Source organism: Janthinobacterium sp. SUN100, from assembly GCF_030397705.1.
In the GTDB taxonomy this organism is placed as follows: domain Bacteria; phylum Pseudomonadota; class Gammaproteobacteria; order Burkholderiales; family Burkholderiaceae_D; genus Janthinobacterium; species Janthinobacterium kumbetense.
In genome coordinates, this window is sequence record NZ_JAPUBU010000001.1 from 1,142,927 (window position 1) to 1,258,269 (window position 115,343).

Here is a 115,343-nt window from a genome sequence, read left to right on the forward strand (position 1 = left end):
TCAATGCCCGCCGCCCAGATAGGCCGCGATCACCTTCGGATCATTTTTCAGGCTTTCCGCCGGCCCGTGCACGGAAATGCTGCCGTTTTCCAGCACATAGCCGTAATCGGCCACGTTCAGGGCGGCGGCGGCGAATTGTTCGACCAGCAGCATGGTCACGCCTTCCGCCTTCAAGCGCGTGATGATGCGGAAGACTTCTTCCACCAGAATCGGCGCCAGGCCCATCGACGGCTCGTCCAGCAGGATCACTTCCGGGTTCAGCATCACGGCGCGGGCCATGGCCAGCATTTGCTGCTCGCCGCCCGACAAGGTGCCGGCCAGCTGGTCGCGCCGCTCCTTCAGGCGGGGGAACAGTTCCAGCGCCTTGTCCAGGTCGCCCTTGATGTCGCCTTTCGGGCGCGCCCGCGTAAAACGGGGGAAGGCGCCCAGCAGCAGGTTGTCCGTCACCGACATCGAGGCGAACACCCTCCTGCCTTCCGGCGAATGGGCCAGTCCCGCGCGCGCGATGCGGTGCGAATCGAGCCCCGTGACATCCTTGCCGCCCAGGGTGACAGTGCCGGATTTCGGTTTGAGCATGCCGGAAATGGCGCGCATGGTGGTGGTCTTGCCGGCCCCGTTCGAACCGATCAGGGTCACCAGCTTGCCCTTCGGGACGTCGAGCGAAATGCCGTGCAAGACTTCGACTTTGCCGTAGGCGGCGTGCAGATTGTTAATGGTCAGCATGGTCTTCCTCTCAGTACGCCGCTGGCGCCAGGGTTTCGGCGCTGCCGCCCAGGTAGGCTTCGATCACTTTCGGGTCGCTCTGGACAAGCGCGGGCACGCCTTCGGCGATCTTCTGGCCGAAGTCCAGCACCGTCACCACGTCCGACAGGGCCATCACCACGTCCATGTGATGCTCGATCAGGATGATGGTGATGCCGTGCTCGCGGATCTTGCGGATGATGGCCATCAGTTCCTTGATGTCGGGCGCCGTCAGGCCCGCCGCCGGCTCGTCGAGCAGCAGCAGGCGCGGGTTCAGGCCCAGCGCGCGGCCGATTTCCAGCAGCCGCTGCTTGCCGTACGGCAGATTGCGCGCCTCTTCGTTGGCCAGGTCGGCCAGGCCGACGAATTCGAGGATGCTGGCGGCCCGCTCGCGCGCCGCCTTCTCTTCGCGCTTGTAGCGGGGCGTATGCAGCATCACGTCCAGCACGTTCGATTTGAACGTGTTGTGCAAGCCCACCAGCACGTTTTCCGTCGCCGTCATCTCGCCGAACAGCTGCACGTTCTGGAAGGTGCGCGCCACGCCGCCCAGGGCGATTTCGGACGGCGTGCGGCCGGAGATCACCACGCCGGCAAATTCCACCTTGCCCGCCGTCGGCTTGTAGATCCCAGTCAGCACGTTCATCATCGTGCTCTTGCCCGAGCCGTTCGGCCCGATCAAGCCGTGCACGGAACCTTGCGTGACGTTCAAGTCCACCTGGTTCAGCGCTTTCAGGCCGCCGAACTGCATCAGGGCCTGGTCCACGCGCAGCAGGGTCGCGCCCTGCTGCCCGCCCTGGGCGTGGTCGAACGGCGCCACGCCGTGCGAAGCGACGGCCTCCACATGGCGCCGGCCCTTGCCGATAAAGCTCATCAGGAAGCCGACGATGCCGTCCTGCAGGTAGTACACGACAAATAAGGTCATCAGGCCGAAGATGGTCAGGCGCCAGTCGACCATGTTTTCCAGCTTGTACGAATACGCGGCCAGGCCGATGGTGGCCACCAGGGGCACGAGCACGCCGCGCACGGTGGAGCGCTTCTTCGCCAGCATGACGATGGAACCGATCACGCCCAGCACGGCGGCGCCGACGGCGATCTTGCGGAACAATTCGATATCCGACAGCAGGCTGGGCAGCATGACGACGATCAGGGCGCCGATCAGGGCGCCCGAACGCGTCTTGCGTCCGCCCATGATGACGGCCAGCAGGAACAATATCGTCAGCTCGAAGTTGTAGGTATTGGGCGAAATGTATTCTTCCGAATATGCATACAGGCTGCCGGCCAGGCCCGCGAAACCGGCGCTGATGACGAAGGCGTAGACCTTGTAGCGGTACACGGACACGCCCATGCAGTCCGAGGCGATGGGGCTGTCGCGCAAGGCTTCGAACGCCCGGCCCAGGTTCGATTTCAGAATGCGGTGCACCACCACCAGCGAGATCACCAGCAGCGCGGCGACCATGTAGTAGTACTCGACCTCGGAAAGCTTGTGGCCGAACAGGACGGGCTTGTGGATCTTGATGCCCATCGGCCCTTCCGTCAGGAAGCTCATTTCATTGATCAGGATTTGCACGATGGTGCCGAAGGCCAGGGTCACCATCGCCAGGTAGGGCCCAGTCACGCGCAGGGCCGGCAAGGCCAGGATGGCGCCGAAGACGGCCGCGCCCAGGATGCTGGCGGGGATGGCCAGCCAGAACGGCGCGCCCAGCTTGAACACCAGCACGCCCGTGGCGTACGAGCCGATGCCGAACAGTCCCGCGTGGCCCAGCGACACCTGCCCCGTGTAGCCGACGACGATATCGAGACCGAACAGCAGGATGGCATAGATCAATATGGTCTCGGCCAGGTGGATGTAATATGGGTTCGGGATGACGATGGGGAACAGCGCGAGCACGGCCAGTCCCGCCGCGCTCAACGCCAGCATGGTGATTTTCTTGTTCATGTCGTCCTCAGACTTTCTTGATCGCGGCTTTGCCGAACAGGCCGGACGGCTTGATGGCCAGCACCAGCAGCAGAAGCAGCAGGCCTGGCACTTCCTTGTAGCCGGTGGAGATGTAGTAGCCGGTGGTCGTCTCGGCGATGCCCAGGATCAGCCCGCCGACGATGGCGCCCACGCCCGAGGTCAGGCCGCCGATGATGGCCACGGCAAACGCTTTCAAGCCCAGCGAAGCGCCCATAGTCGCTCCCGTCAGGGTCAGCGGCGCCACCAGCACGCCCGCGAACGCTGCCGTGGCCGACGACAGCGCGTAGGAAAACGTGATGACCATGCCCGTGTTGATGCCCATCAAACCGGCCGCGTCGCGGTCGTTGGCCGTCGCCACGACGGCCTTGCCATAGATCGACTTGCGGTTGAATACTTCCACGGCCAGCATGATGGCCAGCGCGCCGACGATGACGGCCACCTGCATCTGCTGCACGTTGGCGCCGAATACCTGGAACGGCGCGGCCGACAGCGGCGACGGGAACATCAGGTCATCCTTGCCCCAGATATTTTCCGCCACGTTCTTGAAAATGATGGCCAGCGCGATGGTCGACATGATCCAGCCGAATTCGGACTTGATCTTGATGGCGGGCCGCACGCCTATCCATTCGACGAATACGCCCTGCAAGGCGCCGAAGACGATGACGATGGGGATCATCAGCAGATAGCTCATGTACGGCCCGCCATGGATGGTGCCCACCAGGGAGAGGCCCACGAGCGCGCCCAGCATCAGGGATTCGCCCTGGCCGAAATTGAGGGTGCCGGAAGTGGCAAAGGTCAGCTGGTAGCCGAAAGCGATGACGGCATAGATCATGCCCAGCGCGATGCCGCTGAAGACGAGCTGCAGGAAGATTTCCATGGTATTCCCCGGAAGACGAAAGATGAAAAAATGGCCAGTCCTGATTCCTCAAGGCTGGCCACTGCGCGGCGACTGTCCGCCAGGCTTATTTCGCGAGGACGACCTTGCCGTCCTTGACTTCGCCAAACACGGTCAGGTCGGCCGTGATCGCTTCATGGTTGGTCTTGCTGAACGGTTTGTTGTAGGTGGTGACGGCGCCTTCCACCTTCTCGTTCAGGTTTTCCAGCGCGGCGCGCACTTTCGGGCCGTCCGTGCCGCCCGCCTGCGTGATGGCCGCGGCCAGCAGGTAGATGGAATCGTAGCCTTGCGCGGCCGAGACGGCCGACGGCATGCGTCCGCCCGATGGCTTGTAGGCGGCCACGTAGGCATCGATGAAGGCCTTGCGCTTCGGCGTGCTGGCGTCCTGGATGAAGGTTTGCGGCATGCGCGTGCCGTTGCCGTTCTTGCCCGCGTTGTCGATGAAGTTACCCATGGCCAGGGTCCAGCTGCCGATCAGCGGCACTTTCCAGCCCAGTTTTTCCATGCCGTTGGCGATCTGCGCCAGTTCCGGGCCGATGCCGTAGGTCAGCACGACTTCCGCCCCCGCCTGCTTGGCTTTCAGCAACTGGGCCGTCATGTCGACGTCCTTGATGTTGTATTTTTCCACGACGACGGGCTTGATGCCCTTCTTGTCGAGCGCCTTTTCCAGGTCTTCGCGGCCCAGTTGGCCATAGTTGGTGGAATCGGCCAGGATCGCCACTTTCTTGAACTTGCGGTTTTCGATCGCCTCGTGCACGATCATGCCGGACTGGATGGTGTCATTGGCCGCATTGCGGAAAATGTAGTTTTCCGGCTGGTCGGCAAATTGCTTGGTGACGATGGAACCCGTCGCCACATTGTTCATGACGGGAATCTTCGCTTCCTGGTAGAAGCGCTGCGAAGCGAGGGCCACGCCCGTGTTGATGTAGCCGACGGTGGCGGCGACCTTTTCCTTGTTGATCAGTTCCTGGGCGATCTGCACGCCGCGTTCGTTCTTCGCTTCGTCATCGCGCTCGATGAGCAGCAGGGAACGACCCAGCACGCCGCCTTTGGCATTGATTTCAGCGACGGCCAGCTTGACGCCGTCGCGCATCGACACGCCCATCGGCGCGGAACCGCCCGTAAACGGTCCGGACACGCCGATCTTGATGGGGTCGGCTGCGACTGCCGCCTGCGAGAAACCCAAAACCAAACTTGCCACGAGCAATTTCTGTTTCAAATTCATTGTCATCTCCTCTGATACAACGTTTTTAATGCCACTTATTTTTATAGTCGTACGCTGGATAACCGCCCCATCGATAAATCATTGTAGGTGAGTAAACATGCACCAGCAACAACTACATATGACGCGTCGCAACATGCGGAAAAGCCGCAATTGCAGGCCTGTTGTCAGTCTTTTGTAAGGAAAATATGGCGCAAATTGACACAGGTGCTACACCATGACACACGATGCATATGTCTGATCTGCGTCAAAAGTATGGTGATGCAATGGTGATATGGTCATTGAACCAGGGTCAACCGTCCATGGCGGCAATCCCTTCCCTACCATGGAGACCCTATGCGCCAGCCCATGACAAGCATCTGCGCCTGCCTGCTGATCGCCGGCATGAGTAGCGCCTGCAAGAACTTCACGCCGGTCGACAAGTTCGCGGGACAGACGGTGGCGATAACGGAAGTATTCAAACCCATGCTGACCCACTCCATGAGCAGTTGCACCAATAATGTACGGCGCAACAGCATCATCACCGACCGCCCCTACGTTGCGCAGGAAACGGAACAGGACCTGCTCCGGCGCTGCAAGGACTATGCGGCGCAGTTGGCGGGCACAGCCGAACTGAACGATGTATTGAAACGCTATGCGGAAGTACTTGCCGCGCTGGCCAACGACAAGCTGGCGAACTACAAGGAGGAGATCGGCGCCCTTGGCGGTTCGCTGGGCGCCTTGCAGCAGTCCGGCGGCACGGCGCCGGTGCTCGACGCCGACCAGCTGGACAAAGTCACACGCCTGAGCGCGCTGATCAGCCAGATTGTCACGCAGCAAAGACAGCAGTCGGGAATCAACGAACTGCTGGCGCGCGAAGACGATATTTATATCATCAGCAATGCGCTGAAAAAATATGCGCAGCAAAACTACCAGGCCAATCTGCACGACGAGAGCCTGACGCTGGCATCCCTGAATCGCTCGCTCGACAACGCTGCCGCCAGGGAACCCGTGACCAGCAACTATCTGAAGGCCAAGCTCTACCTTGACGGGCGGCAGCTGCAGGAGCGTGGCAAGGTCATCGACGCCTATCTTGCCGCCATGACGGAATTGCAAAACAGTCTCAGCACCTTGCGCGCCAAGTCCATGCAAGACCCGGCATTGGAGCGTCAACTGGACACTTTTGCCAAGCAAGTCGATACCCTGCAAAAACAGGCCGCCAATTATTCACCATCCCCCTGGTAGGAGTCGGACATGGGCAACGTTATCGCACTCGATGAAAAACAAACCACGGAAATCGCCGACAAGCTGGCACAGGCCTCGAACCAGGTACTGGAGCTGCGCATCGCGCTGACCGACCGCACGCCGCCGACGCCGTCAGCCGTGCTGCATGATCTCAAGCAATATGAAAGCCACCTGGATCAGATGGTGTCCTTTTTCCGCGCCCACGGCATCTACCTGATCAACCAGAGTGCGCAGCAGGCATTAACCAATGTGAACACGGCCATCGACCAAGGCAGGAAAACCGTGGCCGACATCGGGCACACGCACGCGGCCATCAAGGCGGCGGCAGGCTTGCTGGACCTGGCCGCCGCCCTGCTGTCGCGCAACCCGCTGGCCATTGCCGAGGCTGCAAATAGCCTGCGAACCTGACCTGGCGGACAATCACGGCTCTGCGGCCCTGTGCCCCATCGCGTGCGTGGCCATTTTCAGGTACAGGTTCGCCTGTTCCTCGCTGTGCGCATAGCCCATGCGCCCTTCGCCCAGGGCGACGGATTTCTGCTGCAGCGCTTCCGGGTATTCCAGGTCGCAGGCGGCATCCAGCCAGTGACGTGCCTGTTCCTGATCAGTCTCCTGCAGCATGTTTACCACGATGAACATGGCTGGCGCCACGCCGCGTTGCGCGGCCAGTTCCAGCCAGCGCAACGCGGCGGCGCTGTCCTGCGGGCCGCCCATGCCGTTCTTGTGCATCAAGCCCAGGTAATACGCTGCAGGACCGCCGCCCTGCCCCGCCGCGTGCTCGAACAGGGCGCGCGCCTGCGGCTGGCTCGCCTCGCCCGCGCGCATCAAGACCTTGCCCTGGGCCGTGAGGTCCGGCCCTGCCGATGCCAGCGGCGATACGGCCAGGGCGACGGCAAACACCCATGCCTTCATTTCGACAGGTCGAGCTGATACAGCGCAAAGCCCTTGCCGACGCCATCATCAAGCTTCAACTGCGTGACGTTATCGATGCCGGCCGCCTTCGCCAGCTCGATCACGTTCGGCGCCGAATGGAAGACCACCGGGCCTTGCGTGGCAACCTTGGCAAAGCGCCAGCTGCGCGCCGAGCCGTTTTTCGCGCGCGTCAGGTTTTTCTGCTGCGTGACATAGGCGATCAGCAGTTCGCGGTTGTTGTCGGGCGAGGCCACCACCGTCTTGCTGCCGTCGAGGCCAGGGAAATTGCCGCCACCGCTGGCGCGGTAGTTATTCGTCGCAATCAAAAATTCCTGGCCCGCGTCCACCGGCTTGCCCTGGTACGTCAGGCCCTGGATGCGACGGCCCGGCGGCTGCGTGACGTCGATCTGGTAGCGCACGTCCGCGCTGGTGATGGCGTCGAAGTTGTAGCTCGGATGGGCCGTGTTGACCAATTCCTGCGCTTCCAGTTTGTTCGGATCGATGGTATTGAAGCGCTGCGCCGACTGTTCCAGCCAGGCTTTCAGCTCCGCGCCATTCATCTTCACGCCGTACAGCGCGTTCGGATACAAATACAGGTCGGCCGCGTTGTTCAGCGCCACGTTACCCGCCTTAACGTCCGTGTAGTCGGACACGCCGGCCGAGCCGCTCTTGAACGGCGACGACATCGACAGCACGGGCAGATTGGCATATTGCGGCAGGTTCGCCTTCACGTAGGCGGCCAGGTAGCCCGATTGCGCCTGGTTCACCACTTCGATGGCGCTGACGTCGCCCACGTCGGCAAAATACGTCGACATGCGGAAATCCGTGGCGCCGACCGGTGTCTGCACGTAGGCGATCGTCGCTGCGTGCTCCTCGGCCACCAGTGCGGCGATGGCTGCGTCGGGCTGGACGTAACTCTTGTCCGCGTTCTGGATGCCGCGCGCTTCCACCGTCGTGGCGCTCTTGTCGACCACCCACTGCTTGCCGTCGTGGCGCAGGCGCAGACCGATCACGCCCAGGTGCTTGCCCCACAAATTGGCCATCACGGTGGGCACGCCATTGACCAGCCCTTTGACCTTGTCGACGCCGGGCAAATTAAACTGCGGCACCGTGCTGGCCGCGTTCGGGAACAGCTGGTGCGAGTGGCCGATCAGCATGGCGTCCACGCCCGGCACTTGCGACAGGTAGTAATTGCCATTTTCCATGGTAGGCGAATACGGGCTGTCATCGAGGCCGCCGTGCGAAATGGCCACCACCAGTTCGGCGCCCCTGGCGCGCATCTCGGGGATGAATTTTTCCGCCGTCTCGCGCACGCCCTGCGTGTAGACCCGGCCTTCCAGCCAGCGCTTATCCCAGGCCATGATGGTGGGCGGCGCAAAGCTGATGATGCCCACCTTCACGGTGCTCGTCACCGGTTTGCCATCGGGGCCGGTCGCCGTGATCTGCTTGTCGATGATGTGATATGGCGCAAACAGGGGCTGGCCCGTCTTGACGCTGTAGACGTTGGCCAGCACTTGCGGGAATGCGGGACCGGCGCAGCGCGGTTTGCTGGCGTCGACGCTGTCGACGTCGAAGCGGTTGCCCGTCACCTGGCTCAAAAACGCCAGGCCGTAGTTGAATTCGTGGTTGCCGATGCCGCCGCCGTCCACTTTCAGCAAATTCATGGCCTTGTAGATGGCCAGGGTCTGGTCGCAAGCCAGCGGCTTGACCAATGCCTGGTAGTCGGCCAGGGCCGTGCCCTGGATGGTGTCGCCGTTGTCGAGCAAGAGATTGTTCGGGAATTCGGCACGCGCCTGGGCGATCAAGGCCGCCGTGCGTTCCAGGCCGATCGACGGTTCCGCCTGCAGCTTGTAGTAATCATAACTGAGCACATTCGCGTGCAAGTCCGTCGTCTCCAGCAGGGCCAGGGTGGCGCTGCTGCCGGCCGGCGCGGCCGATGGCGACCGGACGGGTCCCGTGGCGGTGGGCGGCAAGGCGCCGCAGCCGGCCAGCAGCAGCGGTAACAGGGCGAGACGGGGAAGTTGAAGCATGATGTACTCCTGTGGAAAGACAATATCGCCAGCATCATACGCAGCACGGCAGCCCCTATCAAGGCAAAATATTGTCGCAAATACAGCAAAATCGTCATTTTATTGCCCCGTGCGGCAGCAATTGCGCCGCGGCGGCAGCGGAAACGCGCCGCGCTCGCGTATAATTCAGGGTTTGATTTCACCATAGAAGACCAGAACATTATGGAAGCCGAACGCATCAATATCATCTCCGCCCTGCTCAACGACCTGACGGTCCGCGAAGCCGAACTTCGGAGGTATCTTTGACTTCACTGTCAAGTCGGAGAAACTAGAGCAAGTCAACGAAGAGCTGGAAGATCCCACCGTCTGGAACGATCCGAAGCGCGCCCAGGACCTCGGTAAAGAGAAGAAGGCGCTGGAAGCCATCGTCTTCACGCTCGCCAAGGCCGATGCCGACCTGCGCGACACCCGCGACCTGTTCGACATGGCCCGCGAAGAAGGCGACGACGAGACGCTCGAAGCGATCGAGCAGGACGTGCAGGAAATCCGCAAGGTCATCGAAAGCATGGAATTCCGCCGGATGTTCAACAATCCGATGGACCCGAACAACTGCTTCATCGACATCCAGGCCGGCGCCGGCGGCACGGAAGCCCAGGACTGGGCCTCGATGTTGCTGCGCCAGTACCTGCGCTATTGCGAACGCAAGGGCTTCAAGGTCGAAATCCTGGAGCAGTCCGACGGCGAGGTCGCCGGCATCAAGACGGCCACCCTGAAGGTCGAGGGCGATCACGCCTACGGCTTCCTGCGCACGGAAACGGGCGTGCACCGACTGGTGCGCAAGTCGCCATTCGACTCGGCCAACGGCCGCCACACCTCGTTTACGTCGCTGTTCGTGTATCCGGAAGTCGACGATTCGATCGAAATCGACGTCAACCCGGCCGATATCCGCGTCGACACCTACCGCGCGTCGGGCGCCGGTGGTCAGCACATCAACAAGACCGACTCCGCCGTCCGCATGACCCATGCGCCGACCGGCATCGTGGTGCAGTGCCAGAACGACCGTTCGCAGCACCGCAATCGCGCCGAAGCGATGGAAATGCTGAAAGCGAAGCTGTACGAGCATGAACTGCGCAAGCGCATGAGCGAGCAGCAGAAGCTGGAAGACTCGAAGACGGACGTGGGCTGGGGTCACCAGATCCGCTCCTACGTGCTGGACCAGTCCCGCATCAAGGACTTGCGCACCGGTTTCGAGACGGGCAATACCAAGGGCGTGCTCGATGGCGACATCGACGACTTCATCTCCGCCTCGCTCAAGCAAGGCGTGTAAGGATGAACGCATCTGCTCCGGTGCAGCGCGCCTTCCTGTTCGACATGGATGGCACGATCGTCGACAACATGGCCTTCCACACGACGTCGTGGCTGGCGTTCTTTGAACGCCACGGCCATGCGCTGGACGCGGATGCATTCTTCCGCGACACGGCGGGACGGCAGGGGCACGAAATCATCGCCAAGTACCTGGGCGCGGATGCCGACCACGTCACCCTGCTGGCGGAAAAGGAAGTCGTCTACCGCGAACTGTATGGCCCGCACCTGGCCACGGTGCTTGGCTTCGACCGGCTGATCGCCAGCGCGCGCCAGGCTGGCGTCGGGCTGGTGGTGGGCACGGCAGCGCCGGACGAGAACATCGCGTTCACACTCGATGGCCTGGACCTGCGCCACCGCTTCGACGCCATCGTCGGCGCCGCCGACGTGGAACGGGGCAAGCCGCACCCGGACGTTTTCCTGAAAGGCGCGCTGCTGGCCGGCGCGCTGCCGCAAGACTGCATCGTCTTCGAAGACGCGCCCCTGGGCGTGGAAGCGGCGCGCCGCGCCGGCATGCGCGTCGTGGTGCTCACCACCACCCTGCCGGCCGAGGCGTTTTCCGCCTTCGACAACGTCATTGCCATCGTGCCGGATTTCTCCGCACTCGACGTCGACGCACTGTTTGCCAGCGTGGCGCCAGCGCTGGCGCCACATCATCAATAATCACCAACGAAGAACACCATGACTACGGATATCCAAGAACAAGCCGCCGCCCCCGATGAAAACAAGATCATCGCCGAGCGCCGCGTCAAGCTGGCAGCACTGCGCGAACAAGGCGTCGCCTTCCCGAACGATTTCCGCCCCGAGCACAAGGCGGCCCACCTGCACGCGCAATACGGCGGCAAAACGCGCGAAGAGCTGGAAGCCGAACCTGTCACCGTGGTGCTGGCTGGCCGCATGATGCTCAAGCGCGAAGCGGGCAAGAAAGCCGCTTTCGCCACCCTGCAAGACGCCTCCGGCCCGAAGGCCGACGGCCGCATCCAGATCTACGCCACCTTGGACCTGACCGGCGAAGCGGCCATGGCCGCCCTGCACCACTATGACCTGGGCGATATCCTGGGCGTGACGGGCACCCTGTTCAAGACCAAGACGGACGAACTGACCATCAAGGTCACGGAACTGCGCCTGATCACCAAGTCGCTGCGCCCGCTGCCGGACAAATTCCACGGCCTGGCCGACCAGGAAACGAAGTACCGCCAGCGCTACGTCGACCTGATCATGAACGAAGAGACACGCCGCACCTTCAAGGCGCGTACCGCCGCCATCTCGTCGATCCGCCGCTTCATGGAAAAGAACGAGTTCATGGAAGTGGAAACGCCGATGCTGCACACGATCCCGGGCGGCGCCGCGGCAAAACCGTTCATCACGCACCACAATGCGCTGGACATGCAGATGTTCCTGCGCATCGCGCCCGAGCTGTACCTGAAGCGCCTGGTCGTGGGCGGCTTCGACCGCGTGTTCGAGATCAACCGCAACTTCCGCAACGAAGGCGTGTCGATCCGTCACAACCCCGAATTCACGATGATGGAATTCTACGCGGCCTACACCGACTACAAATGGCTGATGGACTTCACGGAAGCCGTCATCCGCCAGGCCGCCATCGATGCGCACGGCACCGCCACCCTGACCTACGGCGGCCGCGAACTGGATCTGGCAAAACCGTTCCATCGCCTGACCATCGTCGAAGCGATCAACAAATATGCTCCAGGCTACACCGCCGAGCAGTTGAACGATGCCGAATTCATCAAGGAAGAGCTGAAAAAATTCGGCGTCAAGCCATTCGCCACGGCCGGCCTGGGCGCGCTGCAACTGGCGCTGTTCGAAGAAACGGCTGAAGCGCAGCTGTGGGAACCGACCTATATCATCGACTACCCGGTCGAAGTGTCGCCACTGGCGCGCGCTTCCGACACGGTGGCCGGCATCACGGAACGCTTCGAGCTGTTCATGGTGGGCCGCGAAATCGCCAACGGCTTCTCCGAGTTGAACGACGCGGAAGACCAGTCGGCCCGCTTCCTGGCGCAAGTCGCCGCCAAGGACGCCGGCGATGAAGAGGCGATGTTCTACGACGCCGACTACATCCGCGCGCTGGAATACGGCATGCCGCCAGCCGGCGGCTGCGGCATCGGCATCGACCGCCTGATGATGATCATCACGGATTCGTCGAACATCCGCGACGTGCTGCTGTTCCCTCACCTGCGCCGCGAAGAGTGATGAACACCTGAAAAATCTACTGCGCGTCGCGATTTGCGGCCTGCGATGCTCACTGCCTCGGCGGCCCCGTGCCTAGCACAGTTGCGCTTCTTAGCCGTAACTCCCATCCGCTCGCTACGATTTTTCAGGCGTTCGATGCTTCAAGGCAAAAAAAAGCCGCCTGGTCTCGCGATCAGGCGGTTTTTTTACGCCTGCCGCAGTCCGTCAGCCGGCCAGGGTTACGCGCTGGTGGCTGCGGCTGGCCTGCTGCGCCGCCAATGCGGTGGCGAGCGCGCGCATGCCGTCGTCGCCGGTGGCGGCAGGCTGCCCTTCGCCGCGCATGGCGCGCTGGAAGGCGCGTACCGAGCGCACGTACAGGTTTTCATGCTCGACGTAGATGTCGACGCTGCCGCTGTCGCGCGTCAGGGTAATGCTGCCGACGGGGCGCTGCGTCATCACGCCGGTGGCAAAGATGGTGCCCTTGGTGCCGATGATTTCCACGCCGGACAGCGAATGCGGCGCGTTGAACGCGTCGTGCACCTGCACCAGGGTGCCGTTGTCGAACTCGATGACGGCCATCAGGCCCTCTTCCAGCCCGGCCACCGTCATGCCGCCGCTGGTGGCGCAGGCTGTGACGTGGCGCGGCTCCGCATCCAGCAGGAAGCGCAGGGTGTCGACGTCGTGCACGAACATGTCGAGCGTGACGCCGCCCGACTCCGGCGCGTCCAGGCGCCAGCCGCGCAGGTGCTGCGGCAGGTTATTCGCGTGCAGCACACGGCAATACAGGGGCTGGCCGATCTCGCCGGCGCGTATCAGCTCGCGTACCTTGCCGTGGCTGGCGGCGTTGCGCAGGTGGTGGTTAATCCCCAGCACCACGCCCGCTTCGGCGCAGCCGTCGACCATGCGGCGGGCGTCGTCCAGGTTCAGCGCCAGCGGCTTTTCGCACAGCACGTGCTTGCCGGCGCGCGCCGCCTGCAAGGTCTGCGCCATGTGCCATTCGTTGGTGGTGCTGATGTACACGGCGTCCGCGCCCGGATGCGCCAGCGCCGCATCGAGGTCCGTATAGCTGGCGGCGATGCCGAACTGCTCGGCAAAGGCGGCGCCGCGCGCGGCGTCCCGGCTGACCACGGCCAGCACCTCAGCATCGCCCTGCTGGCGGATCGCGTCGACCATCCATTCGCGCGCCACGGTGCTGGCGCCGACCAGTATCCATCCGATTTTCTTCATTCGATTCTCCCGTTAAAAAGTGTGGCGCAGGCCGAGGTTCCAGGCCTGGTTGCCGGTGCCGTTGTCGGTGGCGTTGCCCACCACGTAGGCGGCGCCGTTGCGGTTGTCGATATGCGCGTATGCCGCGTACAAGGTGCTGCGCTTCGACAGCGCGTAGGTGTAGCCGATGCCGACCTGGGAAGCGTCGCCGTTGGCGGCGCGCCGGTCGTCGCGCCGCACGTACGAGAACAGGACGCGGTGCGGGCCAAAAGGCACGGTGGCGCCCAGCATCAGGTCCGCGCTGTCGACCGTGGTGGCGGCGCCCGCCGTGCTCTTGCTGACGGCGACGGCGCCATGCGCCTTGACCACGCCGAAGTCCCAGGTGGCGCCCAGCACCGTGTTGCGCGCCCTGCCCGCCACCAGCGCGTTTGACAGGGTGTTGGCATCCTGGTGCGCCAGGCGCACATACAGAGGCCCGCTGGCATAGGTGGCTGCCGCGCCCGTGTAGCGCCTGGCCGAAGCATCACCGGGCACTTCGCCGAAACCGTACGCCAGTTCGCCGGAAAGGCCGCCGCGCACGGGCGAGCTGTAGGTGATGCTGTTGTCGACGCGGCTGATGTAGCCGGCCGTGAAGACGTTGCTCATCCTGCCCGCAAAACCCAGGTAGAACGGGTCCAGCGCCCCCAGGCTGCTGTCGATGAACGTGTACTGGCGCCCCAGCCGCAGCGTGCCCGCCGCGCCGCCCAGGCCGACGAAGGCCTGGCGCCCGAACAGCAGGCCGCCCTGGGCCGAAGCGCCCGTGTCGGCCAGTATGCCCGCATCCATCGTAAACAGCGCCGTCATGCCGCCGCCCAGGTCTTCGCTGCCCTTGAAACCCAGCCGCGAGCCATTGGCGATGCCGCTCGTCACCTTGAGCACCCTGCCGCCGGCGCCGCCGCTCTCGGACACCACGCCCATGTCCATGATGCCGTACACGGCCAAGTTCGACTGCGCGCAGCACAAGCCGCTGCCGGCGCCGATGATCATTGCCCCTACTACCTTCTTCATGTCTTGCCCTGTCTATCTTCTTGTGAAAACTGTCCCTGGCTCACCAGGTGGCGCGGACGCTCGCCGCGCAAACCGGCCAGCAGGTTGTCCACGGCCTGCTGCGCCATGGCGTAGCGCGTTTCGTGCGTGGCCGAGCCGATATGCGGCAGCGCCACCACGTTCGCCATGTGCGGCAGCGGATTGTCCGGCGCCAGCGGTTCGCGCTCGAACACGTCGAGACCGGCGCCGTGGATGGTGCCCTGCTGCAGCGCCTCGATCAGCGCCGCCTCGTCGACGATGCGCCCGCGCGAACCGTTGATGAAGATGGCGCCGGGGCGCATCAGCGCGAACTCGCGCCGGCCCATCATGCGTTCCGTCTGCGCCGTCAGCGGCAGCACCACGCAGACGAAGTCCGACCCGGCCAGCAAGTCGTCGAGCGCTACCTGGCGCGCGCCCAGCGCCGCCTCCACCTCGGGCACGGCTTCGCCGTTCACATACAGCACCTGCATGCCGAAGCCCAGCGCGGCGCGGCGGGCGACGGCGCGGCCGATGCGGCCCATGCCCAGCATGCCGATGGTCTTGCCATGCACGTTGATGCCGTACTGGCTTTCACCCACGCTGCGCGTCCAGCGTCCCGCCTTGACGAATTCGGCCAGTTCGACGACGCGCCGCGCGCTGGCGAGGATCAGCGCGAAGATCGTGTCGGCCGTCGTTTCCGTCAGCACGTCCGGCGTATTGGCCAGCAGGATGCCCCGTTCGCGCAAATAATCGACGTCGAACTGGTCGACGCCCACCGAAATGGTGGAGATGATGCGCAGCCCTTCCGCCGGGTCCAGCAATTCGCGGTCCAGGCGCACGCTGGCGCCCAGCAAGCCGTGCGCGCCGCGGATGGCGGCGGCGAATGCGGCGCGGTTGCCCGCATCGATCGCCTCGAAATACGTCACCTCGCATTCGGCGCGCAGGCGCGCCAGCAGCGGCTCGGCCAGCTTTTTATACACAACCACATGTTTTTTCACGAGTGTTTCCCCTGTATGGTTCAAGATGGGACCAGCGCGTCGAGCTGGGCGCGGGTCGGCAAGCCTTCCATGTCGCCGGCCACCTGGATGGCGAAGGCGCCGACCCGGTTGCCGCGCCCCACCGCCTGCGCCAGCGGCAAGCCTTCCAGCAAGGCGCTGACCAGGCCGGCCGCGAAGCCGTCGCCGGCGCCCACCGTGTCGACCACGTTGGCCACGCGCTCGCCCGGCACCATGCCGCTGTCGCCCTCGGCCGTGCGGTAATAGGCGCCGTCGGCGCCCAGCTTGACGACCACCAGCCGCGCGCCCCGCTGCAGGTAAAAGCCGGCGACGTCGTGCGGCAGGTCGTGGCCGGTGAGGATTTTTCCCTCCCCCAGGCCGGGCAGCACCCAGTCCGCCTTGGCGGCCAGGCGGTTGATCTGTTCGACCATGACGGCTTGCGACGGCCACAGCGAGGGCCGCAGGTTCGGGTCGAACGACACGCTCCGGCCATGAGCGCGCATGAAGTCGAGTGCCTGGCCGGCGAACGCCAGGCTGGTCTCGGACAGCGCCGCGGCCACGCCCGTGGCGTGCAGGTGGCGCGCGGACAGGAAATAGGCGGGGTCGAAGTGCTCGGGCGCCAGCCGGCTGGCGGCGGAACCCTTGCGGAAGTATTCGACCAGCGGATCGGCGCCGTTCTCGGCCTTTTCCTTGAGCAGGAAGGCGCTGGACTGGCCGGCGACGGTGACGACCCGGCTGCAATCGACGCCTTCGGCCTGCACGCTGGCGCGGATGAAGCGGCCGAAGGAATCGTCGCCCACCCGGCTCAGCCAGCCGACCCGCAAGCCCAGGCGCGCCAGGCCGATGGCGACATTCGTCTCGGCGCCGGCCAGGCGGCGCGTGAAGTGCGCCACGGCCGCCAGGTCGCCCGTTTGCTCGGCAACGAACATCGCCATCGCCTCGCCATAGGTGACGACGTCGAGCGCGTGCGCCCCTTGATTCGATTCCTGCGCCATCATGCGGCCTCCAGCATCTGAATGTAGCGGCCCGTTTCGGCCACCAGGTCGGCGCCCTCGAGCGGGAATTCGATGGCCCGCTGCACGCCCGGCGCAAAATGCGCGAAGACGGCGCGCCAGGCCGGATCGGCGTCGGAAACGGCGCAGGCGGACAGCCTTCCGCCGTCGTCAAGGACAGCCTTGCAATGCACATAGCGCACGTACGGCGCCAGCAGGCGCGCCGCCTGCTGCGCATCCTCGCCCACCCAGCGCCAGTTGCCGATGTCGAAGGTCAGCCCCACCGGCAGCCCCGCTTCGTCCGCCGCCGCCAGGAAGCGCGCCATAGTCGCCAGCTTGCCGCCATGGGCCGTCTGGTCGTTTTCCACCAGCAGCGCCACGGGCGCCGCCGCCAGTTGGGCGCGCAAGGCCGCCAGCTCCGGCGCGGCCGGGTAGTGGCCGAGCGACACCTTCAGGTAGCGCGCGCCCAGCCGCGCCGCCTCGTCCAGCATCTGCTGCAGCAGCGCGTGCTGCGGCAAGCCGTCCGCCCCCCACAATTCGATGGGCGTGGAATACACGCAGTACAGGCCGCGCGCGGCCACCGCCGCGCCCATGCGCGCCAGGTCTGGCAAGTCGGAAGTAAACAGTTCGCGGCGGATCTCGATGCCGGCGCCGCCCGCATCGGCCACCACGTCGATGAACTGGCTTTGCCCCAGCTGCCTTACCCTGCTTGCGCCGTAGGCCGACGCGGCCACCAGGACGGGGCTCACTTGATCGCTCCCGCGCCGACGAACTGGCGCGCTTCGGGCGTTTGCGGATTGCTGAAAAAGGCTTCCGACGGCCCGCTCTCCCACACCAATCCCTGGTGCATGAAGACGGTGACGTCGGCCATGCGCCGCGCGAACTCCATCTCGTGCGTCACCAGCAGCATCGTCATGCCCGCCTGCGCCAGCTCTTCCATCACCTTCAGCACTTCCTGCGTCAATTCCGGATCGAGCGCCGACGTCACTTCGTCGAACAGCATCACCTGCGGCTCCATCGCCAGCGAGCGGGCGATCGCCACGCGCTGCTGCTGGCCGCCCGACAGCTGCTCGGGATAGGCCTCGCGCTTGTGGTCCAGGCCCACCTGCTTGAGCACGCGCAGCGCCGTGGCGCGGCCCTGGGCGTCGGGCACCTTCTTGACGATGCGCGGCGCCAGCATGACGTTTTCTTCCACGGTCAGGTGGGGGAACAGGTTGTAGCTCTGGAAGACCATGCCGACATCCTTGCGCAAGTCGAGCAGATGCTCCTGGCGCGCCGTCAGCGTGTGGCCGGCCACGACGATGCTGCCGCTGTCGATGGTTTCCAGGCCATTGATACAGCGCAACATGGTGCTCTTGCCGGAGCCGCTGCGGCCGATCACGGCGATCACCTGGCCACGCTCGACGGCGAACGACACGCCCTTGAGCACGTGGTTGGCGCCGAAGCTCTTGCTGATATGGTCGATTTCAACGATGGGCATGGAATTTCCTTTCCAGTGAATGGCTGTAGCGCGACAGCGGATAGCACAGCGCGAAGTAGATCAGGGCGACGATGGGGAAGACAATGAAAGGCAGGAAGGTCGCATTGCTGACCAGTTGCCCTGCCCGCGTCAGTTCCACCACGCCGATGATCGAGGTGATCGAAGTGTTCTTGATGATCTGCACCATGAAGCCCACCGTCGGCGGCAGCGAATGGCGCAGCGCCTGCGGCAGGATGACGTAGCGCAGCTGCTGGTAGCGGTTCAGCGCCAGCGCGGCGGACGCCTCCCACTGCTGCCGCTGCACGCCTTCGATGCAGCCGCGCCAGATCTCGCCCAGGTAGGCACTGGCAAAGATCGTCATCGCCGCGCCGGCCGCGATGACCGGCGACAGCTTGTAGCCGAACAGGGCCAGCCCGTAATAGGTCAAAAACAGCACGATCAGCACGGGCGTGCCCTGGACCAGCTGGATGTACAGGGCGCTGATGCAGCGCAGGAATCGGCTGCGCGCCGTGCGCAGCAGCGCCACCGCGAAGCCGGCGATGCCGCCCGTGATAAAGACGATCAGCGACAGGCCGATGGTCCAGCGCGTGGCCTCGAGCAGGAATTGCAGGTTATCCCAGGAAAAGTCACTGATCATGTCATGCTCCCATGCGCACCGCGCCCAGACGGCGGCGGCGTTTGAAGACGATCTGGCCCAGCACCCAGAAGCCGAAGCGGAACAGCAGGGCCAGCAGGATGTACAGCACCATCACGACGATGTAGATCTCGAAGCTGCGGAAGGTTTCCGCATCGAGCAGGTGGGCGGCGGCGGTCAGCTCTTCGGCGGAAATGGCCGACACGACGCTCGAGGCGAGCATCATCAGCGTGAACTGGCTGGCCAGCGCCGGATACACCTTTTCCAGCGCCGGCAGCAGCACCACGTGGCGCATCACCTGCCAGCGCGTCATGCCCAGCGCCTGCGCCGCTTCCAGCTGCGACGGATGCACGGCGCCGATGCCGGCGCGCACGATTTCCGCCGCGTAGGCGCCCAGGTTGACCGTCATGGCGACCAGGGCGGCGCCGTTCGCGTCGAGCTGCAAGCCCAGCGACGGCAAGCCAAAGTAGATGATGAACAGCTGCACTAGGAACGGCGTGCTGCGGATCACCTCGACATACGCGCGCACCGCCGCGCGGGCATAGGCGGGACCATTCTTCAGGATGACGGCGGCGCACACGCCCACCGCCAGCCCCAGCACCATGGACAGGGCGCTCAGGCGTATCGTCAGCGCCGCGCCCCACAGCAGGCGGTCCAGCGATTGCATGACGAGTTCGAAATGAAATTCATACGGCATACTCAACTCCTTGTCTACGTGCGCATCCCCGGCCGCGCCACCATGGCGGCGCGCCGTGCGGACGAACACTCTCCCTGTGCGGGTCGCGGTATCAGAAGGTCGGCAGCGCCGGCAGCGGCGCGCCGCTCCACTTGCGCGCGATGGCGTCGAGTTCGCCATTCAGCTTGACGTAGTAGATGAAGTTGTTGAGCCACTGGTGCAGTTCGAAGTCGCCGCGGCGCACCGCCATCGAGTTGGGCTGCAGCGAGTAGGCGAAGCGGACTTCGATCTTGCCCGCGCCGCGCGTCTTGATGATGTCCAGCGCCATCGTGCTGGGAATCGAGACGGCGTCGACCTGCTTGCTGAGCAAGGCCTGGGTGACGGTGGCGTCATCCTCGAAACGCACGATGCTGGTGCCGGCCGGGGCCATGCGGCTCAGCGCCGTGTCATTCGTGGTGCCGCGCGTCACGCCCACCTTCTTGCCCTTCAAGTCCGCCAGGGCCTTGAGTTTGCCGCCGACCGGCGCGACGATGGCCAGTTCGAACGCGCTGTAGGGCATGGTGAACATCAGGGTCTTGGCCCGTTCCGGCGTGGGCGCCAGGGTGGCCACGAGGAAATCGACCTTGCCCGATTCCAGCGACGGCACGCGCGACGGCGCCGTCAACGGCACCACTTCCACGGGCAGATTCAGGTATTTGCCGATCAGGTTGGCGACGTCGACGTCATAGCCAACGGGCGCGCCCTTGGCGTCGATGCTGCCAAACGGCGGCGTGCCGCTGACCACGCCGATGGTCAGCTTGCCTTTCTTGATCAAGTCGCCAAGCGTCTGGGCGCCGGCATCGGCCACCGCGCCGAGGGCACACGTGGCTGCCAGTGCGCAAGCCAGTATTTTCGAATAGAACAGTGTGGTCATCTTCATGTTTCCGTCTCCTGTGATCCCGGTACCGGCCTCGTCGAGGCGCTTCCGGGAATATTGTCAAATGGACGATTCAGATCGTCTCTTGCCGTGTCGTACCAACCTCCTGCCATTGCCCTGCCTGACTATCCACGCCCCTTTCCAGTGTGAATACAATTCATGAAACCGGTTCCATTACCTTCCCAAAAAAAAGGGCGTACGCCCTCTTTTCGTCAATCGCCGTCCTTGCGCACTTCCCCGCTCCGGGTGGAATTGCGCACAATCAATTTGCCTGGCAACAGCACCTCGCGCGGCGGGCACTGATCGCCCTGTAGGCGCGACAGCATGCACGTCATCGCCGAAAAGCCGATTTCATAGGTCTGCTGCTCGATCGTGCTCAGGCCCGCCAGCGGCGACCACGGCAATTCGTCAAAGCCCAGCAAGCCCACGTCTTGCGGCATGCGCAAGGCCAGGCGCTGCAGCATCAGCGCCAGTTCCAGCGCCACCATGCCGTTCGACGCCAGCAGCGCCACGCGGCGGCCGCGCCACTGCGCCAGGCATAGACGCACCTGCGCGTCGATGGAGGGCCGGTCGTCCAGGTCCACCGCCAGCACTTCGCCCACGCAACCGGGATGCTCGGCCATCACGGCCTGGAAACCCTCGGCGCGCATCAGCCGCGAACTGACGCCCGTCAAGGGCGGCGCGACGAAGGCGATGGCGTCGAAACCCTGTTCGATCAGATGCGCGGTGGCGAGCCGGCCCGCCTGCACATTGTCCAGGCCCACCAGGTCGAAATCGCTACCCTCGATGCGGCGGTCGACCAGCACGATGGGCATGCCCGCCTGCTGCAAGTCGGACGACTGGATGTTGCGCCCCTGCGTGTTGACGATCAGCCCTTCCACACTGTACGAGCGCAGCGCGGCAAGCGACTGGCGCTCCCGCTGTTCGTCATTGCCGGTATTGCACAAGATCAAGGTATAGCCATGTTGCTGGCAAGCCGCTTCCACGCCTTGCAGCACGGCCACCGTGTAGGGGTTCAGCATGTCCGCCACGACCATGCCGATCAGGCGCGTGCGGCCGCGCTTGAGGCCGCGCGCCATCTGGTTCGGCTGGTAGCCGAGGCGCGCGATGGTGCTGGTGATCTGCTGGCGGATGTTTTCGGACAGGGCGTCCAGTTCACCGCCGAGAAAGCGCGACACGCTCGTCTTCGACACGCCCGCCTCGCGCGCTACCTGGGCGATGGTCACGGGCCGTGCCGGCTCGCCGGAGACTGTCTTTTTATTGCCGCGTACTGAATCCAAGGTTGCTCTCCACTACCTGTTGATATGCATATTTTTATTTTGGAACCGGTTCCAAAGATAGCACCCACGAATCGATGACGCAAGCGATTTGATTGCCTGTGGCGGCGAAGGAACACGATGGGGGCATGGCTGGGAACGCGGATGAAAAGGCGCCGCCCTCCCCCGGCAAACGCAGGGGCGGGCGGCGCTGCTTGAAAACGACTTACTGGACCACGGTATAGCAAGGCACGTACGCCGTGCCCGCCAATTTCATGCGGTGCTGCGCAACAAACGAGGCCAGCAGCGCATCCATGGGGCCGGCGATGGATTTGTCGCCGTGGATTTCGAAGTTGCCGTGCTTTTCGATCGAGCGGATGCCGTCATCCTTGACGTTGCCCGCCACCACGCCCGAAAACGCGCGGCGCAGCTGGGCCGCCAGCAAGTGCGTGGGCTGGTTCTTGTGCAGGCTCAGGTTGCGCATGTTTTCATGCGTGGGCTGGAACGGCTTCTGGAATTCGTGGTCGATCTTCAGCAGCCAATTGAAGTAATACGCGTCGCTGTGCGCCTTGCGGAATTCGCGCACCTGGCGGATGCCTTCGAGCATTTCGCGCGCCACCAGTTCCGGGTCGTCGATGATGATCTTGTAGCGCTGCTGCGCTTCCGGACCCAGGGTATCGCTGATGAACTGATTGATCTGCACGAAGTACTCGCGCGACGTTTCCGGACCCGTGAAGATCAGCGGGAATGGAATCTCGGCATTGTCTGGGTGCAACAAAATACCGAGGATGTACAGAATCTCTTCGGCCGTGCCGGCGCCGCCGGGGAACACGACGATGCCGTGGCCCGCGCGCACGAACGCTTCCAGGCGCTTTTCGATGTCCGGCATGATGACGAGGTCATTGACGATGGGGTTCGGCGACTCGGCCGCGATGATGCCCGGCTCGGTGATGCCGAGATACCGTCCATTGTGCAGGCGCTGCTTGGCATGGCCGATGGTGGCGCCCTTCATGGGGCCCTTCATGGCGCCGGGGCCGCAGCCGGTGCAGATGTCGAGGCCGCGCAAGCCCAGCTGGTAGCCCACTTCCTTCGAATAATTGTATTCGGCACGGTTGATCGAGTGGCCGCCCCAGCACACGACCAGGTTCGGGTTGAGCTGGGTTTGCAGCACGTTGGCGTTGCGCAGGATGTGGAAAACGGCGTCCGTCACGCCTTCCGTGCTCTGCAAGTCGAATTTCGGGTTGCCCGTCACTTCATCGCTGACGAAGATGATGTCGCGCAGCACGGCAAACAGGTGCTCGTGGATGCCCTTGATCATCTTGCCGTCGACAAAGGCGATGGCCGGCGCGCCCTTGATGTCGAGCTTGATGCCGCGCTCGCGCTGGATGATGGAGATTTCAAACGATTGGTAGCGCTCCAGCAGGGCGCGGCCATCGTCGATGGTGCTGCCGCAATTCAAGACCGCCAGCGCGCAGCGGCGGAAAGTGTTGTACAGGCCGCCCTGGCTGGTGTCGAGCAGTTTGTTGACTTCAGTCTTGGAGAGCACGTCCAGGCGGCCTTCCGGTGAAACCAGAGTATCGATAACGTCGTGTTCCATAATGCGAAAAATCCCTTTAAAAATCGATGCTCGAAGGTCTTGCAGCCTCAATATACGACAAGTCAGGCAAGTTGTGCTGTGCCGCCGCAAAATCGCCGGGGCCGCCCTTGCCTGCAAACCGGTTTGACCAATATGAAACAGTCATTCTTGCTAATGCGAATCGAAATCTTCGCTCAGCGCAATTTGTAGATTAGAATGCCAGCCTATTGGAATTCCCGTGCGTGAGGTTCTTCATGAGAGTCCCCGCCGCCCGCAGGCTTCCATAAGTTCGTTGTATCGATTGACTATAATAATTTTTCAGGAGGAACCGCATGAGCGGTGCGACTACGCCCAACAAGGAAGCCGTTATTCCCGAGTTCAAGCAGATTATGGGCCATCCAAGCCCATTGTGGATGTTGTTCATGACTGAATTCTGGGAACGCTTCGCGTTCTACGGAGTTCGCTGGGCGCTGGTACTGTACATCGTGGCCCAGTTCCACGGCGGCGACGGTTCGGGACAGGCAGCGGCCAACCTTACCTACGGTTCCTTCCTCGCGCTGGTGTACGCCGGCGCCCTGTTCGGCGGCTACATCGCCGACCGGGTCATCGGTTACCAGCGCTCCATCCTGCTGGGCGCCGTCTTCATGGCTGCCGGCCTGTTCTGCATCTCGGTACCGAACCAGGACATCTTCAACCTGGGCCTGGCCACCATGATCGTCGGTAACGGCATGTTCAAGCCGAACATCTCGACCATGGTCGGCAAGCTGTACACGACGGCCGATCCGCGCCGCGACAGTGGCTTCACGATCTTCTACATGGGTATCAACATGGGCGCCATGGTCGCCCCTGTCTTTACGCAATGGCTGGCCGGGTCGATCTTCGGCACCAGCGACATGCCTGCGTACAAGATGGTCTTCATGGCGTCCGGTTTCGGCATGCTGATCAGCCTGGTATGGTTCGCCATCGGCCGCCGCGCCCTGAAGGGCATCGGCGCACCGGAAGCCGGTGCCGGCAGCCCGATGCGCGTCGTCTGGGTGGCCGTCGGCTCCCTGTGCGTGATCCCGCTGATGTACTTCCTGCTGACCGTCGGCGCTGAAAAGCTGCAAATCGTCTTGACCGTGCTGTTCGTCGGCCTGGCCGTGATGCTGATGATCGAAGGCATACGCAACGGTAAAGTGGCGCGCGACCGCGTCATCGCAATGCTGCTGATCTTCGTCTTCAACATCCTGTTCTGGATGTTCTTCGAACAGGCAGGCAGCTCGTTTACCTTCCTGGCCGACAAGATCGTCAACCGCGACCTGGGCTTTGCCATCTTCCCGACCGCCTACTTCCAGACCGTCAATTCGGTCGCCATCATCGTCTTCGCGCCGATCATCGCCGCCGTCTGGGTCTTCCTGGCGCGCCACAACGTCAATCCATCGATCCCGCGCAAGTTCGGCCTGGGCTTGCTGGGCAATGCGCTGGCCTTCGGCCTGCTGATCTTCGCACTGTCGAGCCTGGTTGGCGCCGACAACAAGATCCCGTTCTGGACCCTGGCGACCGTGTACATGCTGCAATCGATCGGCGAGCTGTGCCTGTCGCCTATCGGCCTGTCGATGGTCACCAAGCTGGCGCCAGTACGCCTGGTCGGCCTGGGCATGGGCGGCTGGTTCCTGTCGACCGGTATCGGCAACAACCTGTCCGGCATCTTCGCCAGCCACGTCAGCGGCGAAAGCGGCATGTCGGTGCAGTCGGCCCTGTCCGGCTACACCTTCGGCTTCTGGTCCCTGCTGGGCGCCGGCGTGATCCTGTTCCTGATCGCACCGCTGATCAACAAACTGATGCACGGCGTGAAGTAAGCGTCTTGTTGTAGATCAAAACGGCGGCCTGCGGGCCGCCGTTTTTCATTCGGCAGCCGTTTCCCCCTTGCCGGACGGTACAATACCGCCAGGGCCAGCGGCCATCCACCCACATTACTGAAAAATTCCATGTCCAGCATCTCCACCACCACGCCCCTCTCCGACGACGAATACGCCGAACTCGACACCCTGCTGGCCGCGCCCGCGCTGGACAGCCGCGCCATGGATGTGTCGATGCTGGAAGGTTTTCTCACGGCCGTCGCCCTGAGCCCGAAACAGATCGCGCCGGAACAATGGCTGCCCTGGGTCTGGGACAAGGCGGCCGGCAGCGCCTTGCCGGCACAGGACGAGGCCAGCGAACGGGCGGCCAGCCTGGCGCAACGCCACCACGCCTACATGGTCGAATGGCTGGCGAAGGACCCGGACAGCTTCGAGCCCATCTATGTGTGCGGCCCCGAATGGAGCGTACCCGCCTGGTGCGCCGGCTTTGTCCTTGGCACGAGCCTGGACAAGCCCCAGTGGGCGGCCCTGGCCGTCAGCCACCCGGAGTACCTGGCGCCGTTCCAGTACCTGGCCACGGCCGGCGAGCTCGACGACGATGCGGCCGAAACGGCCATGGATGGCGTGATTCCGTCCGTGATCGCCATCAACGCGGCCTGGGCGCGCCAGCGCCACCTGAAAAGCCAGGCCCAAAGCCAGCCCGGCGCCACCGTGCTGCGCGAAGTGCCGAAAACGGGCCGCAACGACCCGTGCCACTGCGGCAGCGGCAAGAAATACAAAAAATGCTGCGCCGACGCCGATAGTGCGGCCACCTAAGGCGATCCCTCCTTGCGCCAGCTGCTGACGGCCATCCTGCGCTTCCTGCTGCGCCACGCGCTGCAGTTCGCGCTGTTCATCGTCATCCTGCTGGCCGGACGCCTGCTGCTGGCCGAATGGCGCGCCTATAGCGCCGGCAGCGAGGCCGTGGCCGTGCTCAGGCTGGCCGCCGATGGCGCCGATCATCATGGCGCCGGCCTGGCCGCTGCCGCCACGGTGCGGGTCAACGCGCTGCAAACGGCCTCGCACACGGCCATCGCCGCGCGCCTGGCGCAAGTACAGGCGCAATTGACGGCCTTGCGCGCGCGGCAGCAAGCGTCGCTGTTCACCCTTCCCCTGCCCGACGCGAACACCCTGGCCCGGCACGCGCAGGAAGAAGCGGCGCGCCGCGTGGAGATCGAAGTGCTGGCGCAGGAAGCCCGCTATCTGACCGCCCTGCAAGCGGCGATCAGCGGCGAAGATGCGCGGCACACGCTGGCGCGCCTGCACGCGGAACACGTGGGCGCGTATGCTGCGCTGCAAAATAATCTGCGCCAGCGCCGGCAACTGGAAGCGCAGCACCCGCTGGCGGCACGCCTGCCCGGCAGCGACGCCTACGCACAGCTGTCGCAGCTGGAAGCGCAGGGGCAGCGTTTGCGCGACATCAATCTGCAAGCGTATCAGGCCTGGGCGGCGCAACGCGCCCGTACCGGCGATGCCGCGCATGCCGCCCATCCCGCCCCATTTGCCATCGACGAGCAAGCCTTGAGGGGCGCCCTGGCACCCGTACAAAAGGCCATCGCGGCCGGTGAAGGACAATTGGCGCGCAACTGGATAGGGCGCTGGCGCGCGCCCGTCATGAACGTGGCGCCCACGGCCGCCCTGCTGGTACTGTCGGCCATCCTGCTGCCCGCCGCCATCAAAGCCTTCTTTTACTTCGTGCTGGCGCCCGTCGCTTCCCGTTTGCCGCCGCTGTCGATCGCGCGCGAACTGCAAGTCGCGGGCAGTTCACTGCCACTGCCGCCGCATGGCGAATCGCGCATCTCCGCCGTCTCGCAAGGTTTGCTGCTGCAGCCCGGCCAGCAGATGCTGATTCATCCCGAATACCTGCAATCGTCGCCCGTCAGCACGCACAAGCGCACGCAATGGCTGCTGGACTGGCGCTTCCCGTTCACCAGCCTGGCCGCCGGCATGGTGGCGCTGACCCGCCTGCACAGCGACGAGGAAGCGTGCGTGACGATATCGGCCAGCGACGACCCGCTGCTGGAAGTGGCCGTCGTCCGGCTGCCGGCCGGCAGCGCCCTCGTGTTTCAGCCGCGGGGACTCGTCGGCCTGGTCTGCGACTCGAATCAGCCGCTGGCGATATCGAGCCACTGGCGCCTGGGCAGCCTGCATGCCTGGCTCACCCTGCAGCTGCGCTTCATCGTCTTTCGCGGCCCCGTCACGCTGCTCGTGCGCGGCTGCCGCGGCGTACGCCTGGAACGGGCCGGCCAGGGACGCTCCATCAGCCAGTCCGCCACCCTGGGTTTCACCACCGACGTGCTGTACTCGACGATGCGCAGCGAAACCTTCATCCCCTACCTGCGCGGCCAGCAAGCGCTGCTCAACGACCGCTTCGACGGCGACAACGGCGTCTACCTGTACGAAGAAACTCCGCGCCACGGCAAGCAGCCGGGCAAGGCGGGCAGCTGGTTCGAGGGTTTCACCGACGCCATATTGAAAGTGTTCGGCATCTAGCCGCGAAAATACGATGGACGACTTCCTGTTTACCGATTTTCTCGAGGACCATGCCGCGTATGCGGCGGCAGAGGCCTGGTGGCAGGCGCGCCTGGCCTTCCTCGACGGCCAATGCGCGCCGTATCTGCGCACCGCATTCGCCAATGGTCAGCCGTTTTATGACGGCAATCCCATCGTCAACCTGGCGGACCGGCACGCCGGCAAGGCGGCCCGCATCGTGCAGCAATGCCCGCATGAATGCGGCCACGGCTACACGAGCTTCGAACAAGCCATCGAGCTGACCGGCGACGACGGGCACCGCCCGGCGCAGGAAAAAATCATCGTGCTGACCCTGACGCAGGCGACGGCGCAGAGGGCCGAGGCGGAATTGCGCGCCTGGTTTGCGCCTGCGTAAGGCTGCGCGCTACCAGAGGTAGGCCACGCGCACGCCGACATTGCGCTGTTCGCCGTAATTGCAGGCCCGCGCAGAGAAACACGAGGCGACATGGTATTTGTCGAACAGGTTCTTCACCGTCATGCTCACGCTCAGGCCGCGCCAGTCGCTGCGCGCCTGCCCCAGGTCATAGCGCAGCGACAGGTCGGCCAGGGTGAACGCCGGCACTTGGAAGGTGTTCTCCGCATCGCCCCAGCTGGCGCCCACGTGGCGCACGCCGGCGCCGGCCGACAGGCCGCGCAAGCCGCCAACGAAGGCGTAATCGGCCCACGCGGAAGCCATCTGCCGGGGCACTTCATACGGCGACTTGCCCTGCACGTTCGTGCCCCACATATCCGGATTCGCCCTCGTCACCTTCAGGGGGTTGTAGGTGAGGGACGCCAGCAGTTTCAGCTGGCTGCCGGGCTGCGCCGCCACTTCCAGTTCGATGCCGCGCGAGCGCACCTCCCCCTGCTGGATGGAGAAATTCGGTGCGTCCGGGTCCGTCGTCAGCACGTTCTGGCGGCGCAGTTCGAATGCGGCGGCCGTCACGGACAGGTGCGCGCCAGGCGCGTATTTCACGCCGACCTCCACTTGCCGCGCCGTTTCCGGCTCGAACGGACGGTCATGGCGGTCGGCGCCGGAGACGGGCGAGAACGATTCGCTGTAGCTGGCGTAAGGCGCCAGGCCGTTCGCCGCCAGGTAAGTGATGCCGGCGCGGCCCGTGAATGCCGTGGGTTTGCGCACCGTCGTGGCCGACGGCGATACCAGCAGATTGCGCTGTTCCTGGCGCGTCCAGTCCTGGCGCCCGCCCACGGTGAAGACCCAGTTACGGTACTGCATGCGGTCTTGCAGGTAGGCGCCCAGCTGCCGGTTATGCTCGCGGCGCAGGGCATCGGGCGCCAGCGCCGCCAGGTCAAGCGCGCCGCCGTAGACGGGGCGGTAGATATCGATCTGCGGACCGTCGGCGATATACGAGCTGAACGAAGTACTGCTGCGGCTGTAATCGATGCCGGCAACCACCTCATGGCGCAGCGCGCCCGTCGCCACCTGGCCCGTCACGCTGGTGTCGAGCGAGTACACGCTGCCCTTGCCGTCGCGCGTATCGATCTCGCGGTTGGTGACCGCATGGTCGATTAAGTTACCGTAACGAAACATGTACTGTTCATGGTTATTCGCGTGCAGGAAGCGGAAGTTCTGCCGGAGCGTCCACCCGCTGTCGAACGTATGGCGCGCCGCGTAGCCCGCCGACGCGACGCGCGTTTCCTCGTGGTCGAAGCCGGGCTCGCCCAGGAATCGCGTCAGCGGCAGGCGGCCGTTGGGATTGCTGCCGTTCAAGGCTTCCCACTGCACGTTCGACGATTGCATGGCGCGATTCTGCTGGAAAAAGCCCAATAAGGTGATGCTGGTGCGGGCCCTCGGCGCCCACGTCAGGCTGGGTGCCAGATAGTAGCGGTCGTCCTGCATGTAATCGATCTGCTGGTCCGCCTGGCGCGCCAGCCCCACCAGCCGGTACTGCAGGCTGCCGTCGTCGGCCAGCTTGCCGCCCACGTCGAGGGCCAGCTGCTTGCGCTCGTAGCTGCCGAGCGACAATTCGACCTGGTTTACCTGGTCCGCCGCGGGGCGCTTGGCGACGAAATTGACGATGCCGCCCGGCGCATTCTGGCCGTACAACACGGACGAAGGCCCCTTCAGCACTTCCACGCGCTCGGCACCGTACGGCTCCACGCCGAAAAAGCCCAGCGTCCCCATCGGCATCAGGCGCATGCCGTCCAGGTAGAACGCGCCCGAGAACTGGCTGAAGCCCCGTACCGACAGGCTGTCGTCGGCAGGATTGGCGCCTGCCGTGTTGCTGCGCAAGCCGGCCGTGTACTGGATGGCGTCGTTCAGGGTGCGCACGCCCTGGTCATCCATGCGGTCGCGCGTGATGACGGAGACCGATTGCGGCACTTCCAGCAGGGAAGCGTCGGTCTTGGTGGCCGTGCTGGCCCGCCGCGCCACATAGCCGCTGGCCTTGCCCCACGGGTTTTCCTCTTCCGCCTGCGCGCTGACGGTCACGGGAGCCATCATCTGCACGCCATCCGCCGCCGCGCCGGCAGCGGATGTGGTGGCGGCACGCAGCGCATAGCCGCCGCCGGCCGTGCGCACGGCAGCGAGCCCGGTGCCGGCCAGCGCCCGCGCCAGCGCGTCGTCCACCGTGTAGCTGCCAGTGACGCCGCCGCTGCGCAGCCCTTCCGTCGCGGCCGAGCCAAAGGCGATCAGCAAGCCCGCTTCACGCCCCAGCCGGTTCAACGTCGCTTCCAGCGGCCCCGCCGGGATGGCGTAATGGCGCAAGGACTCGGCCTGTCCGGCCGTTTGCGCCTGCGCCGGCGCGCCGGCCAGGCCGGCCAGTGCGCCCAGGCACAGGGCGTGCACCAGGTGGGCCAGCGGCGTCATGGCCAGCAAGCGCGTGGATGGGGGGAATGTACTGCGGTCGTTCATGGCATGCCTTCGTATCATGGGATGGGTGGAACGGGCCAATACCTGCGCCCTCACTTCCCTTGACAAGGCAGCGTGCAAAAACAGTCCATGTATTTTCAGTTTATTTTTTCGCCGCGCGCGGCCGCAAGGTGACCCAGTAGCGCGTCAGGTAGTGCAGCTCGACGGGCAAGGCTTCCACCAGCGCCAACAGCACCCTGTCGGTATCGGCCAGCGGATAGGCGCCCGACACCAGCATGTGCGCGAGCGCAGGATCGCATCCCAGGTGGCCGCGCCGGTGGCGCGACAACTCCAGCAGGAAATCATCCAGGCGCATGTGCGCGGCGACCAGCATGCCGTCCGCCCAGGCACCGGCGCCGGCATCAAGCGCATGCGCCGCGCCCACGCCGTCGCGCGTAAAACTGCCCTCCTCGCCCGCCCGCAGCACGCGTAGCTGGCCGTCGGCCGCCGCAGGCCGCAACTCGACGGCCCCCTCCAGCACGCCCACCTGCACGAAGCCCGCGTGCCGGCGCACGATGAATCGCGTGCCCAGCGCGCGCGCCGTGCCGTCGGCGGTGTACACGCGGAAGGGCCGCTGCTGCGCATCGGGCGCCGTCTGCAGCAGCACCTCGCCGCGCAGCAGCTGCACCGCGCGCTCGCTGGCGTCATAGCGCAGCTGGATGGCGCTATCGGTATTGAGCACCAGCGTGCCGCCGTCCGGCAGGCGCACCGTGCGCCGCTCGCCCGTGGCCGTGCTGGCATCGGCGTTCCACGACTGCCACGCCGGTGTCTGGCGCAGCATGGCGGCGCTGCCGCCCGCCACCACCAGCGCCGTGAGCAGGCGCACCGCGCGGCGCCGCTGCGCGCCTGCGGGTGCGGCCAGGGCGGCGCTGGCCAGCGGCGGCGGAATGCCGGCCAGCTGGCCGCTGACCGCTTCGATGCGCTGCCAGGCCCGCTCATGTTCGGCTTCCTCGGCGCGCCAGCGCTGCCATGCCTGCAGCTGTGCGGCAGTGGCGTCGCCGCCCTGCAGCGCCAGCCACCACTGCACGGCCCGCCGCGCCACGGCGGGCGCCACGCTTGCGGCGACACCCGTTCCGTCCAGGGCGAGGCTTGCCTCTTCATCCATCATGCTGCTCCGGGAAAAAGCAGCGCAGGGCCGCCCTGACCAGATGGCGCTTGACGGTGGACAGGGAAATGCCCAGTTCGGTGGCGACCTCCTGCTGCCCCAGGCCGTCGAGCTGCACCAGCAAGAAGGCTTGCCGCGCCTGCGCCGGCAGCCCGGCCAGGCGCCGGTCCAGCTCCACCAGCCGTTCGAGGAACATCAGGCGCACTTCGGGCGGCGGCGCCACCGGCTCCGGCATCAGGGCAAGAGCGTCGAGGTAGGCTTGCTCGATGGCGCGCCGGCGCACATGGTTGATCAGCAGGTTGCGGGCGATCGTCGTCAGGTAGGCGCGCGGCTCCTGCACGCCCTGCATGCCCTGCGGCGCGAGCACGCGCAGGAAGGTGGCCTGCGCCAGGTCGGCCGCGTCGAAGGCGTTGCCCACCTTGCGCTGCAGCCAGCCGCGCAGCCAGCCATGGTGCTGGCGATACAGGATGGCGATGTCATCGAAATCATGCAGGGAGACGTGGTCGGCGGACATGGAGCGGCGGGTCTGGCGGGCAGCGCAAACTTAATGAGAATTATTCTCAATTATAGGCAGAAGTGCGCACCCAGGCAAGATCCGCGGCCGCCGCAGCCATGGCAGGAAACTCAATCCGGCCTGCAGTCAGCCTGCAGCAAACCGAAGACATGCAGGTCGACAAACACGCCGTTTAACAGTTCCGCCTGCCGCAGCACGCCTTCGTGCGCAAACCCCAGCCGTTCGGCCAGCGCCATGCTGGCCCCGTTACCGGCCGCGCACTGCAATTCGATGCGGTGCAATTGCAGCGCGCCAAACGCATGCGCAAGAACGGCGCGCACCGCCGCGCTGGCGATGCCCCTGCCCTGGAACTGGCGTCCGAGGTAATAGCCGATTTTCGCCTTGCGGTCCTCTGTATCGATGTCTTTCAGACGGATGCTGCCGCACAAGGCCGTGCCGGAGAAGACATGCCACTCCAGCACTTCGCCGCTGGCCGCACGCGCGCAGGCGGCCAGCAGATACCCCTGCGCCTCGCCGAACGAGTCCAGCTGAACCACGACGGGCAGGTAGGCTTGCAGGTGTTCGCGGTTTTCCGCCACCAACGTGGCGAGCGCCTGGGCGTGTTCAGGCAAGGTTGGAACAATGGAAATATCAGGAAATGCTGAAAGAGTCAGGTGCATATATCCCTGGCGGGCCGGTAAAGTTAGAGTAGAAACACGCGGGCGTATCGCTACGCCGCAATCGAATGCGACACGCTCAGCCACTCGCCCGGCTGCAAATTCGCCGCCGCCTCGCGCGTGGCCAGCACGCTGTCCGGGTCCAGGTCGGAGCGTTTCAGCTTGTAGGAGTAGGCGAAATCATCGGCATCGAATGCCTGCCCCGCCTTCACGTAATACTTGAAGCCGACGAACGCGTCGGGATTGGTGACGACTGTGTATTCAAGCGTGACGCTGTTCATGGCGGGCCTCGTCGACAAGGGTGAAGTGTCTATTATGCGTCAATTCCGGCGGCAGCGATGCGACGGCCAATCCTTGCGGCAAGTCAATAACCCTGCCGCCTGCCGGCGCTACAGTAACCTGTGCCAACCAGCACGCCACTGCTGCCATTACGACCATGACTGCCATGCGCACCTTGCTCACGAAGATCAGGAACACGCTGTCGCCGCAGGCGAGCCTGCCGGCGGCGGCGCGCATGGAGCGGCTGTCGGACCGGCGCGGCCTGCCCGCCTTCGACCCCGGCCCGCAAGCCGTCGTCAAGGCCTGCACGGCCTGGCTATGCGCGGCGCAGGACCATTCCAGCTCAAACGACGGCGGCGTCGCGCGCGACTACAGCCTGCTCACAGGGTGGTCGAGTTCCTACCCGGAGACCACCGGCTACATCATCCCCACCCTCATCGCCCTGGCGCAGCGCACGGGCGACGAGGCTGGGGATGAGGCGCTGCACGGGCGCGCGCGGCGCATGCTCGACTGGTGCCTGGCCATCCAGTTCGCGCAAGGCGGATTCCAGGGCGGGAAGATCGATTCGACGCCGCGCGTGCCCGTCACCTTCAATACGGGCCAGATCCTGCTCGGCCTGGCCGCCGGCGTGGCGGCGTACGGCGCGGCCTACGCAGACGCCATGCATCGCGCGGCAAGCTGGCTGCGCGACAGCCAGGATGCGGACGGCTGCTGGCGCCGCCATCCGACGCCGTTCGCCAGCGCCGGCGACAAGGCCTACGAAACGCACGTCGCATGGGGCCTGTTCGAAGCGGACCGCGTCGCGCCGGGCCACGGCTATGGCGCGGCCGGCTTGCGCCAGGTCGACTGGGCGTTGACCAAACAGCGCTCCAATGGCTGGTTCGCGGCGAACTGCCTGGACAACCCGCTCCTGCCCCTGACCCATACCATCGGCTACGCCTTGCGCGGCCTGCTCGAAGCGCACCGCTTTTCGGCGCGCGCCGACCTGCTCGACGCCGCCGCGCGCACGGGAGCGAGCGTCGCCAGGGCCGTGGCGGCCGATGGCTACCTGGCCGGCCGCCTCGGCCCGGACTTCCAGCCGGGAGCGAACTACGCCTGCCTCACGGGTTCGGCGCAAAACGCGCATTGTCTGTTCCTGCTGTATCGGCTCACGGGCGAGCGGCCCTACCTCGACGCGGGGCGCCGCCTGAACCGCTACGTGCGGCGCGCGGTCAGCATCGACGGTCCCGCGCACGCGCGCGGCGGCGTCAAGGGCTCGTTTCCCGTCGATGGCGACTACGGCACCTGGGCTTACCTGAACTGGGCAGCCAAGTTCTGCATCGATGCCAACCTGCTGGAATTGGAGTTAGTAGGCCATGCTTGACGAGGCCAGACGCGCCGCCCGGGCCGCGCTGGAAGCGTGGCGCCGCGCCGCCGGCGCCCGGCATGTGCGCCAGAATGCCCCCCACGTGACGCGCACCGGGCTGGCCGCCGGCCTGGCGCGGCTGGGCATCGCGCCAGGCGATACGCTGTTCGTGCATTCCTCGCTGAAAAGCCTGGGCTATGTGGAAGGCGGCGCGCCAGCCGTGATAGCCGCCCTGCAGGACGCCGTCGGCCCGCAAGGCGCCCTGCTGCTACCCGCCTACTATCTGCCGGGCGGCACCGTGCGCGCCGCCTGCGCCATGCCCGATTATGTATTCGACCCGCGCCGCCACGGCACGCACATGGGACGCCTGCCGGAAGCCTTCCTTGCCAGCCCCGGTGTCCGGCGCAGCATCCACCCGACGCACTCCGTGTCCGCGTGGGGCCGCCATGCCGCCGACCTCACCGAAGCGCACCACCGCGCGCCCTCGATCTTCGGCATGGGTTCTCCCTGGCAGCGCTTCATCGGCTGCGACCATGCGAAGGTGCTGGGCCTGGGCATTTCCATGGGGCCGGTGACGTTCTATCACGCGCTGGAAGACGCCATGGGCGAGGCCTTTCCCGTGCCCGTGTGGGAGGAAGAGACAAGGCTGCTCGCTTGCCTGGACCACGCCGGCCGGCGCTGGGACGTGCCCGTGCGCCCTTTCGATCCGGCAGTCGCACAGCGCCGCATCGACCATCCCGGCCGGGAGGATTTGCGCGAGTACTTTCAGCGGGAATTCGATGCCGCCGGCCTGCGCGTCAACGGGCAAGTGGGCGACGCGGCGTCGTGGTGCATACCCGGGCAGGCGTTTTATGACCACCTGCGCCACATGGCGTCCGAGCACGTAACGATCTACGCGAGCGCGGCGCAGCTGGCGACGCGGCCCGTATCGCAGCCATCGTCTCATGCGCGCGCATAAAAAAACCGCCCGGTGCGAACCGGGCGGTTTTCCTTGGAGTGACTATGACATCAAGCCTGCGAACTGCCCGCTTTCTTCTCGCGCGCCACGATATACAGCAGCACGATGATGAGCGCATACGGCAGCAGCGACAACGCATCCGAATGCAGGCCCGCGTAGAACGGGTTGCCGTGCTCGGCCCAGTCGGCCATCATCTGGTCGAAGTGCGTCAGCACGCCGGCCGTGATCGCGATGATGATGCCGGCCAGCGCGCCGCCGGCGATGTAGCCGGACGCCAGCAGCACGCCCGAGCTGCGGTCGCCCGCCAGCTGGCGCTCTTCTTCATTGAGCTTGGCGTTGTGTTCCAGCTTGTTGTTGCGGCGGTCCGCCAGCCAGCGCACCAGGCCGCCGACGAAGATCGGCAAGGTGGACGACAGGGGCAAATACACGCCCACGGAGAACGCCAGCGACGGGATGCCGGCCATTTCCAGCACCACGGCGATCATCACGCCAAACAGCACCAGGGTCCACGGCAGCTGCTGGTCGAGGATGCCCTTGATGATGTAGGACATCAGCACGGCCTTCGGCGCATCGTATTTCTTCACTTCCGAACCGTCGGGACGCTTGCTGTAATGGCCATTGATGCCCGGATCGACCAGGTAAGCCAGCTGGCCATCATCCTTGACAAAATACTTGCCGGCCGGGCCGCCCACGGTATCCGTCTTTTGCCAGACTTTATACGTATTGTGGTCCGTCTCGGCTTGCGGACCATGCAGCTCGCCCGTCACCGTCAGCTTCGACGCATCGACTGTCAGGCCAGGCGCCACTTGCGCGGCAGGCACGTAGACGGTGCTCGCCTCGTTCAATTTGAGCAGAATCGGACCAAGGATCAGCGCGGACGACAAGGCGCCCGCCAGGATCGCATACTGCTGCAGGCGCGGCGTGGCGCCCACCAGGTAGCCCGTTTTCAAGTCTTGCGACGTGGTGCCCGCATTGCTGGCGGCGATGCAGACGATGGCGCCCACCGACAGGGCAGTCACATAGTAACGTCCGCCCGTCCAGCCCATGATGAGGAAGATCAGGCAAGTGAACAGCAAGGTGGCCACGGCCATGCCGGAAATCGGGTTCGACGACGAGCCGATTTCGCCCGTCAGGCGCGACGACACGGTGGCGAACAGGAAGCCGAAGACGAGGATCAGCAGCGCGCCGAGGAAATTCATGTGCAGCGGCGTGGCGAAGGTGATCACGGCGATGATGGACAGGCAACCGATGACGACCCATTTCAGGGGGATGTCCTGGTCCGTGCGCAAGGTGGAGTTGGTCTTGACGCCCTTGCCGATGCCTTTCAGGCCGGCCGACAGGCTGCGCCAGATCATGGGCATGGCGCGCACCAGGGAAATCAGGCCGCCGGCGGCCACGGCGCCCGCGCCGATGTACAGCACGTAGGCGCTGCGCACGTCGTCGGCGCCCATTTCACTGATCAATTTGGTGCCCGGCGAGAGCACGGTGGTCAGGCTGTCGCCGAAGAACTTGATCATCGGGATCAACAGCAGGTACGACAGCACGCCGCCGGCCGCCATGGTGGCGGCGATGCGCGGGCCGATGATGTAGCCCACGCCCAGCAATTCAGGCGAAATCTCGGCGCCGATGGAGCCGCCCTTCAGCGGCGCGGCAAATTCCACGCCCGGCGTATCCTTCCAGCCCTTGAACGAGATATTGAACACTTTATACAGCAAGCCGACGGCAAAACCGCCGAAGATGATCTTCGCGCGGCGCTTGGCGTCCAGCGCGGCAGCCGAATCCTTCTCGATGCTTTCGCCCGCGGCGATGCGCGATTCTTCCGTGGCGGCCGCCTTCAGCACTTCGGCGCACGCCGTGCCTTCGGGGAATTTGAGTTCCTTGTGCTGGTCGACGATCATGGTGCGGCGCATGGGGATCATCATCAGGATGCCCAGCAGGCCGCCGAGGACGCCGACCAGCATGACTCTAGAGATTTCCAGGTCGAAGCCAAGAATCAGGATGGCGGGCATGGTGACGCCCAGGCCGAAGGCCAGCGATTCGCCGGCAGAACCGGCCGTTTGCGTGATGCTGTTTTCCAGGATCGACGAATCCTTGCCGCCCACCTTCTTGGCCAGGCCGAACAGGGTGATGGCGATCACGGCGACGGGAATCGAGGCGCTGACGGTCAGGCCCACTTTCAGCACCAGGTAGAGCGAGGAAGCGCCGAAGACCATCCCCAGGATGACGCCCATGAACAGGGCGCGGAAGGTCATCTCGGGCAGCTTCGCATCGGCCGGGATGTAGGGCCTCACGACGCTCGGTGTTGCATCTTTTGCCATGGATATTTCCTTAATTTTTAAAAATAAACAGCCCGGATTGACGCCCGGGCTATTTTCTTGAAGCCGAGACTATCGCACAGCCGCGTTTCGATGAAAAGGTTTTTTGCTCCCGGTCCCCGAGGCCAGCCCGCCGCCCTGCCCGCGCGGGAAGCGCCGGCGCATTGGTCTATAATCGCTGCCACCGTGCCTTGCACGCTCACGTGAGACTGCCTTGACTGCCAAACGAACCGGATTCCCCTGGCCTTCCCGCCGCGCCACCGTGCGCGGTTTCATCCTCGCCGGCTGCGCCGCGCTGGCCGCCGCCCTGCTGCTGGCCGCCTACCTGTTCCTGTATGTGCGCCCGCGCCTGCCCGAGCTGGACGTCATTACGGACTACCAGCCGAAGATCCCGCTGCGCGTGTACACGGCCGACAATGTGCTGATCGGCGAATTCGGCGAAGAACACCGCGATTTCGTGCCGATTGCGCAAGTGCCGGAAATGATGAAAAAGGCCCTGCTGGCCATCGAGGATGGCCGCTTCTACGAACACCACGGCATCGACTTCGTGCGCGCCGGCGGCGCCGTACTGTCGAATCTGCGCCACGGCTTCGGCCACGGCGGCGGCTCCACCATCACCATGCAGGTGGCGCGCAACTTCTTCCTGACGCGCGAAAAAGTCGCTTCGCGCAAGCTCAATGAAATCATGCTGGCCCTGAAGATCGAGTCGGCCCTGTCGAAAGACCAGATTCTCGAGCTGTACATGAACCAGATGTACCTAGGCCAGCGCTCGTTCGGCTTCGGCAGCGCGGCGCAGACGTATTTCGGCAAGCCCTTGTCCGAACTGTCGATCGCGGAAATGGCCATGCTGGCAGGCCTGCCGCAAAACCCCTCGCGCCACAACCCGATCAGCAATCCGAAAAAGGCGCACGCGCGCCAGCAACTGGTGTTGAAGCGCATGCGCGACCTCGATTACATCAGCGAAGGCCAGTACCAGCAGGCGCTGGCGCAGCCGCTGCATATCAACAGCCGCGGCAAGCAGGGTTTCGACACGCACGCCGAATACGTGGCCGAACTGGCGCGCCAGGCCGTGTATGCGCAGTACAAGGAAGACAGCTACACCAGGGGCATCAGCGTCTACACGACGATTTTGAAGGCGGACCAGGATGCGGCCTACGCCTCGACGCGCCGCAACGTCATCGCCTACGACCTGCGCCACGGCTACCGCGGCCCGGAAACCTTCATCGACATGCCGCTTGAGGCCGAGCAGCGCGACGACGCCATCGATGCTGCGCTGCAAAAACGCCCGGACAGCGACGGCCTGATCGCCGCCGTCGTCACGGAGGTCTCTAGCGGCAAGGTGGTGGCCGACATCGGCGACGGCGACGCCAAGGCCATCACGGGCGAAGGCTTGCGCTTTGCCGCCCCCGCCTTGTCCGCCAAGGCGGGCGCCGGCATCAAGCTGCGTCCGGGCGCCGTGATCCGCATCACCCAGGACGCCAAGGGCAACTGGGCCATCACGCAAGTGCCGCTGGTGGCCGCCGCCTTCGTCTCGCTGGACGCGGAAACGGGCGCCTACCACGCCATGGTGGGCGGCTTCGACTACAACCTGCAAAAATTCAACCACGTGACGCAAGCCTGGCGCCAGCCCGGTTCGGCCATGAAGCCCTTCGTGTATTCGGCGGCGCTGGAAAAAGGCTTTTCGCCGGCCACCCTGATCAACGACGTGCCACTGGAAATGCAGGCGGGCGGCAAGGTATGGGCGCCGCAGAATGACGACTTCAAGTTCGACGGCCCGATCACCATGCGCTACGCGCTTGCGCAATCGAAGAACGTAGCCTCGGTGCGCATCCTGCGCGCGCTGGGCGTGTCGTACACGCACGACTTCATGGAAAAATTCGGCTTCGACCCGGCCCGCCAGCCCAGCAACCTGACGATGGCGCTGGGCACGGGTTCCGTCACGCCCGTGCAGATGGCGGGCGCCTACGCCCTGTTCGCCAATGGCGGCCACCAGGTGGAACCGTATTTGATCGACCGCATCGTCGACGCCAAGGGCGCGGTGCTGATGCAGACCAAGCCGCCCGCGCCGAACGACGAGAAGACCCTGGCGCTGGACCCGCGCAACGCCTTCGTGATGGACAGCATGCTGCGCGAAGTCACGCGCACCGGCACGGGCGCGGCGGCGACGAAAAAACTGGGCCGCAGCGATATCGCCGGCAAGACGGGCACCACCAGCGACGCCGTCGACGGCTGGTTCGCCGGTTATGGCGGCGGCATCGTGGCCGTGGCGTGGATGGGCTATGACGAACCCAAGTCCCTGGGCGGACGCGAATTCGGTTCCTCGCTGGCCATGCCGATCTGGATCGACTACATGCGCACGGCCCTGTCGACGCGCCCGCAAGTCACGCGCGCCGTGCCGGCGGGCCTGAGCCAGGTCGACGGCGAGTGGCTGTACGACGAATTCATCGACATGAACGGGATCAGGACGCTGGATATGGAGGCGGAGACGCCGACGGATCCGGCGGCAGTGCCGGAGACGGTGCCGGTAGAGACGAACTAGTGAAAAAGCCAGGAGCGATCCTGGCTTTTTTTTCGGCGGCCTTCTTACGGCGCCTTGACCATGCTCAGGTAGCCGCGCACCGTACTGACGACGCTATCGGCGAAATCGTCGACGTTGACCTTCGCGGCGCGGTACTTCCAGCGTTTCACGTACCAGTCCTGAAACAGGGCCAGGCAGTGCGCGGCCAGCAAGGTGGGATCGCCCTGCGGCTTCGGTTCGATTTCCCCGATGGTGGCGGCGATCAGGGTCTGCACATACAGTTCCGAATTCTTCGCCATGCTGCGCTGCTCCACCTGCAGCACGCGCGAATCCATGAAGACAAAATAAAACCACGGCTGCAGCACTTCGGACAGGTAGATCGACGAGCGTATCATCGCTTCCAGGCGGTCCAGCGGCGACTTCACGTCGGCAAACAGCAAGGGCAAGGCTTGCGTGGCGTGGCGCACCACGTCCTCGATCATTTCGGCCAGTTGATCCTTGCTGGTGATGTAGCCATACAGGCCGCCCATCGACAAGCCGGTCTCGCGGCACAAATCGCGCAAGCTCATGGCGCGGAAACCCACGTCATTGGCCAGGCGGAAGGTGGCGACGAAGATGCGTTCAAGATTTTCCAGCGCCGGCTTGCGGCGCTTGACGCCGATGCGCTCCGCGTGGCGGTCAAGAATATATTCCCAGATGTTTTCGCCATTTAAAGGCGTCATCTGCTGAAACTGTTCAAAATTAAAATGGGTCGACAAGTGCATTCCCAAGTAACGGTGTAGGAGCGATATCCATGCCATGCCGGGACGCGGCATTGCAAGATGGCGGGACGGCTGATGCCGGGCCGATTATAGCTCAGGAAAACAACTATTTGACTTTTCAACTATGCAATGGGCGCATACGCAACGCCAAATTCCCACAGTTATTGCGCTGCATCATGCAATTCAAATGCAATTTAAATCCAGCGGTGCTACATTCAAAAAACCGAGCGCTCGCTATTTTTAATGCATCGAGAATGTACAGGAGTGCACGGTTCATCGCTACAGCATCGACATTTCCACTCATTTCCACTATTAATAATACATAACGGAGACAAAATGAAGACTCGCTTCTGGCAACTGCTTTCCACCCTGCTGTTTTCCCTCGCCATCCTGCCCGGCAGCGCCAGCGCCGCCGGCTACACGCAAACCAAGTACCCGATCGTGCTCGTGCACGGCCTGTTCGGCTTCGACAAGCTCGGTCCCGTCGAATATTTTTATGGCGTTCCCGCCGCCCTGCGCAGCGGCGGCGCGCAAGTGTATGTGACCACCGTGTCGGCCGCCAACAGCACGGAAGTGCGCGGCGAGCAGCTGCTGTCGCAGGTGCGACAAATCCTCGCCGCCACGGGCGCCGCCAAAGTCAATTTGATCGGCCATAGCCACGGCGGCCCCACGGCCCGCTATGTCGCTTCCGTGCGGCCCGACCTGGTGGCGTCCGTCACCAGCGTGGCCGGCGTCAACAAGGGCTCGAAGGTGGCCGATATCCTCAGCGGCGCCATTCCCAACACCAGCGGCGCGCTGGGCAACGCGCTCGCCTCCCTGATCGGCATTTTGTCGGGCAACAAGGGCTTGCCGCAAAACGCGGGTGCCTCGCTCACCTCCCTGTCCACGGCCGGCTCGCTGGCCTTCAACAGCCGCCACCCACAGGGCATCCCGACCTCGGCCTGCGGCGAAGGCGCCTACCAGGTACAAGGCGTGTACTACTTCTCGTGGAGCGGCGCGCAACCGTACACGAACGTGCTCGACGTGGGCGACCCTGCCCTGGCGGCCATCAGCCTGGCCTTCGGCGGCGTCAAGAACGATGGCCTGGTGAGCAGCTGCTCCAGCCACCTGGGCAAGGTGATCCGCGACGACTACGCCATGAACCACCTCGATGAAGTCAACCAGTTCGTCGGCATCGTCAACCTGTTCGAGACGAACCCCGTCACCGTCTTCCGCCAGCAAGCCAACCGCCTGCAAGGCCTCGGACTGTAAGGAGAAGCGCATGCACGCGAAATGGATCATCGGCGGCAGCCTGGCAGCCCTGGCCCTGTACCTGGTGCTGCGCCCGGGCGAGCCGCCCGCCCCGCCGCCGGAAAAGGCGGAACCGGACCTGTTCGCGTTCGTGCGCTCGATGCAAGGCACGCGGCCCGACGGCGACGTGACGGTGGCTGCCGGCGACAAGCTGGTGGTCGACGCGGAACTGGGCCACCTGTTCGACTACTACCTGGCGGGCCTCGGCGAAAAGCCGCTGGCCGCCATCCGCAGCCAGATCGAGGCGGAGCTGGACAAGCGCCTGGCGCCCGTGCCCGCGCGCGAAGCGAAGCGCCTGCTGGGCGCCTATCTGGCCTACAAGCAGGCGCTGGCCGGCGCGGAACAGGCCTTGCCGGCGCAAGCCGATCCCGCCGTGGCGGCGCGCGCGCGCCTGCAAGCCATGCGCGCCCTGCGCGGCAATTATTTTACGCCAGGGGAAAGCGCCGGCCTGTTCGGCGCCAGCGACGCGTATGACGACGACGCCGTGGCACGCATGGATATCCTCGGCAACACGACGCTCGATGAGGCCCAGCGCCAGGCGCAGCTGACGGCGCTGGACCAGAAGATGTCGCCGGCCCAGCGCGCCGCGCGCGATGCGCCGCTGCAGGTGGCCAGGCTGGATGAATCGGTCAAGGCCTTGCGGGCACAGGGCGGCGGCGACAATGAAGTCTACCGCCTGCGCGCCAGCACCTTCACGCCGGCGGCGGCGGCCCGTCTGGCGGAGCTGGACCGCGAGGAATCGCAATGGCAGCAGCGCATCATCGCCTACCAGGCGCAAAAACACAGCCTGCCCGGCGGCGCGCAGGATGCGGCGGCCCTGCAGCAGCTGCGCGACGCCAGTTTCACGCCGGACGAGCAGCGCCGGCTGGGCGCCTACGAATAGCCTTCAGCCCAGCTGCGCCAGCAACGCTGCCGCCGCCATCACGTCCGTCGTGTCGCGCCCCTGGCTATAGAGCGCATGTACAGGGGCCAGCACGGCGTGCGCGGCGGCGCCGCGACCTTGCGCCAGCAGCACGGCCGCCAGGCTGGTGGCGCAGCGCAGTTCCCAGCCCGGCGCCTGCTGGCCCCTGGCCAGCTGCAGCGCTTCTTCCAGCTGCGCCCGCACCGCTTCCAGGCCGGCCGCATCGTCGTGCGCCAGCGCCCGCCAGCGGTGGTGCGCGTCGCGGCGCAGCACTTCCGGCGCGCTCCACGGCGCCAGGCCCGTGCGCGCGCGCCGCAGCGCCTGGCTATCGGCTGCCGCGTCGTGCAGGGTGGCCATCAAATCGACCTGTATCGGCCAGCTGCGCACCGAAGGCCAGGGGAATGGCGTCATCGCCTCGCCCCCGTCGAGCAGGCGCTGGTAGGCGGCGCCCCAGGCGCTCCAATACAGCAAGCCGTAGCGGGCCGCGTGCTCGCACAACAGGCAAGTCCACGCCTGCGCCAGTTCCCGCCGCCCGCACCACAGGGCGACGGGAATGGCATGGATGGCCAGCGCCACGCACAGCGTGACGCCATTGTGCTCGAAGCCCACCGTCACCGCCTCGCGCGCCAGCGACAGTGCGTCGTCGGGACTGCCCTGCATCCACAGGCAGCGGGCCAGCGTGCCGCGCAGGCACACCTGGTGATCGGCCAGCAAGGCATTGTTGAAGCCGAGCTGCGCTGCGCCATCGGGATGCGCGAGCACCATGCGCGCCAGCGCCGCCGACTGCGCGTAGCGGCCCTGCACATACTCGCCCACGGAGCGCATGCGCGCCAGCACCAGGCGCATCGCCGTGTCGTCGCGCGTTGCGCACAGGACGGCAAGCTCTATGACGTAACTGTCGGCGCGCTGGAAATCGGCCAGCTTCAGGCTGCAGATCCACATGCCGCAAATCGCTTCGGCGCGGCGGCTGCCATCGTCCGTGCGCATGGCCAGCGCATAGCCGCGCTGGAACGAGCGCAGCATGGTGCCGGTGATGCCCTGCGTATGCAGCAGCAGGTGCGCCTGCGAGACATGCAGCTGCATCTCGCTGTCAGGGTCGTCCACCGCGTGCGTGGCCATGCGCTCGAGCGCCCGCTCGACGCGCACGCGGTATTCATCCATCAGCGACAGCTGGTAGAACAGGGTTTGCGCGGCCAGGGTCAGGGCCACGCCCAGCGCCACGTCGCCCTCCTCGCCGAAAGCCCAGTCGATGGCGGCCCGCAGGTCATCGACATGGCGGCCGTAGCGCGCGCTCCAGTGGGCCGGCGGCATGCAGCCCCAGTCGGCGGCAATGCGTGCGGCCAGTCCCAGGCAATGGCACGCATGGCGCAGCAGCACGGCGCCCGCGCCACCGCCCGCCGACAGCTGCGCGCCAGCATAGGCGCGCGTCGTGTCGAGCAGCCGGTAATACACGTGCTGGCGGCAAAACTCGATGCTGACGAGGGACTTGGCCGCCAGGTCGGCCAGCGTGTCGAACACGTCGCATCCCGCCACGGCGCTGGCCGACTCCAGGCGGAAGCGGCTCCTGAACACGCTCAGCGCCTGCAGCGCCTGGCGCTCGCGCGCGTCGAGCAGGCCGTAGCTCCAGTCCAGCGTGGCCCGCAGGGTCTGGTGGCGCAAGGGCATGTTGCGCGCGCCGCGCGTGAGCAGGCGAAAGCGGTCGTCGAGCTGGCGGCGCAGTTCGTGCAGGCCGAAATGGCCGATACGCCCGGCCGCCAGTTCCAGCGCCAGCGGGATGCCGTCGAGGCGCCGGCAGATGTCCACCACCACGGGCACGTCGGCGTCGGCCAGCACGAAGGCATCGTCGACGGCCGCGCAGCGTTCGCAAAACAGCTGCACCGCGGAGAAATGCCGGGCGGCCGCCGCATCGGGCACGGCATCGGCAGGCGGCAATTCCAGCGCGGGCAGGCGCTGCAGCTGTTCGCTGGTGAGGCGCAGCGGCTCGCGGCTGGTGGCCAGCACGTGCAGCAGCGGCGCGCCCTTGAGCAAGGCGTCGGCCAGCGTGGCGGCCGCGCCGATCACGTGCTCGCAGTTATCGAGCACGAGCAGCATGTGGCGCGGGCGCAGGTAGGCCAGCAGGACCGGCATGGCGTCGCCGGCCGGCACCGCCACCCCCAGCGCCGTGGCCAGCGCCAGCGGCACCAGGCGGCCCTCGTCCAGCGGCGACAGGTCGACGAAACACACGCCGTCGGCATAGCGGCGCAGCACGCGCGTGGCCAGGCCGACGGCCAGGGTGGTCTTGCCGATGCCGCCCGGGCCGGCAATGCACAGCAGGCGCAATTGCAGCAGCTGGTTGGCCATCGTTTGCAGCACCTCGGCGCGGCCCAGCATGCGCGTCAGCATGACGGGCAGGTTATGCCGCGGCTCGGCGCCCGCCGCACCGGACGCCGGCCGGCCCGTGTGCGCCAGCGGCGCCAGGAAGCCGTAGCCGCGCCCGGGAATGGTGGTGATGTAGCGCTGGCCATCGCGGCCGTCGCCGAGCGCCTTGCGCAACGCCGCCAGGTGCACGCGCAAGGTCGCGTCGTCGACCACGGCATTGGGCCAGACGATGGCCACCAGTTCATGCTTGTCGACGATGTCGCCGGCGCGCTCCAGCAGTGCCAGCAGCAAGTCCATGGCCCTGCTGCCCAGGCGCAGCGCGCGGTCGCCCTCGAACAGCAGGCGTTCTAGCGGCAAAAGGCGAAACGGGCCAAAGACATAGGCCGGGACGGGACTGTTTATCATTCTTGCGTGGGGGTGTAGGTGTTAAAGCACGCGGCTTGCAGTGGCCATATTCTACTGAGCATCCGCGCCATGCCGCATGGCGCCATGTTGCGGCACCGTTACAAGGCCAGCGGACAGCAGCGCGGCCACCTCGGCCGCGGGCGCCGGGCGGTGCAAATAGAAGCCCTGTACCTGCGGGCAGCCCAGCCGCCGCAACTGCGCCAGCTGTGCACCGTTTTCCACGCCCTCGGCCAGCGCCTGCAAGCCCAGGCCGCGCGCCAGCGCAAGGGTCGAGGCGACGATCACGGCGTCGCTACCGCAGCTATCCACGTCGCGGATGAAGGAACGGTCGATCTTGATGGTGTTAATCGGCAGCATCCGGACATGGCTCAAGCCCGAATAACCGGTGCCGTAATCGTCGAGCGAAAGGGCCAGCCCCAGCGCGCGCAGGCGGCGCAAGCCCTGCGCCGCCTGCGCCATGTCGTCGATGCGGCAGCTTTCCGTCACTTCCAGCTCCAGCAGGCGGGCAGGAATGGCGTGGCGCCGCAGGCAGTCCAGCACGAAGTCGGGCAACTGCGGCTGGCACAGCTGGCGCGCCGAGACATTCACCGCGACCGGCACCAGAGGCAGGCCCGCCGCGCGCCACTGCGCCAGCTGGCGGCAAGCCGCATCGATGCCCCAGTTGCCCAGCGCGGCGATGGCCTGCGTCTGCTCGGCCAGGCCGATGAATTCGTTCGGGTAGACCAGGCCGTGGCGCGGATGGTCCCAGCGCAGCAGCGCTTCCAGGCCGACCAGGCGCAGCTGCGCCGTGTCGAACTTGCCCTGGTAGTGAAAGCGGAATTCGCCGTCGCCGATGGCGCCGTCCAGGCGCGCCTGCAACTCCCGGCTGCGCGCCGACGCCACCGGCTTGCCGCCCTGCCCCTCTTGCGCCTGGCGCCGCGCCCGCCACAGCACGACGCGGCCGCGCCAGAACCTTGCCAGGCGCGCCACTAGGCCAGCAGGCGCGGCACGGCCGGCGCGCTCCGGCGCGGCAAGGTGTGCGCCGGCCCCTGCTGCAGGCGGAACACGCTGACCACCTGCAGCAGCTTCGCCGCCTCGCCTTCCAGCGATTGCGACGCGGCCGCCGCCTCTTCCACCAGGGCGGCGTTCTGCTGCGTCACTTCATCCATCTGCACGACGGCCTGGCTGACCTGGCCGATGCCCGTGCTTTGCTCGGCGCTGGCGGCCGTGATGTCGGCCACCATCTGGCTCACGCGTCCCACGACCGCCACCACGTCCCGCATCGTGGCGCCGGCCTGCGCGACGAGGGCCGCGCCCGCGTCCACCTGCTGCGTGGAATTGGCGATCAGGGCGCGGATATCGCGCGCCGCCGCCGCGCTGCGCTGCGCCAGGTTGCGCACTTCCGTCGCCACGACGGCAAAGCCGCGCCCCTGCTCGCCCGCGCGCGCCGCTTCCACGGCCGCGTTCAGGGCCAGGATATTCGTCTGGAATGCCAGCATGTCGATCACGCCGATGATGTCGGCGATCTGCGCCGACGACGCGCTGATGGCGTCCATCGTATGGATCACCTGTCCCACGGCTTGCCCGCCGGCGCCGGCGATGTTCGCCGCCTCGACGGCCAGCACGCTGGCATGGCGGGCATTGTCCGCGTTCTGTTGCACGGTGGAGCTGAGTTCCTCCATGGCCGACGCCGTCTGTTCGAGCGAGCTGGCCTGCTCCTCCGTGCGCGACGACAGGTCGATATTGCCGGCCGCGATCTGCGACGACGCCGTGGCGATGGTATCGGTGCCGCTGCGCACCTGCTGCACGATGTCGAGCAGGTTGCCGTTCATGATGCACAGCGCATCGAGCAGCTTGCCCGTTTCATCGCCGGCGTGGCGGCCGAAGGTCGACGTCAGGTCGCCGGCGGCCACGGTCTGCGCCACCGTCAAGGCATGGCGCAGCGGGTTGACGATGCTACGCGTGACCAGCCAGGCGGTGACGAGCGAAAACAGCACGGCCAGCGCGCTCAGCGCCAGCATCATGTTGCGCGCCGTCGCGTATTCGTGGCTGACCTGGGCGCCCGCCTCCTCCATCAGGTCATGCTGGAGCGCGATCAGGCTTTCCAGCGCCGCCATGTAGCGCAGCTGGTCGCCGCGCACCGTGCCGAGCAGCAAACTGGTCGCTTCCTCGCGCGCCCCCTGTTCCAGCAGGGCCAGCACCTTGTCGCGCCCGCCGTTGAAGGTGGCGCGCGCCTGCGTCACGGCCGCCATCTGCTGGCGCCCCTGCGGCGACAGCACCACCTTGTCCAGCTGCGCCAGGCCCTTTTCCGTTTCTGCGCCCGCCCTGGCGATGGTGGCCCGTTCCTGCGCCAGCTGCTGCGGCTCCGTCATCAGCAGCAGGTTGCGCGAGGAGCGCGCGATGATGTTGACATTCTTGATGATGTCGTTGGCCAGCACGGTTTTCGGATATTTGTCGTCGATCACATCGCGCATGCGCAGTTCCAGGCTGGACAGGCGCAGCATGCCCAGCACGGCGGTCGCCAGCAGCAGCAAGGTCAACAACGCAAAGGAGCAGCGCAGGCGCGTGCCGATTTTCATATTTGCCATCTTCATTCGCATCCTTCAGTGTGGTGCATCGGTCATTGCGCCGGGCTCGCATGCAAGGCTGACGGCAATGGCTGCCGCCTGCCACGAATGGCTGGACGCAGCAGGCGGAGGGGTCAGCCGGGATGTGGCCGAGGCGGGAACAAGGGTGGTACGGCAGGCAGTGTGAGTTATCTCACAAGCAATGTCGCGTTAAGTTTTGAAAAGATTTGCTTAGATGGCAAAACAGCTATTTTTATAACGCTGTTTTTTTAGTAAGTAGTAACCGCAGTGCGAACCTGTGCGCGCATGTAGAAACGGCCGCGCAAGGCGGCCGTCCGTAAGCGCATGCTGGCGCCGTCAAGCCATCAGAACACTTCCCACTCGTCGTCGCGCGGCGCGCTCTGGCGCTGGGAAGGCACGGCGTGCAAGGCCGGGCGGCCCGCGGCGGGACGGGAAGCGGGACGCGGTGCGGGCCGCTTCAGCGCCGCGCTGGCCACCGCGGCGCGCGGCGCGGCAGGCTTTGCGTTCGCGTTTGCGCGCGCGGCAGGCGCCTGGGCACCATCGAGCTTGAAGACGCTGACCACCTCGGCCAGCTGGCCCGATTGCTCCTGCAGCGATTCGGCAGCGGCGGCCGCCTCTTCCACCAGGGCCGCGTTTTGCTGCGTCACCTGGTCCATCTGGCCGATGGCCTGGTTGATCTGGTCGATGCCCGAGCTTTGCTCCTGCGTGGCCAGGCTGATTTCCGCCATGATATCCGTCACGCGCTGCACGCTGGAGACGATTTCGGCCATCGTGCTGCCCGCCTCGGCCACCAGCTTGCTGCCCGCGTCGACGGCCACCACGGAGTCGCCGATCAGGGTCTTGATTTCTTTCGCTGCGCCAGCCGATCGTTGGGCCAGATTGCGCACTTCCGTCGCCACCACGGCGAAACCGCGTCCCTGCTCGCCCGCGCGCGCCGCTTCCACGGCCGCGTTCAGCGCCAGGATATTCGTCTGGAAGGCGATGCCGTCGATGACGGAAATGATGTCGACGATCTTGCGCGACGAATCGTTGATGGCGTCCATGGTCTCGACCACCTTGCCCACCACGGCGCCGCCCTTAACGGCCACGCCCGAGGCGCTCAGCGCCAGCTGGTTCGCCTGCTGGGCATTGTCGGCGTTCTGCCGCACGGTGGACGTCAGCTCTTCCATCGACGACGCCGTCTCTTCCAGCGAACTGGCTTGCTCTTCCGTACGCGAAGACAGGTCCAGGTTGCCGCTGGCAATCTGCGACGACGCCGTGGCGATGGTCTCCGTGCCGCTGCGCACCTGGCCGACGATGCTGACCAGGCTGGAATTCATGTCCTTCAGCGCCTGCAGCAGCTGGCCCGTTTCTTCCGTCGTGTGCACCTCGATCTGGCTCGTCAGGTCGCCCGAGGCCACCGTCTGCGCCACTTTCACGGCCGAATTGATCGGCTGCGTGATGGCGCGCGTGATGTAGGCGGCGCAGCCGATGCCCAGTGCGGAGGCCAGCAAGCCGAGGATGACCATCAGGCTTTCCGAGCGGATCACGGCCGCGCTGCCATCCTTGACGCTGGCGTCGGCCACGCCGTTATTGAGCTTGATGATGTCGTTGAGCGTGCCTTCGGCCTTGCCGAACAGCGCGCGCGAATCCTGGTACTGCTTGTAAAAGCCCACGAACAGCTCTTTCTGCCGCGCTTCGTCGCGGTTGTCGGCCAGCTGGCGCAGGATGGCGCGCACCTTGTCGTCGTCCGCCTTCCAGGCCGTCCACTCGCCCTGGAAGCGCTGCCACAGCACGGCTTCCTCGGGCGTTTGCGGCAGCGGTTCGTACAGCTTGCGGCCGGCCTCGATGTTGTTCCAGGCGCGCGTGCGCAGCTGCAGCGCTTCCGCGAACTTGTCCTGTGCCTGATAATTATTTTCATAGATGGCAGCCGTCAGAGTGGCGGCGGCGACGGCCGTCTGGCCTTCGCTGATCATCATCAAACCCTGGATCGACGGCAGGCGCACGACGCCGATTTCATTGACGGCGCGGCCGACAGTGGCGATGCCCGTGTAACCGCTGATGCCCACCACCAGCAAGGCCGCCATCATCACGGCGACGAGCGTCGCCAACTTCCATTTGATCAGTAAATTCTTAAACATGGCTAGGCCCTTTATATAATCACGATTTTTGCTGGCGAGGTTGAGGCTGGCATGTTCGAGTAAAACAGCTGACACTTGTATAAAGGTGGCGGGGATGGGGCGTACGCTTCGTTACAATTGGCGAGATTTGATAATAGGAGCATAGTGGAAAACGGGGACGCTGACTGCTACATACTTGATACAAATCAATATTTATTTCCTGACTGTGGCGCGCCTTGCACAGTGGCATCGAAAAGCCATCCGATGCCCTGCTTTGGTGCAAAAAATCCCCACGCGCCGCTATTGGCTACGCAGTTAATAGTCGTATAAGATGGTCAACACGCACACCACAGGTACAGCATGGCTTATCCTATCGAACACAAACTGGTGATCGGGGTCGCTTCCAGCGCCCTGTTCGACCTGGCCGAATCGCACCAGATCTACCTCGACAACGGCCCCGAGGAATACCGCAAGTACCAGGAGACGCACATCGACACGGTCCTGCCGCGCGGCGTGGCCTTCCCCTTCATCCGCCGCTTCCTGAACATCAACAAGCACTATCCGCGCCAGTCGCCCGTGGAAGTGGTGCTGTTTTCGCGCAATTCGCCGGAAACGGGCTTGCGCGTGATGCATTCGATCGCCCACTACGGTCTGGACATCTCGCGCGCCGCCTTCATGACGGGCAAGTCGCCGTATCCCTACCTGCCCGCCTTCAATGCCTCGCTGTTCCTCAGCGCGAACGAAGGCGACGTGCGCAGCGCCCTGGCCTGCGACTATCCGGCCGGCCTGGTGCTGCCGTCGCGCACGGAAGACGACGAAAACGACGAGGAATTGCGCGTGGCCTTCGATTTCGACGGCGTGATCGCCGACGACGAAGCGGAAACCGTCTTCAAGCGCAACAATGACGTCGATGAATTCCACGCCCATGAAACCCTGAACGTGGGCACGCCACACCGCCCCGGCCCGCTGGCCGGCCTGTTCCAGAAGCTGGCCACCATGCAACGCCTGGAGGAAAGGGCCCAGCGGCGCGACCCCGGCTATAAAAAGATCCTGCGCATCGCCATCATCACGGCGCGCAACGCGCCCTCGCACGAGCGCGTCGTGACGACCCTGAAAAGCTGGGGCGTGGCGGCCGACGAGACATTTTTCCTCGGCGGCATGGACAAATCGCGCGTGCTGGCCGTATTCAAGCCGCATATCTTCTTCGACGATCAATTGAGCCACCTCAAATCGGCGGGCGGCACCATCCCGATGGTGCATGTACCGTTCGGCATCGCCAATGTCCGCGCAGGATAAAACCTGCTGCGCGTCGCGTCGTGCTTTGCGGCCTGCGATGCTCACCGTACTAAAGTACGGTTGCGCTTCTTAGCCACAAATCACTGCCGCTCGCGACGGTTTTCTCAAGCGCGAAGATATAAGTGATGGTCTATAATCTCGCCTGTCAGCGCCGTCACTGGCGGCGCTGCGCGCACCACAGCTGTCCCACTCAACTGCCTCTGCCACTAGTGTCATCGCCTGCATGTCCTTAGACTTAACAAAAGCCCTCCCCAAGCCCGGCAACCGCTACGCGCTGCCCGCCCTGTATGGTTCATCCGACGCCTATGCCCTGGCGCTGGCCGCGCTGGAATTAAAAGCGCGGGGCCAGATGCTGGCCGTGGTGGTGGCGCAGGCCAGCGACGGCCAGCGCCTGCTCGATGAAATCCCGTGGTTTGGCGGCAAGGACTTGCGCTGCCACCTGCTGCCGGACTGGGAAACCCTGCCCTACGACGCCTTTTCGCCGCACCAGGACCTGGTCTCCGAGCGCCTGGCCACCCTGCACGAAATCCAGACGCGCCAGTGCGACGTGCTGATCGTGCCGGCCACCACGGCGTTGGTGCGCCTGGCGCCGCCATCCTTCCTGGCCGCCTACACCTTCTTCTTCAAGAAGGGCGAAAAGCTCGACGAAGCGCGATTGAAGTCGCAGCTGACCCTGGCCGGCTACAGCCATGTGTCGCAAGTGATGTCGCCCGGCGAATACTCGGTGCGCGGCGGCCTGCTCGACCTGTTCCCCATGGGTTCCGCCCTGCCCTACCGCCTGGACCTGTTCGGCGACACCATCGAAACCATCCGCACGTTTGACGCCGACACCCAGCGCTCGCTGTACCCCGTGCACGAGGTACGCTTGCTGCCGGGGCGCGAATTCCCCATGGATGAAGCTGCGCGCACCACCTTCCGCAACCGCTGGCGCGAACAGTTCGAGGGCGACCCGTCGCGCTCGGTCGTCTACAAGGACATCAGCAGCGGCATCGCCTCGGCCGGCATCGAATACTACCTGCCCCTGTTCTTCGAACAGACGGCCACCCTGTTCGACTACCTGCCGCCCGACGCCTCCCTGGCCCTGGTGGGCGAGATCGACGCCGCCATCGGCCGCTTCTGGACCGATACGCAGTCGCGCTACCGCTTCTTAAAAGCCGACCGCGAGCGGCCGATTTTGCCGCCCGAATCGCTGTTCCTGTCCGACGAACAGTTCTTCGGCCTGGCCAAGCCGTATCCGCGCCTGGCGATCGCCAAATCGAACGATGCTCTGGCGTCCGAACTGTCGGCCCCCGTGCCGAACATCGCTGTCAACCGCCGCGCCGACGACCCGCTGGCCAACCTGCGCAGCTATTTGCTGCAAGCGGGCCGCCGCGTGATGATCTGCGCCGAATCGAACGGCCGCCGCGAAACCCTGCAGCAGTACTTCACCGAATACGACCTGCACCTGACGCCCGTGGAAGGCAGCGACGGATTCCTGCAGTCCGACGCCAAGCTGATGCTGGGCGTGGCGCCGCTGCACGCGGGCTTCGAACTGTTCACGCCGGAAGGCAACCTGGCTTTCATCACCGAGACGGAACTGTACGCCGGTTCCGGCCGCCGCGTCGGCACCAAGAAGCAGGAAGGCGTGACGCAGGTGGAATCGATGGTGCGCGACCTGTCGGAGCTGAAGATCGGCGACCCCGTCGTGCACATCAACCACGGCATCGGGCGCTACATGGGCCTGACCAGCATGGACCTGGGCGAAGGCGAGACGGAATTCCTGCACCTGGAATACGCGAAGGACACCAAGCTGTACGTGCCCGTATCGCAGCTGCACGTCATTTCCCGCTATTCGGGCGCGTCGCCGGAAGACGCGCCCTTGCACTCGCTCGGCTCGGGCCAGTGGGAAAAAGCAAAAAAACGCGCGGCCGAACAGGTGCGCGACACGGCCGCCGAGCTGCTCAACCTGTACGCCCGGCGCGCGCTGCGCCAGGGCCATTCGTTCGAATTCTCGTCGCACGACTACCAGCGCTTCGCCGACAGCTTCGGCTTCGACGAGACGCCGGACCAGGCCGAAGCCATCCACAACGTCATCAAGGACATGACTTCCGGCAAACCGATGGACCGCCTCGTGTGCGGCGACGTCGGCTTCGGCAAGACGGAAGTGGCGCTGCGCGCCGCCTTCATCGCCGTCATGGGCGGCAAGCAGGTGGCCATCCTGGCGCCCACCACCCTGCTGGCGGAACAGCATGCGCAAACCTTCGCCGACCGCTTCGCCGACTGGCCCGTGCGCATCGCGGAATTGTCGCGCTTCCGCAGCGGCAAGGAGATCACGCAAGCGTTCAAGGGCATGGCCGACGGCACCATCGACATCGTCATCGGCACGCACAAGCTGCTGTCCGACGACGTGAAGTTTACCCGTTTGGGCCTGGTCATCATTGACGAAGAACACAGGTTCGGCGTGCGCCAGAAGGAAGCCTTGAAAGCCCTGCGCGCGGAAGTGGACGTGCTGACCCTGACGGCCACGCCGATCCCGCGCACCTTGGGCATGGCGCTGGAAGGCTTGCGCGACTTTTCCATCATCGCCACGGCGCCGCAAAAGCGCCTGGCCATCAAGACGTTCGTGCGCAGCGAAGGCGAAGCCATCATCCGCGAAGCGTGTTTGCGCGAACTCAAACGGGGCGGCCAGATCTACTTCCTGCACAACGAGGTGGAAACCATCCAGAACCGCCTGGCCATGCTGACGGAATTGCTGCCCGAGGCGCGCATCGCCGTGGCGCACGGCCAGATGCACGAGCGCGACCTGGAAAAGGTCATGCGCGACTTCGTCGCCCAGCGTTTCAATATTTTGCTGTGCACGACGATCATCGAAACGGGCATCGACGTGCCGACGGCGAACACCATCATCATGCACCGCGCCGACAAGTTCGGCCTGGCGCAGCTGCACCAGCTGCGCGGCCGGGTCGGCCGTTCGCATCACCAGGCCTACGCCTACCTGCTGGTGCACGACGTGCAGGGCCTCACCAAGCTGGCGCAGCGCCGCCTGGACGCCATCCAGCAGATGGAAGAACTGGGCAGCGGCTTTTACCTGGCCATGCACGACCTGGAAATCCGCGGCGCCGGCGAAGTGCTGGGCGAGAGCCAGTCCGGCGAGATGACGGAAATCGGCTTCCAGCTGTATTCGGACATGCTCAACGAAGCCGTGCGCTCGCTGAAAGCGGGCAAGGAGCCGGACCTGGCCGCGCCGCTGGCGTCGACGACGGAGATCAACCTGCACGTGCCGGCCCTGCTGCCGGCCGATTTCTGCGGCGACGTGCACGAGCGCCTGTCGATCTACAAGCGCCTGGCCAACTGCGCCACGCAGGAGAAGATCGACGATATCCAGGAAGAGCTGATCGACCGCTTCGGCAAGCTGCCCGACGCCGTCAAGGCCCTGGTCGAGACGCACCGCCTGCGCATCGCCGCGAAAACCGTGGGCATCGTCAAGATCGACGTGCATGGCGAGGCGGCCACCCTGCAATTCATGGCCAAGCCGCCCATCGACCCGATGCGCATCATCGACTTGATCCAGAAGAACCGCCATATCAAGCTGCATGGCCAGGACAAGCTGAAAATCACGGCCGCCATGCCGGACCTGGCCGCGCGCGTGACGCAGATCAAGACCACCATCAAGCAATTGACGGTTTAGACTATTCCTATCATTTATGCAGGGCTGACCCATGACCAATACCAAGACCATCACCATGAATCTGATCCTGCAGGGCCTGGACGGCGATAGCGCCCGCCTCGAGCGCATCGCCGCGCTGGCCGCGCCCACGTCCATCACGCGCCTGGGCCCGAACGCCGTGCGCTGCGAGCAGATCGCCTACTCGCCCGCGCTGCGTCCCACCATCGAAGTGGCGGCCCAGGCGGCGCAGCTGGACGCCACCTACATGATGGGCCAGCGCGAGCTCGGCGAATTCAAGCTGGTGGCGATGGACATGGATTCGACCCTGATCACCATCGAGTGCATCGATGAAATCGCCGACATGCAGGGTCTCAAACCGCAGGTGGCGGCCATCACGGAAGCGGCCATGCGGGGCGAACTCGATTTCAGCTCCAGCCTGAAACAGCGCGTGGCCCTGCTCGAGGGTCTCGACGCGTCGGCCCTGCAGCGCGTCTACGATGAACGCTTAAAACTGTCGCCGGGCGCGGAAGCCATGCTGGCGGCCGTGCAGAAGGCGGGCCTGAAAACCCTGCTGGTGTCGGGCGGCTTCACCTTCTTCACCGAACGCCTGAAGGAGCGCCTGGGCCTCGATTACACGCATGCGAACGAACTGGAAATCGTCGACGGCAAGCTGACGGGCAAGGTGTTAGGCGGCATCGTCGACGCCGAGGAAAAGCAGCGTACGGTGGAACGCGTGTGCGCGGAGCTGGGCATTTCCCCGTCCGAGGCCATCGTCATGGGCGACGGCGCCAACGACTTGAAAATGATGGGCATCGCCGGCCTGTCCGTGGCCTTCCGCGCCAAGCCCGTGGTGCGCTCGCAGGCGGACGTGGCGCTGAACTTCGTGGGACTCGATGGCTTGCTCAACGTATTGACTTGAGTCGGCGCCATCTGGCGGACGGTGCGCGCACGATGGCATAAGTTTGCTATATTGCAAACTTATGCGCATCCTGCCAACCCATCGTGAAAGAACACCGCATGCCGCCACCGCTGCCAGAAGAGATACAACGCCACCTGGATGTGTTTGTCGCCGCCGCGCAAAACACCTTTGGTGACGACCTTGCCGCCGCCGTGCTGTTTGGCTCGGCCGCCGATGGCCAGGTGCGCGCCACCTCCGACGTCAACCTGCTGTTGCTGCTCAAGCGCTTTGCGCCGCAGGCGGCCGATGCGCTGCGCGGGCCCTTGCGCCTGGCGCACGCCGCCATCGATTTGCAGGTGATGTTCCTGCTCGAGGGCGAATTGACGCAGGCCGCCGACGCCTTCGCCGTCAAGTTCGCCGACATCATCGCGCGCCACCAGGTGCTGCATGGCGCCGACCCTTTCGCCAGCCTGCGCACGAACCGCGACGCCGTGCTGCGGCGCTTGCGGCAAGTGCTGCTGAACCAGCAGGTGCGCATGCGCGAACGGTATCTGCTATTGAGCCTGAATGAAGAACAGCTGGCCGGCGCCATCGCCGACGCAGCCGGCCCCCTGCGCTCGTCCGCGGCGTCGCTGGCGCAGCTGGAAGGCAAGTCCGGGCTGTCCGGCAAGCAGGCGCTCGAAGCGTTTGTCGACCAACTGGGCGAGCCTGCCCTGCACACGGCCCTGCAAGCCATGTCGGCGGCGCGCGAAACGGCGCGCCTGGCGCCGGGGCAAGCCTTGCCCGCCTTTGCGGGCTTGATGACGATTACCGAACACTTGCGCGAACACGCGGAGCAGATGCGGTGAACGGCGCCAATCCGTTCGACTGGAGCGGCCCCTGGTTCCTGCTCGCCTACCTGGTCTTTGGCATGCTCGTGTACTACCTCGCGCGCGAGCTGCTGATACGCATGGAATTGCGCAATCCGCATGCCCAGCTGTCGCTGGCCGATGACCCCTACCGCATCGCCTTCCTGCGCGGCGGCGCCCTCGAAGCCGTGAAAGTCGCCGCCATCGTGCTGGTCGACCGCGGCTTGCTGCGCGCCGACGGCCCGCTGCTGGAAACGGCCAGCGCAGACAGCCTGCGCTTCGCCAGCCATGACATCGAACGCGACGTGCTGCAGCTGTATCTGGGCCGCCAGGGCAACAGCAAGGAACTGGCCGTGCAAGCCGAGATGCTGCCGTCGTGCCGCGCCTACCAGGAAACCTTGACGCAGCAGCAATTGCTGGTCGGCCCGCCGCTGCTGCGCCGGCGCGAACGCATCACCTGGACGGCGCACTGGCTGCTGCTGACGGTGGCCGCCGTCAAGGCCGTCATCGCCATCAGCCGCCAGCACTACAACCTGCTGTTCCTGGCGCTGCTGCTGGCGATCTTCCTGCTCATGCTGCGCGGCTTGCGCACCCAAGCGACCAGCTGGAGCGCGCAGCGGCTGCTGACCGACCTGCGCATGCTGTTTGGCCGGCTGAACATGCGTTCATCGCGCCTGCAGGCGGGCAGCAGCAGCGCCGACATGGCCCTGCTGGCGGCCATCTTCGGCCTCGGCGCCCTGCCGCCGTCGGCGTACGCGTATGTCACCCAGCTGTACCCGGTGCCGCGGCAAAACGGCGGCGGCGACTCGTCGTCCGGCAGCTCGGGCGACTCCGGCGGCGGCTCGTCGGGCGGCGGCGACGGTTCTTCCTGCGGCAGCGGCTGTGGCGGTTGCGGCGGTGGTGGCGGCTGTGGCAGCTAGCCAGGAGACCGCGCGCGACCGCGTCGGCCTGGGCTGGCGCGGCGAACTGGCAGCCGGCATCCTGTCCAACCTGGCGCACATCGACGTGCTGGAAGTAATCGCCGACGATTATTACCACGCCGCGCGCGCCGGCATCGCCGCCTTGCGCAGCCTGGCGCGCCAGGTGCCCGTCAGCCTGCACGGCGTGGGCATGGGGCTGGCGTCGACGATTCCCGCCGATCCGCGCCGCCTGCATGCGATGGCGCGCCTGATGAAGGAGGTGCAAGCGGAATCGTGGTCCGAGCACCTGAGTTTCGTGCGCGCCGGCGGCGTGGAAATCGGTCACCTGGCAGCGCCGCCGCGCACGCCGCACAGCGCCGCCGGCGCCATCGCCAATATCGCGCTGGCCACGCGCATCGTCGGCAGCGCGCCGCTGATGGAAAACATCGCCACCCTGGTCCAGCCGCCCGCCAGCACGCTGGACGAAGCCGAATGGCTGACGCACATCCTTGACGGCGCGCAAGTGCCGCTGCTGCTGGACCTGCATAATCTGTATGCGAACGCCGTCAATTTCGGGCATGACCCGGAGCAACTGCTGCTGCGCCTGCCCCTGGCCCGGGTCGGCGCGGTGCACCTGAGCGGCGGCCACTGGATCGACGCGCCTAGCGGCGGCCAGCGCCTGCTGGACGACCATCTGCACGACGTGCCGCCCGCCGTCTTCGCCCTGTTGACCGTGCTGGCGCGCCAGGCGCCGCAACCGTTGACGGTGATCGTCGAGCGCGACGGCAATTACCCGTCGTTCGAGCACGTGCTGGACCAGCTGGAGCTGGCGCGCGCGGCCTTGCGCGCGGGGCGAAACGCATGAGTTCCCCCGCACTGGAAACCTATCTGGCAAGGCTGTACACGGACGACGCCCTGCGTGCCGCCTTCCTGCTGGAACCCCGTGCGCAAGCGTTGCGGCATGGCTTGTCGCAGCAGGAGGCGGACGCGATGGCGGCGATGGACCGCATCGGCCTGCACATGGCGGCGGCCAGCTATCGCGCCAAGCGGGCCGGGCGCGCCGGGCATGGCAGCCAGCCCAGGCCAGCGCAACGCTGGTGGCGCCGGCTGCTGCACGCCTGGCGCTGAGCGCCGGCTACAGGTGCCACAGGCGCAGCGGCAGCAATCCCCACCAGGCCAGCACCAGCAGCAGTTGCAAGGCCGCCAGCAAGGCCACCCAATCCCATTTCGCCCACGAACCCGCCTCGGCCGCCGTGCCGCGGCTGCGCCAGCAGCGCGCCAGACCGAACGCCGTCGCCAGCGGCAGCGCTCCCGTCGTCAGCGCCAGCAGCACGCTGGCGATGGTGACGTCGCCCAGGCGCAGGTAGGACTGGAAATAGAAGAACGGCAGCGGCAGGAGCAGCGCCAGCAGCGACAGCAAGGGCGCGAACAGGTGGTCGCCCCGCTCCAGGCTGCGCAGCGCGGCGCGCCAGACGCCGACCACCAGCACGTACAGCATGCCAGCCGCGCCCAGGGCCAGGCTGCCCCACAGCACCAGCATGCGCAGCATCGACGCGCGTTCATAGCTGCGCAAACCGTCGCTGAGCACATGCTTGCCATCCTCCTGCATCAGCACGTGCGACGGCGTGCTGCGGTCGCTGGCGCGGAACAGCAAGCCGCCCACCGGTTCCAGCTCCTTCGGCTCGCCCTGGAACGGGATCAGGAACAGCGATTCGCCATCCCATTTGACGCGCGTAAAGCCGAAGACGGCGTCGACCCAGGCCATGCTGGCCATGGGACTGGGCGACGGCACGTAGACGCCCTGCCAGTTTTCCACCGTGGGCGCGGGCGTGCCGCGCGGGGCCGGCGCGCGCAGCGGCAGTTCCAGGTCGCGCAGCAGCAGGCGGTTGAAGCGTTCATAGTCGGCCTGCTCCGCATCCGTATTGAAGGCCACGAAGAAGGCGCTGTCCTGCTCCGGATACAGGCACAGCATGGCGCGGAAACCCACGGCCGTGCCCGGATGGCAAGCGCCCACCACATTGTGGCGGTCGCGCATGGCCAGCGCCAGGCCGTGGCCCGTGGCCAGGCCCGCCTGCGCCGCATCCGTGCCGGACGGCTCGGACAAGGCGCCCATCAGCGCCAGGTCGATGAAGCGCTTGCCCTGCAGCTTGCCGTCGCCCATCAGGAATTGCGCCAGCTTGCCCATGTCGGCCGCCGTGGTGGTAAATTGCGCGGCCGGACGCAGATACTGGGGCACGGCCGGCTGCGCCACGCCATGCTCGAAGTAGCCCATAGCCAGGCGCGGATCAGCCTGCGCACCCGCCTGCGTACTCATTTGCGTACTCATTTGCGTGCTCACTTGCGTAACGAAGGCGAACGTGCTGTCCGCCATGCCCAGCGGCTGCAGCAGCTGCGCGTCGAGATAGCGCTCGTACGGCTGGCCCGTGATTTTCTCGATCACCATGCCCAGCAAGCCATAGCCCATGTTCGAATACGCATAGCGGCTGCCGGGCCGGGCGCGCACGCGCAGCAGGTTGCGGTCGCCGTCAAAAGCGTCGGCCAGCGGCGTCTGCGGCGCCGGGTTCAGGCTGAACGCCTGCCAGAAGCGCACATTGTCGAGGCCGGACGTATGCGCCAGCAGGTGGCGGATGCGCACGGGGTCGCTGGCTTGCCACGGGTTTTTCAGCGCCAGTTCCGGCAGCACCTGCTGCAGGGGCGTGTCGAGCGTGAGCCGGTCTTCGCTGACCAGGCGCAAGACGCCCAGCGCCAGCGCCACCTTGCCCACGGAACCCACCTGCATGCGCGTATCCGCCTGCATGGGCATGCGCCTGGCGGCATCGCGCAGGCCGGACGCGCCGACTTTGACTGTTCCGTCAGGCAAGACTTCACTCCAGACGGCGCCCGCCAGGCCCTCGTCCTTCAAGCCGGCGGCAAACTCCGCCTCCAGCGGGGCGCCGGCGGCATGGGCAGCCGTGACGCACAGCAGCAAGGCCGGCAAAGCCTGGCGCAGCCATGACCTGGCGCGCGCGGCCAGGGTGGGATAGCGATTTCGTTTCAACAATGTATTCTGCCTTTTTCCATGGACTGCGCTCCTGCGCCGCTTTGCTTGTTACAATTAAAAATTGAGCAACGACGGGAGCCTTCATGTCACAAGATATTATTTTGGATACCCAACTCCAGCAGACCAAGAACCTGGCCTGGTGGTTGTACCTGATACATGGCGCCAGCTTCGTGTTTTCGCTGGGCGCGTTTTCCTTCATTCCGCTCATCATCAATTATGTGAAGCGGGACGAGGCGGCCGGGACCTTCGTGTACAGCCATCACAGCTGGATGATCCGTTCCTTCTGGTGGTACGTGGCCTGGATCGTCGTCGGCGCCATCCTGTGGATCACGCTGATCGGCATCCCGCTGGCCTTCCTCGTGTGGGGCGTGGCCTGGCTGTGGAAAGCCTACCGCCTGCTGCGCGGCTTCCTCGACTTGGACAACAACAAGCCCGTGCCCCTGTAAATTGCTTGTGGGCAAGCTATCGTGCTTGCCCGCTTGCCGCTACATTGCCGCGAACGCCCGTTCGATATCGGCGATCAGATCCTGCGGATCTTCCAGTCCCACGTTCAGACGCACCAGCTGGCCCGGCAATTGCCAGCCCTTGCGCATGGCGGCGATGCGGTACGGCATCACCAGGCTGTTCGCGCCACCCCAGCTGTAGCCAATCTTGAACAACTGCAAGGCATCGACGAAGCGGTCCGTCTGCGCCTCCGTGTAGCGGGCATCGAACAGCACGGAAAACAGGCCGCCCGCGCCCGTGAAATCGCGCTGCCAGATGGCGTGGCCCGGGCAATCCTCGAAGGCCGGATGCAGCACCGTGGCGATCTCGCTGCGCCCCTTGAGCCAGGCGGCCACCGTGCGCGCGCCCTGGTCGTGGGCGTCGAAGCGCAGCTTCATGGTGGGCAAGCCGCGCAGCACCAGGTAGGCGTCGTCCGCCCCCACGCCCATGCCCAGACGCATGTGCGCCTGCGCCAGGCGGTCGTGCAGCGCCCGCTCGCGCGTGATCAGCGCGCCCATCAGCACGTCCGAGCCGCCCGACTGGTATTTCGTCAGCGCCTGCATGATGATGTCCACGCCCAGCTCAAAGCCGCGCAGGGCCAGGCCCGCCGACCAGGTGTTGTCAAGGGCGACGAGCACGCCGCGCGCATGGGCGGCCGCGCAAATGGCGGGCAAGTCCGGCACTTCCATCGTCACGGAGCCTGGCGCTTCCGTCCAGATCAGCTTGGTATTGTGCTGGATCAAGCCCGCGATGCCGGCGCCGATGAGCGGATCGTAATAGCGGGCAGTGATGCCGAAATCCTGCGCCAGCCAGCGTCCCAGTTCGCGGTTCGGGTTGTAGATGTTTTCCGGCAATAAAACGTCATCGCCCGTTTTCAGCAGGGCAAAGTCCGCCATGGCGATGGCCGCCAGGCCGGACGGCGCCAGCAGGCAGTATTTGCCCCCTTCGATCTCGGCCAGCCGCGCTTCCAGGGTGAAGGTGGTGGGCGTGCCGTGCAAGCCGTAGGTGTAGGCGTTCTTCTCCTTCCAGTCGCCCGAGCGCATGGCCGCCACGTCCTTGAACAGCACGGTCGATGCGTGATGGATGGCGTTGGGAAACGCCGCAAAGCCTTGCGGCGCCTGGTAATCGCTGTGGATCAGCGCCGTCTGGGGGGATTTGGGTGTGGTCATGGCGTCGTCGGCAAATAAAAAAGGCGGGCCAGTCTGTGCTGGTCCGCCTTGATTGTAAGGGCTTTAGCCCGTCAATGCCGTACGTATGACAGAGTGTTACACCTTGTCAAATATCATCTTCACCGCGTAAAAACGTTCAGGCCAAGGCGCGCTGCCGCAGGCAGTACCTTGCCGTACGGCAAGGCAGCGCAACGCCGGCATGGACGTTTTTTACTCGGCAGCACCCCACAGGTCGTGCGCGTCGGCCGAGGTGATGGTCACATCGACGAACTGACCGACGGCCAGCTTGCGGTGCGGTTCGAATGGCGGCTTGACGTAGACGACGCCATCGATTTCCGGCGCGTCGGCGGACGAGCGGCCCACGCCGCCGGAGCGGGTGACTTCATCGATCAGCACGCGCACGGTCTTGCCGACCTTGGCTTGCAGGCGTTTCTTGGAAATTTCTTCCTGCAGCAGCATGACGCGGCCGCGGCGCTCTTCGCGCAGCTCTTCCGGCACGGGATTGTCGATGGCGTTCGCCGTCGCGCCTTCGACAGGCGAATACGCGAAGCAGCCGAGGCGGTCGATCTGCGCTTCCTTGAGGAAGTCCAGCAAGTACTCGAATTCCGCTTCCGTTTCGCCAGGGAAACCGGCGATGAAGGTCGAGCGGATGGTCAGGTCCGGGTTGATCGCGCGCCAGGCCTGGATGCGGTCCAGGTTTTTCTCGCCGCTGGCCGGACGCTTCATGCGTTTCAGCACGTCAGGGTGCGCATGCTGCATCGGAATGTCCAGGTATGGCAGGATGTGGCCGCCGCTCATCATCGGGATGATCTGGTCCACGTGCGGATATGGATACACGTAGTGCAAGCGCACCCAGGCGCCGTAGGACTTGGCCAGTTCGCCCAGCGCTTCCGTCAGCTGCGTCATGTGGGTCTTCACGGGACGGCCATTCCAGAAGCCGGAACGGAATTTCACGTCCACGCCATACGCCGAGGTGTCTTGCGAAATGACCAGCAATTCCTTGACGCCGGCCTTGAACAGGTTTTCCGCTTCGATCATCAGTTCGCCGATCGGGCGCGAGACGAGGTCGCCGCGCATGGACGGGATGATGCAGAAGCTGCAGCGGTGGTTGCAGCCTTCGGAAATTTTCAGGTAGGCGTAATGCTTCGGCGTCAGCTTGACGCCTTGCGGCGGCACCAGGTCGAGGAATGGCGCATGCGGTTTCGGCAGGTGGAAGTGGACGGAATCCATCACCTCGGCCAGCGCATGCGGACCCGTGACGGACAGCACCTTCGGGTGCACCTTCATGATGATGTCGTCGCCGGCAGCATCTTTCTTGGCGCCCAGGCAGCCGGTCACGATCACTTTGCCGTTTTCAGCCAGCGCTTCGCCGATGGCGTCGAGCGACTCTTGCACGGCAGCATCGATAAAACCGCAGGTATTGACGATCACCAGATCGGCGCCAGCGTAGGATTTCGCCGTTTCGTAACCTTCGGCGCGCAGTTGGGTCAGGATTTGTTCGGAGTCGACCAGCGCTTTCGGGCAGCCGAGCGAGACAAAGCCCACTTTCGGCGCCGCACCTGGCATGGCCAGCATGGCCTCGGGCTGGGCGGAAGGAACGGGAATACGGTGAATTTCAGACATAGTTGGCAGCTAGTAAAATGGTGAGGCGAATCGGCTATTGTACCCCGAGCCGCCCCTTGCTGGCAGAACTATGCTGTTTTGATGACGCCAATACAACTCCCGGGCAAGCGAATCGCCCGGTGAGTGTGTCGAATCGATTACTTTTTGTCGGTTGGAGGTACCGGCGGCACGAACGGGAAGGTACCGAACAGATTCTTGCTCTGGCTCTGCATCTGTTCCTGCATCTGCACGAACAGGCTCTTGCTCTGGTCAATGTAGTTGTTCATCATGCCTTGCATCATCGGGCCCTGGACATTCATGAACTGGGTCCACATTTCAGGGCTGAAGGGCTTGCCTTCGAAACTGCCGGCCGACGTGCCTGTGAATTTGTGCTGGATATCGGTGAACGCTTGCACGTTCTTTTCCAGGTAGGATCCCATCATACCCTGCATGGCGTGGCCATAGTAGCGGATGATCTGCGACAACACGCTGCTCGAGAACATGGGCGCGCCATTCGCTTCCTCTTCCAAAATGATTTGCAGCAAGATGCTGCGCGTCAAATCTTCATTGGATTTGGCATCGACGACGGTAAACACCTCATTGTCCAACACCAGCTGCTTGACGTCCGTCAAGGTGATGTAGGAACTGGTTTGCGTGTCATACAGACGGCGGTTGGGATATTTTTTAATCAGGCGGTCTATACTTTTTTTTGCACTACTCATCACAAGTTCCACTTATTGCGCCGCAGCGCATACTGAGTTAATCCGAAAAAAAAGCGAACGTGGGTCCGCTTTCGCACCTGCCTACGTTTTCCATTATAGAGTGGAAAACGGCTCCATTGCACATCAGGGTAGTAGATTCCCGCATTTATTGCAACGCAACTAAAAGTAGATTCCTGACAAGACCGGAGATTACGCCGGTCTTGCCGGGCCAGAAGCTTTTGTAAACTAGTCCGCCCTGACTTTAACATACCGCCCCGGCGCCGGCTCGATTGCCGCGTGGCGTTTGTTGCCCGGCTTGCCCGGCGCCTTCACCTGCGCGCCGCCGTGTTCGGCCAGGAAAGCCGCCCATTCGGGCCACCAGCTGCCCACGTGCTCGGTCGCGCCTTCCATCCACTGTTCGGCCGTCAAGGGCTTGGCTTTCGCCGCGCGTGCGCCTTTGCCCGCGTCATTGCTCCAGTAACTGCGCTTTTTCTTCGAGGCAGGATTGATCACGCCGGCGATATGGCCCGAAGCGCCGAGGATGAAGCGGTTGGCTTTCGGCTTTTTCGGGTTCAGCACGGCCATGCTGGCATACGCCGCGCCCCAGGGCACGATATGGTCTTCGCGCGAACCGTAGATGAAGGCGGGCGCGTCGATGCTGCTCAAGTCGACCTTTTCACCGGCCACCGTCAGCTTGCCCGGCACTTTCAGGCTGTTTTCCAGGTAGGTGTTTCGCAGATACCAGCAGAACATGGGGCCCGGCAAGCCCGTGCCGTCGCCATTCCAGTACAGCAAGTCGAACGCGGGCGGTTCCTTGCCCTTCAGGTAATTCGACTGCACGTAGTTCCACACGAGGTCGTTCGGTCGCAGGCTCGAAAAAGTGCTGCCCAGGTCGCGGCCCGACATCAGGCCGCCCTTGGCCAGCGTCTGCTCGCGCAGCGCCACTTGCGGCTCGTCGATAAAGACGTCGAGCGCGCCCGTGTCGCAGAAATCGAGGAAAGTGGTCAGCAAGGTCAGGCTGGCGGCCGGATTCTCGCCCCGCGCCTTGAGCACGGCCAGCGCCGTCGAGACGATGGTGCCGCCCACGCAAAAGCCGAACATATTGAGCTTGTCCTGGCCGGAAATGTCCTGCGTGACCCGAATCGCTTCGATCACGCCTTGCTCGACGTAATCGTCCCACGTCAGGTGCTGCATGCTCAGGTCCGGATTGCGCCAGGACATCAGGAACACGGTATTGCCCTGCTCCACCGCATAGCGCACGAGCGAGTTTTCTGGCTGCAAGTCAAGGATATAGAATTTATTGATGCACGGCGGCACCATCAGCAGCGGCCGCTGGTGTACCGTGGCCGTCGTCGGCGTGTACTGGATCAGCTGGAACAGCGCGTTTTCGAACACCACCGTGCCCGGCGTGGTGGCCACGTTGCGGCCCACTTCGAAGGCCGATTCGTCGGACTGCGAAATGCGGCCCTTGCCCATGTCGGCCAGCATGTTGCTCAAGCCCTTGGCCAGGCTTTCACCCTTGGTCTCGATCAGGGTTTGCTGCGCGTCGGGATTGGTGGCAAGAAAATTGGCGGGCGACATGGCGTCGACGATTTGCTGCACGGCAAACGCAATCTTTTGCTTCTGGTGCGGCGTCGCTTCCACGGCGTCGGCCATGGCGCTGAGAAACTCGGCGTTCAGCAGGTAGGCGGCCGCATTGAAGGCCGACAGGGGGCTGGCGTGCCAGGCGGGCGCGGAGAAACGGCGGTCTTTCAATTCCGGCGCCTTGCCGGCCATAAAGTCTGCCCACAAGCCCGTCAGCTTGGCCACGTAGGCATTTTTCAGTTGCTCGATCGCTTCCGGCTTGATGCTGGCACCCGCATCCTGCAAAATGCCGGCAATCGGATTGCCGGCCGGCTGCGGTACCATGTTGAACCACGTCTTCCACTGTTCAGGATTGCTGATCTGCGCCATCCATTCCTTGGTCATCATTTGAGGATCGGGCATGTTCATAGCTATATAAATCCATTCAAGAATTGATAAATAATTACTTCCGGGCCACCTGCATGCAAACTCTTACTGACTGCCAATACCAATGATGCTCATGACCGCTGTTGCCTGGATCTATGTCGTCGGCCTCATGGCGCTGACGGAACCGTCCATCGTCGCCGGGGTGATGACCTTCGTGCTGTACTGCGTCATCCCGCTGTCCATCCTATTCTATCTGACGGGCTCAAGGAGACGCAAACGCAAGGCGGCGCGCATCGCGGAACTGCAAGCCCGCGCGCTGGCCTCAGCAGACGATAAAACAAAAACGGCAGACACATAAGTGTCTGCCGTGCAGATTATTTGCGCCAGATCAAGCTGGCCTGTCTTCCCGTGACGCCATCGCGCCGGTACGAGTAAAACTGCGCCGCATCGCTGACGGTGCAATATTCCCCGCCCGCCACTTGCGCCACGCCGTCGCGCAGCAGCATGGTGCGCGCCAGCGCATAGATGTCGGCCAGATACTTGCCCGGCTTGCCAGCGATGGCGACGAAGGAAGCGCTCAACACTTGCCGCTCGGCATCATCGCGCGCGCCGTCGCGGAACGCTTGCAATACATCGTGTCCCACTTCGAATTGCTGTGGACCGATGGCCGGCCCCAGCCAGGCGAGGATATCCGTCGCCCCTTGCGCGCGCATGCTGTCCACCGTGCGCTGCAAGACGCCGTTGGCCAGGCCGCGCCAGCCCGCGTGGGCCGCGCCGACGACGCGGCCATCCGTCGAACAAAACAATACCGGCAAGCAATCGGCCGTCATCACCACGCACACGGCGCCAGGCTGCGTTGCCACGCTGGCGTCGGCATCGGGCACGCAACCGTCCAGCTTGCCGGCATCGGCCACGGCCACGCCGTGCACCTGCGACAGCCAGGCAGGCTCGGATGGCAAGGCGCCCGCCAGCCGCGCTCGGTTGGCCGCCACGTGCGCGGCCTCGTCGCCCACGTGCGTACCCAGGTTCAAGCCACCGCCGCCCTGCCCGTCACCATACGGGCCCTGGCTGACGCCGCCCGCGCGCACGGTCGCCAGCGCGCCCACATTCGCGGGCAAGCCGGGCCAATGGGGAGTGATATAAGGCAAGGCAGCCGTCATCAGACCTGTTCCGGCTCGGGAATGCCGGCCGTGGCGATCAGTTGCGCGAAATCATCGGCCAGCGGCACGATCCACTCGCACGCTTCCAGGGTGCCCGGATGCACGAGGCCCAGGCGGCGCGCCTGCAGCGCCTGGCGCGAGAAGACGGACACCAGGTGCTGCTTGCCGTACACATAATCACCGACCAGCGCAAAGCCCAGATGCTGCATGTGCACGCGGATCTGGTGCGTGCGGCCTGTTTCCAGGCGGCATTGCATCAGGCTCACGGGACGGCGGTCGAGTTCGCCGCTGCCGATCAATTCATAGTGCGTGATGGCGGGCTTGGCCGTGAAGTTTTCCGACACGGCCATCTTGACCCGGTCGCGCGGGTGGCGCGCGATGGACGCATCGATGGTGCCCGCCGCCTTCGGCGTGCCCCACACGAGCGCGAAATATTCGCGCTTGACGGTGCGCGCCTGCAACTGGCGCACCAAGTCCGTTTGCGAAGCGAGGGTCTTGCCGACCACCATCAAACCGCTCGTATCCTTGTCCAGGCGGTGCACGATGCCGGCGCGCGGCACGCCCGCCAGTTGCGGGCAGTGGTGCAGCAAGCCGTTGAGCAGGGTGCCCGACCAGTTGCCGGGGCCCGGATGCACGACCAGTCCGGCCGGTTTGTTGATGACGATGATATGCTCATCTTCGTGCACGATGTTCAATTCCATCGCTTCCGGCTTAAAAGCCTCGTCTTCCGGCGCGCTTTGCGGCAGAATGACGATCTTCTCGTCGCCGTAGGCGGTCATGTTGCGTTTGGCAACTTTTCCATCGACGGTCACGAAACCGGCTTCCAGCCACAATTGCAAGCGGCTGCGCGAGTATTGCGGCACCAGCTGGGCGATGACTTTATCGAGGCGGTGGCCGCAGGCGTCCGGCGTCAGTTCCAATGTAATCGGGGCCATTTCCTCGAAGACGTCGTCGGCGGCAAAATCGCCGTCAAACGCCTCTTCGGCAACATGGTCAGAAAGGGAGTCAAACGCGGGGTCAGCCAAATTAGGCTTCGGAGTTAATATCACAGCATTCCCATCGGCTATAATCAGCCTATTGTAAAATCTTGGTTAAAACCTTCTTGCAAAACGTCATGCAAAAAAAATTATCGTTGGTAGTCGCTTCAGTCGTTCTGCTCGGCATGTCCGCTTGCAGCTTGTTGCCTGAAAAAGTGGATGAGACCAAAAACTGGTCCGTTACGAAATTATACTCGGAGGCGCGTGAAGAAATGGCCGGGCAGCACTATGAAGCTGCAATCGGCCTGTTCCAGAAGCTGGAGGCTAACTATCCTTTCGGCAACTATGCTCTGCAAGCGCAGATGGAGATCGCTTACGCGTATTATAAGTCGGGAGACCAGGCTCAGGCACTGGCTGCCGTCGAACGCTTCATCAAGTTGCATCCGAACCACGCCAATGTGGACTATATGTACTACTTGCGGGGCCTGATCAGCTTTAACGACCAGATCAGCTTCCTGAACTTCCTGTACGAGCAAGATCCGACCGAGCGCGATCCGAAAGCCACGCGCGAAGCGTTTGCCGCCTTCAAGCAACTGGTCGACAAGTTTCCAAATAGCAAATACGCGCCCGATTCGCTGGCCCGCATGAACTATTTGATCGATGCCATGGCGAAATACGAAGTGCACGTGGCGCGCTATTACTACCGCCGCGGCGCCTACCTGGCCGCCGCCAACCGCGCGCAAACGACGGTCAGCGACTTTGCCGCTTCGCCGGCCATCGAAGAAGCGCTGTTCATCATGTACCGCTCGTATGACAAGCTGGGCTTGACCGACTTGCGCGACGATGCCTTGCGCGTGCTGACCAAGAACTACCCGAACACGGCATTCCTCAGCCCGGAAGGGGTGAACAAGGAACGCAAGTGGTGGAAATTCTGGCAGTAAGATAAGAAAAAACCGGGCTCGCCCGGTTTTTTTACTTATACACCCACTTTGCGCCGGAACACCCAGCTGGTATCGTTCGACGCTTCCGGCACGAAACCGTAGCCGTCGACGTCGAACTCCTTCAGCTGCTGCGGGTCGCGGATGGCGTTGACGGCCGCATAGCGGGCCAGCATGCCGCGCGCGCGCTTGGCGTAGAACGAGATGATTTTATATTTGCCGTTCTTCCAGTCCTCGAACACGGGCGCGATGACGGGCACGTCCAGCTGGCGCGGCTTGACGGATTTGAAATATTCCTCGGAAGCAAGGTTGACCAGCACCTTGGCGCCCTGCTCTTTTGCCGTGCGGTTCAAGCCGTTGGTAATGGTGTCGCCCCAGAACGCGTACAGATCCTTGCCGCGCGTGGTCGACAGCCGCGTGCCCATTTCCAGGCGGTGCGGGTGGATCAAGTCCAGCGGGCGCAGCAAGCCGTACAGGCCCGACAGGATGCGCACGCGCGACTGGGCATAGTCGAGCTGGGCCGGCTGCAGGCTGCGCGCCTCGAAACCGGCATACACGTCGCCATTGAAGGCCATGATGGCCTGGCGCGCTTCCGCCAGCTTGGGCGTCCAGGAAGCATAGCGGGCCACGTTGAGGGCCGACAAGGCGTCGGAAATGCCCATCAGGCTGCCCACTTCGGCGGGCGAAAACTGGCGCATGCGGGCTATGAGCTGGGCGGAATGGTCGAGAAAATCGGGGGTGCTGTGCAACGAGGTTGTTGGCGGCGTCTCCAGGTCGAGACTCTTGGCGGGCGAAAGCACGATCAACATAAATTATCACTACAGAATAGAATTGCCGACATGATACCTGCTCCACAAAAACTCGTCCTCGACACCAACGTTTGCCTCGACCTGTTCGTCTTCAACGACCCGCGCTGGGCGCCCCTGCTGGCGGCCATGGAAAGCGGCGCCGTGCATGCCATCACGCGCGAAGATTGCCGCGCGGAATATCTTGTCGTGTTGCATTACAAACATTTGCCGCTCGACGAAGCCAGCCGCGCCGTCGCCGCCGCCCGCTTCGACGCGCATATCAGCGTGGTGGCGCCGCCCGTCTCCGGCGTGCGCCTGCCCGTCTGCACGGACAAGGATGACCAGAAATTCCTCGAACTGGCGCGCGACGCCAACGCCGACATCCTCATCACCAAGGACAAGGCCCTGCTGAAACTGGCCCGCAAGACGGCCAAGGCCGGCATGTTCAAGATCATGGTGCCGGAAGGCTGGGCCTTGCCAGGCTGAGCCATCGAGGGCTGCACGGAACGCCACGCGCTGCGCTAGAATGGGAAACGATTCCACTTTCCGCACCGCGCCCCTACCGCTCATGAACAGCCCGTCCCTGCCCTGCACGACTCCCACCCTGACCACCCGCTTGCCTCTCGTGGGCACCACCGTGTTCACCCGCATGTCCAGCCTGGCGGCCCAGCATGGCGCCGTCAACCTGGGCCAGGGCTTTCCCGACTTCGATTGCGACCCGGCCCTGGTCGATCTCGTCGGCGACGCCATGCGCGCCGGCCACAACCAGTATCCGATGATGACGGGCGCCGCGCCCCTGCGCGAGGCGATCGCCGCGAAAATCGCCAGCTTGTACGGCCACGGTTATGATGCCGGCACGGAAATCACCGTCACGGCCGGCGCCACGCAGGCGCTCACCACCGCCATCCTGTGCTGCGTGCACCCGGGCGACGAAGTCATCGTCATCGAACCGGCCTACGACAGTTATTTACCCGCCATCGCGCTGGCCGGCGGCGTGCCCGTGCTGGTGTCCATGCAAGTGGGCGAGTCCGGCTACAGCGTGCCGTGGGACAAGCTGGCCGCCGCCGTCAGCAGCAAGACGCGCTTGATCATCATCAATACGCCGCACAATCCGACGGGCACGATCTTGCGCCCGGCCGACATCGCCGCGCTGGCCGACATCGTGCGCGGCACGCAAATATTGATATTGTCCGACGAAGTGTACGAGCACATGGTGTACGACGGCGTGCCGCACGCCTCGCTTTCGCGCAACCCGGAACTGGCGGCGCGCAGCTTCATCGTCTCCAGCTTCGGCAAGACGTATCACGTGACGGGCTGGAAAGTCGGCTACGTGGCGGCGCCAGCAGCCCTGACGGCGGAATTTCGCAAGGTGCACCAGTACAACGTGTTTACCGTCAACACGCCGATGCAGCACGGCATCGCCGGCTACATGGCAGACCCGCAGCCCTACCTGGACTTGCCCGCGTTTTACCAGCGCAAGCGCGACCTGTTCCGCGACGGCCTGGCGGGCAGCCGCTTTACCCTGCTGCCGGCCGACGGCACGTATTTCCAGTGCGTGCGCTACGATGCCATTTCGCAAGAGACCGAAGCGCAGTTCGCCGAATGGCTGACGACGGAAATCAAGGTGGCGGCCATTCCCGTCTCCGCGTTTTACGTGCAGGGCAAGGAGTCGGGCATCGTGCGCTTCTGCTTTGCCAAGAAAGACGAGACCTTGCGCCTGGCGCTGGAGCGCCTGCGCAGCATATAACCGAGCACTGAACATGGCTTCGCTGCGGCGGGGCAAAGGATGACAGATGGTACAGCGTCGCATCGGCCCGGCCGACCTGGTTCCCGGCGAACCCCTGCCCTGGGATCTTTTTCTGGCGGACCATAGTGCTGGCCCGCAACTACGCAAGGGGCAGATCATCACGGACGGCACGCAGCTGGGCCGTTTGCTGCAGCTGGGCCTGTACGTGGGCGCACCGGACCAGCCGTCCGTCTTGCGCTTGCTCAATGAGGCGGCGCAACGCCTGGAACGGCTGCTGCTGGACTTGCGCAGCGAAAGCAATGCCGAGCGCGACGTGCGCGACATCGCCCGCGAACTGCTGCGCGCGCTCGAACACGATGCCGATATCGCCCTGGCCAGTATCCTGCTCAACCAGATCGCCGGCAGCTACGCCGTGCGCCACTGCATCGAAACAGCCTTGCTGGCCATGCTGGTGGGCCGCGGCATGCACAAGTCGCACGATGAACTGCTGTTGATCGGCGCGGCCGCGCTGACGATGAACGTGGGCATGCTGCGCCACCACGACAGCTTCCAGGACCGGCGCGGCCCCCTGAACGACGACGAAATGCGCATCGTGCGCCAGCATCCGCAGGAAAGCACGGAATTGCTGCGCTGCGCCGGCGTCGATGACGAGGAATGGCTGAGCTGTGTACTCTTGCACCATGAAAACGACGACGGCAGCGGCTACCCGCAGGGGCGCACGGCCGATGAAATCCTGCAAAATGCCAAGCTGATCGGCCTGGCCGACCGCTATTGCGCCCGCGTCTCGGCGCGCAACTACCGCCGCTCCATCGTCCCCGACCAGGCGCTGCAGCACATCTTCCTCGACCAGGGCGTGCCCATCGACCCGCTGCTGGGCGAGCAATTCGTCAATCTGCTGGGCAAGTATCCGCCCGGAACCCTGGTACGCCTGCGCAGCGGCGAACTGGGAGTGGTGACGCAACGGGGCGCCGGCCATGTGCATCCGCTCAGCGACCCGCTGGGCGCGCCGCTGGCCGCCGCCGAGCTATCGCAGATGACGCCGCGCGACACGGGCGACAGCCAGTTCGCCATCGTCTCGTCGCTGCACGAAGACGATGCCGGCATGCATTTCAGCATGCGGCACGTGTGGGGCGACGAGGCGCGGCTGTAGACTGGCCGGGCACCAGGCACGGCTCACTTCACGGTTTCGGCGGGCGGATGCCCGTGTACTGTGCGCTGACCAGCAGCCATTGCTTGTCGACAAGCCGAGCGACATAGCCGGCGCGCAGGGCGAAATTGCGGGCTATCCCATCCTGGTTGAGACGGTAGGACAGCCGCGCCGAGATGAGCGCCGTATCGCCAAACTGACGCACCACCGGTTCATCGACCTGCAGTTGGGGACTCGGCCGCTTCTGCTCCGGCGCATAGAAGGCGAGCATTTTTTCACGCCCGTCCACCTCGCCGACCGGCGATATTTCCACATAATTCTCCGCCGTGATGGCGTTCAAGGCCACTTGATCAAAGTTGCTCTGCGCCTGCGCATGGCGCTGCACCAAGGCGACCAGTTCGGCATCGGCGGGAGCCGCGTGCGCGCTGCCGATAACGCCCAAGGCGCCCAGCAGACAAGTGGAGAGGACATGTGGAAGGGTCAATTTCATGCGTATTCATCCTGATCGAGGTCGTTGAGAAGCGTCCGATGCCTGCCGCGGCAGTATCGGACACTCGCTGGCGGGCGGCGCATCGCGAGAAAGCCCACCGTATGCTATCCCCTTGCCCTTTTCTGGCGCATGCCATTGCGACAAAGCGCTTGAATCGGGGGTTGAAACGCCATTTCGCCGGCCCGGGATGCGCAGGGCGATGCCGTCAAAGACGCCCGCAAGCCATGCCTCAGTTCGCGCCCGCAGGAGCGTCCAGCAACTTTTGTTGCAGATCAAGGTTGAGCGCCCACTGCTCTTCCACTGGAATGGCGCGCCGCGAGCTGGTCTTGAGGGAACCTTCTTGCGTCCACAGAAACGGATAAAAATTCAGGCAGAGGTCGCCGGGCAAAGGCAATTCGGGCAATTCGGGCAATTCGTCAAACTCCTGCCCATCGCCGGGCTGCCGGCCGTAAAACTGCCGCAACTGGCGAGTAAAAGCCCATTCGACGAACGCCGTGTAGCCGATCTCCAGCGCTTCCCACGCCAGCGTCTCGGGCGCCAGGTAATACATCTTGCCCTGGTCGGCCCCGAGTGCGCCGCCGTTGATGGCAAAGAAGCCGCCGAGCACGTCGTCGGCCACCAACAGAAAGCCGTCGGCCTTTCCTTCGTTCCACGTTGCAATGTTCCGCTCCAGCTTGCCATGTCCCGAGCCCAATATCCGCAGCCAGCCGTCATCCACCAGAATGCCCCCGGTTTCATAGGCGATGGCGCCGAGGGGGGAACGCGTGGTGACCTGCAGGCTCAGCAGCACATCTTCCCTGCCGGCCGAGGGCGGCAGCAATTCCACCGGGATGTCGGCCTCGCTGGCCCATTGCCGGATCAGCGGAAACGCCGGGTCTTCACTATCCAATAATTCATTCAATGTACGCATTGCACCTGACCTTATCGATGACCGCTTCCGGCGGTCGGAGAGTTCATGACGACGCTGGCACTGCCAGGCGGGCGGCGCCCGGCATTCCAGCGGCTCGCCCCTGGCGCGATCCAGTATCGATGGCGACATCTGGACGCTGCGCAAATTTTACACATAGCCGCCCCGGCACCCCTGCACGCCTGCCAGCAGCCACGCAAAACCGGCCTGAGCCGCCGTCCCACATCCCGTGCATTCCCCCGAATCGACCGTTCATCCTGCGCCTGGCGCCATTCGTCGTCCTGCGCTCGCCCGTCAGGGCGGCCGCACATACCATGCCGATATGACCACTCCACTCCAGTTCAAGTCCGGCCAATTCTATGGCGACGTGCATCACGGCGCGCGCGGCAGCATTTTCGACATCCGCCGCCTGAAGGCCACGCGTGGCGAAGATGAAGTCGAAACGCACCGGCATGACGATGCCCACTTCGTCTTCGTTTTGTCCGGCACGTATATTTCCAGCGCCCTGCACGCCCCGCCGCGCGCGCCTTCGCCCACCCTCGTCTTCAATCCTGCCGGCACGACGCACCGCGACCGCTTCGTCGATGGCAAGGGCAGTTTCATGACGGTATCGCTCGACCCTGCCCTGCTGTCGGGCGCCGAGGAATTGCATGCGGCCCAGGAGTGCGCCACCGTGTTGCGCGATACGGCCAGCGCGGCGGCCGCGTTCCGGCTCGCGCGCGAAGTGGGCCGCGGCGGCGACGGCGCCCTGCTCGAAGCGGGCGCGTGGGAGATGCTGGCCAGCCTGCACAAGGCGCCCCGGCAGGCGCGCCCCGCCCTGCCCGGCTGGGCCCACCAGGCGTATGAAGCCGTGATGGACCTGGCCAATGACACGCATCTGCGCATCGCCGACGTGGCCGCCGCCCTGGATGTGCATCCCGTGCACCTGGCCCGCGTGTTCCGCCAGGCCTGGGGCTGTTCGCCGGGCGACCTGCTGCGCTGGCGCCGCGTCGACCAGGCCAGCGGCCTGCTGCGCCGCCCGGAACTGAGCATGGCCGACGTGGCGCTGAGCGTGGGCTTTGCCGACCAGAGCCACATGACGCGCGCCTTCCAGGCCCGTTACGGCATGACGCCCAGCAACTATCGCCGCCAAATGTTTCAAACGTCCAAGACAATGCCCAATTTGCAAGACTAGACTGCACTTTTCCAACTCAGGAGTACACCATGTTGCGATACCTCCCCCTTCTTCTCGCCTTCGGCAGCAGCGTCCACGCAGGCGAACTGGACGGCGTCACCACCGCCATCGAAGCGGGCGACTTCAAGCAGGTCACCAGCGTCGTGGTGGCGCAGCATGGCAAGCTGCTTTACGAACACTACTTCGACAAGGATGGCGCCGAAAGCCTGCGCAACACGCGCTCGGTGGGCAAGACGGTGGCCGGCATGCTGGTCGGCCTGGCCATCGAGCGCAAGCTCTTGCGCACCGACACCCCCGTCCTGCCCTACTTTCCGGAACTGCGCCCGCTGGCCCATGCCGACCCGCGCAAGGACAAGATCACGGTCGAGGACTTCCTGACCATGAGCTCACTGCTCGAGTGCGACGACGACAACCAGCATTCGCGCGGCAACGAAGAGCGCATGTATCTGGTGGAAGACTGGAGCCGCTTCGTGGCGGACCTGCCGATCCGCGGCTTTCCCGAATGGCAGCCCCGCCCCGAGCAATCGCCGTACGGCCGCGCCTGGAGCTATTGCACGGCCGGCGTAACCCTGCTGGGACCGCTGCTTGAAAAGGTGAGCGGCCAGGGCGTGCCGGACTTCGCCGCCGCCAATCTGTTCAAGCCGCTTGGCATCGACAAGGTGAAATGGCAATTCCAGCCCAAGGGCAGCGCCATGACGGGCGGAGGCTTGCAGCTGCGCAGCGTGGATCTGATGAAGCTTGGCCAGCTCTACCTCGACGGCGGGCGCTGGCATGGCAAGCAGGTGATGCCGGCCGAATGGGTCAAGCGCTCGATCGCGCCCCACGCCAACGCGCGCGAAGGCATGGACTACGGCTACCTGTGGTGGCTGCAACCGTTCACGGCCAATGGCCGCACGGTGCAAAGCTATGGCATGGCGGGTTCCGGCGGCAATAAAGTGCTCGTCCTGCCGGAACTCGATGCCGTGGTCGTCATCACCACGACCAACTTCCAGGTGCGCGACGCCCATGGCATCAGCGAAAAATTGCTGACCAAGCTGATCCTGCCGACATTGATGCGCCCGTAAGCGCCCTTCATTTTGCGGACGTCAGATACGCCCGCAAGCCATGCGTGAGCACGAAAGGAAACACGCTCGCGTGATCTTCATCCGCGAAGACGCGCAAGCGCGTCTTCAGGCCGGGGAACTTGCGCGATGTCAACTTCCCATCGAATTCGCGCAAGTCGGCCACCATGTCGGCGTCCTCTTCCGAACGCGAACGCTTCTTGCCCGCTGCCAACTTTTCCAGGCCGCCGATGCCGAAGAACACGGATGCCGGCAAATCCTTGTGGCTGGCCGCGTACGCCTGCTCGCGGTCGAACATGACGCCGGCGTCGTACCACAGCGACGGGCTGCCGAGGACGTAGTGCTCGAAGGTGCGCGGTTCCGTCAGCAGGAATTGCAGGCCCAGCAGGCTGCCGTAGGAATGGCCGATGAACACCTTGCGCTGCATGTTCGCGCGATAGTGCTGCGCAATAAAGGGAAATACCTCGCCCGAGATGAACTGGCCATACGCCTTCGCTTCGCCGAACGCGGGCTGCCGCCCCGGCATGTCCGAGCGGTAATCGTGCTTGCGCGGCGTGGTGGGAGTGTAGTCGCGGCGCCGGCTGTACACCCCGCCGTCGCCATTCGCGTACGACAAGCCGACCACGATGACTTCTTCCATCCCCGCATGCTTGTTCAGGCGCTGCGCGATATTGCGCACGACGGGAAATGCATAATTGGCGTCGACGACGAACAGTACCGGATAGCGCTTGTTGCCCTGCCGATAGGAATCGGGCAAGGCGACATACAGCTGGTAATCGCGCTTCAACGCTTGCGCGCGGAGGTCGCGCACTTCCGTATTCTCAAGAACGTAGCTGGCGGGGGCGCTGGCGGGGGCGGCCAGCGCGCTGTTGGCCAGGCAGCAAAGGACGATGAGCAGATTCAGAGGCTTCAAGCTGTTTCTTTCATTGAGGTAATAGTTACTTCGCCGCAGCCGCCGTCAGCTGCACCAGCTTGCGCTCGACAAACGCCTGCAGCTGGGGCGACAGGGTTTGCAAGCCCTTGGCCCGCTCGAACGCCTGGCGCGCCTGGGCCGGGTGGTTGTCGGCTTGCAAGGCGATGCCGAGGCCCATCCACCAGACGCTGTTGTCGGGCGCCGCCTGCAGGGCCAATTGGTAGTGTTCGGCCGCTTCGCGGTAGCGCTGCTCGCGCTGCAGCACGCCGGCCAGGAAGGCGTGGTATTCACCGTTGTCGGCGGCGTACGGCAGGCTGCGCATGAGGGTATCGAGGGCCGCCGCGCCGCCATTGGCCTTGTCCAGCTGCAAACGGGCCAGCATCATCGCTTGCGCCGGCTGTTTCGGGTCCAGCGCCAGACTCAGCTGCAACTGGCGCGCCGCCTCGTCGGGACGCTGCGCTTCCAGCAGCAGGCGCACCAGGGTTTCGCGCGCGCCCTGGTGGCGCGGATCCAGCTGCAGGGTCTGCTGCAAGGCCAGCATGGCGTCGGAGACGCGGCCATCCTGCAACTGGGCCAGCGCGCGCCGGTATTCATTCTCCACGCGCTGCTGCGGCGTGACTTGTTTTCCGTCAATGATGCGTTCACTCACAGCGGACGCTGCCGTCTTTACCACGGGCGCAGCGGCAGGCTTGGCGGCTTGTTCCGTGATGCGGCGCATGTCGGCGGCACGCAGCTTGGCGGGCGCGGGCGTGGCTTCCTCGGCCTGAAATACGGGCTCGGGTTCCGCCGCCACAACGGGTACGGGCGCGGGCGCGGGTGCAACGACGGCAGGCGCCGGTGCCGGCACTGGAACCAGGACCGGCGTGCTGGCCACGCTGACCAGCACGGGCGGCACGGCCGGGCGCTTCAGGTAGACCCAGCCCAGGGCGATGGCGGCGGCCGTCAAGCCTGCGGCGCCGCCGAAGACCAGCGCGCGCGAGACGCCCCGCTCGCGTTCGGGCACGGAGCGGATACCGGCCGCGTCGCCGCGTCCATCGGGGGTGCCGCGGGCATCGAGGTCTTGCAACATCTTGTTAATCAGGCTCATCTACAGGCTCATCTTCGTCATCGGTTCAATAAAGTCCAGCTCGCGCCGCAGGCGGCGGCCAGCACGCCGGCACCGGCCAGCCATGGCCACGGCCTGCGCCAAAAGCGGTGCGGCTTGCTGGCCAGGGTGTCGCTGGCGGCCAGCGCCACGTGGCGGCCGCCGACCTGCTGCCGCCCTTCGCCATACGCCACCATCAGCGCCTTGTGCGCCATGATATTGATCAGGCGCGGGATGCCGCCGGACGCCTTGTACAGCTTGCCCACGCCGCCGCGGCTGAACAGGCGCGCGCCATCGAAACCGGCCACGCGCAGGCGGTGCGCCACATAGAAATCCACGTCGTCGCGCGACAAGGGCCCCAGGTGATAGTGAAAGGTGATGCGCTGCGCCAGCTGGCGGATTTCCGGCAAAGCCAGCTTGACGTCCAGTTCCGGCTGGCCGAACAGCACGATCTGCAGCAGCTTGCGCTTTTCCGTTTCCAGATTCGTCAGCAGGCGCAGCGCTTCGAGGCTGTCGACGGGAATCGCCTGCGCTTCGTCCAGGCACAGCAGCACGCGCTTGCCTTGCGCCGCCAGGTTGAGCAGGCGCAAGTTGAGTGCGCGCAGCAACTGATGCTGCTCAATATCCTTTTCCAGCAAGACATCGAGGTCCTCGGCCAGCGCCAGGATCAGCGAACGGGGCGACAAGTTCGGATTCGGGATGTAGGCCGTGACGAAGTCCGGCCCCAAGGACTGCATGAACTTGCGGCAAAGAAAAGTCTTGCCTGTGCCCACTTCGCCAGTGATCTTGATGAAGCCCTCGCCATTGCGCGCCGCCACCAGCAAGGTGTTGAGCGCCTTTTGCGACTGCGGGCCGTTAAAGAAGAAACTGGTATCGGGCGTGAGGCCGAACGGCGCCTCGCGCAAGCCGAAATGGGCCTGGTACATTTAGCGCCGCTCCGACGGACGGCGCGGGTCGAGCGCCTCGATGCGCTTGCCCGAATCGAGCAAGTCCTCGTTCCAGCTATTGGCGCCATCGACGATGGTCGGCTTGATCAGCACCACCAGCTCGCGCTTCTGGATCACCTGCCCCGTGTTGCGGAACAGCGCGCCCAGCACGGGGATATCGCCCGCGCCCGGTACTTGCGAGCGGTCCGACGTCGTGGCCTGGCGCATCAGGCCGCCGATGGCGACGATGCGGCCATCCTGGCTGCGCACCATGCTGTCCATCTCCGACGTGCTCGATGCCGCCAGCGGCAGTTTCAGGGAACCGGCGCTGCCCAGGTCGATTTCCTTGCTGATGGTCGACACCTGGCTGACGGACGGGTGCACGTGCAGGATGATGTTGCCATCCGCGTCGATCTGCGGCGTCACGTCCAGCACCACGCCGGAAAAGAAGGGCTGCAAGGTCACGTTGGGGCTGGTCGTCGCGCCGCTGGCCGTCGTATTCGTCGTGGTCGACACGCCCGTCACGTAAAACTCGTCCGTGCCAATCTTCAGCACGGCCTTCTGGTTGTTCATGGTGGCGATGCGCGGGCTCGACAGCACGTGCACGGAGCCTTGCGATTCCAGGAAGGAAATCATCGCCGCGAAATTGGCCGTCTGGAAGGCCAGGCCGAACATGGAACCGGCCGAGGTCGCCGCCGAGCTGAGGCCGAAGCCGCTGCTGGCCGTCAAGCCGCTGCCATTCGTCATGTTGGGCGGCTGGCCGCCGTTGAAGGGCAGCGGCGCCAGGGTGCCGCCCGGCTGGATGAAGCCCGTCGAGATGCGGTTCGTGTGGCCGCTCTTGATCGAGGCAAACGAGGCCCAGTTGATGCCAGTCTGCGTGTTGTCGTTGAGTTCGACTTCGAGGATTTTCGCTTCCAGGATCACCTGGCGGTCGACGGACAATTGCGTGGCCTTCAGGTACATGTCGACATTGCGCAACTCTTCCGGCATGGCGCGGATGACGATCACGCCCGATTGCGGGCTCAGCACCACTTGCCGGCCGCCGTCGCTGCTGCCGACGATGGCTTCCAGCGCCGCCTTCAGTTCCGGCCAGAAATCGGCCGTCGACGAGGTGGTCAGGTTGCTGCTGTCCAGGGTACGGCCGCCCTGGCCGCCATTCGTTTGCTGGTTCTGCTCGTTGTTGTTGCCCTGATTGTTATTGCCGCCATTTCCGCTGTTGCCGGAGCCGCCCGAGTTGGTCGAGCCCACGGAACCGACCGACGTCGACGACACGCGCAAGTTGGAACTGCCGCGGCGCGCGCCCGTCAGGTAATTGACGTGGAACAAACGCGTCTGCATGGTCAGGGGCTTGATGTAGATCTGCGTGCCCTCGACCTTGTAATCGTAGCCATACAGTTCGCGCACGGCGTCGAGCGCCTGGAACAGGGTCACGTCCTTCAGATTGGCGGAAATCGTGCCGCCGATGTCGGGATGGACCAGCATGTTGTAGCGCGTGCCGGCCACGATGGAAGTGAAGAACTGGCGCGCCGGCACATTGTTGAACGCCACGTTGAAGCGCTCGTCGAGCGCGGCGCGGGCCTTCGGCAATTGCTGGGCCAGGGCCGCCACGGGCGGCAGCAACGCCGCCTCCACGGCGTCCGGCTGGGCCGCTGGCGCCGTGGTGGCTGCCGCGCCCTTGACGGCATCGGTGATCGCATTATAGGTGTCGCGCTTGACGGGCGCGACATTGCAGCCGCCCAGGCCCAGGCTGACGCTGATGACAGCCGCCATCGTACTGATCTTGAACATGCTCGCCTTGTGTTGATTGAGTTGCTTGGCCACTTCTTCTACTCCTGCTTGCGGTCGGTCTTGCTATCGGTCTTGCGATCGGCCTTGTTGTTGGTCTTGCTGCTGGGATACAGCTTGAAGGTTTCCAGTGATTTGCCACGCCGCAACAATACGGCCGTGTCGCGGATTTCCACCACCACGGCGTCGCCCACCTTGCCGCCCACCTTGACCGTCTGGCCATCGATGACGGCCAGGCGGCGTCCGCCCGGCTGGGTGGAAACGAGCACCGATTGCAGCTGCGGCCGGGCAGCGACGACGGGCGCGGCGTCGGCGGGCGCCCACAGGGCCGCGGGCGGGCGCGTCGGGTCGTCGAGCGCCTGCGCCTGCGCACCCGGCGATGCCAGGCTCAGGATCAGGAAGGGCGCCAGCAACGCGGAACCCAGGGTCAGAGTGCGATCCATGTATCGTCCATGCTGAGGGTATGTAAGGTCAGGGTCAGGGTGGCGCCCGGGTAACTGGCAGCGTCGAGGTGGGCGGCGCCCCAGAAGACGCGCGTCGGCATCGCTTGCAGCGCCTGCATGTATTGCACCATGTCGGCATAACTGCCTTGCAGCACCACTTCCACGCCATGCTGGTGCAGCAAGGGGGCCGGGGCTGGCGCCCTGGCCGCCGCATCGCCGTTCGCGCTGTCGGCCTGGCGCGCGCCCACGGCGCTGGCGGGCAGGGTTTTCAGCGACACCACGCGCAGTCCGGCGTGCCGGCGCAGCAAGTGTTCGAGCAGGGTGACCATGCGCTCGGGCGCCACCAGGCCATGCTGCTTCTCGCGCAGCGCCTGCGCCAGGGACGCCGTTTCCGCCTGCAAGGCCGCCAGGCGCGTGCGCGCTTCCTGGTCGGGATCGGTGGCATGGGCCAGCATGGTCAGCTCGATTTCCTTGTCGGTGGCGCTCAGGAGGCTTTGTTTTTGCGCAATGCTCGCCTCCAGCGCGGCGCGTTTCGCCAACAGGGGATTGAAGCTCATGAAATAAAACACGAACAGGACGGCGGCCGCACCGGCGCCGAACACCATCAGCCGCTCGCGCAGGCTGAGGGCGTCGAAGGCGGCGGCCCATTTCTTCAGCAAGGGCAGCATCAGCGTGTTCCTTCCGTAACAGGTTTCGGCGGCGTGGCCGGCCCGGCAGCGCGGTCGGCCGACTGCAGGCTGAACGCGACATACGGCAGGCCAGGCGCCTTGCCCTCGGCCACCGCCGGCTGCCCGGACTGGCTAATGTCGAGGCTGGCGAAGGTTTTGCCTCGCAGTACCTCCTGCTGGCCCAGGCGCGTGATGTACGCGGGCAGCAGCGACGCGTGCAAGGCGCGGCCCTGCAAGCCGAAGTCCTTGCCGGCGCCGGCGATATCCACGCCCGTCAGCCATACACCCTCGACCCTGGCCTGCGCCAGCGCGCGGAAATAGCCGGCATAGCCGAGGGTATTGCCCAGCTTGCCGCTTTCCAGCACGTTCGACGCATCCTGCAGCAACTGGCGTTGCGCCTCGACGGCCGCCAGTTCCTGCGCCAGGGCCGGATCTTTCTTGCGTGGAGGAAAATCGCGCAAAGCCTGGTCGCGCTTCGCCTCGCCTTGCGCCAGCGCCGCCTTGACGCCCGCTTCGCGCTGTTCCAGGCCGGTCAAGGCTTGCTGGGCCAACACGCCCACGGCCAGCAGGGCCAGCGCCAGGCCGCCCAGGGCCAGCCCGGCCGTGCGCGCCGACATATGGTGTTTTTGCAGTTCAAACTGGGGATTGAACAGATTGATCTGCTGGCTCATGCGCCCTTCCCTTCATGCTTGCCCGGGTGCAGGCCAACCTCGCGCAAGCCGGCGCCGATGGCCAGGAAGTAGCGTGCCTGCATGGCGGGCTCGCGCAATTCGGCGGCTTGGGAAAAATCCAGCACCGTGGCCAGGTCCAGCTGCTCGACCGGCATGTAGAGATTGTCGGCCAGATAGGCGTGCAAGCCATCGGCCGCGCCCGTCATCAGCATCAAGCGGGCCAACGAAATGAAATGAAACTGGCGGTCGAAGTGGTCGAACGAGCGCTGCAGTTCCAGGGTGACGCGGTCGTAATACTGGCTCGCGTCGGGCGACTGCAATTGCGTCAGGGTCACGTCGATGCGGCGCGCCTGGTACAGCTCGCCATTGAAACTCATGGTCAGCAAGCCGCCGTCGCCATCGAAATACAGCACGGCGATGCCGCGTCCCGGCGTTTCCAGCAAGGTGGCGATATTACGCTGCGCCATCTCGGGGATATCGATCACGGACAGGCCGATCTTGCATTCGGCGTACAGCGCCTGGCGCCGCGACACGGCGCTGTTGCGCGCGGCGACGGCAAACACGCTGCTGCCGCGCTGGGTGCCGTTCGGGTCGCCGGGGATGTCGAACACGTCGATGGTGGCTTCGGCCAGGGGAAAGTCCAGCATGTCCTTCAGGCGCCAGCCCACGGCCGTCTTCAGCTCCTCGCGCGGCACGGCAGGCGCTTCCAGCGACAGCAACTGGTACTCGCCGCCGGCCAGCACGGTGGTGCAGTGGCGCGCTGCCGCCTGCACGTCCTTGCCCAGTTTTTCCAGCACCTCGGCCGGCGCCGGCCGCGCGGCCGCCTGGTAACTGGCGCCCAGCACGCGCGGCATGCCGTCGGCGGGACGTTCGACAACGACAGCGCTGACGCCTTCCCGGCCAAACGCCGTGGCCAGCCAACCCTCATACTTCCTTGCTCTTGCGAATAAACCCATGCGACCTATCCAGTGTAAGTGCCTGCCCGATCTTGTCGCGCAGTTAATGCATCCAGCCAATTTTAATTCATGAAGCCAACTTTATTGTGTAAAAACAATAAATTAGCGATCTTTTTTTCATGCAGTTGACCTTACTGCGACAGCACGGCTTGCAGGCGGCGCTGGACGTAATCGGCGTTATTGCCCGCATTCGGACAGCCAGAGGCGCCAGGCTGGTTGCACGCCGTGGCCGTGATGGTCCAGCTGGTCAAGGTGCCGGGCCCCTTGGCCGTGCTGCATTGCACGCTGACGCTGAACGACGACAGCGTCGTGCCTGCCGGCAAGTTGAAATCGGCCGGACCGATGCACGCCGCGCCGGTGGTCAGGCCGGCGCCGATCTGCTGCTGCAGCCCCCATTCGAGACCGGCGCGCGCGGCCTGTTCGGCGCGCACGCCCTGCACGTCCATGGCCGATTCCGTCTGCTGGAAAGTGGAGATATTCACCATCACGGCCGCCAGCGCGGCCAGCACCACCAGCAGGAAAATGGCCGTGACGAGGCTGAAACCGCGCGTGCGGCCAGCGCGATAGCGCAGCAAGCGCCTCATGGCGTATTCCTCGCCTGTACCTGTTGCACCAGGCGCAGCACGCCCGTATTGCTGTTCGCCGCCCCAAGACTCAGGTCGATATTCACCAGACCCCGCTGCACGTTGGCCAAAATGCCATAGCTGAAACGGCAAGCCGTCACCTGGCGCGCCAGCAGTGCTCCCTTCTTCGCCTCCAGCGGCGCCGTGTTTTCCACAACCGGCTGGGTAGCCTGGATGACATAGCCCGCGTAACGGGTCAGGGTGCCGGTCGCCAGATCGCACGCATAGGTAACGGGCGTCGATACCACCTGGAAACGGTTCGATGGCGATGGCAGCGGCGCGGGCGCCGTCGTGAAGGGATAGCTGCCCAAGGTGACGACAGTGCCGGACACTGCCGTCACGGGCGCGCGGTTGCAGCCATTCGCCGCGCTGCAGGCATACGCATTGTTCGGCGCGTCGTCCCCGCCCAGGTTGTAGACGACGATCTGGTCGCCCACGCTGATCGCCTGGCGCGCGCCCAGCGCATTGACGGGCATGGCGCCGACGACGGTAAAGTTCAGGGGCAGGCTGGGGTCGGGAGGGGTCTCGAAGCTCAGCACATTGCCCAGACCGGCCGGGTCGCTGTCGCTCAGGTAGCGCCCGCCCGTCTTGGTCAGCAACAATTCCAGGTACAGGCCATTGCCGCCCACGCGCACGCTGTTGGGCAGGGCCAGGCGCACATCGCGCGTCAGGCGGCGCGCTGCCGTGTCGGCCGTGTCGGCCAACGCGGCGCGCGCGGTGGTGTCGATATAGCCTTGCACGGGCACGCGGATGAAGACGGCGACCATGGCACCGATGATGCCCGTGATGACGATCACGATGACCATCTCGACGAGGGTAAAGCCGCGCGGGCGGCGCCTGGCGTTATAGAAATTTCTCATGGGATACTCATGGGATACTATTCGGCGCATAGCGCACGCGATAGCCGTCGAGCACGATCTGCTGGTCGGCATACGGCACGACCACCTGGATATGCAGGCTTTCCGTGGCAGGCAAGCCGTTCAGGGCTTGCTCGGTGATCGTCACCAAGGCAGTGTAATTCTGGGTGGGGCTGGCAGCCCAGGCATTACCCTGGGCATCCGCCTTGTACTCCGTGGCTGTGCCATACGCGCTCACGTAATCGTTGACGTTGTCGAACGGCCGCCCCGCGCCGTTCGCCTCTTCCCCCGGCCCTTCCGGGATGGCGCAGCCGGCCGGGCTGGTCGCCGTTTGCGCGGCCGGGTCTTGCGGATCGCAATAGGTAAACCGCGCCAGCTGGATTTCTTCCAGCATGCCTTCGGCAATCGCCAGCGCCTGCTTGCGCAGCTGCGGATCGGCGCTGTGTTGCGTCGTCAGGCTCATCACGCCCAGGATGGCGGCCGAGGCCAGGCCGACGATGACGATGAACAGCACCAGTTCGATCAGGGTCACGCCGCGTTCACGCCGGCGCCGCTGGCTAATGGACATAGCCGGTCTCCCCCTCGACCGTGACGACGCGCTCCGTGCCGTCACCCAGGATGCTGATGTTCAGCCGCGCCGGGAAACCCGATAGCGCCGGGAACACATCGTTCTGCGCATACGGCTGGCCCAGCGCATCGAAATAAAAACCCGCCGTATTGAGGGGAGCGGTGGCCATGGAGACGTTGGACGGACGGCCTTCGCACAGCCAATTGCTTCCCAGGCAATACTGCAGCGTCTCCTTGCTGCCGCTGTTCTTGCCCGCGGGCGGCACCACTTTCTGGTCAGCGCTGCAAACGGCATCGAAGCACAGGGCCACGCTGTTGGCATCGATGCGCACAAACACGGCACGGTTTTGCGCCACCGCAAGTTTTTGCCCGTAGCGCACGATATTCGTCACCTGGTCGGCAAAACCGCGCGCGTCAAAAGTGTCGCGCTGGAAAAACCGGTTAACGGCAAAGGTCGCCAGCAAACCCGCCAGCACCAGCACGGCCACCAGCTCGATCAAGGTGAAGCCGCGTGGGCGGCACTGCCGCCTAGCACGCGGTAGCGCCAGACGTTGCGGCAAGATGATCGATGGCAAGGACAATGGAGATACCCGTAAAAAAGCCCAACCGGCATAGCCTGGCGTTGGGCGGGCGGAAACATGGCGCGGCCGTGCCGGTTTGCCGGCACGGCATCTGCACGCCTGTATTAACTGCAGTTGGCCGGCGTGCCCAGGGCCGTCGCGTCAACCACCGGCGGCTGGACCGGTGTGGTGCCTGCTGCAACCACGGCAGCCGTATAGGTCACCTTGCAATTTGGATGTTTACTGTCAGGCAATACAGTCAACACGGTCCCCGTTGCAGGAGTGGTGGTGGTATCGTAGTCAAGCAGACCACCTGCCGCCGCGGCGATGCCAGGCGAAGCGATACCCGGATAGCCGCTGACGCCCTTGACGTCCGTGCCTTCCATGGTGATGGCAACGCTGTCCGCAGGCGAACCCTTGACCAACCATTGTGCGTGGAACAGGGCCGAACCAGACTTCAAGGCGCCAGCGGCCGCCTGCATCTTGGCCACGCGCGCCTCGGTCGACATGTCGATGAATTTAGGAATCGCCGTGGCGGCCAGGATGCCGAGGATCACGATGACGACGATCAATTCGATCAGGGTAAAACCTGCCTGGGCGCCGCTTTTCATACTACGTAAAGACTTGTTCATTCTTGCTTTCTCCAAAATCAAATAAAAAAACTTCAAAACCAACGCCATGACACCGTCGCTGCACCGGACCAGGAAGCGCGTCAGTTTGCCGCCGGGTCCGGCGATTGCCACACCACGATATCGGGTTCCTGGGCGAGCTTGTCAAGATCGGCATCCGCACGTGGCAAGGTTACCTTAAATTTCACTAAATCAACCCTTTTACTGGGAAAAATATTGCCATTACTAAACAAATAGATGATTTTTTGTTCTTTTTTATCGTACAGCCAATTCCCCGCAGGTAATTTTGCAAGCTCCGGCTGCGCGAACTCGCCCAGGTAGTTGGCCGGCTTATCCATCAGCCAGTCGAACGGGTTTTGCCGCGCCAGCGCCGGCAACTGGTCGCGCCGGTCCGCCAGGTACAGGTGCAGCACCTGCACCCGCAAGCTGGTGCGCAGCACGCCCAGCATCTGCGCCACGGCCACCTGCTGCGCCTGCTGCTGGTAATAGCCGACGCGGTTCAGGAACACGGCCGTCAGGATGGCGAACACGCCCGCCACCACCGCCAGCTCGAACAGGGTGAAACCGCGCTGGCGCAACGGTGTTGCCATCAGTGCAGGGCCGCCCGGCCCAGGTCCCAGATCGGCAGGAAGATGCCCAGCGCCAGCACCAGCACCATGGCGCCGAGGAAGACGATCAAAATCGGCTCGATCTGCGCCGACAGGGTTTTCAGCTCGTAATCGACTTCGCGCTCGTACATGTCCGCGATCTCGTCCATCAGGTCGTCGAGCGAACCGGATTCCTCGCCCACGGCGATCATCTGCAGCACCACGGGCGTGAACACGCCGGCCGCCACCGAGGTGCGCAAGATGCTTTCGCCCCGCTCGACGCCGTCGCGCATCTGTTCCACGCGCGCGCTCAGATACGTGTTGTCGACCGTTTGCGACACCACCGTCAGCGCCTGCACGATGGGCACGCCGCTCGTGCTCGACAGGGCGAAACTGCGCGCGAAGCGGGCCATCGTGCCCTTCAGGATGATCTTGCCGGCGATCGGCAGGCGCAGCTTGGCGCGGTCCCACTTATATAAGCCCTCTTTCGTGCGCAGCCAGGCGCGCCAGCCGAAAAAGCCGCCCACGCCCAGCATCAGCAAGATGGGCCAGTACGTCACCGTAAAGCGCGAGATACCGATCAGGATGCGCGTCATCAGGGGCAGTTCCGCATGGAAACTGGCAAACACCTTCTCGAACTGGGGAATGACGAAGATATTCACCACGATCATGGCGGCCAGCATGGCGAAGACGACAAAGGTCGGGTAGCGCGTCGCCGTTTTCACGCGTGCGCGCATGTCGCGGTCGAATTCCAGGTGGTCGAACAGGCGCAAAAACACTTCATCGAGGCGCCCCGTCATTTCGCCCACGCGCACCATCGACAGGTAGAACGGCGTGAAGATGGCGGGATGGCGCGCCATGGCGGCCGACAGTTCGCGGCCCGCGTCGAGCGATTCGCGCACGTCCTTGATGATGCGCCCGAATGCGGGGCTGATGGCCGACTCCTGCAAGCCGGCCAGGCCGCGCATGATGGGCACGCCCGCCTTGAGCAGCGTGTACAGCTGGCGGCTGAACAATTGCACGTCCATGGGCGTGACCTTTTTCTCGGTCAGCTTGTCCCACCAGCCCAGTTGGTTGGCGCCCGCCTTCGTCACCGTCTGTTTCGTGGCGCTAATATCGACGGGCGTGCTGCCGCCCGCCATCAATTGATCGGCCACGGCGCCGCTATCGGCGCCTTCCATCACGCCGGTCAACAGTTCGCCGCTGGCGCTGCGCGCCTTGTAGGAGAAAAACGGCACCTCAATCCTCGCTCTGGTTGCTGATGCGCATCGCTTCCATCACCGTCGTGCGGCCCTGGACCACCAGCTGCACGGCGTGGCGGCGCAGGGTCTCGCCCGCCATCTGCGCCGTCGCCACCTTCATGAAGTGGGACGGATCGGCATGGTTGGCGGCATCGGCCACGGCGCGCGTGATTTCCAGCAATTCGTACACGCCCGTGCGGCCCCGGTAACCCATGCCGTTGCAATGCGAACAGCCCTTGCCGTGGAAATACTGGTTGCGTTCGACCAGCTCACCCAGTTCCAGGCGCAGCCATTCGTATTCGTTCGGCGTGGGCGCGTACGGCGTGCTGCAACTTTCGCAGATCACGCGCACCAGGCGCTGCGCCAGCACGGCTTGCAGCGAGCTGCCCACCATGTAGCGCGGCACGCCCATGTCCATCAGGCGCAGCGGCGTGCTGATGGCGTCGTTCGTATGCAGGGTAGACAGCACCAAGTGACCCGTCATGGCGGCGCGCAAGCCGATTTGCGCCGTTTCCTGGTCGCGCATCTCGCCCACCAGCACGATGTCGGGATCTTGCCGCAGGGCCGAGCGCAGCACCCTGGCGAAATTCAGCTCGATCTTGTCGTTGACTTGCACTTGGTTAATGCCCGGCAAGCGGTACTCGACGGGGTCTTCCACCGTGATGAGCTTTTTTTCCACGGAATTGAGTTCGGACAAGGCGCAATACAAGGTCGTCGTCTTGCCGCTGCCGGTCGGCCCCGTCACCAGCACGAGGCCGTTCGGGCGGCTGACGATGGCGCGGAATTGCGCCACCAGCGCAGGCGGCATGCCGATGGCGTCCAGGCGCAAGGTCGTGCCGCCCTGGTTCAGGAGCCGCATCACCACCGATTCGCCGTATTGCGTCGGCATGGTGGAAATACGCACGTCGATGCGCTGGTTTTTCACGCGGATGGCGAAACGGCCATCCTGCGGCAGGCGCTTCTCGGAAATATCGAGGTCCGACATCAGTTTCAGGCGCAGCGCCAGCGAACTGGCGATCTTGCTGTCCGCTTCCGTCTGCAGGTGCAGCACGCCGTCGATGCGGAAGCGGATCTGCAGCCGGCCTTCCTGCGGCTCGATGTGGATATCCGAGGCGCGCACCTGGGTGGCATCCTCGAACACGGATTGCAGCAGCTTGACGATGGGCGCCTCTTCCAGGCCCGGATTGGCGGCCAGCGCGCCGAAGTCGACGGAAACGTCGCCCAGGTCCTGCTCCAGCTCGCGCGTCAGGGTGGAAATGTCTTCCGTGCGGCGGTAGATGCGGTCGATGGCGGCCAGCACTTCCGTCTCGTTGACGACGGCCAGCTCGATATGGCGCTTGACCAGGCGCGAGATTTCATCGTACGCGAACAGGTCCGTGGGATCGGACATGCCGACCAGCAAACCCTCGCGGCGGTCTTCCAGCACCAGTGCGCGGAAGCGCCGCGCCTGGGTTTCCGGCAGCAGCCGCACCAGTTCGGGGTTGATGTTGAAAAACTTCAGGTTGATGTAGGGAATGTCGAGCTGGCGCGCCAGGGCGCCCGAAATCTGCTCTTCCGTGACGAAGCCGTGCTCGACAAAAACGCGGCCCAGCTTGCGTCCCGAACGCTTCTGTTCCGTCAAGGCCTGGCCCAACTGTTCTTCCGTCAGCAATTTCTGCTGCACCAAAATTTCACCGAGCCGGACTTTCTCTGGCCTTGCCATGCTTGCTCCTCGACAGATTCATCAGACGATGCACGCCAGCGGCGCGCGGGGGTATTTTATTCCAGAACCTGTTGTTTCTTAAAGAAAATACATTCCATCATTTGATTTTTGCGCATTTCAACACTCAGCAAGTAAACACTTGCCGCCCGCCGGCACCCATGGCAATAATGGCGGTCGTACCCCGTCTTGCCTGCCGACCATTGCCACTATGAACGCCTGCGCCATCGAGTTCCACAACGTGCATCTGCAGCTGGCGGGCAGCATCGTGCTGCGCGGCGTCGACCTGCAGGTGCGCGCGGGAGAACTGTTCGGTCTGGTTGGCGTGAATGGCGCGGGCAAGACTTCCCTGCTGAAATGCCTGCTGGACTTCTGTACGCCGGAGCGGGGCGAGATCGCCATCTTCGGCCAGCCGCACCGGCATGGCGCGGCGCGCCAGCCCCTGTCGTTTCTGCCGGAGCGCTTCCAGGCGCCGTATTACCTGACGGGCGGCGACTTCCTGCGCTACCTGGCGCGCCTGCACAAGGTGCGCCCCGATGCGCAAGCGCTGCAGCAAACCCTGGACGCGCTGGACCTGGCGCCGGACGCCCTGCTGCGCCCCGCGCGCGAGTATTCGAAAGGCATGATGCAGAAACTGGGGCTGGCCGCATGCTTGCTATCGGGCAAGCCGCAACTGTTGCTAGATGAACCGATGAGCGGACTCGACCCGAAGGCGCGCGCGCAATTCAAGCAAGTCTTGCGGCAAGCGCGCGCGCAAGGCCGCGGCGCCCTGCTCACCTCGCATGCGCTGGCCGACGTGGAAGAATTGTGCGACCGCATGGCCATCCTGCATGGGGGCCGCATCGTGTTTACGGGCACGCCCGCCGAATGCCGCGCGCGTCACGGCGGCGCGCAAGACGCCAGCCTGGAACAGGCTTTCCTCAATTGCATCGCGGCATGAACGCCGACACGCACGTCCCGCTCTCCACGCCGCCCGGACGGCCGTATGCGCCCTCGCCGCACGGCATGTATCTGCGCCATTTCGGCTTGCGCACGGCGCCGTTCAGCATCACGCCGGACCCGGCCTTCTTTTATACGGGCAATACTCGGGGCGAGCTGCTCGCTGCGCTGCTGTATGCCGTCACGCAAGGCGAAGGTATCATCAAGCTGACGGGCGAAGTGGGCAGCGGCAAGACCATGCTGTGCCGCATGCTGGCCGACCGCCTGCCGCCCCGGGTCGACGTGCTGTACCTGCTCAATCCCCGCCTGGAACCGGACGAAGTCCTGCACGCCATCGCCGCCGAACTGGGTCTGGAACTGGACGGCTGCCGCGCCGACGCCGTCCTGCGCGCCCTGCACGGCGAGCTGATCGCCAGGCATACGGCGGGACGCCAGGTGGTGTTGCTGGCCGAAGAAGCACAAGCGATGCCGGGCGCCACCCTGGAAGCGCTGCGCCTGCTGACGAACCTGGAGACGGCCAGCCACAAGCTGCTGCAGATCGTCCTGTTTGGCCAGCCGGAATTGCAGGACACCCTGGACTTGCCCCAGTTCCGCCAGTTGAAGGAACGCATCACCCACAGTTTCAGCGTGCCGCGCCTGCCGCCAGCCTTGCTGGACGACTATCTGGCATGCCGCCTGGCCGCCGCCGGCCGCCCGGCGCCGCTCGTTTTCACGCCGGCCGCGCGGCGCCGGCTGGCGCGCGCGGCGCAGGGCATCGTGCGCAGGATCAATATCCTGGCCGACAAAGCCTTGCTGGCCGCGTTTGCCGACGATGCGCAGGAAGTCAGCGCGCGCCACGTGCGCCTGGCCATCGCCGACAGCCCCTTTTACCGCCCGCCCTGGCATGCGGGCAAGCTGCTGGCAGGCGCCTTGAGCGCGCTGATGCTGCTGCTGGCCTTTGCTCTGCTGTGGCAATGGCGGGCGGGCAGCGAGGATCGGACAGCGGCGACAGCCAGCATGGCGACGCCGGCAAGCCAGGCATCCCACGCATCCCAGGCACGCTCCGCCGCGCCCGCCGACGCGGCCCCAGGCACGCTCAAGGCAGCGCTTATGCGCGCACCGCAGCCCGCCCCGTCGACGCTGCTCGACAGCAAGCTGGCCGAATCGCGCGACTGGCTGGCGCGGCAAGGGCCGCGGCAACTGGTGCTGCACATCGCCAGCTTGCCCGCCACCGAGACAGTTGCGGCGGAAACCTTCCTGCGGCAGGCGCAGCAAGCCACCGGCCTGCACGACCTCCACGTGTTTCGCCTGCCCGGTGCCATGCCCGCAACCGCGTCCGCGCCCGCAAATACGCCGCCCGCGACCTCCGCCGCGCGCCTGCTCATCGTCTATGGCAGCTTTGCCGACCAGGCCAGCGCCGAAGCCGTGTGGGCCAGGCTGGCCCCGGCGTCGTCGCAGAAAATATTGCTGAGCGACATAGACAGTATCCGCACAGAAATAAAAGCCCTGACACCGGAAAAACCGGGGCGTGGCGCCCCCTGACTTTATTTCAGCATATTGCCTCCCAAGCCTGCACAGCCGATTGCTTTTAAGCGATCATGCTGGGTAAAATTACAAAAGCACAACACGACTTCAAGGGCGAACTTTTCATGACTCAACACCCTATTCCTGTGCTGACCTCTTGGGTCGCCCTCGCCTGCAGCACCATGCTGGCCGGCTGCGCCACGCATCAAACGCCGCTGTCGCCGGCCCACCTCAATGCCGCGCCCGTCGCCGCCGGCGTCATTCCCGAACCGGTGCAGCAAAGCAGCGCGCTGGCCGCGCCCCTGCCCGCGCCCAAGGTGGAAACCTACAGCGTCACCGTGCACAAGGTGCCCGTGCAATCGCTGCTGTTTGCGCTGGCGCGCGACGCGGGCATGAATATCGACATCCACCCGCAGATCGAAGGCAGCGTCACCCTGAATGCGCTGAACCAGACCCTGCCGCAATTGCTGGCGCGTATCGGCAAGCAAGTCGATATGCGCTACGAAATCGATGGCAAGAACCTGACGGTGCTGCCCGACGCGCCCGTCTGGCGCACTTACAAGGTCGATTACGTCAACATGGCGCGCAGCACCAACAGCAGCGTGAATATCGCCACGCAAATCTCCACGGCGGGCGGCGGGTCGAACAACGCCAGCAACCCCGTGGGCAGCACGCAAGGCAGCGGCGGCAACGGCAATAACAATTCGACCACCCTCGTCGTAAATCGTTCGGAAAATAATTTCTGGTACAGCCTGGAAAAGAATATCCGCGACCTGCTGCGCGAAACCACGCTCAACGACGTGCAGGTGGACCCGCTGGCGCAGCTGAACCAGCAATTGACGAGCATGCCAGGCCAACAGGGACAGCAAGGCCAGCAGCAGAACCAGGCCGGCGCCTACCCTGCCGCCGGTGCGGCGGGCCAGTATGGCGCCCAGCCGCCGATGCAGTATGGCAACCCGAACGGGAGCCAGAATACGCCGGGACAGCAGGCGCCCGGCCAGAATGCAGCTCCCGGCCAGCCGCTGGACGCGAACGGCATGCCGCTGCTCAAACTGGCCAACAAGGGCAGTCCCTCGTCCGTCGTCGTCAACGTCGAGGGCGGCCTGATCGCCGTGCGCGCCACAGGCCGCCAGCATGAAAAGATCGCCGAATTCCTCGACGCGGTATTGCACAGCGCCAAGCGGCAAGTGCTGATCGAGGCAACCATCATCGAAGTGCGCCTAAGCAATGAATATCAGCAAGGCATCAACTGGTCGCGCCTGACGGGCAGCCTGCAATTGCGCCAGGGACAAGTGGGCACGGCGGGCCTGTCCAGCGGCGTCACGCCGAACGCCACGCCCGGCATCTTCCTGCTCAATTATCTGAAGGACAGCTTTTCCACCACCATCCAGCTGCTCGAATCGTTCGGCAAGGTGAAAGTGCTGTCCAGTCCGAAGATCAGCGTGCTGAACAACCAGACGGCCATGCTGAAGGTGGTCGACAACAATGTCTTCTTTACCATCAAGGTGACGCCCGCCGTGATCAGCTCGACGGGCACCATCACCACGCCGGCCACCTATGAATCGAAGCTGGAAACGGTGCCCGTCGGCTTCGTCATGAGCGTCACGCCGCAGATTTCCGACAGCGATGAAGTGACCCTCAACGTGCGCCCCACCATCACGCGCATCGTCGGCTACGTGCAAGACCCGAATCCGGCCCTGGCCACGGCCAACGTGCAAAGCCGCGTGCCCGTGATCCAGGCGCGCGAGCTGGAATCGATCATGAAAGTGGGCAATGGCCAGATCGCCGTGATGGGCGGCCTGATGCAAGACTCCATCGACAATGCCAAGGATGGCGTGCCGGGCCTGTCCAGCCTGCCCTTGGTGGGTAATCTGTTTACCTACCGCAATGAGGCAAGCAGCAAGACGGAGCTGGTGATCTTCATGCGCCCCGTCGTCGTCAAGGATGCCAGCGTCGAGGGCGATTACCGCGATTACCGCTACCTGCTGCCCGGCCAGGCGCCGCTCAACACCCAGCCCTACACGGATGGCCCGCCAGCGGCGCCCGTCCGGCCGCAGGCGCGCTTGCAGGGAGACTTCCCATGAGCTTGCTGATGCAGGCGCTCAAGAAAGCCGAGCGCGCCAAGCAGAACAGCCTTTCCGACGAAGAACTGGAAAAGCCGTCCGAAGCCTACGACCAGGTGCTGGAACTGGCGCCGGCCGACGCCCTGCCGCCCCGTCCCGCACCAGCGCCAGCGCCCGTGCAGCCGGCAAGCACCTTGCGCCTGGAACCGCTGACGGACGCGCCCGCGCCGCAGCCGGCACAGAGTGCCTCCCAGCCTGAGCCACAGCCAGGGTCGCAGCAAGGCGCGCAGTCAGGCCCGCCGCCCGAGCCGCCGCGCGCCCGTCCGGAAGCGCCGCCCGCCCGGCCACGCGCCAGCCGCAGCAATCCGCCGCCGAAAGGCCCCACGGGCCCCATCAGCGTCGACCCGGTCACCGTGCGCCTGGCCGTGCTGCTGGCGATCCTGCTGCTGGTGGTCGGCTCCATGGCGTACTGGTACTGGCGCGCCAGCACCAGCCCCGGCGCGGGCGCCAACTTGCCCGGCGTGCCCATGCCGCTGACGGATGCCCCTGGCACGGCCGGCGTCGCCGGCCCCGTCGTGGTGGTGCCGGCGACGGGTGCCGCGCCGCCGGACGCCATGACGCCCGCGGCGCTGCCGCCCGACACCCCGCGCGACGCGCGCCAGCCAGAGTCAGCACAGGACCAGCAAGCGATGATACAGGCGGCGGCCCAGGCCGCCGTAGCGGCGCAGCTGGCGCACATGGCGCCGCCCGTAGCGCCCAGCCTGCCACCGGTGGCCGCGCCCGACAACAGCCAGATCCAGGTGCAGCGCAGCGTGGCCGCGCCGCAAATCAACCCCGACGTGCAGCAAGCCTATCAAGCCTTCAACGGAGGCCAGTTGGGTCTTGCTCGTCAGCAATATGAAACGGTGCTGCGGCAGGATGCGACCAACCGCGATGCGCTGCTGGGCCTGGCGGCCGTGGCCCTGCGCGAAAACCAGGGCGCGCAGGCGGCAGCCCTGTACGTGCGTTTGCTGGAAATCAATCCCGACGATGGCGAGGCGCTGGCCGGCCTGATCGGGCTGCGCCAGGGCGACGTGGCGCAGAGCGAGGCAAAATTGAAAGCCATCCTGGCGCGCAACCCCGACAGTGCCCCCGTGCTGTTTGCACTGGGCAATGTGTACGCCAAGCAGCGCCGCTGGAACGAAGCGCAGCAGCAATTCTTCCGCGCCTACGGCGCCGCGCCGGGCAACCCCGACTATGCCTTCAACCTGGCCGTGGGCCTGGACCGGCTGAACCAGCCCCGGCTGGCCGCCACGTATTACCAGCGCGCCTTGACCCTGGCGCAGACGACGCCCGCCGCCTTCGACCAGGCCGTCGTGCAAACGCGCTTGCGCGAACTGGCGGCCCCTGCAGCCCCGGCCGAGCCGGCCGTCATCACACCCCGTCAGGAATAAGCATCACATGGCAGAACAGGCAAAACTTCCCCTCGGCAAGCTGCTGATCCAGAAAGGCGTGATCAGCGAAGACCAGCTGCGCATCGCCCTGATCGAGCAGCGACGCAGCAGCGAACCGCTGGGCAAGCTGCTGATCACCCTGGGTTTTGTCACGGAAGCGACCGTGCGCGAGGCGCTCAGCGAAAACCTGAAACAGGTCAGCGCGGACCTGTCCAGCCTGGTGGTCGACGCCATCGCCCTGAAATTGATCCCGAAGGACGTGGCCAAGCGCTACCGCGTCTTTCCCATCGTCTACGAGCGGCAGGCGGATAACCTGATCCTGGCCATGGCCGACACGAGCAACATCGTTGCGCTCGATCAAATCAGCGCCATGCTGGTCAAGGGCATCACGATTTCCACCGTGCTCGTCAACGAATCGGACATTTCGCGCGCCATCGACCAGTACTATGGCTTCGAACTGTCGATCGACGGCATCCTGCACGAAATCGAGACGGGCGAAGTCAGCTATCAAAGCATGGCCTCGCCGTCGGACGAATACAGCCAGCCCATGGTGCGCCTGATCGACGCGCTGCTGGCCGACGCCGTGCAGAACGGCGCCTCGGACATCCATTTCGAGCCGGAACAGTCGTTCCTGCGCATCCGCTACCGCATCGACGGCATCCTGCGGCAAATCCGCAGCCTGCACAAATCGTACTGGCCGGCCATGGCCGTGCGCCTGAAGGTGATGTCGAACATGAATATCGCCGAGGCGCGCGCGCCGCAGGATGGGCGCATCAGCATCAAGTTTTCCGGGCGGCAAATCGACTTCCGCGCGTCGGCGCAGCCCACCACGCATGGCGAAAACGTCGTGCTGCGCGTGCTGGACCGGCAAAAGGGCATCGTGCCGCTGGACGCCCTGGGCCTGGCCGAGGCGGAATTGAACTTGTTGAAACTCATGATCGCGCGCCCCGACGGCGTGATCCTCGTGACGGGCCCGACGGGCAGCGGGAAGACCACCACCCTGTATTCGATACTCAACCATATCAATACGGAAAGCGTCAACATCATGACCCTGGAGGACCCGGTCGAGTATCCGATGAACATGATACGCCAGACCTCCGTCAACGAATCCGTCAAGCTGGGCTTTGCCGACGGCATCCGCTCGATGATGCGGCAAGACCCCGACATCATCCTCGTGGGCGAGATCCGCGACCGCGAAACGGCGGAAATGGCGTTTGCCGCCGCCATGACGGGCCACCAGGTGTATTCCACCCTGCATACGAGCTCGGCCATCGGTTCCGTGGCGCGCCTGCTCGACATCGGCATCTTGCCCGACATCATGGCCGGCAACATCATCGGCATCGTGGCGCAGCGCCTGGTGCGCCGTTTGTGCCCACATTGCAAGGAAACCGTCATTGCCGATGCCATCGAACGGCGCCTGCTGGGCCTTGCGTCCGAAGCGCCCGCCGTCAGCATCTGCCGCGCCGCCGGCTGCGAACGCTGCGCGCACCAGGGCTACAAGGGCCGCTTGGCCATCATGGAAATCCTCAAGATGACGGCCGAACTCGATGAATTGACGGCGCGCCGCGCCAGTTTGCGCGAGCTCAAGGCCGCGGCGCGCGCGGCCGGCTTCAAGGGTATCGTCGACGACGGCATGCGCCGCGTGCTGGAAGGCGTCACCACCCTGGAAGAAGTGGGCCGCGTGGTCGACCTGACGGAAAGGCTGGCCTGATGGCGCAATATGTCTACCGCGCAATGGATGCGGCCGGCGCCCTGATTCCCGGCAGCATGGAGGCGGCCAACGTGCCGGACCTGGAAGCGCGCCTGCACCGCATGCAGCTCGACTTGATCGACTGCAAGATCACGGGCCAGTACCTGGTGCTGCTGGGCAAGCGCATCATCCACCGCCGCGACCTAATCAATTTCTGCTTCCACATGGAACAGTTGACGGGCGCGGGCGTGCCCATCCTGGAAGGCTTGAACGACTTGCGCGAAAGCACGGACCACCCGCGCCTGCGCGAAGTCGTCACGGACCTGATCGAAAGCATCGAGGGCGGCCTGCCCCTTTCGGGCGCGCTGGCCCAGCATGGCGACATCTTCGACGCCACGTTCACCAGCCTGATACTGGCGGGAGAACAGAGCGGCCGGATCGCCGACGTCTTCAAGAACCTGTCGGAAAGCCTGAAATGGCAGGACGAGCTGGCCTCGCAGACGCGCAAGATCGTCATGTACCCCGTCGTCGTCGCCATCGTCGTGGCGGCCGTGACGTTTTTCCTGATGATTTACCTGGTGCCCCAGCTGACGGCGTTCATCCGCAACATGGGCGGCGAATTGCCGCTGCACACGCGCGTGCTCATTGCCGTGTCGAATGTCTTCATCGATTACTGGTATCTGCTGCTGGCCCTGCCCGTGCTGCTGTTTTTCGGCTTGCGCACGCTCATCCGCCGCAGCGGGGCGGCCCGCTACGCCTGGGATGGCTTGAAACTGCGGTTGTGGCTGATCGGTCCCGTGCTGCACAAGATCATCCTGGCCCGCTTCGCCACGTTTTTTGCCCTGATGTATGCCTCCGGCATCACCATCCTCGAATGCATCCGCCTGTCCGAGGGCATCGCCGGCAACCAGGTGGTGGCGGCCGGCCTGCGCCGCGCCGCCCAGCTGATCAGCGAAGGTTACGGCGTCACCGCCGCCTTCCAGCACACGGGCATCTTCCCGCCGCTGGTGATCCGCATGCTGAAGGTGGGCGAGTCCACGGGTTCGCTGGACACGGCCTTGCGCAATGTCAGTTACTTTTATAACCGGGAAGTGAAGGAATTGATTGAAAAAGTGCAAGCCATGATCGAACCGGCCATGACGGTCATCCTGGGCCTGCTGCTGGGCTGGATCATGCTATCGGTGCTGGGGCCGATCTACGACGCCATCAGCACGATCAAAACCTGAGGCCGCCGTGTTCCGCAAACAATTACTCTACCTCACCAGCGACGCCCTGTGCGCCTACGACTGGAACCACGGCGTGCTGGGCCCCGGCCAGGCCTTCCCCGCCAGCGCGGCCGGGCTGGACGGCTTCGCCGCGTGGCTGGAAGATCCGCAGGAGCGCAGGCTCGACGTGCCCGCCTACCTGCTGACGGACTTGATCGAGGAAGATTTCCAGCATCAGCTCGTGCCCCACGTGCGCGGCAAGGCGGGCCGCGCCCTGCTGGAGCGGCGCAAGCAGCAATTACACCGCGACACGCCCTACCGGGGCAGCACCCTGCTGGGGCGCGAAAGCACGGGACGCCACGACGACCAGGTACTGTTTTTCGCCCTCACCAATCCCACCTTGCTGCAACCGTGGACGGAGGCGCTCGAACACTTGCGCGTGCCCGTGGCCGGCATCTATTCGACCAGCCTGCTCAGTATCGCGCTGGTCAAAAAGTTGTCGATCGCGCATGAACACTTGCTGCTGGTGACGCAGCAATCGGGCGGCTTGCGGCAAAGTTACTATGAAAAGGGCCAGCTGCGCTTTTCGCGCCAGACGGCGACCATCGCGCTCGACGGCGTGGCTGTGAATATCGCGCTGGAAACGGAAAAGACACGGCAATTTCTCACCAGCACGCGCATGCTGGCGCGCGGCGACGTCCTGAATACCGTCATCCTGGCGCCGGCCGCACAGATCGCCAAGCTCGAACTGCTGTGCGACAACGGCGTCGAAGTGGCTTACCACTTCATCGACCTGCAGTTGGCCGGCGAACGGGTGGGCTTGCGCCAGACGCCGGCGCTGGCCGACGAATTGCTGCTGACCTTGCTGGGCAAGCATCCGCCGTCCAGCCACTATCCGCCCGGCGCGCTGGCCCGCTATTACCACTTCCAGCGCGCGCGCAAGACGCTGTACGGCGCCAGCGCCCTGATCGGCGCGTCGGCCGCCCTGTGGTGCGTGATCAATTTGCTTGGCGGCATCGCCGACGGGGCCAGCACGCAGCGGCTGGCGCAGGAAACGGCGTCCTACCAGGAGCGCTACCGCAGCGTCATGTCGACCCAGCCGCCGGCGCCGGCCAAGACGCAGAACATGAAAGTGGCCGTCACCCTGGGCCAGATGATCGCCAGCCAGGCGCCGGAGCCGGGCCGCCTGCTGGGCATGCTGAGCGCCGCGCTGGACCAGGCGCCGCAGGTCGCGCTGGGCCAGCTGCACTGGCATGCGGGCCAGGCGCCCGCGCGCACGGCCGCTGGCCAGCCGCCGCCGCAGCAGACTGCGCCGCCCCACAGCGCCCTGGCCGGCATCCCTGTCGCGCCGCCGCAGGCGCTGCGCCTGGAAGCGGACGTAGCCATGCCGAACAATGACTACCGCGCCGCCCTGGCCGCCATCACGGCCTTCGCGCAAACCCTGGCGCGCCAGCCGGGCATGCAGGTGACGATCGAGGAAACGCCGCTCGACCTGCGTCCCAGCGCGGCCCTGTCCGGCAAGAGCGCAGCGCCGGCGCAGGACAGCCAGGCCCGCTTTACCCTCTTGCTGGAGTGGCAGCCATGAGCGGCCCCGTGAAGCAGCCACCCCTGCCCGGCATGCAGCGGGCAGGCACGCCCATGCGCACCCTGCCCGCCTGGCTGGGCGAACTGCACCTGGTGCGCGCCGCCCTGCTGTGCTTTGCGCTGACCTTGCTGGCCAGCCTGCTGCTGCTGAGCCTAACCGCCGCCTATCGCATGCGCGAAGCGCAACAGCTATACCTGGCCCAGCACACGCGCGCGGCGGCGGCCACCCTGTTCAACCACGCGGAAGCGGAAAAACAGGAAATCCGCGCCTACGAACCGCAATTTTTGGCCCTGCGCCAGCGCGGCCTGATCGGCGAGGAAAACCGCCTGGCCTGGATCGACGCCATCCGCCGCAGCCAGGAACAGCGCAAATTGCTGCCGATCAGCTATGACATCAGCCCGCAGCAAGCGCTGCCCGTGCCATTGCCCATGGTGATGGGGCAATATCACCTGCGCGGCAGCCGCATGCGCCTGCAGATGGATTTGCTGCACGAAATGGACTTGCTGAACCTGTTTGACGATTTGCGCCAGGCCGGCTATTTCGCCGTGCAGGATTGCACGCTCAAGCGCCATGGCGCGGCCGGCGGCGAGGCGGTGCCGACCCTGGGCGCCGAATGCGAACTGCTGTGGCTGACCGTCAACAGCGTGCCCGTGCCGGGGCGGCCATGAGGTCCGCCCGCATCCTGTGCGCGCTGCTGGCCGGCGCCGCGCTCACGGCACAGGCGCAGCCGCTGGGACGTTTGTTCCTGTCGCCCCAGCAGCGCGCCCAGCTCGATGCGCAGCGCTACGGGCCGCCGCCACCCGATCCCGCCCTGGCTGCCCCCACGCCCCCGCCACCGCCGCCGCCCGCGCCGCCCGTGGAATTGAATGGCGTGGTGCAGCGCAGCAGCGGCCGCTCCACCGTCTGGCTGAACCAGGAAGCGCAAAACGAGCCGCACAACCGCCTTGCCCGCGACAAGCCCGGCACCCTGACCCTGCGCCTGTCGAATGGCCAGGCGGTGCTGCTGAAACCTGGCCAGCGCTACGACCCGGCCAGCGGCACGGTCACCGAGGCGCAGGAGACGCCGCCATGACGCCACGGCAAGCTCATTGTCAACCTCATCGGCAAGCTCGTTGGCAACCTCGTCGCCAGCGCGGCGCCGCCCTGTTGCTGCTGGTGGCCGTGCTGGGCCTGGGCGCGGCCAGCCTGCTGATCAGCGCCTTTGGCCGCAAGACGGGCGAGGCCGAACGCCAGCAGCGCACGCTGGACACCCTGGCGCAGGCGCGCGAAGCCTTGCTGGGCTTTGCGGCGGTCAATGGCCGCCTGCCCCGTCCGGCCGCCTCCGCCCTCGACGGGCGCGAACGGGCCGCCGACTGCGCCGACGATGCCGCCTGCAGCGGCTTCCTGCCGTGGGTGGCGCTGGGCGTGGCGGGCAGCGACGCCTGGGGCAAGCTGCTGCGCTACAGCGTCACGCCGGAAATGGCGCGCGCGCCCATCGTCTCGTTTTCCGCCGTCGCCAACCGGGTCGTGCTCGAGCGCGACGCGCGCGGCGAATTCGCCTACGTCGCGGGCCAGGCACTGTGCGACGTCAGCGTCGAATGCCTGCCCGTCGTGCTGTTCTCGCAAGGCAAGGACCACTACGGCACGGCCGCCAGCGGCGTGACGCAGATCAATACGGCACGCGGCAATGTCGACGAAGCCGCCAACGACCGCGCCAGCCGCAGTTTCATCGCCCGCCCAGCCACCGACAATGCCGCGCTGCCCGGCGGCGCCTTCGACGACATGCTCACCTGGATTACCTTGCCCACCCTGTACCAACGCATGCGCGCCGCGCGCAACCTGCCATGAGCCCCCGCCCGCATCCATCGCGCCGCCAGGGCGGCTTTTCCCTGATCGAGATCGCCATCGTGCTCGTCATCGTGGGCTTGATGATAGGCGGCCTGGTCACGCCCTTGACGGTGCAGCTGGAACAGCGCAAGGTGGCCGAGACGCAACAGGCGCTGAATGAAGCGAAGGAAGCGCTGACGGGCTACGCGCTGCGCTACGGCTACCTGCCCTGTCCCGCCATCTCCGCCATGAGCGGCCTGGAAGACCGGCGCGGCACCCGCTGCACGGGCGAAAAGCGCGCCGGTTTCCTGCCCTGGGCCACCCTGGGGCTGCGCCAGGGCGACAGCTGGAACAATCTGTTCCGCTACAGCGTGACGCCGGCCTTCAGCGACAGCGGCCAGCTTTTCAGCCTGTCGACGCCGCGCGACATCAGCATCGTCACGCGCAATGGCGGCGCGCTGCTGCAGGCGACGGCCTTGAACGACATCCCAGCCATGATCATGTCGCACGGCAAGAACGGTTTCGGCGCCACGGGCGTGCAGGGCCAGCGCCAGGCTGTGCCTTTCGGCAACAATGTCGACGAGCGCAACAATGCTACGAACGCTACCACCGTCATCAGCCGCGCCGCCAGCGGCCCGCAGCAGCCCGGCGGCGAGTTCGACGATATCGTCGCCTGGCTGTCGCCGAACATCCTGTTCAACCGCATGGTGGCCGCGCAAAGGCTGCCCCGCTGATGCCCATGCTCTCGCCCGCCGCCACCATCGCCCGCTACACCTTGCTCGAAGCGCTGCGCAGCCGCCTGCCGTGGCTGTTCCTGCTGGCCGCCTGCGGCGCCGCCGCCCTGGCCGGCTTCCTGCAGCAACTGGCGCTGACGGAAAGCGGCGCCGTGCAGGCGGCGTTGCTGGCGGCCGCCTTGCGCCTGGCCGGCGTCTTCCTGCTGGCCACCTTCATCATCACCAGCATGGCGCGCGAAGCGGCCGACCGGGGCCTGGAACTGCTGCTGGCGCTGCCCATGCCGCGCGCCGCCTACCTGCTGGGCAAACTGCTGGGCTACGGGGCGCTGGCGGCCGTGCCCGCCGTGCTGTTCGGCCTGTTGATGGCCCTGTTCGCCGCGCCCGCGCAAAGCGCGCTGTGGGCGCTGTCGCTGCTGGGCGAATTGTGGATCGTCGCCGCCTTCAGCCTGCTGTGCGCGGCCAGCCTGCAGCAGGCCCTGCCGGCGCTGGCCGCGACTGGCGGTTTCTATGTGCTGGCGCGCATGCTGGGCAGCCTGCAACTGCTGGCGCACGGCCCGCAGGCGGGCGACTCGCTGGCGCAACGGGCCACGGCCGGCGCCATCGACGTGCTGGCCCTGCTGCTGCCCCGCCTGGACGCCTTTGCGCGCACGGAATGGCTGCTGTACGCCACCGGCGACTGGCCAGCCCTGGCCAATGTGGCGGCGCAAACCGGCATCTACGTGGCCTTGCTGGCCAGCTGCGCGCTGTGCGACTTTTACCGCAGGAACATCTGATGGCCGCCGCCCAGCGCCCCTGGAGCAGCGTGCCGCGCCCCCTGTGCTGGCTGCTGGCGGCATGCCTGCTACTGCAGCTGGGCTGGCGCCTGGCGCAGCAGCAAGCGCCGGCGCAGGCGCGGCCCCTGCCCGCCGCGCCGCCGGCGGGCGTGGCGCGCCTGGCCAGCCTGGGCGAGCCGCTGGCCATGTCCAAAGCCATGCTGCTGTACCTGCAGTCGTTCGAAGACCAGGCCGGCGTCAGCCTGCCGTGGCGCGAACTCGACTATGACCGCCTGGCCGGCTGGCTGGAAACGGCGCAAACGCTCGATCCGCGCAGCCAGTATGCGCTGGTGGCCGCCAGCGAAGTGTACGCGGGCGTGGCCGACCCGCAGCGCGTGCGGCGCATGCTGGCCTTTGTCGCCGCCAGCTTCGCGGCCGACCCGCAGCGCCGCTGGCCCGCCATGGCGCAGGCGGCGCTGGTGGCGAAGCACCAGCTGCACGACCTGCCGCTGGCCCTGTCGTATGCGCGTGAACTGCGGCGGCTGGCGACGGGGCCGCAAGTGCCATCCTGGGTGCGCGAGATGGAAGCGTTCATCCTGGAAGACATGGACCAGCTCGACAGCGCCCGCCTGGTGATCGGCGGCCTGCTCGCCAGCGGCCAGATCAGCGATCCGCACGAGCTGGCCTTCCTCGCGCGCCGGCTCGACGAACTTGCCAAGAAGAAAGCAAAGGCCACGCCATGACCCTGCCCTGCGCGCCCGGCATCAAATGCAGTAAACTGCCAACCCAAGCTGTCGCACTTTTTTTCCAAGGAAATCCCATGCTCCCACGCCGCCAGCACGGCTTTACGCTCGTAGAAATCGCCATCGTCCTGGTCATCATCGGCTTGCTGCTCGGCGGCGTGCTCAAGGGACAAGGCTTGATCGACAGCGCCAAGGTGAAAAACATCATCCAGCAATCGAATGCGCTGACGGCCGCCGTCAACGCCTACCAGGACAAGTTCCGCGCCCTGCCCGGCGACGACCTGCAGGGCACCCTGCACGTGCCCAATTCGGCCGGCAACGGCAATGGCGACGGCCAGATCGGCGACGGCCAGCCGCGCGAATTCACGCTGGCGCCGCAGCACCTGGCGCTGGGCGGCTTTATTACCGGTTCCTACAACGGCACCTCGCAATTCATGACCAGCGCCCAGGGCGGCGCCGTCTACCTGTACAACGACGAAGTGGGCGGGCGCGCCGGCAACGGCATCCGTTTCGACAACTTGCCCGAGAGTTACGCGGAACAGATCGACAGCAAACTCGACGATGGCGTGGCCAGCACGGGCAGCGTCCGGGCGAACATGCCCTATGGCAATACCGGTGCTATCATCCCCCGCACCGCCGTCTTCTTCTGAGCCGTCAGTCACTATCAAAGGAATACCATGCCACTGCACCGCAAATTCATTATCTCCCTGGCCGCCTGCGCCTTGCTGGCCGGCAGCGCGCACGCCCAATACGTGGGCCCGACGGCCGGCCCGGCCGCGCCCAGCAGCGTGGCCGCCATCCTGAAAAACCCCGTCGACGACCAGGCCGTCGTGCTGCGCGGCCATTTGCTGCGCAAAGTGGGCAAGGAGAAATACACGTTCTCCGACGGCACGGCGGAGATCCGCGTGGACATCGACGACAAGGTCTTCATGAACCGCAAGATCGACGCCAAGACACAAGTGGAAATCCGCGGCGAAGTGGAGAAGGATTTCATGGAGAGCCCGGAAATCGATGTCGACGTGCTGACCGTGGTGCCGTAAAGCCGCCTTGCCATCCCGCCGCCACGGCGGGATGGGCGTTCCCCCTCCTCTGTATGCCTTGCGCAACCTTTTTTCCATTCCAGAAACTAGGCTTGTCAGAAGAATCAATTTCGTCTAGCATCTTTTCATTCAAGGTCAGCCAGCGCCAGCGTGAGCCTGCCTATCGACTCATCCATTCTGGGAGCTTTCCGGGTGCAAGATTTGCCTTCGATACGCTCAAGAATTTCATGGCTGGTGCTCGCCTGGGTCATTCCGACGGCGCTCGTGTTTCTCCTGCTCGTGGCGCAAAGTTACACGCGCGAACGCGACCATGTCGTCAGCGAAACGGCGCAGGCGGCGCGCGCGGTGGCCGCCGCCGTCGAACGCGACTTGAACGGCGCCCAGATGGCCGCGCGCATCCTGGCCGGCTCGCCCGCCCTGCAAGCGGACGACATCGGCGCCCTGCGGGCCCTGGCCGCCGGCCTGCTGCAGCCTGGCCTGGCCGTCAGCGCCTTCATCGTCTCCGACGCCAAGGGCCGCCAGCTGATCAATACGACCCTGCCCGCCAGCCAGGCGCCGCCTCCCCTGCCGCAAAAATGGGCCGCCAGCATGGAGCGCACGCGCGACTCCGGCAAGCCGCGGCTGACCAGCCTGACCAAGGCGCCCGACAGCCTGCCGCAGCTGGCCCTGAACCTGCCCTTGCCGCGCAGCCAGGGTAGCGCCTACGTGCTGACGGCCCTGTACCCGCCCGACTACCTGGCCGTGCTGCTGCGCGAGCTGCACCTGCCAGCCTACCTGGGCGCGGCCATCATCAATGCCGACGGCATCAACGTGGCGCGCACGCTGGCGCCGCAGCGCTATGTGGGCCAGCGCAGCGCGGCGCCCCTGCTGGAACAGATACGCCAGGCGCGCGAAGGCGTGCTGCGCCATGCCACGCTGGAAGGCATCGACGTCTATACGGGCTTTCGCCGCGCCCCGGACGCCGCCTGGACGGTGGCCGTCACCATGCGCACCAGCACGGTGGCGCAAGCCCTGCTGCGCTCGGTAGTCACGGGTTCCCTCATCCTGGCGCTGCTGCTGGGCGCCGGCTTCGCCCTGGCCTGGCGCGTGGGCGGCCGCCTGGCCAGCACCCTGCAGGAACTGACGCAGCAGATCCATGCGCTGGCGCAAGGCAAACCCCTGCTCTCGAACCGGCACGCGGACCGCGAATCGGCCGACATGGCCAGCGCCCTGGGCGCGCTGGAACGCGACCTGCGGCGTCACCGCACGCAGCTCGAAAGCCTGGTGGCCGAGCGCACGCTGGCCCTGGGGAAATCCACGCGCCTGCTGGAAACCGTGTACGCGACGGCGCCGATCGGCATGCTGTTCGTGGACCTGGACTTGCGCATTGTCATGATCAACCACTACCTGGCCGCCATCAACGGGGCCAGCGTGGCGCAGCACCTGGGCCGTCCCGTGGGCGCCATGCTGTTCGACGACGCCGTGCGGGCGGAGGTGGAACGCTGCGTGCGCCAGGTGCTGGGGACGGGACAACCCATCGTCGACATCGAATTGAAGGGCCATAGCGGCCAGCAGCGCGAGCAGCTGAGCCACTGGATCGTCTCGTACCACCCGATCTTCGGCCCGGAACAGCAATTGCTGGGCGTATCGGGCCTGTGGCTGGACATTAGCGAGCGCAAGCGCAGCGAAGCGGAATTTCGCCGCTCGAAACACCTGTTTGGCACCATTATCGAAAACATCCCGGCCATGGTCTTCGTCAAGCGCGCCGACAAGCTGAGCTTTGAAATGGTCAACCGCCACGCGGAACTGACCCTGGGGCGCTCGCGCGAGCAATTGCTGGGCAAGACGGACCACGATTTCTTCCCGCCGCAGCAGGCGTCCGCCTTCGTCAGCGCCGACCGCAAGCTGCTGGCCACGGGGCAGATGGTGGAAATCGAACAGGAAGCGATCAATACGGCCGACGGCACCACGCGCCACTTCACCACGCGCAAGGTGGTCTTGCGCGACGATGCGGGGCGCGCCAGCCATGTGCTGGGGGTATCGATCGACATCACGGAACGCAAGCGCGCCACCGAGGTGCTGCACGCCACCACGTGGCGCCTGGAACAGAACGAACGCTTCATCCGCACCGTCACCGACAACCTGCCCGGCATGGTGTCGTACTGGGGCGCCGATTTACGTTGCCGATTTGCAAATAAATTCTATAACGAATGGTTTGGCCGCAGCAGCGCCGAGCTGGCCGGCATCCACATGAGCGAATTGCTGGGGCAGGAACTGTTCGACGTGTATGCGCCCCACGTGGAGGGCGTGCTGGCGGGCCGGCCGCAAAGCTTCGAGCGCGACCTGCTCGATCCCGGCGGCCAGGTGTGCCACACGTGGACCAACTACATCCCCGATTTCGACGACGGCGGCGGCGTGCGCGGCTTCTTCGTGCTGGCCTCGGACGTTTCCGAACTCAAGCGCACGGAATTGCGCCTGCATGAACTCAACGAGCAGATGGTGCGCGCGCGCGACAAGGCCGAGGCCGCCAGCGTCGCGAAAAGCGAATTCGTCGCCAACATGAGCCATGAAATCCGCACGCCGATGAACGCCATCATCGGCCTGGCGCGCCTGCTGGAAGAGTCGCCGCTGGAAAGGCGCGAGCGCAGCTATGTAGGCAAGATCCAGATGGCGACGCAGTCGCTGCTCAATATCGTCAATGACGTGCTCGATTTTTCCAAGATCGAGGCGGGACAGATGGTGCTGGAACAGCGCCGCTTCCAGCTCGAACGCATGTTGGGCAGCGTGGGCGTGTTGCTGGCCAGCAGCGCCTGGGCGCGCGGCGTGGAGCCCGTGTTCGTGCTAGCCCCCGGCGTGCCGGACGAACTGATCGGCGACGCCCTGCGCGTGGAGCAAATCCTCATCAACCTGATGGGCAACGCCGTCAAGTTCACCTCGCATGGCGAAGTGGTGTTGTCGATCGACAAGGTGGCCGAGGATGCGGCCAGCGCCACCCTCGAATTTTCCGTGCGCGACACGGGCATCGGCATCGGCGCGGCCGAGCAGGAACGCATCTTCGACGCGTTTTCCCAGGGCGACAGCGGCACCAGCCGCAAATATGGGGGCACGGGACTGGGGCTGGCCATCTGCCGGCGCATGGTGGAATTGATGGGCGGCACCCTCAGCGTGAAAAGCACGCTGGGCAAGGGCTCCGACTTCCGCTTCCGCTGCCGCTTCGACAAGGTGGCGCCGCCGCCCGAACCGCCCGGCAAGAGCGCGCCCAGGGTCCAGTCGCTGCTGATCATCGACGACAACGCCAGCGTGCGCGCCATGCTGGAAGAGTGGTGCGCGGCGCAGGGCTGGCACAGCCGCAGCGCCGACAGCGGCGCGGCCGGCCTGGCCCTGCTGCGCGCCCACGCCAGCGGCGGGCCGGCGGCGGACCTGGTGCTGCTCGACGCGGCCATGCCCGGCATCGATGGCATTTCCATGCTCACCGAGGCGCGCGCCGACGAACGCCTGGTGCTGCCGCCCGTGATCATGCTGGTGGCCGACCAGGATAGCGAAAACCTCGAACGCCTGGCCGACAGCCTGATGCTGGCCGGCATCGTTTCAAAGCCGGCCACCCCGGCGCGCCTGCTGGCGGCCGTGACGGCCGTGCGCGAAGGCCGCAGCACCCCTTCGGCGCTGCCCGTGTCCACGCCCTTGTCGGGTTTGCTCACCGGCATGCGCGTGCTGCTGGTGGAAGACAATGAAATCAACCAGGAAGTGGCGCAGTACATCCTGCTGCACTCGGGCGCGCGCGTGACCGTGGCCGCCAACGGCCGACTGGCCGTCGACTTGCTCACCAGCACGCCGGACGCCTGGGACGTGCTGCTGATGGATTTGCAGATGCCCGTCATGAACGGCTACGACGCCACCCTGGCCATCCGCGCCCTGGGCTTGCCGGACTTGCCCATCATCGCCATGACGGCCAATGCCATGGACGAAGACCGCCTGCGCGCCATCGCCAGCGGCATGAATGCGCATGTGGCCAAGCCCATCGATGTCGACGAGATGATACAGACACTGACCCGGCTGGTACCGGCGCTCCCGGCCGGCGCTGGCGGCGACAGCGCCGTGCAGGCAGCCGATGCCGTCGCGCGGACGCTGGACTTGCCCGCCACGGTGCCCGGCATCGACCTGGCGGCGGCCCTGCACCGCTTCGGCGGCGACTATGGCGCCTTCCTGGCCCTGCTCAAGCGCTTTGAGAATTCGCAAGGAGACGCCGTCGAGGAAACGCGGCGCCTGCTGGCCGCCGGCCAGGCGCAGCAGGCGGCGCAGCTGTTGCACCGCGTGTGCGGCGTGGCGGCCAACCTGGGCGCCACGCAGATCGCCAGCCTGGCCGCCGAGACGGAGAAAACGCTGAAAACGGGGCAATCGCACGCCACGGCCGCCATGCTGGGCCGCCTGGAACAGGCGATGGCCGAAGTCATCGAAGCGGCGCGCACCCTGCCTTCGCCCCTGCGGCGCAGCCAGCCGGCAGCGGCTGCGTCCGGCAGCGGGCCCGTCGACCTGCACGCCGGCCTGGCCGAATTGCTGGTCTTGATCCGCAACAACAACCTGAAAGCGCTGGCGCAATTTCACGCGCTGCACCCCGCCCTGCAACAGTCAGACCGGGAAGCGGCGCTGGCGATGGCACATGCAATTGACACGCTGAATTTTGCCGAGGCGGAAGAACTCGTGCTCGATCAGCTGAAACGAGAGGAAAACAAGTGAGCTGGACCAACCTTGCCATGAACGGGCGCATCCTCATCGTCGATGACGCCATGGAAAACATCCAGATCCTGCACCAGCTGCTGCGCGAGGAGCACGACGTGCTGTTCGCCCTGAGCGGTGTGAAGGCGCTGGAAATTGCGCATAATCAACTGCCGGACCTGATCCTGCTCGACGCCGTCATGCCCGGCATGGATGGCTATGCCGTGTGCAGTGCGCTGCGCGAATCGGCCCTGCTGAGCGCCATTCCCGTCATCTTCGTCACGGCCCTGAACCAGCCCGAGGACGAGACGCGGGCGCTGGAAGCGGGCGCCGTCGATTTCATCACGAAACCGTTCAACGCGGCCGTCGTGCGCGCCCGCGTGCGCAGCCAGCTGACCATCAAGCGGCAGGCCGACGCCATGCGCGAACTGTCGCTGACGGATTCGCTCACGGGCGTGGCCAACCGGCGCAGCTTCAACGACACGATGGACAGCGAATGGCGGCGCTGCGCGCGCGACGGCGTGCCGATGGCCATCATCATGGCCGATATCGACCATTTCAAGGATTACAACGATACGTATGGCCATCAGGCGGGCGACCTGTGCCTGCAGCAGGTGAGCGCCGCCCTGCGCCGCTGCGCCGTGCGCCCGCCCGACCTGCTGGCGCGCTACGGCGGCGAGGAATTCATCATCCTGCTGCCGCAGGAAACGCGCGACGGCGCCGAGGTGGTGGCCCAGCGCATCCTCGACGAAGTGCGCGCGCTGGACATTCCCCACGCCAAATCGAGCGTCGGCCCGCACGTCACCGTCAGCCTGGGCATGGCCAGCGTCATGCCCACGGAAGGCATGGACCCCAGCACCCTGATCCGCGCCGCCGACGCCCTGCTGTACCGCGCCAAGCATACGGGGCGGGACAGGTATTGCGCGTCGGAAGAGGAGTGAGGGAAGAGGAGTGAGCTGGCAGGCTAGCGGCTCCTTGCCGGCGCGGCATTGGAACGATTGGTCCCCGATGGCCGTCCCGTCGTGCTGGGCCAGCCGCCCGCATTTCCCGGGCCAGGACCTCTGTCCGTAGCGCCGCTGCCCCCGGCGGCCGCCTTGCCGCTGCCCGTGGCGCCCTTGCCAGCGCCGCTATTTCCACTGTTTGCCTTGTTGGACATCATCGCCTCCTTCGCCGGAAAACGCCGGCGCGCCACCAGCGTACACCCGGCGCACGCGCAGAAGCGCACGACTGCCTGCCGGCCGGCGAAGCGGGTTCAACTTGCTGCTCAGGGATAACACCGCATCAAAAACTCCGCCACGCACACAGGTTTCGTGTCGCCTTCCCGCTCCATGGTGACGGCCCAGTTGACTTGCGCCCCTTCCGGCAAGTCGTCGACGGAGAGGATGTCGAGGCGCGCGCGCAGGCGGCTGTTCACGGGTACGGGCGCGGGGAAGCGCACCTTGTTGAGTCCATAGTTGATGGCCATGCGGATGCCGGCCATGTGCAAGGCACCCTGCAGCATGGCGGGCAACAGGGACAAGGTCAAGAAACCGTGCGCCACGGTGCAGCCGTAGGGCGACTCGCGCGCGCAGCGCTCCGCGTCGACGTGGATCCACTGATGGTCGTCCGTCGCGTCGGCAAAGGTGTCGATGCGCTGCTGGGTAATGGTCAGCCAGTCGGAAACGGCCACGTGCTGTCCCGCCAGGGCCTGGAAACCGGCGATGCCGGCGATATCACGCATGGTGTTGCTCCGCTGGCTCCGCCGGGCGGCGGCCGAACATGCCCATGCCCTCCACCGTCGTCACCACTTCGCCGTGCTGGTTGCGCACGCTCCATACGGAAATGACGATGCCGCGGTCCGGTTTCGACGTGGATGGGCGCACTTCCTTGACTTGGTAAGTCAGCTGCAAGGTGTCGCCCGCGCGCACGGGCTTGAGCCAGCGGATGCTGTCCAGGCCGGGCGAGCCCATACTGGACGAGTGCTTGAGCAGGTTATCCACCACCAGGCGCATCATCATGCCGCACGTGTGCCAGCCGCTGGCGATGACGCCCTTGAAGATGGTTTTTTCGGCGGCCGCATGGTCGACGTGGAACGGCTGCGGATCGAAATCCGTGGCGAAGGCGATGATTTCCCGTTCCGTCACGTGGCGCTGGCCCAGGTCGATTTCCAGGCCTTGCGTAAAATCTTCAAAATACCAGTGCTTGGGTTTGATTCCAGTCAATGCGGTCATGCGGTCTCCGTCGGCAAGAAGCCCGGCTGGGCGATAAAGCGTTCGATGTGGTGCTCCACGTCGCCCAGGGTCAGGGCGATCATGGAGAGGCGCTTGAAATGGTGGGCGGCAGGCAATTCGTCCGTCACGCCCATGCCGCCATGCAACTGCACGGCTTGCTGGCCGACAAAGGTGGCGGCCAGGCCCACCCTCGCCTTGGCGGCGGACACCGTGCGGCGCCGCTCGGCCGCGTCGGCACTATCGACCTTGGCGGCGGCCAGCATGGCCATCGAGCGCGCCTGCTCCAGGTGGATGAACATGTCGGCCATGCGGTGCTGCAGGGCCTGGAACTTGCCGATCGGCGCGCCGAACTGCTGGCGCGTTTTCAGATACTCGAGCGTGGCGGCGAAGATGGCGTCCATGGCGCCCACGGCTTCCGCGCACAGCAGGGCCGCGCCGTAATCGACGGCCGCGTCCAGCACGGCCCAGCCCTGCCCCGCCTGACCGATCAGCGCGTCATGCCCCAGCACCACTTGCACGAGGGTGACGGTGGCGGCACGCTGGCCGTCGATGGTGCGGCAGTCGCGCACGGTCACGCCCGGCGCATCCACAGGCACGAGGAACAGCGAAATGCCGTCAGTGCCGTCCTGGCCGCCGCCGCTGCGCGCGGAAACGATCAGGGAATCCGCCTGTGCGCCGTGGATGACGACGGTTTTCTCGCCGTCCAGCACGAAACCATCGCCGCTGGCGGTTGCCGTGGTGGCGATGTCATGCAGATCATGGCGCGACTGGCGTTCGCCCAGCGCGCACGCGAGCTTCAGGCTGCCGCTGGCCACCTGCTCCAGCACGGCGTCATGACCGCCCGCCAGGGTCAGGAAGCGCGCGCCCAGCACGGTGGCGAAATACGGTTCGACCACGAGGCCGCGCCCCAGTTCCTGCATCACCAGCAGCATGTCCACGGCCGTGCCGTCGAAGCCGCCCGCCGCGGCCGGCAGCGGCAAGGCCGTCATGCCCAGTTCGGCCAGGGTGGCCCAGGCAGCGCTTGAGACGCCCGTGGCCGAGTGGATGATCTGCTTGCGCGTTTCAAACGAGTAATCCTTGTCGACCCAGCGCCTGAGCGCATCGGCGAATTGCTGCTGTTCCTGATTGAATTGGAAGTCCATGTCGTCTCCTTCTGGCTTACAGGCCCAGGATCATCTGCGTGATGATATTTTTCTGGATTTC

105 protein-coding genes (1 of these 105 cut by a window edge) are annotated in these 115,343 nt (G+C 65.1%); 47 read left to right on the plus strand and 58 right to left on the minus strand.

What is annotated here, in order from left to right; genetic code table 11:
• From O0881_RS04960 to O0881_RS04975, 4 genes are all read right to left on the minus strand, one after another.
• Entirely contained in the window at positions 1-723 is a 723-nt protein-coding gene (locus O0881_RS04960) for an ABC transporter ATP-binding protein (protein ID WP_099667581.1), read from the minus strand.
• A 10-nt stretch (positions 724-733) separates the two neighbouring features.
• A complete protein-coding gene (locus O0881_RS04965; RefSeq protein WP_289910421.1) occupies positions 734-2,677 on the minus strand; it encodes a branched-chain amino acid ABC transporter ATP-binding protein/permease in 1,944 nt (647 codons plus the stop codon).
• Between the two features lie 7 nt (positions 2,678-2,684).
• Positions 2,685-3,575 (minus strand): branched-chain amino acid ABC transporter permease, encoded by an 891-nt coding sequence (locus tag O0881_RS04970; protein WP_034782923.1) that lies wholly within the window; start codon positions 3,573-3,575, stop codon positions 2,685-2,687.
• A gap of 85 nt (positions 3,576-3,660) precedes the next feature.
• Positions 3,661-4,818, minus strand: coding sequence for an ABC transporter substrate-binding protein (locus O0881_RS04975; RefSeq protein WP_046682990.1), 1,158 nt, complete (start codon positions 4,816-4,818; stop codon positions 3,661-3,663).
• Between the two features lie 333 nt (positions 4,819-5,151).
• Between O0881_RS04975 and O0881_RS04980 the strand changes: the two genes are divergently transcribed.
• Together O0881_RS04980 and O0881_RS04985 are read left to right on the plus strand one after the other, a co-directional pair.
• The gene (locus tag O0881_RS04980; RefSeq protein ID WP_289910422.1) at positions 5,152-6,039 is read left to right on the plus strand and encodes a hypothetical protein; all 888 of its coding nucleotides are present in this window, start codon (positions 5,152-5,154) and stop codon (positions 6,037-6,039) included.
• Positions 6,040-6,048: 9 nt separating this feature from the next.
• Positions 6,049-6,447, plus strand: coding sequence for a hypothetical protein (locus tag O0881_RS04985; protein ID WP_289910423.1), 399 nt, complete (start codon positions 6,049-6,051; stop codon positions 6,445-6,447).
• A gap of 12 nt (positions 6,448-6,459) precedes the next feature.
• Here the strand turns inward: O0881_RS04985 and O0881_RS04990 are convergent, their stop codons facing one another.
• Positions 6,460-6,936 (minus strand): hypothetical protein, encoded by a 477-nt coding sequence (locus O0881_RS04990; protein ID WP_289910424.1) that lies wholly within the window; start codon positions 6,934-6,936, stop codon positions 6,460-6,462.
• 8 nt (positions 6,937-6,944) lie between these two features.
• Complete coding sequence (locus O0881_RS04995) at positions 6,945-8,978, minus strand: bifunctional 2',3'-cyclic-nucleotide 2'-phosphodiesterase/3'-nucleotidase (protein WP_289910425.1); 2,034 nt, start codon at positions 8,976-8,978, stop codon at positions 6,945-6,947.
• Between O0881_RS04995 and O0881_RS05000 the strand changes: the two genes are divergently transcribed.
• From O0881_RS05000 to lysS, 4 genes are all read left to right on the plus strand, one after another.
• On the plus strand, positions 8,970-9,263 hold the full coding sequence (locus O0881_RS05000) for a hypothetical protein (protein ID WP_289911488.1): 294 nt from the start codon (positions 8,970-8,972) through the stop codon (positions 9,261-9,263). The two genes, O0881_RS04995 and O0881_RS05000, sit on opposite strands and share 9 nt — an antisense overlap.
• Positions 9,180-10,284 (plus strand): peptide chain release factor 2 gene (prfB, locus tag O0881_RS05005; RefSeq protein WP_139143151.1). Its coding sequence is split into 2 segments (ribosomal slippage): positions 9,180-9,260 and positions 9,262-10,284, totalling 1,104 coding nucleotides; the frame shifts between segments, so codons are not numbered across the junction. Before O0881_RS05000 ends, prfB begins: the two co-directional genes overlap by 84 nt.
• Positions 10,285-10,286: 2 nt before the next feature.
• Positions 10,287-10,982 (plus strand): HAD family phosphatase, encoded by a 696-nt coding sequence (locus tag O0881_RS05010; RefSeq protein ID WP_289910426.1) that lies wholly within the window; start codon positions 10,287-10,289, stop codon positions 10,980-10,982.
• A gap of 18 nt (positions 10,983-11,000) precedes the next feature.
• Complete coding sequence (lysS, locus tag O0881_RS05015) at positions 11,001-12,530, plus strand: lysine--tRNA ligase (protein WP_289910429.1); 1,530 nt, start codon at positions 11,001-11,003, stop codon at positions 12,528-12,530.
• A gap of 204 nt (positions 12,531-12,734) precedes the next feature.
• On the opposite strand, the gene O0881_RS05020 is transcribed toward lysS, so the two are convergent.
• The 11 genes from O0881_RS05020 to ppnN all read right to left on the minus strand — a co-directional run bounded on the left by O0881_RS05020 (position 12,735) and on the right by ppnN (position 23,305).
• Positions 12,735-13,736 (minus strand): Gfo/Idh/MocA family oxidoreductase, encoded by a 1,002-nt coding sequence (locus O0881_RS05020; RefSeq protein ID WP_289910431.1) that lies wholly within the window; start codon positions 13,734-13,736, stop codon positions 12,735-12,737.
• Between the two features lie 12 nt (positions 13,737-13,748).
• Positions 13,749-14,762, minus strand: a complete 1,014-nt coding sequence (locus O0881_RS05025) for a porin (RefSeq protein WP_289910432.1) — start codon at positions 14,760-14,762, stop codon at positions 13,749-13,751.
• Positions 14,759-15,757, minus strand: a complete 999-nt coding sequence (locus O0881_RS05030) for a D-glycerate dehydrogenase (RefSeq protein ID WP_289910434.1) — start codon at positions 15,755-15,757, stop codon at positions 14,759-14,761. Before O0881_RS05030 ends, O0881_RS05025 begins: the two co-directional genes overlap by 4 nt.
• Before the next feature lie 20 nt (positions 15,758-15,777).
• Entirely contained in the window at positions 15,778-16,752 is a 975-nt protein-coding gene (locus tag O0881_RS05035) for a sugar kinase (protein WP_289910436.1), read from the minus strand.
• A complete protein-coding gene (locus O0881_RS05040) occupies positions 16,749-17,495 on the minus strand; it encodes a TIM barrel protein (protein ID WP_289910437.1) in 747 nt (248 codons plus the stop codon). The genes O0881_RS05035 and O0881_RS05040 overlap by 4 nt, the downstream gene beginning before the upstream one ends.
• Positions 17,492-18,226, minus strand: a complete 735-nt coding sequence (locus O0881_RS05045) for an amino acid ABC transporter ATP-binding protein (protein WP_099667569.1) — start codon at positions 18,224-18,226, stop codon at positions 17,492-17,494. Before O0881_RS05045 ends, O0881_RS05040 begins: the two co-directional genes overlap by 4 nt.
• A complete protein-coding gene (locus tag O0881_RS05050) occupies positions 18,213-18,863 on the minus strand; it encodes an amino acid ABC transporter permease (protein WP_099667568.1) in 651 nt (216 codons plus the stop codon). The genes O0881_RS05045 and O0881_RS05050 overlap by 14 nt, the downstream gene beginning before the upstream one ends.
• A 1-nt stretch (position 18,864) precedes the next feature.
• Positions 18,865-19,557: an amino acid ABC transporter permease gene (locus O0881_RS05055; protein WP_099667567.1), complete on the minus strand. Its 693-nt coding sequence runs from the start codon at positions 19,555-19,557 to the stop codon at positions 18,865-18,867.
• Positions 19,558-19,648: 91 nt separating this feature from the next.
• On the minus strand, positions 19,649-20,455 hold the full coding sequence (locus O0881_RS05060) for a transporter substrate-binding domain-containing protein (RefSeq protein ID WP_289910438.1): 807 nt from the start codon (positions 20,453-20,455) through the stop codon (positions 19,649-19,651).
• A gap of 209 nt (positions 20,456-20,664) precedes the next feature.
• Positions 20,665-21,732 (minus strand): LacI family DNA-binding transcriptional regulator, encoded by a 1,068-nt coding sequence (locus tag O0881_RS05065; protein WP_289910439.1) that lies wholly within the window; start codon positions 21,730-21,732, stop codon positions 20,665-20,667.
• A gap of 202 nt (positions 21,733-21,934) precedes the next feature.
• Positions 21,935-23,305, minus strand: a complete 1,371-nt coding sequence (gene ppnN, locus O0881_RS05070; RefSeq protein WP_070254173.1) for a nucleotide 5'-monophosphate nucleosidase PpnN — start codon at positions 23,303-23,305, stop codon at positions 21,935-21,937.
• Positions 23,306-23,616: 311 nt separating this feature from the next.
• Between ppnN and O0881_RS05075 the strand changes: the two genes are divergently transcribed.
• From O0881_RS05075 to O0881_RS05090, 4 genes are all read left to right on the plus strand, one after another.
• On the plus strand, positions 23,617-25,122 hold the full coding sequence (locus O0881_RS05075; protein WP_099667564.1) for an oligopeptide:H+ symporter: 1,506 nt from the start codon (positions 23,617-23,619) through the stop codon (positions 25,120-25,122).
• 129 nt (positions 25,123-25,251) lie between these two features.
• The gene (locus O0881_RS05080; RefSeq protein ID WP_289910440.1) at positions 25,252-25,938 is read left to right on the plus strand and encodes a UPF0149 family protein; all 687 of its coding nucleotides are present in this window, start codon (positions 25,252-25,254) and stop codon (positions 25,936-25,938) included.
• A 12-nt stretch (positions 25,939-25,950) separates the two neighbouring features.
• The gene (locus tag O0881_RS05085; RefSeq protein WP_289910441.1) at positions 25,951-27,654 is read left to right on the plus strand and encodes a hypothetical protein; all 1,704 of its coding nucleotides are present in this window, start codon (positions 25,951-25,953) and stop codon (positions 27,652-27,654) included.
• 13 nt (positions 27,655-27,667) lie between these two features.
• Positions 27,668-28,048: a hypothetical protein gene (locus O0881_RS05090; protein WP_289910442.1), complete on the plus strand. Its 381-nt coding sequence runs from the start codon at positions 27,668-27,670 to the stop codon at positions 28,046-28,048.
• A 9-nt stretch (positions 28,049-28,057) separates the two neighbouring features.
• Here the strand turns inward: O0881_RS05090 and O0881_RS05095 are convergent, their stop codons facing one another.
• The 5 genes from O0881_RS05095 to O0881_RS05115 all read right to left on the minus strand — a co-directional run bounded on the left by O0881_RS05095 (position 28,058) and on the right by O0881_RS05115 (position 33,100).
• Positions 28,058-30,547, minus strand: coding sequence for a TonB-dependent siderophore receptor (locus O0881_RS05095; protein WP_289910443.1), 2,490 nt, complete (start codon positions 30,545-30,547; stop codon positions 28,058-28,060).
• 100 nt (positions 30,548-30,647) lie between these two features.
• Positions 30,648-31,652 carry a FecR domain-containing protein gene (locus tag O0881_RS05100; protein WP_354670207.1) on the minus strand — a complete coding sequence of 335 codons (1,005 nt, stop codon included), beginning with the start codon at positions 31,650-31,652 and terminating at the stop codon, positions 30,648-30,650.
• Positions 31,642-32,163 (minus strand): sigma-70 family RNA polymerase sigma factor, encoded by a 522-nt coding sequence (locus O0881_RS05105; protein ID WP_289910444.1) that lies wholly within the window; start codon positions 32,161-32,163, stop codon positions 31,642-31,644. The genes O0881_RS05100 and O0881_RS05105 overlap by 11 nt, the downstream gene beginning before the upstream one ends.
• A 110-nt stretch (positions 32,164-32,273) precedes the next feature.
• Positions 32,274-32,774 carry a GNAT family protein gene (locus O0881_RS05110; protein WP_289910447.1) on the minus strand — a complete coding sequence of 167 codons (501 nt, stop codon included), beginning with the start codon at positions 32,772-32,774 and terminating at the stop codon, positions 32,274-32,276.
• A gap of 98 nt (positions 32,775-32,872) precedes the next feature.
• Complete coding sequence (locus O0881_RS05115) at positions 32,873-33,100, minus strand: hypothetical protein (protein WP_077405728.1); 228 nt, start codon at positions 33,098-33,100, stop codon at positions 32,873-32,875.
• A 164-nt stretch (positions 33,101-33,264) separates the two neighbouring features.
• Here O0881_RS05115 and O0881_RS05120 point away from each other — a divergent pair, with 164 nt between their 5' ends.
• On the plus strand, positions 33,265-34,461 hold the full coding sequence (locus tag O0881_RS05120; RefSeq protein WP_289910448.1) for a hypothetical protein: 1,197 nt from the start codon (positions 33,265-33,267) through the stop codon (positions 34,459-34,461).
• On the plus strand, positions 34,454-35,401 hold the full coding sequence (locus tag O0881_RS05125) for an AAC(3) family N-acetyltransferase (RefSeq protein ID WP_289910449.1): 948 nt from the start codon (positions 34,454-34,456) through the stop codon (positions 35,399-35,401). Before O0881_RS05120 ends, O0881_RS05125 begins: the two co-directional genes overlap by 8 nt.
• A gap of 50 nt (positions 35,402-35,451) precedes the next feature.
• On the opposite strand, the gene O0881_RS05130 is transcribed toward O0881_RS05125, so the two are convergent.
• A complete protein-coding gene (locus O0881_RS05130) occupies positions 35,452-37,719 on the minus strand; it encodes an oligopeptide transporter, OPT family (protein WP_289897559.1) in 2,268 nt (755 codons plus the stop codon).
• Between the two features lie 211 nt (positions 37,720-37,930).
• On the opposite strand from O0881_RS05130, the gene O0881_RS05135 reads away from it, so the two are divergent.
• Positions 37,931-40,255 carry a PBP1A family penicillin-binding protein gene (locus tag O0881_RS05135; protein WP_289910450.1) on the plus strand — a complete coding sequence of 775 codons (2,325 nt, stop codon included), beginning with the start codon at positions 37,931-37,933 and terminating at the stop codon, positions 40,253-40,255.
• A 44-nt stretch (positions 40,256-40,299) separates the two neighbouring features.
• On the opposite strand, the gene O0881_RS05140 is transcribed toward O0881_RS05135, so the two are convergent.
• Positions 40,300-40,956, minus strand: coding sequence for a helix-turn-helix domain-containing protein (locus O0881_RS05140; protein ID WP_052140174.1), 657 nt, complete (start codon positions 40,954-40,956; stop codon positions 40,300-40,302).
• Positions 40,957-41,331: 375 nt separating this feature from the next.
• On the opposite strand from O0881_RS05140, the gene O0881_RS05145 reads away from it, so the two are divergent.
• On the plus strand, positions 41,332-42,246 hold the full coding sequence (locus O0881_RS05145) for a triacylglycerol lipase (protein WP_289910451.1): 915 nt from the start codon (positions 41,332-41,334) through the stop codon (positions 42,244-42,246).
• 10 nt (positions 42,247-42,256) lie between these two features.
• Positions 42,257-43,168, plus strand: a complete 912-nt coding sequence (locus O0881_RS05150; protein ID WP_289910453.1) for a lipase secretion chaperone — start codon at positions 42,257-42,259, stop codon at positions 43,166-43,168.
• 3 nt (positions 43,169-43,171) lie between these two features.
• On the opposite strand, the gene O0881_RS05155 is transcribed toward O0881_RS05150, so the two are convergent.
• The 4 genes from O0881_RS05155 to O0881_RS05170 form a co-directional block, all read right to left on the minus strand.
• On the minus strand, positions 43,172-45,901 hold the full coding sequence (locus tag O0881_RS05155; RefSeq protein ID WP_289910454.1) for a winged helix-turn-helix domain-containing protein: 2,730 nt from the start codon (positions 45,899-45,901) through the stop codon (positions 43,172-43,174).
• Positions 45,902-46,000: 99 nt separating this feature from the next.
• The gene (locus O0881_RS05160) at positions 46,001-46,918 is read right to left on the minus strand and encodes an EAL domain-containing protein (protein WP_289910455.1); all 918 of its coding nucleotides are present in this window, start codon (positions 46,916-46,918) and stop codon (positions 46,001-46,003) included.
• Entirely contained in the window at positions 46,918-48,516 is a 1,599-nt protein-coding gene (locus O0881_RS05165) for a methyl-accepting chemotaxis protein (protein ID WP_289910456.1), read from the minus strand. Before O0881_RS05165 ends, O0881_RS05160 begins: the two co-directional genes overlap by 1 nt.
• A 344-nt stretch (positions 48,517-48,860) precedes the next feature.
• Positions 48,861-50,636 (minus strand): methyl-accepting chemotaxis protein, encoded by a 1,776-nt coding sequence (locus O0881_RS05170; protein ID WP_289910457.1) that lies wholly within the window; start codon positions 50,634-50,636, stop codon positions 48,861-48,863.
• A gap of 339 nt (positions 50,637-50,975) precedes the next feature.
• Here O0881_RS05170 and O0881_RS05175 point away from each other — a divergent pair, with 339 nt between their 5' ends.
• The 7 genes from O0881_RS05175 to O0881_RS05205 all read left to right on the plus strand — a co-directional run bounded on the left by O0881_RS05175 (position 50,976) and on the right by O0881_RS05205 (position 59,330).
• A complete protein-coding gene (locus tag O0881_RS05175) occupies positions 50,976-51,911 on the plus strand; it encodes a 5'-nucleotidase (protein ID WP_077405756.1) in 936 nt (311 codons plus the stop codon).
• A 223-nt stretch (positions 51,912-52,134) separates the two neighbouring features.
• Positions 52,135-55,578 carry a transcription-repair coupling factor gene (gene mfd, locus O0881_RS05180; RefSeq protein WP_289910458.1) on the plus strand — a complete coding sequence of 1,148 codons (3,444 nt, stop codon included), beginning with the start codon at positions 52,135-52,137 and terminating at the stop codon, positions 55,576-55,578.
• Between the two features lie 55 nt (positions 55,579-55,633).
• Positions 55,634-56,476 (plus strand): phosphoserine phosphatase SerB, encoded by an 843-nt coding sequence (serB, locus tag O0881_RS05185; RefSeq protein ID WP_289911456.1) that lies wholly within the window; start codon positions 55,634-55,636, stop codon positions 56,474-56,476.
• A gap of 98 nt (positions 56,477-56,574) precedes the next feature.
• Entirely contained in the window at positions 56,575-57,303 is a 729-nt protein-coding gene (locus tag O0881_RS05190) for a nucleotidyltransferase domain-containing protein (RefSeq protein ID WP_289910460.1), read from the plus strand.
• Positions 57,300-58,223 (plus strand): TIGR04222 domain-containing membrane protein, encoded by a 924-nt coding sequence (locus tag O0881_RS05195; protein ID WP_289910462.1) that lies wholly within the window; start codon positions 57,300-57,302, stop codon positions 58,221-58,223. Before O0881_RS05190 ends, O0881_RS05195 begins: the two co-directional genes overlap by 4 nt.
• Positions 58,213-59,067, plus strand: coding sequence for a DUF692 family multinuclear iron-containing protein (locus O0881_RS05200; protein WP_289910463.1), 855 nt, complete (start codon positions 58,213-58,215; stop codon positions 59,065-59,067). Before O0881_RS05195 ends, O0881_RS05200 begins: the two co-directional genes overlap by 11 nt.
• Positions 59,064-59,330: a hypothetical protein gene (locus tag O0881_RS05205; protein WP_289910464.1), complete on the plus strand. Its 267-nt coding sequence runs from the start codon at positions 59,064-59,066 to the stop codon at positions 59,328-59,330. Before O0881_RS05200 ends, O0881_RS05205 begins: the two co-directional genes overlap by 4 nt.
• Before the next feature lie 7 nt (positions 59,331-59,337).
• On the opposite strand, the gene O0881_RS05210 is transcribed toward O0881_RS05205, so the two are convergent.
• Positions 59,338-61,239 (minus strand): serine hydrolase domain-containing protein, encoded by a 1,902-nt coding sequence (locus O0881_RS05210; RefSeq protein ID WP_289910465.1) that lies wholly within the window; start codon positions 61,237-61,239, stop codon positions 59,338-59,340.
• Between the two features lie 86 nt (positions 61,240-61,325).
• Here O0881_RS05210 and O0881_RS05215 point away from each other — a divergent pair, with 86 nt between their 5' ends.
• The gene (locus tag O0881_RS05215; RefSeq protein WP_289910466.1) at positions 61,326-61,688 is read left to right on the plus strand and encodes a hypothetical protein; all 363 of its coding nucleotides are present in this window, start codon (positions 61,326-61,328) and stop codon (positions 61,686-61,688) included.
• A gap of 39 nt (positions 61,689-61,727) precedes the next feature.
• On the opposite strand, the gene O0881_RS05220 is transcribed toward O0881_RS05215, so the two are convergent.
• The 4 genes from O0881_RS05220 to phaC form a co-directional block, all read right to left on the minus strand.
• Entirely contained in the window at positions 61,728-62,894 is a 1,167-nt protein-coding gene (locus O0881_RS05220; protein ID WP_289910467.1) for a cystathionine beta-lyase, read from the minus strand.
• Between the two features lie 210 nt (positions 62,895-63,104).
• Entirely contained in the window at positions 63,105-64,460 is a 1,356-nt protein-coding gene (gene rimO, locus O0881_RS05225) for a 30S ribosomal protein S12 methylthiotransferase RimO (protein WP_251349207.1), read from the minus strand.
• A 194-nt stretch (positions 64,461-64,654) separates the two neighbouring features.
• Entirely contained in the window at positions 64,655-65,218 is a 564-nt protein-coding gene (phaR, locus tag O0881_RS05230; RefSeq protein ID WP_010399000.1) for a polyhydroxyalkanoate synthesis repressor PhaR, read from the minus strand.
• Positions 65,219-65,443: 225 nt separating this feature from the next.
• Positions 65,444-67,189, minus strand: coding sequence for a class I poly(R)-hydroxyalkanoic acid synthase (gene phaC / locus O0881_RS05235; RefSeq protein ID WP_289910468.1), 1,746 nt, complete (start codon positions 67,187-67,189; stop codon positions 65,444-65,446).
• A 91-nt stretch (positions 67,190-67,280) separates the two neighbouring features.
• Between phaC and O0881_RS05240 the strand changes: the two genes are divergently transcribed.
• Entirely contained in the window at positions 67,281-67,505 is a 225-nt protein-coding gene (locus O0881_RS05240; protein ID WP_306508607.1) for a hypothetical protein, read from the plus strand.
• A gap of 16 nt (positions 67,506-67,521) precedes the next feature.
• On the opposite strand, the gene pgeF is transcribed toward O0881_RS05240, so the two are convergent.
• Complete coding sequence (gene pgeF / locus O0881_RS05245) at positions 67,522-68,307, minus strand: peptidoglycan editing factor PgeF (RefSeq protein ID WP_289910469.1); 786 nt, start codon at positions 68,305-68,307, stop codon at positions 67,522-67,524.
• Entirely contained in the window at positions 68,307-69,332 is a 1,026-nt protein-coding gene (locus tag O0881_RS05250) for an RluA family pseudouridine synthase (protein WP_099667537.1), read from the minus strand. The genes pgeF and O0881_RS05250 overlap by 1 nt, the downstream gene beginning before the upstream one ends.
• An 89-nt stretch (positions 69,333-69,421) precedes the next feature.
• Between O0881_RS05250 and O0881_RS05255 the strand changes: the two genes are divergently transcribed.
• Positions 69,422-70,225 (plus strand): outer membrane protein assembly factor BamD, encoded by an 804-nt coding sequence (locus tag O0881_RS05255; protein WP_219116005.1) that lies wholly within the window; start codon positions 69,422-69,424, stop codon positions 70,223-70,225.
• A gap of 35 nt (positions 70,226-70,260) precedes the next feature.
• On the opposite strand, the gene yaaA is transcribed toward O0881_RS05255, so the two are convergent.
• Positions 70,261-71,031: a peroxide stress protein YaaA gene (gene yaaA, locus O0881_RS05260; protein WP_251348327.1), complete on the minus strand. Its 771-nt coding sequence runs from the start codon at positions 71,029-71,031 to the stop codon at positions 70,261-70,263.
• A 30-nt stretch (positions 71,032-71,061) separates the two neighbouring features.
• On the opposite strand from yaaA, the gene O0881_RS05265 reads away from it, so the two are divergent.
• The 3 genes from O0881_RS05265 to O0881_RS05275 all read left to right on the plus strand — a co-directional run bounded on the left by O0881_RS05265 (position 71,062) and on the right by O0881_RS05275 (position 73,907).
• Positions 71,062-71,496, plus strand: a complete 435-nt coding sequence (locus O0881_RS05265) for a putative toxin-antitoxin system toxin component, PIN family (RefSeq protein ID WP_034781135.1) — start codon at positions 71,062-71,064, stop codon at positions 71,494-71,496.
• 82 nt (positions 71,497-71,578) lie between these two features.
• Positions 71,579-72,757 (plus strand): pyridoxal phosphate-dependent aminotransferase, encoded by a 1,179-nt coding sequence (locus tag O0881_RS05270; protein ID WP_289910470.1) that lies wholly within the window; start codon positions 71,579-71,581, stop codon positions 72,755-72,757.
• 46 nt (positions 72,758-72,803) lie between these two features.
• Positions 72,804-73,907, plus strand: coding sequence for an HD domain-containing phosphohydrolase (locus O0881_RS05275; protein WP_099667534.1), 1,104 nt, complete (start codon positions 72,804-72,806; stop codon positions 73,905-73,907).
• Between the two features lie 28 nt (positions 73,908-73,935).
• On the opposite strand, the gene O0881_RS05280 is transcribed toward O0881_RS05275, so the two are convergent.
• Positions 73,936-74,394 (minus strand): nuclear transport factor 2 family protein, encoded by a 459-nt coding sequence (locus O0881_RS05280; protein ID WP_289910471.1) that lies wholly within the window; start codon positions 74,392-74,394, stop codon positions 73,936-73,938.
• 229 nt (positions 74,395-74,623) lie between these two features.
• Positions 74,624-75,304 carry a DUF2625 family protein gene (locus O0881_RS05285; protein ID WP_289910472.1) on the minus strand — a complete coding sequence of 227 codons (681 nt, stop codon included), beginning with the start codon at positions 75,302-75,304 and terminating at the stop codon, positions 74,624-74,626.
• Positions 75,305-75,623: 319 nt separating this feature from the next.
• On the opposite strand from O0881_RS05285, the gene O0881_RS05290 reads away from it, so the two are divergent.
• Entirely contained in the window at positions 75,624-76,475 is an 852-nt protein-coding gene (locus tag O0881_RS05290; RefSeq protein ID WP_099667531.1) for a helix-turn-helix transcriptional regulator, read from the plus strand.
• Positions 76,476-76,504: 29 nt separating this feature from the next.
• Positions 76,505-77,539, plus strand: coding sequence for a serine hydrolase (locus O0881_RS05295; RefSeq protein ID WP_289910473.1), 1,035 nt, complete (start codon positions 76,505-76,507; stop codon positions 77,537-77,539).
• A 7-nt stretch (positions 77,540-77,546) separates the two neighbouring features.
• Here the strand turns inward: O0881_RS05295 and O0881_RS05300 are convergent, their stop codons facing one another.
• The 16 genes from O0881_RS05300 to O0881_RS05375 form a co-directional block, all read right to left on the minus strand.
• A complete protein-coding gene (locus tag O0881_RS05300; protein WP_289910474.1) occupies positions 77,547-78,449 on the minus strand; it encodes an alpha/beta hydrolase-fold protein in 903 nt (300 codons plus the stop codon).
• 25 nt (positions 78,450-78,474) lie between these two features.
• Positions 78,475-79,536: a tetratricopeptide repeat protein gene (locus O0881_RS05305; RefSeq protein WP_289910475.1), complete on the minus strand. Its 1,062-nt coding sequence runs from the start codon at positions 79,534-79,536 to the stop codon at positions 78,475-78,477.
• A 17-nt stretch (positions 79,537-79,553) separates the two neighbouring features.
• Positions 79,554-80,459, minus strand: a complete 906-nt coding sequence (locus O0881_RS05310) for an AAA family ATPase (RefSeq protein WP_289910476.1) — start codon at positions 80,457-80,459, stop codon at positions 79,554-79,556.
• On the minus strand, positions 80,460-82,247 hold the full coding sequence (gene mshL / locus O0881_RS05315) for a pilus (MSHA type) biogenesis protein MshL (RefSeq protein WP_289897537.1): 1,788 nt from the start codon (positions 82,245-82,247) through the stop codon (positions 80,460-80,462). It lies immediately after the preceding gene.
• A 38-nt stretch (positions 82,248-82,285) separates the two neighbouring features.
• Complete coding sequence (locus O0881_RS05320; protein ID WP_257218982.1) at positions 82,286-82,687, minus strand: MSHA biogenesis protein MshK; 402 nt, start codon at positions 82,685-82,687, stop codon at positions 82,286-82,288.
• The gene (gspM, locus tag O0881_RS05325; RefSeq protein WP_289910477.1) at positions 82,672-83,355 is read right to left on the minus strand and encodes a type II secretion system protein GspM; all 684 of its coding nucleotides are present in this window, start codon (positions 83,353-83,355) and stop codon (positions 82,672-82,674) included. The genes O0881_RS05320 and gspM overlap by 16 nt, the downstream gene beginning before the upstream one ends.
• On the minus strand, positions 83,355-84,026 hold the full coding sequence (locus O0881_RS05330) for an MSHA biogenesis protein MshA (RefSeq protein ID WP_289910478.1): 672 nt from the start codon (positions 84,024-84,026) through the stop codon (positions 83,355-83,357). Before O0881_RS05330 ends, gspM begins: the two co-directional genes overlap by 1 nt.
• The gene (locus O0881_RS05335; protein ID WP_289910479.1) at positions 84,023-84,982 is read right to left on the minus strand and encodes an agglutinin biogenesis protein MshI; all 960 of its coding nucleotides are present in this window, start codon (positions 84,980-84,982) and stop codon (positions 84,023-84,025) included. The genes O0881_RS05330 and O0881_RS05335 overlap by 4 nt, the downstream gene beginning before the upstream one ends.
• Positions 84,983-85,113: 131 nt before the next feature.
• The gene (locus O0881_RS05340) at positions 85,114-85,566 is read right to left on the minus strand and encodes an agglutinin biogenesis protein MshP (RefSeq protein WP_289910480.1); all 453 of its coding nucleotides are present in this window, start codon (positions 85,564-85,566) and stop codon (positions 85,114-85,116) included.
• Positions 85,563-86,465 (minus strand): prepilin-type N-terminal cleavage/methylation domain-containing protein, encoded by a 903-nt coding sequence (locus tag O0881_RS05345; protein ID WP_289910481.1) that lies wholly within the window; start codon positions 86,463-86,465, stop codon positions 85,563-85,565. The genes O0881_RS05340 and O0881_RS05345 overlap by 4 nt, the downstream gene beginning before the upstream one ends.
• A gap of 7 nt (positions 86,466-86,472) precedes the next feature.
• Positions 86,473-87,030: a type II secretion system protein gene (locus tag O0881_RS05350; RefSeq protein WP_289910482.1), complete on the minus strand. Its 558-nt coding sequence runs from the start codon at positions 87,028-87,030 to the stop codon at positions 86,473-86,475.
• The gene (locus O0881_RS05355) at positions 87,020-87,610 is read right to left on the minus strand and encodes a type II secretion system protein (protein ID WP_354670208.1); all 591 of its coding nucleotides are present in this window, start codon (positions 87,608-87,610) and stop codon (positions 87,020-87,022) included. The genes O0881_RS05350 and O0881_RS05355 overlap by 11 nt, the downstream gene beginning before the upstream one ends.
• Before the next feature lie 104 nt (positions 87,611-87,714).
• Positions 87,715-88,221 carry a type II secretion system protein gene (locus O0881_RS05360; protein ID WP_289910484.1) on the minus strand — a complete coding sequence of 169 codons (507 nt, stop codon included), beginning with the start codon at positions 88,219-88,221 and terminating at the stop codon, positions 87,715-87,717.
• 80 nt (positions 88,222-88,301) lie between these two features.
• Positions 88,302-88,808, minus strand: a complete 507-nt coding sequence (locus tag O0881_RS05365; RefSeq protein ID WP_289910485.1) for a prepilin-type N-terminal cleavage/methylation domain-containing protein — start codon at positions 88,806-88,808, stop codon at positions 88,302-88,304.
• The gene (locus O0881_RS05370) at positions 88,808-90,043 is read right to left on the minus strand and encodes a type II secretion system F family protein (RefSeq protein WP_289904674.1); all 1,236 of its coding nucleotides are present in this window, start codon (positions 90,041-90,043) and stop codon (positions 88,808-88,810) included. Before O0881_RS05370 ends, O0881_RS05365 begins: the two co-directional genes overlap by 1 nt.
• Position 90,044: 1 nt before the next feature.
• Entirely contained in the window at positions 90,045-91,748 is a 1,704-nt protein-coding gene (locus O0881_RS05375) for a GspE/PulE family protein (RefSeq protein WP_034781098.1), read from the minus strand.
• 208 nt (positions 91,749-91,956) lie between these two features.
• On the opposite strand from O0881_RS05375, the gene O0881_RS05380 reads away from it, so the two are divergent.
• The 17 genes from O0881_RS05380 to O0881_RS05460 all read left to right on the plus strand — a co-directional run bounded on the left by O0881_RS05380 (position 91,957) and on the right by O0881_RS05460 (position 112,871).
• Entirely contained in the window at positions 91,957-92,685 is a 729-nt protein-coding gene (locus tag O0881_RS05380; RefSeq protein ID WP_289910486.1) for an ABC transporter ATP-binding protein, read from the plus strand.
• Positions 92,682-94,205, plus strand: coding sequence for an AAA family ATPase (locus tag O0881_RS05385; protein WP_289910487.1), 1,524 nt, complete (start codon positions 92,682-92,684; stop codon positions 94,203-94,205). The genes O0881_RS05380 and O0881_RS05385 overlap by 4 nt, the downstream gene beginning before the upstream one ends.
• A gap of 107 nt (positions 94,206-94,312) precedes the next feature.
• Positions 94,313-96,271: a pilus (MSHA type) biogenesis protein MshL gene (gene mshL, locus O0881_RS05390; RefSeq protein ID WP_289910488.1), complete on the plus strand. Its 1,959-nt coding sequence runs from the start codon at positions 94,313-94,315 to the stop codon at positions 96,269-96,271.
• The gene (locus O0881_RS05395) at positions 96,268-97,683 is read left to right on the plus strand and encodes a tetratricopeptide repeat protein (RefSeq protein WP_289910489.1); all 1,416 of its coding nucleotides are present in this window, start codon (positions 96,268-96,270) and stop codon (positions 97,681-97,683) included. The genes mshL (O0881_RS05390) and O0881_RS05395 overlap by 4 nt, the downstream gene beginning before the upstream one ends.
• A gap of 7 nt (positions 97,684-97,690) precedes the next feature.
• Positions 97,691-99,394, plus strand: coding sequence for an ATPase, T2SS/T4P/T4SS family (locus O0881_RS05400; RefSeq protein WP_251348304.1), 1,704 nt, complete (start codon positions 97,691-97,693; stop codon positions 99,392-99,394).
• On the plus strand, positions 99,394-100,599 hold the full coding sequence (locus O0881_RS05405) for a type II secretion system F family protein (protein ID WP_289910491.1): 1,206 nt from the start codon (positions 99,394-99,396) through the stop codon (positions 100,597-100,599). Before O0881_RS05400 ends, O0881_RS05405 begins: the two co-directional genes overlap by 1 nt.
• Before the next feature lie 7 nt (positions 100,600-100,606).
• On the plus strand, positions 100,607-102,163 hold the full coding sequence (locus O0881_RS05410; RefSeq protein WP_289910492.1) for a hypothetical protein: 1,557 nt from the start codon (positions 100,607-100,609) through the stop codon (positions 102,161-102,163).
• Complete coding sequence (locus O0881_RS05415; protein ID WP_251348301.1) at positions 102,160-102,831, plus strand: hypothetical protein; 672 nt, start codon at positions 102,160-102,162, stop codon at positions 102,829-102,831. Before O0881_RS05410 ends, O0881_RS05415 begins: the two co-directional genes overlap by 4 nt.
• A complete protein-coding gene (locus O0881_RS05420) occupies positions 102,828-103,235 on the plus strand; it encodes a hypothetical protein (protein WP_289910493.1) in 408 nt (135 codons plus the stop codon). The genes O0881_RS05415 and O0881_RS05420 overlap by 4 nt, the downstream gene beginning before the upstream one ends.
• Positions 103,232-103,990 carry a hypothetical protein gene (locus tag O0881_RS05425; protein ID WP_289910494.1) on the plus strand — a complete coding sequence of 253 codons (759 nt, stop codon included), beginning with the start codon at positions 103,232-103,234 and terminating at the stop codon, positions 103,988-103,990. The genes O0881_RS05420 and O0881_RS05425 overlap by 4 nt, the downstream gene beginning before the upstream one ends.
• Positions 103,987-104,703 (plus strand): type II secretion system protein, encoded by a 717-nt coding sequence (locus O0881_RS05430; RefSeq protein WP_289910495.1) that lies wholly within the window; start codon positions 103,987-103,989, stop codon positions 104,701-104,703. The genes O0881_RS05425 and O0881_RS05430 overlap by 4 nt, the downstream gene beginning before the upstream one ends.
• The gene (locus O0881_RS05435; protein WP_289910496.1) at positions 104,703-105,476 is read left to right on the plus strand and encodes an ABC transporter permease subunit; all 774 of its coding nucleotides are present in this window, start codon (positions 104,703-104,705) and stop codon (positions 105,474-105,476) included. Before O0881_RS05430 ends, O0881_RS05435 begins: the two co-directional genes overlap by 1 nt.
• The gene (locus tag O0881_RS05440) at positions 105,476-106,198 is read left to right on the plus strand and encodes a hypothetical protein (RefSeq protein ID WP_289910497.1); all 723 of its coding nucleotides are present in this window, start codon (positions 105,476-105,478) and stop codon (positions 106,196-106,198) included. Before O0881_RS05435 ends, O0881_RS05440 begins: the two co-directional genes overlap by 1 nt.
• Before the next feature lie 77 nt (positions 106,199-106,275).
• Positions 106,276-106,848, plus strand: a complete 573-nt coding sequence (locus O0881_RS05445; RefSeq protein ID WP_289910498.1) for a prepilin-type N-terminal cleavage/methylation domain-containing protein — start codon at positions 106,276-106,278, stop codon at positions 106,846-106,848.
• A gap of 27 nt (positions 106,849-106,875) precedes the next feature.
• On the plus strand, positions 106,876-107,238 hold the full coding sequence (locus tag O0881_RS05450) for a NirD/YgiW/YdeI family stress tolerance protein (RefSeq protein ID WP_289910499.1): 363 nt from the start codon (positions 106,876-106,878) through the stop codon (positions 107,236-107,238).
• Positions 107,239-107,472: 234 nt separating this feature from the next.
• On the plus strand, positions 107,473-111,951 hold the full coding sequence (locus O0881_RS05455) for a PAS domain-containing protein (RefSeq protein ID WP_289910500.1): 4,479 nt from the start codon (positions 107,473-107,475) through the stop codon (positions 111,949-111,951).
• Positions 111,948-112,871 (plus strand): diguanylate cyclase, encoded by a 924-nt coding sequence (locus O0881_RS05460; protein ID WP_099667505.1) that lies wholly within the window; start codon positions 111,948-111,950, stop codon positions 112,869-112,871. The genes O0881_RS05455 and O0881_RS05460 overlap by 4 nt, the downstream gene beginning before the upstream one ends.
• Positions 112,872-113,194: 323 nt before the next feature.
• On the opposite strand, the gene O0881_RS05465 is transcribed toward O0881_RS05460, so the two are convergent.
• The 4 genes in view from O0881_RS05465 to O0881_RS05480 are tightly spaced (at most 16 nt apart) and all read right to left on the minus strand, a layout consistent with a single transcriptional unit that may run on beyond the window.
• Complete coding sequence (locus O0881_RS05465; protein ID WP_251348291.1) at positions 113,195-113,650, minus strand: MaoC family dehydratase; 456 nt, start codon at positions 113,648-113,650, stop codon at positions 113,195-113,197.
• Positions 113,643-114,140, minus strand: coding sequence for a MaoC family dehydratase (locus O0881_RS05470; protein WP_099667501.1), 498 nt, complete (start codon positions 114,138-114,140; stop codon positions 113,643-113,645). Before O0881_RS05470 ends, O0881_RS05465 begins: the two co-directional genes overlap by 8 nt.
• Entirely contained in the window at positions 114,137-115,282 is a 1,146-nt protein-coding gene (locus O0881_RS05475; RefSeq protein WP_289910501.1) for an acyl-CoA dehydrogenase family protein, read from the minus strand. The genes O0881_RS05470 and O0881_RS05475 overlap by 4 nt, the downstream gene beginning before the upstream one ends.
• Positions 115,283-115,298: 16 nt before the next feature.
• Positions 115,299-115,343, minus strand: the end of a protein-coding gene (locus tag O0881_RS05480) for an acyl-CoA dehydrogenase family protein (protein WP_289910502.1). 1,146 nt of this gene lie beyond the right edge of the window; only the last 45 of its 1,191 coding nucleotides appear in the window; the start codon falls outside the window, past its right edge; the stop codon is at positions 115,299-115,301.

Bases quoted from the DNA above. Each gene is read 5' to 3' on its own strand.
- O0881_RS04960 (WP_099667581.1), bottom strand. From the start codon at position 723: ATGCTGACCATTAACAATCTGCACGCCGCCTACGGCAAAGTCGAAGTC.
- O0881_RS04965 (WP_289910421.1), bottom strand. From the start codon at position 2,677: ATGAACAAGAAAATCACCATGCTGGCGTTGAGCGCGGCGGGACTGGCC.
- O0881_RS04970 (WP_034782923.1), bottom strand. From the start codon at position 3,575: ATGGAAATCTTCCTGCAGCTCGTCTTCAGCGGCATCGCGCTGGGCATG.
- O0881_RS04975 (WP_046682990.1), bottom strand. From the start codon at position 4,818: ATGAATTTGAAACAGAAATTGCTCGTGGCAAGTTTGGTTTTGGGTTTC.
- O0881_RS04980 (WP_289910422.1), top strand. From the start codon at position 5,152: ATGCGCCAGCCCATGACAAGCATCTGCGCCTGCCTGCTGATCGCCGGC.
- O0881_RS04985 (WP_289910423.1), top strand. From the start codon at position 6,049: ATGGGCAACGTTATCGCACTCGATGAAAAACAAACCACGGAAATCGCC.
- O0881_RS04995 (WP_289910425.1), bottom strand. From the start codon at position 8,978: ATGCTTCAACTTCCCCGTCTCGCCCTGTTACCGCTGCTGCTGGCCGGC.
- O0881_RS05010 (WP_289910426.1), top strand. From the start codon at position 10,287: ATGAACGCATCTGCTCCGGTGCAGCGCGCCTTCCTGTTCGACATGGAT.
- lysS (WP_289910429.1), top strand. From the start codon at position 11,001: ATGACTACGGATATCCAAGAACAAGCCGCCGCCCCCGATGAAAACAAG.
- O0881_RS05020 (WP_289910431.1), bottom strand. From the start codon at position 13,736: ATGAAGAAAATCGGATGGATACTGGTCGGCGCCAGCACCGTGGCGCGC.
- O0881_RS05025 (WP_289910432.1), bottom strand. From the start codon at position 14,762: ATGAAGAAGGTAGTAGGGGCAATGATCATCGGCGCCGGCAGCGGCTTG.
- O0881_RS05035 (WP_289910436.1), bottom strand. From the start codon at position 16,752: ATGATGGCGCAGGAATCGAATCAAGGGGCGCACGCGCTCGACGTCGTC.
- O0881_RS05045 (WP_099667569.1), bottom strand. From the start codon at position 18,226: ATGCCCATCGTTGAAATCGACCATATCAGCAAGAGCTTCGGCGCCAAC.
- O0881_RS05050 (WP_099667568.1), bottom strand. From the start codon at position 18,863: ATGATCAGTGACTTTTCCTGGGATAACCTGCAATTCCTGCTCGAGGCC.
- O0881_RS05055 (WP_099667567.1), bottom strand. From the start codon at position 19,557: ATGCCGTATGAATTTCATTTCGAACTCGTCATGCAATCGCTGGACCGC.
- O0881_RS05060 (WP_289910438.1), bottom strand. From the start codon at position 20,455: ATGAAGATGACCACACTGTTCTATTCGAAAATACTGGCTTGCGCACTG.
- ppnN (WP_070254173.1), bottom strand. From the start codon at position 23,305: ATGGAACACGACGTTATCGATACTCTGGTTTCACCGGAAGGCCGCCTG.
- O0881_RS05075 (WP_099667564.1), top strand. From the start codon at position 23,617: ATGAGCGGTGCGACTACGCCCAACAAGGAAGCCGTTATTCCCGAGTTC.
- O0881_RS05080 (WP_289910440.1), top strand. From the start codon at position 25,252: ATGTCCAGCATCTCCACCACCACGCCCCTCTCCGACGACGAATACGCC.
- O0881_RS05090 (WP_289910442.1), top strand. From the start codon at position 27,668: ATGGACGACTTCCTGTTTACCGATTTTCTCGAGGACCATGCCGCGTAT.
- O0881_RS05095 (WP_289910443.1), bottom strand. From the start codon at position 30,547: ATGAACGACCGCAGTACATTCCCCCCATCCACGCGCTTGCTGGCCATG.
- O0881_RS05100 (WP_354670207.1), bottom strand. From the start codon at position 31,652: ATGATGGATGAAGAGGCAAGCCTCGCCCTGGACGGAACGGGTGTCGCC.
- O0881_RS05105 (WP_289910444.1), bottom strand. From the start codon at position 32,163: ATGTCCGCCGACCACGTCTCCCTGCATGATTTCGATGACATCGCCATC.
- O0881_RS05115 (WP_077405728.1), bottom strand. From the start codon at position 33,100: ATGAACAGCGTCACGCTTGAATACACAGTCGTCACCAATCCCGACGCG.
- O0881_RS05120 (WP_289910448.1), top strand. From the start codon at position 33,265: ATGCGCACCTTGCTCACGAAGATCAGGAACACGCTGTCGCCGCAGGCG.
- O0881_RS05125 (WP_289910449.1), top strand. From the start codon at position 34,454: ATGCTTGACGAGGCCAGACGCGCCGCCCGGGCCGCGCTGGAAGCGTGG.
- O0881_RS05130 (WP_289897559.1), bottom strand. From the start codon at position 37,719: ATGGCAAAAGATGCAACACCGAGCGTCGTGAGGCCCTACATCCCGGCC.
- O0881_RS05140 (WP_052140174.1), bottom strand. From the start codon at position 40,956: ATGACGCCTTTAAATGGCGAAAACATCTGGGAATATATTCTTGACCGC.
- O0881_RS05145 (WP_289910451.1), top strand. From the start codon at position 41,332: ATGAAGACTCGCTTCTGGCAACTGCTTTCCACCCTGCTGTTTTCCCTC.
- O0881_RS05150 (WP_289910453.1), top strand. From the start codon at position 42,257: ATGCACGCGAAATGGATCATCGGCGGCAGCCTGGCAGCCCTGGCCCTG.
- O0881_RS05165 (WP_289910456.1), bottom strand. From the start codon at position 48,516: ATGGCAAATATGAAAATCGGCACGCGCCTGCGCTGCTCCTTTGCGTTG.
- O0881_RS05170 (WP_289910457.1), bottom strand. From the start codon at position 50,636: ATGTTTAAGAATTTACTGATCAAATGGAAGTTGGCGACGCTCGTCGCC.
- O0881_RS05175 (WP_077405756.1), top strand. From the start codon at position 50,976: ATGGCTTATCCTATCGAACACAAACTGGTGATCGGGGTCGCTTCCAGC.
- mfd (WP_289910458.1), top strand. From the start codon at position 52,135: ATGTCCTTAGACTTAACAAAAGCCCTCCCCAAGCCCGGCAACCGCTAC.
- serB (WP_289911456.1), top strand. From the start codon at position 55,634: ATGAATCTGATCCTGCAGGGCCTGGACGGCGATAGCGCCCGCCTCGAG.
- O0881_RS05190 (WP_289910460.1), top strand. From the start codon at position 56,575: ATGCCGCCACCGCTGCCAGAAGAGATACAACGCCACCTGGATGTGTTT.
- O0881_RS05205 (WP_289910464.1), top strand. From the start codon at position 59,064: ATGAGTTCCCCCGCACTGGAAACCTATCTGGCAAGGCTGTACACGGAC.
- O0881_RS05215 (WP_289910466.1), top strand. From the start codon at position 61,326: ATGTCACAAGATATTATTTTGGATACCCAACTCCAGCAGACCAAGAAC.
- O0881_RS05220 (WP_289910467.1), bottom strand. From the start codon at position 62,894: ATGACCACACCCAAATCCCCCCAGACGGCGCTGATCCACAGCGATTAC.
- rimO (WP_251349207.1), bottom strand. From the start codon at position 64,460: ATGCCAGGTGCGGCGCCGAAAGTGGGCTTTGTCTCGCTCGGCTGCCCG.
- phaR (WP_010399000.1), bottom strand. From the start codon at position 65,218: ATGAGTAGTGCAAAAAAAAGTATAGACCGCCTGATTAAAAAATATCCC.
- phaC (WP_289910468.1), bottom strand. From the start codon at position 67,189: ATGAACATGCCCGATCCTCAAATGATGACCAAGGAATGGATGGCGCAG.
- O0881_RS05240 (WP_306508607.1), top strand. From the start codon at position 67,281: ATGACCGCTGTTGCCTGGATCTATGTCGTCGGCCTCATGGCGCTGACG.
- pgeF (WP_289910469.1), bottom strand. From the start codon at position 68,307: ATGACGGCTGCCTTGCCTTATATCACTCCCCATTGGCCCGGCTTGCCC.
- O0881_RS05255 (WP_219116005.1), top strand. From the start codon at position 69,422: ATGCAAAAAAAATTATCGTTGGTAGTCGCTTCAGTCGTTCTGCTCGGC.
- yaaA (WP_251348327.1), bottom strand. From the start codon at position 71,031: ATGTTGATCGTGCTTTCGCCCGCCAAGAGTCTCGACCTGGAGACGCCG.
- O0881_RS05265 (WP_034781135.1), top strand. From the start codon at position 71,062: ATGATACCTGCTCCACAAAAACTCGTCCTCGACACCAACGTTTGCCTC.
- O0881_RS05270 (WP_289910470.1), top strand. From the start codon at position 71,579: ATGAACAGCCCGTCCCTGCCCTGCACGACTCCCACCCTGACCACCCGC.
- O0881_RS05275 (WP_099667534.1), top strand. From the start codon at position 72,804: ATGGTACAGCGTCGCATCGGCCCGGCCGACCTGGTTCCCGGCGAACCC.
- O0881_RS05280 (WP_289910471.1), bottom strand. From the start codon at position 74,394: ATGAAATTGACCCTTCCACATGTCCTCTCCACTTGTCTGCTGGGCGCC.
- O0881_RS05285 (WP_289910472.1), bottom strand. From the start codon at position 75,304: ATGCGTACATTGAATGAATTATTGGATAGTGAAGACCCGGCGTTTCCG.
- O0881_RS05290 (WP_099667531.1), top strand. From the start codon at position 75,624: ATGACCACTCCACTCCAGTTCAAGTCCGGCCAATTCTATGGCGACGTG.
- O0881_RS05295 (WP_289910473.1), top strand. From the start codon at position 76,505: ATGTTGCGATACCTCCCCCTTCTTCTCGCCTTCGGCAGCAGCGTCCAC.
- O0881_RS05305 (WP_289910475.1), bottom strand. From the start codon at position 79,536: ATGAGCCTGATTAACAAGATGTTGCAAGACCTCGATGCCCGCGGCACC.
- O0881_RS05310 (WP_289910476.1), bottom strand. From the start codon at position 80,459: ATGTACCAGGCCCATTTCGGCTTGCGCGAGGCGCCGTTCGGCCTCACG.
- mshL (WP_289897537.1), bottom strand. From the start codon at position 82,247: ATGTTCAAGATCAGTACGATGGCGGCTGTCATCAGCGTCAGCCTGGGC.
- O0881_RS05320 (WP_257218982.1), bottom strand. From the start codon at position 82,687: ATGGATCGCACTCTGACCCTGGGTTCCGCGTTGCTGGCGCCCTTCCTG.
- gspM (WP_289910477.1), bottom strand. From the start codon at position 83,355: ATGCTGCCCTTGCTGAAGAAATGGGCCGCCGCCTTCGACGCCCTCAGC.
- O0881_RS05330 (WP_289910478.1), bottom strand. From the start codon at position 84,026: ATGAGCCAGCAGATCAATCTGTTCAATCCCCAGTTTGAACTGCAAAAA.
- O0881_RS05335 (WP_289910479.1), bottom strand. From the start codon at position 84,982: ATGGGTTTATTCGCAAGAGCAAGGAAGTATGAGGGTTGGCTGGCCACG.
- O0881_RS05340 (WP_289910480.1), bottom strand. From the start codon at position 85,566: ATGAGGCGCTTGCTGCGCTATCGCGCTGGCCGCACGCGCGGTTTCAGC.
- O0881_RS05345 (WP_289910481.1), bottom strand. From the start codon at position 86,465: ATGAGAAATTTCTATAACGCCAGGCGCCGCCCGCGCGGCTTTACCCTC.
- O0881_RS05350 (WP_289910482.1), bottom strand. From the start codon at position 87,030: ATGTCCATTAGCCAGCGGCGCCGGCGTGAACGCGGCGTGACCCTGATC.
- O0881_RS05360 (WP_289910484.1), bottom strand. From the start codon at position 88,221: ATGAACAAGTCTTTACGTAGTATGAAAAGCGGCGCCCAGGCAGGTTTT.
- O0881_RS05365 (WP_289910485.1), bottom strand. From the start codon at position 88,808: ATGGCAACACCGTTGCGCCAGCGCGGTTTCACCCTGTTCGAGCTGGCG.
- O0881_RS05375 (WP_034781098.1), bottom strand. From the start codon at position 91,748: ATGGCAAGGCCAGAGAAAGTCCGGCTCGGTGAAATTTTGGTGCAGCAG.
- O0881_RS05380 (WP_289910486.1), top strand. From the start codon at position 91,957: ATGAACGCCTGCGCCATCGAGTTCCACAACGTGCATCTGCAGCTGGCG.
- O0881_RS05385 (WP_289910487.1), top strand. From the start codon at position 92,682: ATGAACGCCGACACGCACGTCCCGCTCTCCACGCCGCCCGGACGGCCG.
- mshL (WP_289910488.1), top strand. From the start codon at position 94,313: ATGACTCAACACCCTATTCCTGTGCTGACCTCTTGGGTCGCCCTCGCC.
- O0881_RS05395 (WP_289910489.1), top strand. From the start codon at position 96,268: ATGAGCTTGCTGATGCAGGCGCTCAAGAAAGCCGAGCGCGCCAAGCAG.
- O0881_RS05400 (WP_251348304.1), top strand. From the start codon at position 97,691: ATGGCAGAACAGGCAAAACTTCCCCTCGGCAAGCTGCTGATCCAGAAA.
- O0881_RS05405 (WP_289910491.1), top strand. From the start codon at position 99,394: ATGGCGCAATATGTCTACCGCGCAATGGATGCGGCCGGCGCCCTGATT.
- O0881_RS05415 (WP_251348301.1), top strand. From the start codon at position 102,160: ATGAGCGGCCCCGTGAAGCAGCCACCCCTGCCCGGCATGCAGCGGGCA.
- O0881_RS05420 (WP_289910493.1), top strand. From the start codon at position 102,828: ATGAGGTCCGCCCGCATCCTGTGCGCGCTGCTGGCCGGCGCCGCGCTC.
- O0881_RS05425 (WP_289910494.1), top strand. From the start codon at position 103,232: ATGACGCCACGGCAAGCTCATTGTCAACCTCATCGGCAAGCTCGTTGG.
- O0881_RS05430 (WP_289910495.1), top strand. From the start codon at position 103,987: ATGAGCCCCCGCCCGCATCCATCGCGCCGCCAGGGCGGCTTTTCCCTG.
- O0881_RS05435 (WP_289910496.1), top strand. From the start codon at position 104,703: ATGCCCATGCTCTCGCCCGCCGCCACCATCGCCCGCTACACCTTGCTC.
- O0881_RS05440 (WP_289910497.1), top strand. From the start codon at position 105,476: ATGGCCGCCGCCCAGCGCCCCTGGAGCAGCGTGCCGCGCCCCCTGTGC.
- O0881_RS05445 (WP_289910498.1), top strand. From the start codon at position 106,276: ATGCTCCCACGCCGCCAGCACGGCTTTACGCTCGTAGAAATCGCCATC.
- O0881_RS05450 (WP_289910499.1), top strand. From the start codon at position 106,876: ATGCCACTGCACCGCAAATTCATTATCTCCCTGGCCGCCTGCGCCTTG.
- O0881_RS05465 (WP_251348291.1), bottom strand. From the start codon at position 113,650: ATGCGTGATATCGCCGGCATCGCCGGTTTCCAGGCCCTGGCGGGACAG.
- O0881_RS05470 (WP_099667501.1), bottom strand. From the start codon at position 114,140: ATGACCGCATTGACTGGAATCAAACCCAAGCACTGGTATTTTGAAGAT.
- O0881_RS05475 (WP_289910501.1), bottom strand. From the start codon at position 115,282: ATGGACTTCCAATTCAATCAGGAACAGCAGCAATTCGCCGATGCGCTC.